The organism is Pseudomonas sp. URIL14HWK12:I5, assembly GCF_900176445.1.
GTDB lineage: Bacteria > Pseudomonadota > Gammaproteobacteria > Pseudomonadales > Pseudomonadaceae > Aquipseudomonas > Aquipseudomonas monteilii.
Map to the genome: position 1 here is coordinate 899,582 of NZ_FWXQ01000001.1, position 89,769 is coordinate 989,350.

77 protein-coding genes, 2 tRNA genes and 1 other RNA gene (1 of these 80 running past the window's edge) are annotated in these 89,769 nt (G+C 60.2%); 46 read left to right on the top strand and 34 right to left on the bottom strand.

What is annotated here, in order from left to right; genetic code table 11:
* Nucleotides 1-331: the final stretch of an AAA family ATPase gene (locus B9A31_RS04175; protein ID WP_159453275.1), read on the top strand. Its footprint begins 1,805 nt before the window's first position; only the last 331 of its 2,136 coding nucleotides appear in the window; its start codon lies beyond the left edge, outside the window; its stop codon occupies nt 329-331.
* On the top strand, nt 331-783 hold the full coding sequence (locus B9A31_RS04180) for a hypothetical protein (RefSeq protein WP_039601359.1): 453 nt from the start codon (nt 331-333) through the stop codon (nt 781-783). Before B9A31_RS04175 ends, B9A31_RS04180 begins: the two co-directional genes overlap by 1 nt.
* Before the next feature lie 4 nt (nt 784-787).
* Here the strand turns inward: B9A31_RS04180 and B9A31_RS04185 are convergent, their stop codons facing one another.
* The 3 genes from B9A31_RS04185 to B9A31_RS04195 all read right to left on the bottom strand — a co-directional run bounded on the left by B9A31_RS04185 (nt 788) and on the right by B9A31_RS04195 (nt 5,957).
* Entirely contained in the window at nt 788-1,627 is an 840-nt protein-coding gene (locus tag B9A31_RS04185; protein ID WP_256576175.1) for a phosphoadenosine phosphosulfate reductase family protein, read from the bottom strand.
* A complete protein-coding gene (locus B9A31_RS04190; RefSeq protein WP_218189632.1) occupies nt 1,624-4,863 on the bottom strand; it encodes a hypothetical protein in 3,240 nt (1,079 codons plus the stop codon). The genes B9A31_RS04185 and B9A31_RS04190 overlap by 4 nt, the downstream gene beginning before the upstream one ends.
* A 131-nt stretch (nt 4,864-4,994) precedes the next feature.
* Nucleotides 4,995-5,957 carry a DUF4007 family protein gene (locus B9A31_RS04195; RefSeq protein ID WP_084296678.1) on the bottom strand — a complete coding sequence of 321 codons (963 nt, stop codon included), beginning with the start codon at nt 5,955-5,957 and terminating at the stop codon, nt 4,995-4,997.
* A 51-nt stretch (nt 5,958-6,008) separates the two neighbouring features.
* Between B9A31_RS04195 and B9A31_RS04200 the strand changes: the two genes are divergently transcribed.
* A complete protein-coding gene (locus tag B9A31_RS04200; protein WP_084296679.1) occupies nt 6,009-7,217 on the top strand; it encodes a cysteine desulfurase family protein in 1,209 nt (402 codons plus the stop codon).
* 7 nt (nt 7,218-7,224) lie between these two features.
* Here B9A31_RS04200 and B9A31_RS27385 read toward each other — a convergent pair whose 3' ends face one another.
* From B9A31_RS27385 to B9A31_RS04250, 10 genes are all read right to left on the bottom strand, one after another.
* Nucleotides 7,225-7,503, bottom strand: a complete 279-nt coding sequence (locus B9A31_RS27385; RefSeq protein WP_052326118.1) for a hypothetical protein — start codon at nt 7,501-7,503, stop codon at nt 7,225-7,227.
* Nucleotides 7,500-8,480, bottom strand: coding sequence for an integrase domain-containing protein (locus tag B9A31_RS04210; protein WP_084296680.1), 981 nt, complete (start codon nt 8,478-8,480; stop codon nt 7,500-7,502). Before B9A31_RS04210 ends, B9A31_RS27385 begins: the two co-directional genes overlap by 4 nt.
* Nucleotides 8,458-8,817 carry a hypothetical protein gene (locus tag B9A31_RS04215; protein ID WP_084296681.1) on the bottom strand — a complete coding sequence of 120 codons (360 nt, stop codon included), beginning with the start codon at nt 8,815-8,817 and terminating at the stop codon, nt 8,458-8,460. The genes B9A31_RS04210 and B9A31_RS04215 overlap by 23 nt, the downstream gene beginning before the upstream one ends.
* On the bottom strand, nt 8,801-10,198 hold the full coding sequence (locus tag B9A31_RS04220) for a YfjI family protein (RefSeq protein ID WP_084296682.1): 1,398 nt from the start codon (nt 10,196-10,198) through the stop codon (nt 8,801-8,803). Before B9A31_RS04220 ends, B9A31_RS04215 begins: the two co-directional genes overlap by 17 nt.
* Nucleotides 10,199-11,162: 964 nt before the next feature.
* Nucleotides 11,163-12,419: an integrase domain-containing protein gene (locus tag B9A31_RS04225; protein ID WP_084296683.1), complete on the bottom strand. Its 1,257-nt coding sequence runs from the start codon at nt 12,417-12,419 to the stop codon at nt 11,163-11,165.
* Between the two features lie 188 nt (nt 12,420-12,607).
* Nucleotides 12,608-13,006, bottom strand: a transfer-messenger RNA (tmRNA) gene (gene ssrA, locus B9A31_RS04230).
* A 99-nt stretch (nt 13,007-13,105) separates the two neighbouring features.
* On the bottom strand, nt 13,106-13,396 hold the full coding sequence (locus B9A31_RS04235; protein WP_012274266.1) for a hypothetical protein: 291 nt from the start codon (nt 13,394-13,396) through the stop codon (nt 13,106-13,108).
* 380 nt (nt 13,397-13,776) lie between these two features.
* Nucleotides 13,777-16,587 (bottom strand): FAD-binding and (Fe-S)-binding domain-containing protein, encoded by a 2,811-nt coding sequence (locus tag B9A31_RS04240; RefSeq protein WP_025754270.1) that lies wholly within the window; start codon nt 16,585-16,587, stop codon nt 13,777-13,779.
* Between the two features lie 75 nt (nt 16,588-16,662).
* Nucleotides 16,663-17,808: an FMN-dependent L-lactate dehydrogenase LldD gene (gene lldD, locus B9A31_RS04245; RefSeq protein ID WP_025754269.1), complete on the bottom strand. Its 1,146-nt coding sequence runs from the start codon at nt 17,806-17,808 to the stop codon at nt 16,663-16,665.
* Nucleotides 17,809-17,871: 63 nt separating this feature from the next.
* Nucleotides 17,872-19,542 carry a lactate permease LctP family transporter gene (locus B9A31_RS04250; protein WP_019098165.1) on the bottom strand — a complete coding sequence of 557 codons (1,671 nt, stop codon included), beginning with the start codon at nt 19,540-19,542 and terminating at the stop codon, nt 17,872-17,874.
* 255 nt (nt 19,543-19,797) lie between these two features.
* Here B9A31_RS04250 and B9A31_RS04255 point away from each other — a divergent pair, with 255 nt between their 5' ends.
* Complete coding sequence (locus tag B9A31_RS04255) at nt 19,798-20,565, top strand: FCD domain-containing protein (protein WP_019098164.1); 768 nt, start codon at nt 19,798-19,800, stop codon at nt 20,563-20,565.
* Between the two features lie 70 nt (nt 20,566-20,635).
* Here the strand turns inward: B9A31_RS04255 and smpB are convergent, their stop codons facing one another.
* Nucleotides 20,636-21,118 (bottom strand): SsrA-binding protein SmpB, encoded by a 483-nt coding sequence (gene smpB / locus B9A31_RS04260; RefSeq protein WP_012274261.1) that lies wholly within the window; start codon nt 21,116-21,118, stop codon nt 20,636-20,638.
* 163 nt (nt 21,119-21,281) lie between these two features.
* On the opposite strand from smpB, the gene B9A31_RS04265 reads away from it, so the two are divergent.
* Nucleotides 21,282-21,716 carry a type II toxin-antitoxin system RatA family toxin gene (locus B9A31_RS04265; protein WP_084296684.1) on the top strand — a complete coding sequence of 145 codons (435 nt, stop codon included), beginning with the start codon at nt 21,282-21,284 and terminating at the stop codon, nt 21,714-21,716.
* A gap of 63 nt (nt 21,717-21,779) precedes the next feature.
* Here B9A31_RS04265 and B9A31_RS04270 read toward each other — a convergent pair whose 3' ends face one another.
* Entirely contained in the window at nt 21,780-22,316 is a 537-nt protein-coding gene (locus B9A31_RS04270) for an outer membrane protein assembly factor BamE (protein ID WP_025754268.1), read from the bottom strand.
* Nucleotides 22,317-22,413: 97 nt separating this feature from the next.
* Between B9A31_RS04270 and fur the strand changes: the two genes are divergently transcribed.
* The gene (gene fur / locus B9A31_RS04275; protein WP_012274258.1) at nt 22,414-22,818 is read left to right on the top strand and encodes a ferric iron uptake transcriptional regulator; all 405 of its coding nucleotides are present in this window, start codon (nt 22,414-22,416) and stop codon (nt 22,816-22,818) included.
* Between the two features lie 111 nt (nt 22,819-22,929).
* On the opposite strand, the gene recN is transcribed toward fur, so the two are convergent.
* Complete coding sequence (recN, locus tag B9A31_RS04280) at nt 22,930-24,603, bottom strand: DNA repair protein RecN (protein ID WP_084296685.1); 1,674 nt, start codon at nt 24,601-24,603, stop codon at nt 22,930-22,932.
* A gap of 192 nt (nt 24,604-24,795) precedes the next feature.
* Here recN and grpE point away from each other — a divergent pair, with 192 nt between their 5' ends.
* From grpE to B9A31_RS04320, 8 genes are all read left to right on the top strand, one after another.
* Nucleotides 24,796-25,353 carry a nucleotide exchange factor GrpE gene (grpE, locus tag B9A31_RS04285; RefSeq protein WP_019098161.1) on the top strand — a complete coding sequence of 186 codons (558 nt, stop codon included), beginning with the start codon at nt 24,796-24,798 and terminating at the stop codon, nt 25,351-25,353.
* A 101-nt stretch (nt 25,354-25,454) separates the two neighbouring features.
* Nucleotides 25,455-27,380, top strand: a complete 1,926-nt coding sequence (dnaK, locus tag B9A31_RS04290) for a molecular chaperone DnaK (protein WP_025754266.1) — start codon at nt 25,455-25,457, stop codon at nt 27,378-27,380.
* Between the two features lie 194 nt (nt 27,381-27,574).
* Nucleotides 27,575-28,702 carry a molecular chaperone DnaJ gene (dnaJ, locus tag B9A31_RS04295; RefSeq protein WP_019098160.1) on the top strand — a complete coding sequence of 376 codons (1,128 nt, stop codon included), beginning with the start codon at nt 27,575-27,577 and terminating at the stop codon, nt 28,700-28,702.
* Between the two features lie 13 nt (nt 28,703-28,715).
* Nucleotides 28,716-29,519, top strand: coding sequence for a 4-hydroxy-tetrahydrodipicolinate reductase (dapB, locus tag B9A31_RS04300; RefSeq protein ID WP_016712092.1), 804 nt, complete (start codon nt 28,716-28,718; stop codon nt 29,517-29,519).
* A gap of 245 nt (nt 29,520-29,764) precedes the next feature.
* Nucleotides 29,765-30,901, top strand: a complete 1,137-nt coding sequence (carA, locus tag B9A31_RS04305; RefSeq protein WP_003249935.1) for a glutamine-hydrolyzing carbamoyl-phosphate synthase small subunit — start codon at nt 29,765-29,767, stop codon at nt 30,899-30,901.
* A gap of 105 nt (nt 30,902-31,006) precedes the next feature.
* A complete protein-coding gene (carB, locus tag B9A31_RS04310; protein ID WP_084296686.1) occupies nt 31,007-34,228 on the top strand; it encodes a carbamoyl-phosphate synthase large subunit in 3,222 nt (1,073 codons plus the stop codon).
* On the top strand, nt 34,225-34,707 hold the full coding sequence (greA, locus tag B9A31_RS04315; RefSeq protein ID WP_016712090.1) for a transcription elongation factor GreA: 483 nt from the start codon (nt 34,225-34,227) through the stop codon (nt 34,705-34,707). The genes carB and greA overlap by 4 nt, the downstream gene beginning before the upstream one ends.
* Nucleotides 34,685-35,134: a hypothetical protein gene (locus tag B9A31_RS04320; protein WP_012053750.1), complete on the top strand. Its 450-nt coding sequence runs from the start codon at nt 34,685-34,687 to the stop codon at nt 35,132-35,134. The genes greA and B9A31_RS04320 overlap by 23 nt, the downstream gene beginning before the upstream one ends.
* A gap of 12 nt (nt 35,135-35,146) precedes the next feature.
* Here B9A31_RS04320 and yhbY read toward each other — a convergent pair whose 3' ends face one another.
* Nucleotides 35,147-35,455 carry a ribosome assembly RNA-binding protein YhbY gene (gene yhbY / locus B9A31_RS04325; protein ID WP_003249945.1) on the bottom strand — a complete coding sequence of 103 codons (309 nt, stop codon included), beginning with the start codon at nt 35,453-35,455 and terminating at the stop codon, nt 35,147-35,149.
* A gap of 102 nt (nt 35,456-35,557) precedes the next feature.
* On the opposite strand from yhbY, the gene rlmE reads away from it, so the two are divergent.
* The 16 genes from rlmE to B9A31_RS04410 all read left to right on the top strand — a co-directional run bounded on the left by rlmE (nt 35,558) and on the right by B9A31_RS04410 (nt 51,539).
* Entirely contained in the window at nt 35,558-36,184 is a 627-nt protein-coding gene (gene rlmE / locus B9A31_RS04330) for a 23S rRNA (uridine(2552)-2'-O)-methyltransferase RlmE (protein WP_012274251.1), read from the top strand.
* Between the two features lie 203 nt (nt 36,185-36,387).
* Nucleotides 36,388-38,292, top strand: a complete 1,905-nt coding sequence (ftsH, locus tag B9A31_RS04335) for an ATP-dependent zinc metalloprotease FtsH (protein WP_016712088.1) — start codon at nt 36,388-36,390, stop codon at nt 38,290-38,292.
* A gap of 8 nt (nt 38,293-38,300) precedes the next feature.
* On the top strand, nt 38,301-39,152 hold the full coding sequence (gene folP / locus B9A31_RS04340) for a dihydropteroate synthase (RefSeq protein ID WP_019098157.1): 852 nt from the start codon (nt 38,301-38,303) through the stop codon (nt 39,150-39,152).
* A gap of 16 nt (nt 39,153-39,168) precedes the next feature.
* Nucleotides 39,169-40,509: a phosphoglucosamine mutase gene (gene glmM / locus B9A31_RS04345; protein WP_019098156.1), complete on the top strand. Its 1,341-nt coding sequence runs from the start codon at nt 39,169-39,171 to the stop codon at nt 40,507-40,509.
* A 65-nt stretch (nt 40,510-40,574) separates the two neighbouring features.
* Nucleotides 40,575-41,330: a triose-phosphate isomerase gene (gene tpiA / locus B9A31_RS04350; protein ID WP_016712085.1), complete on the top strand. Its 756-nt coding sequence runs from the start codon at nt 40,575-40,577 to the stop codon at nt 41,328-41,330.
* Between the two features lie 4 nt (nt 41,331-41,334).
* Nucleotides 41,335-41,733, top strand: a complete 399-nt coding sequence (gene secG, locus B9A31_RS04355; RefSeq protein WP_016712084.1) for a preprotein translocase subunit SecG — start codon at nt 41,335-41,337, stop codon at nt 41,731-41,733.
* Between the two features lie 21 nt (nt 41,734-41,754).
* Nucleotides 41,755-41,840, top strand: a tRNA-Leu gene (locus B9A31_RS04360).
* A 100-nt stretch (nt 41,841-41,940) separates the two neighbouring features.
* Nucleotides 41,941-42,017: transfer RNA gene (locus B9A31_RS04365), tRNA-Met, on the top strand.
* A gap of 130 nt (nt 42,018-42,147) precedes the next feature.
* Nucleotides 42,148-42,606 carry a ribosome maturation factor RimP gene (rimP, locus tag B9A31_RS04370; RefSeq protein ID WP_009685348.1) on the top strand — a complete coding sequence of 153 codons (459 nt, stop codon included), beginning with the start codon at nt 42,148-42,150 and terminating at the stop codon, nt 42,604-42,606.
* A gap of 59 nt (nt 42,607-42,665) precedes the next feature.
* Nucleotides 42,666-44,147 carry a transcription termination factor NusA gene (nusA, locus tag B9A31_RS04375; protein ID WP_009685349.1) on the top strand — a complete coding sequence of 494 codons (1,482 nt, stop codon included), beginning with the start codon at nt 42,666-42,668 and terminating at the stop codon, nt 44,145-44,147.
* 27 nt (nt 44,148-44,174) lie between these two features.
* Nucleotides 44,175-46,715, top strand: coding sequence for a translation initiation factor IF-2 (infB, locus tag B9A31_RS04380; RefSeq protein WP_019098155.1), 2,541 nt, complete (start codon nt 44,175-44,177; stop codon nt 46,713-46,715).
* 118 nt (nt 46,716-46,833) lie between these two features.
* Nucleotides 46,834-47,232 (top strand): 30S ribosome-binding factor RbfA, encoded by a 399-nt coding sequence (gene rbfA, locus B9A31_RS04385; protein WP_009685351.1) that lies wholly within the window; start codon nt 46,834-46,836, stop codon nt 47,230-47,232.
* Nucleotides 47,233-47,235: 3 nt separating this feature from the next.
* Nucleotides 47,236-48,153: a tRNA pseudouridine(55) synthase TruB gene (gene truB / locus B9A31_RS04390; RefSeq protein WP_019098154.1), complete on the top strand. Its 918-nt coding sequence runs from the start codon at nt 47,236-47,238 to the stop codon at nt 48,151-48,153.
* Nucleotides 48,154-48,300: 147 nt separating this feature from the next.
* Nucleotides 48,301-48,570 carry a 30S ribosomal protein S15 gene (rpsO, locus tag B9A31_RS04395; RefSeq protein ID WP_003249971.1) on the top strand — a complete coding sequence of 90 codons (270 nt, stop codon included), beginning with the start codon at nt 48,301-48,303 and terminating at the stop codon, nt 48,568-48,570.
* 250 nt (nt 48,571-48,820) lie between these two features.
* Complete coding sequence (pnp, locus tag B9A31_RS04405) at nt 48,821-50,926, top strand: polyribonucleotide nucleotidyltransferase (protein WP_003249974.1); 2,106 nt, start codon at nt 48,821-48,823, stop codon at nt 50,924-50,926.
* Between the two features lie 262 nt (nt 50,927-51,188).
* The gene (locus tag B9A31_RS04410) at nt 51,189-51,539 is read left to right on the top strand and encodes a BON domain-containing protein (protein WP_016712080.1); all 351 of its coding nucleotides are present in this window, start codon (nt 51,189-51,191) and stop codon (nt 51,537-51,539) included.
* A gap of 76 nt (nt 51,540-51,615) precedes the next feature.
* On the opposite strand, the gene B9A31_RS04415 is transcribed toward B9A31_RS04410, so the two are convergent.
* The gene (locus B9A31_RS04415) at nt 51,616-51,918 is read right to left on the bottom strand and encodes a putative quinol monooxygenase (RefSeq protein ID WP_027614923.1); all 303 of its coding nucleotides are present in this window, start codon (nt 51,916-51,918) and stop codon (nt 51,616-51,618) included.
* 60 nt (nt 51,919-51,978) lie between these two features.
* Here B9A31_RS04415 and B9A31_RS04420 point away from each other — a divergent pair, with 60 nt between their 5' ends.
* The gene (locus B9A31_RS04420) at nt 51,979-52,392 is read left to right on the top strand and encodes a VOC family protein (RefSeq protein WP_010955354.1); all 414 of its coding nucleotides are present in this window, start codon (nt 51,979-51,981) and stop codon (nt 52,390-52,392) included.
* Nucleotides 52,393-52,451: 59 nt separating this feature from the next.
* On the opposite strand, the gene B9A31_RS04425 is transcribed toward B9A31_RS04420, so the two are convergent.
* The 13 genes from B9A31_RS04425 to dksA form a co-directional block, all read right to left on the bottom strand.
* On the bottom strand, nt 52,452-55,388 hold the full coding sequence (locus B9A31_RS04425) for a DUF748 domain-containing protein (protein WP_019098151.1): 2,937 nt from the start codon (nt 55,386-55,388) through the stop codon (nt 52,452-52,454).
* Between the two features lie 78 nt (nt 55,389-55,466).
* Nucleotides 55,467-56,336 carry an oxygenase MpaB family protein gene (locus B9A31_RS04430; protein ID WP_084296687.1) on the bottom strand — a complete coding sequence of 290 codons (870 nt, stop codon included), beginning with the start codon at nt 56,334-56,336 and terminating at the stop codon, nt 55,467-55,469.
* A 42-nt stretch (nt 56,337-56,378) separates the two neighbouring features.
* The gene (acs, locus tag B9A31_RS04435; protein ID WP_025754260.1) at nt 56,379-58,313 is read right to left on the bottom strand and encodes an acetate--CoA ligase; all 1,935 of its coding nucleotides are present in this window, start codon (nt 58,311-58,313) and stop codon (nt 56,379-56,381) included.
* A gap of 198 nt (nt 58,314-58,511) precedes the next feature.
* Nucleotides 58,512-60,176 carry a glucose-6-phosphate isomerase gene (gene pgi, locus B9A31_RS04440; protein WP_084296688.1) on the bottom strand — a complete coding sequence of 555 codons (1,665 nt, stop codon included), beginning with the start codon at nt 60,174-60,176 and terminating at the stop codon, nt 58,512-58,514.
* A gap of 144 nt (nt 60,177-60,320) precedes the next feature.
* On the bottom strand, nt 60,321-61,184 hold the full coding sequence (gene panC / locus B9A31_RS04445; protein ID WP_016712074.1) for a pantoate--beta-alanine ligase: 864 nt from the start codon (nt 61,182-61,184) through the stop codon (nt 60,321-60,323).
* A complete protein-coding gene (gene panB, locus B9A31_RS04450) occupies nt 61,181-61,981 on the bottom strand; it encodes a 3-methyl-2-oxobutanoate hydroxymethyltransferase (RefSeq protein ID WP_084296689.1) in 801 nt (266 codons plus the stop codon). The genes panC and panB overlap by 4 nt, the downstream gene beginning before the upstream one ends.
* Nucleotides 61,982-62,243: 262 nt before the next feature.
* Nucleotides 62,244-62,723, bottom strand: a complete 480-nt coding sequence (gene folK, locus B9A31_RS04455) for a 2-amino-4-hydroxy-6-hydroxymethyldihydropteridine diphosphokinase (protein WP_016712072.1) — start codon at nt 62,721-62,723, stop codon at nt 62,244-62,246.
* Nucleotides 62,720-64,108, bottom strand: a complete 1,389-nt coding sequence (locus tag B9A31_RS04460; protein WP_019098147.1) for a polynucleotide adenylyltransferase PcnB — start codon at nt 64,106-64,108, stop codon at nt 62,720-62,722. Before B9A31_RS04460 ends, folK begins: the two co-directional genes overlap by 4 nt.
* Before the next feature lie 838 nt (nt 64,109-64,946).
* Nucleotides 64,947-66,392, bottom strand: coding sequence for a sigma-54-dependent transcriptional regulator (locus B9A31_RS04465; protein ID WP_019098146.1), 1,446 nt, complete (start codon nt 66,390-66,392; stop codon nt 64,947-64,949).
* Nucleotides 66,393-66,396: 4 nt separating this feature from the next.
* Nucleotides 66,397-69,372 (bottom strand): sensor histidine kinase, encoded by a 2,976-nt coding sequence (locus B9A31_RS04470; protein WP_019098145.1) that lies wholly within the window; start codon nt 69,370-69,372, stop codon nt 66,397-66,399.
* The gene (locus B9A31_RS26910) at nt 69,356-69,532 is read right to left on the bottom strand and encodes a hypothetical protein (RefSeq protein ID WP_003250005.1); all 177 of its coding nucleotides are present in this window, start codon (nt 69,530-69,532) and stop codon (nt 69,356-69,358) included. The genes B9A31_RS04470 and B9A31_RS26910 overlap by 17 nt, the downstream gene beginning before the upstream one ends.
* A 189-nt stretch (nt 69,533-69,721) precedes the next feature.
* Nucleotides 69,722-70,609, bottom strand: a complete 888-nt coding sequence (gluQRS, locus tag B9A31_RS04475; RefSeq protein ID WP_027610105.1) for a tRNA glutamyl-Q(34) synthetase GluQRS — start codon at nt 70,607-70,609, stop codon at nt 69,722-69,724.
* 63 nt (nt 70,610-70,672) lie between these two features.
* On the bottom strand, nt 70,673-71,116 hold the full coding sequence (gene dksA / locus B9A31_RS04480) for an RNA polymerase-binding protein DksA (RefSeq protein ID WP_012274224.1): 444 nt from the start codon (nt 71,114-71,116) through the stop codon (nt 70,673-70,675).
* 210 nt (nt 71,117-71,326) lie between these two features.
* Here dksA and B9A31_RS04485 point away from each other — a divergent pair, with 210 nt between their 5' ends.
* Complete coding sequence (locus B9A31_RS04485; RefSeq protein ID WP_025754258.1) at nt 71,327-72,499, top strand: pyridoxal phosphate-dependent aminotransferase; 1,173 nt, start codon at nt 71,327-71,329, stop codon at nt 72,497-72,499.
* The gene (gene sfsA / locus B9A31_RS04490) at nt 72,499-73,212 is read left to right on the top strand and encodes a DNA/RNA nuclease SfsA (protein ID WP_025754257.1); all 714 of its coding nucleotides are present in this window, start codon (nt 72,499-72,501) and stop codon (nt 73,210-73,212) included. Before B9A31_RS04485 ends, sfsA begins: the two co-directional genes overlap by 1 nt.
* Here sfsA and B9A31_RS04495 read toward each other — a convergent pair.
* Nucleotides 73,202-73,519 carry a Rieske (2Fe-2S) protein gene (locus B9A31_RS04495; protein ID WP_016712065.1) on the bottom strand — a complete coding sequence of 106 codons (318 nt, stop codon included), beginning with the start codon at nt 73,517-73,519 and terminating at the stop codon, nt 73,202-73,204. The two genes, sfsA and B9A31_RS04495, sit on opposite strands and share 11 nt — an antisense overlap.
* A 148-nt stretch (nt 73,520-73,667) precedes the next feature.
* Here B9A31_RS04495 and B9A31_RS04500 point away from each other — a divergent pair, with 148 nt between their 5' ends.
* The 4 genes from B9A31_RS04500 to B9A31_RS04515 are packed head-to-tail and all read left to right on the top strand — an operon-like array spanning nt 73,668 to nt 77,250.
* The gene (locus B9A31_RS04500) at nt 73,668-74,552 is read left to right on the top strand and encodes a heme/hemin ABC transporter substrate-binding protein (RefSeq protein ID WP_027610107.1); all 885 of its coding nucleotides are present in this window, start codon (nt 73,668-73,670) and stop codon (nt 74,550-74,552) included.
* A 50-nt stretch (nt 74,553-74,602) separates the two neighbouring features.
* Nucleotides 74,603-75,586, top strand: a complete 984-nt coding sequence (locus B9A31_RS04505; RefSeq protein ID WP_161751379.1) for a FecCD family ABC transporter permease — start codon at nt 74,603-74,605, stop codon at nt 75,584-75,586.
* Nucleotides 75,586-76,353, top strand: a complete 768-nt coding sequence (locus B9A31_RS04510) for a heme ABC transporter ATP-binding protein (RefSeq protein ID WP_027610108.1) — start codon at nt 75,586-75,588, stop codon at nt 76,351-76,353. Before B9A31_RS04505 ends, B9A31_RS04510 begins: the two co-directional genes overlap by 1 nt.
* Before the next feature lie 12 nt (nt 76,354-76,365).
* Nucleotides 76,366-77,250, top strand: a complete 885-nt coding sequence (locus B9A31_RS04515) for a ChaN family lipoprotein (RefSeq protein WP_084296690.1) — start codon at nt 76,366-76,368, stop codon at nt 77,248-77,250.
* 208 nt (nt 77,251-77,458) lie between these two features.
* Here B9A31_RS04515 and B9A31_RS04520 read toward each other — a convergent pair whose 3' ends face one another.
* Together B9A31_RS04520 and B9A31_RS04525 are read right to left on the bottom strand one after the other, a co-directional pair.
* Nucleotides 77,459-77,737: a TfoX/Sxy family protein gene (locus tag B9A31_RS04520; protein WP_016712060.1), complete on the bottom strand. Its 279-nt coding sequence runs from the start codon at nt 77,735-77,737 to the stop codon at nt 77,459-77,461.
* A gap of 184 nt (nt 77,738-77,921) precedes the next feature.
* Entirely contained in the window at nt 77,922-79,484 is a 1,563-nt protein-coding gene (locus tag B9A31_RS04525; protein WP_084296691.1) for a bifunctional aminoglycoside phosphotransferase/ATP-binding protein, read from the bottom strand.
* Nucleotides 79,485-79,599: 115 nt separating this feature from the next.
* Here B9A31_RS04525 and mrcB point away from each other — a divergent pair, with 115 nt between their 5' ends.
* The 9 genes from mrcB to msrQ all read left to right on the top strand — a co-directional run bounded on the left by mrcB (nt 79,600) and on the right by msrQ (nt 89,473).
* Entirely contained in the window at nt 79,600-81,921 is a 2,322-nt protein-coding gene (gene mrcB / locus B9A31_RS04530; protein WP_016712058.1) for a penicillin-binding protein 1B, read from the top strand.
* Between the two features lie 15 nt (nt 81,922-81,936).
* Nucleotides 81,937-82,737 carry a tetratricopeptide repeat protein gene (locus B9A31_RS04535; RefSeq protein ID WP_033694522.1) on the top strand — a complete coding sequence of 267 codons (801 nt, stop codon included), beginning with the start codon at nt 81,937-81,939 and terminating at the stop codon, nt 82,735-82,737.
* Nucleotides 82,737-83,069, top strand: a complete 333-nt coding sequence (locus B9A31_RS04540; RefSeq protein WP_019099850.1) for a YqcC family protein — start codon at nt 82,737-82,739, stop codon at nt 83,067-83,069. Before B9A31_RS04535 ends, B9A31_RS04540 begins: the two co-directional genes overlap by 1 nt.
* 408 nt (nt 83,070-83,477) lie before the next feature.
* Nucleotides 83,478-85,202, top strand: coding sequence for an acetolactate synthase 3 large subunit (locus B9A31_RS04545; RefSeq protein WP_026020528.1), 1,725 nt, complete (start codon nt 83,478-83,480; stop codon nt 85,200-85,202).
* A 1-nt stretch (nt 85,203) separates the two neighbouring features.
* On the top strand, nt 85,204-85,695 hold the full coding sequence (ilvN, locus tag B9A31_RS04550; RefSeq protein WP_003250040.1) for an acetolactate synthase small subunit: 492 nt from the start codon (nt 85,204-85,206) through the stop codon (nt 85,693-85,695).
* 55 nt (nt 85,696-85,750) lie between these two features.
* Nucleotides 85,751-86,767, top strand: a complete 1,017-nt coding sequence (gene ilvC, locus B9A31_RS04555) for a ketol-acid reductoisomerase (protein WP_003250043.1) — start codon at nt 85,751-85,753, stop codon at nt 86,765-86,767.
* A 150-nt stretch (nt 86,768-86,917) separates the two neighbouring features.
* Nucleotides 86,918-87,769 (top strand): CDP-diacylglycerol--serine O-phosphatidyltransferase, encoded by an 852-nt coding sequence (pssA, locus tag B9A31_RS04560; RefSeq protein WP_003250045.1) that lies wholly within the window; start codon nt 86,918-86,920, stop codon nt 87,767-87,769.
* A 79-nt stretch (nt 87,770-87,848) separates the two neighbouring features.
* Nucleotides 87,849-88,862: a protein-methionine-sulfoxide reductase catalytic subunit MsrP gene (msrP, locus tag B9A31_RS04565; protein WP_019099849.1), complete on the top strand. Its 1,014-nt coding sequence runs from the start codon at nt 87,849-87,851 to the stop codon at nt 88,860-88,862.
* Entirely contained in the window at nt 88,862-89,473 is a 612-nt protein-coding gene (gene msrQ, locus B9A31_RS04570) for a protein-methionine-sulfoxide reductase heme-binding subunit MsrQ (protein ID WP_084296692.1), read from the top strand. Before msrP ends, msrQ begins: the two co-directional genes overlap by 1 nt.
* Nucleotides 89,474-89,769 lie beyond the last annotated feature (296 nt).

Consider the following 89,769-nt stretch of genomic DNA (forward strand, 5'->3'; position numbering starts at 1 on the left):
GGCACTCACAAAAATAAGTGAGGTTGAGGCTCCGAACATCATTGATACGCCTCTTGGTATGATGTCAGGTTATGTAAAACAATCTGTTTTAATAAATACCATCAAAGAAGGCTCTCAGGTGGTGTTGTTCCTTACGCATGATGAAATTAAAGGCGTTGAGGAAATATTGGATAGGCACGCAGGAAGAGTATTTACTCTTACTAACCCTGCTCACTATCCAAAAATGTTGTTGAACAAGCCAGAGGTTTCTGACTCACGAGTGGTTCGGTGTGAGTGTGATCACCGTGGTAGTTGTGATGTTTGTGAAAGAAAGTCTATGGAGTTGGTGTGATGACCGAGAATCCATTCTCTAGTTTCAATATAGAAATGCCAAAAAAATATGATGATCAAATTAAGAGTTACTGCATGACTGGAGGGGGGAGTAAGTCTAGAGAGCAGTCACCTTTTGATCGACAAGTAGACTTTTGGTATAGCGCTTTTCTCTTGTCTGTCAAGTATAAGCTTGCACCTGCAACAGAAAAAGATACCTATAACGTTACCCCAGCGACGATTCTAAGTACTGATAGCTATAGAATTACGCATATTCAAGCTGCGTACCTTGCTATAACAGAGGATTTCGAGGGGCTGGCAGAGAACAAAAAAGTTTTCGACTTTGCAATAGGTATGGCAAACGCCGGTATTCCAAAACTTCTTCAAATTCTCAGTGATACTGACCAGAAACCACTCTGGAACATACTTGATGAGGTAGAGGGCGGCCTTAGCGATCACGGTAAGGCCGTTTGAAGCTCTATTTATGACATGTAACGCACATTTTAGCCTGACCATAGACTTCATCGACATCGATGAGGCCTATGTCAGGACGTAGGGGGTTGCTCATCTTCCGTGCTTGGACCCTCTCTAGCCGGAGTTCGTAGTCAGCTTTTATTTGGCTTACTCTGGCTGGGGCTATTAAATCTGTAAGCGATTCACCTTGAGTCCATGTAAATGGTGACCCATTCGAGACGGCTGTCTTTTCATACTGTACAGCCTCTTCGAAAGCATCTGGATGCCTCTCGCTAAGTCTGACCCATTCGATTTTCTGCTGATAAAAGCAAAAGGTGCACCCACTTCGAGATCGCCAGTCGTAATATGCTGGTAGGCCAATTCCTGCACTATCAAGAAGCTCAACGACTCCAGGTTTATCAATGCCGAACTCCCTGAAAGGCAAATGAACTTCTAGATTTTGCTGTTTCGCGTTGTATCCTTCTCGATAAGGTTCGTCTGACCTGATTGCCACGTAACTATGAACTTTTGTGCCCCCGTCAAGGTAAGGTTTCAACCAGTCCTCAAAGGGCTTCAGTTTAAGTTGTCTTGTGCACCACCGAGTTTGAGGGGAGGGGAGAAAATTGTTGTACTGTTTTAGCCAGTAATCAAAGTCCCGGTTTGGATTTAATCGTAGGATTGTTTGACCGAGAAACCCCTCAAGCTTTCCGAGAAATTCATATACCTCTGGTAGTTCCTTGCCAGTATCAGTATAGAAGTACTCAATCTCAAGGTCAGGAAAGTTTTGGCGCATGAAAATTGCTAATGCCGCGCTATCACGTCCTCCAGAAAGGCCCAGTACATGCTTCTCGACCACGTCTGTCATGCTGTTTCCTCCTTTGTGAATTTTTCAGTAGGAGAAAGTTGGATACGCTCGCAGCTTAATTCCGCAAGTGCAGCAAGAACGACGTTAGAACTAGAGTTTTCCTTAGCCAGTATTTTTTCTAACTGCGAAATAAGTGCTGACACCTGAAGCTGTTCTTCTGGGGTTATATGAATTTCAGCGTGGAGCGGCAAGTTTGTACCAGCACGCGATGTGACTATCGAAATAGATCCGTTTCCAGTGGGCTTATTTTTGACGTGAGCAAAGGTTTCTGTGCGTAGAAAGGCGCGACAAAAGGAAGCTATCTCTAAGAGTGCTTTGTCTAAATCTGTGTCGATCCAGTCCGCAGGAGGTTTGTTGGCTGCTAAACTTCCAATGCCTTCAATCTGGGCCAATTCTCCAGTGTATAGGGCTAGTCTATTTATAAATGCGTCCACACGAAAGTCCCCAGAAGATTGCTTCAGGACTAGTGCAGATTGCCGCAATGATTTGATAGTTTCTTCAGTGTGAGGCTTGGCGCGAAGCTCATCCATCATCGTTTTTTGAAGCTTGCGGACCATCTGGCTGAAGGCTTGGTTTAATTCGTTAAGTGTCGACTCTACAAAGTCGACTACTCTGATAACGTGTTCCTTAGTGTCGGGAATACTTGAAATCCCGCATGCTGCTGGTATATCCGTGTATAGAAGTTGATTAGGGTCATACGCATTTTTCAACAAGCTTCTCAGCTTCTTGGCGGCAGGTGAGATGCGTTGAGTCCGTTTAGTCCAGCCAGGTAGAGTGTCATGTATGCCAACAAGTGCTCTTGCTACGCTTATTGAGCTCTGACTATCTACCAGTACATGAGGGTTAACCTTTGAAGCAATCGAGCTCAATCCCTTCAAAAGTTCAAGTGGCAAATTGCCAAGGTTAGTCCATCTGATTTGAATGGAGCTTGGATCCCTTGCTAGATAATCGGCCTCTAAGTCTGTGAAGGAGGATTGGAATAACCCATCACGATAAATGGCAATATCATTGCTTGTGGCTAAGATAAGCGCCGTTGAGAGTGTGGGCATTAGCCCTCGTTTGACCCCATAAGGCCGGCCTTCCCAGATGTCAAATATCTCAGTTAAAGGAATCGAGCGGGTTTGGTTTTCCTTTACATGACGAATGGCGGCATCCCATGCGGGGCAGAGATTAGAGGAGTCGTGAGCCCAGTGAGGTGGCTGGAATTTATGGTCTTGGCTTGAATACAATTTCGTATGGAGAAGTAGCGAGTCGAAAAGCCCACCTTCTGCGGGATAGCCTTCGATCCCCAGTCGTGGCTTACCCTCATGCATTACCATTGCTTTAAGCAAAAGATTCTGAGCCGCAATCGCATTGCTTGAAGGTTTAGCTCGGTTCAGCAGCTCATTCTGAATGCGAGGCGAGTCTGGATAAAGCTCTTCTGCAACTTCAGATGCCAAAGAATTAAGGCCGCTTTGATTGAGGGGCTTAATTTTTTTTCCTGCTCGGAACCAAGTTGCAGTTGAAAAAGCAGTCTGTAGCTCCGACTCCAACTGGTTTTGAAGTACGATCAACCGGTTTGAAATTTCCTTGCGAGCTACCGGATCGCCCTGGAGCTCCGGCCGATCTTCTTGGACCTTCTCTAACGCTTTCAATTCGCGAGCTAGGTTAATGATGCTCCAAGCATGTTTGGGGTATCCGACAATAACTTGTTTTCCGGCTTGGCTTGCGCAACGAGAAGCATCCTTGCAGGCACGCTCTGCCTGCTGAAGATCTTCTCCATATGTTGGAAGTGTAAGCAGTATTTGTCCCACTAGGCTTGGTTCTGGCACAAAGCTAGATGCAGTAGATGACGCCGCGGAAACGGATCCTAGCTTAACATCAAGCCAACGCAAGCAACCTCTATAGAAATAATGATGCTTTGCTAGAATAGGTTGTATTCCAGCCATAGCTTGAAGTGTTCCGAAATGCACATCATGGATTTCTTGTAGGGTGCTTTCTACTGCTGACTCGATATTAAAATCACTGCCTGCAAAAATACTGAACGCGTCAAGATGCTTGCGATAAATTATCAAAGACCATTTCTGCAGATCTTGAAGTGCTTTTTCCTTATCATCGAGACTGCCGTTAACAGCTTCGAAAACTATTATGGAACTTGCACTTAGTCCGGATCGCTCTCTGAACATATCGAGCAGTGCAATTGTTTTAAATAGGTTCGAGTGGATTTCTGTTCCACCATTTGCTTCACATCTATCAAGTGCCTCTGCAGCCATCGCCCATCTATGGCCGTCTGGTGACGAGAGGATAGACGGCTCCAGGTTGAACCTTAAATAATCCCAAAGGCGATCAGGATTGTACGTATTCTGACCAGTCTCAGTTCTTAAATAGTCCTGAAAGCCAAATGGCTCTGCGGAGTTTAAAAATCCAAAAAGACTACGTTGGTTCTGACCAAATCTTCTTCGAGAAATAGGGCCAAGCAAACATGACACAATCGGATGCAAGGGCCAAGTGTTTTCTAGAAGTTGTGAAAAGTTTTCAGAAATAGAAGGTCTGAGCCGCTTTACTTCTTTTTCTATTACTAGGGACTCTTTGCTTGGTTCGCAGTGACGATTTGTTTGGATGGCTCTGGCTAAGAGGTCTAGTTGTTCTTCGCCTGCAGTGTTTACGGCTAGGTCGATGTATCTACCCTGTATTTTCGACCACTCATCACGCGCTTCACGTGATAGTCGATTAGCATACTCTTCAAAAGCTTGGTGTAAAACGCCTACGACGACTAGCCTTCCATTTGATCGGGAAGCAACCTCTGCAAGCAGCTGGAAAAAGTACAAATCCCCGCCACTTTTGCCCGCAGCTTCTAAAAACTTACCCATCTCATCGATGAAAATAATCAGGCCGGAACGTTTGTCTCGGTCTTGAGATAGATCTTCGATTATATTTAGTATCTGCTTCTCTGTGACTTTATTTGCTAGCAAATCAAGCCCAAGTCCTTGGGCTTGCATTGCTTCCGCAATTACCGTGCTTACAGCGTCACGGCGACCGATCACAGGGAGAGTGGTCCAGCCAGTGCCATTGGAAGGAAATGCCGCATCCACTGCCGCTGATGCTTTCGCCCCAACTGAAGCTGCCGCTTCTGCCTTGCGACCTTTGTCTTGGCTTGTTAGCGCGCTTAGGGCGATGACCAAACTCGACTTGCCGCTACCGTATGGACCTGTCCATGTGAAGGCGGCTTGTCCGGTCTCTTTGAGATGAGTAGCCATCGACGTCAAAACTGCGGCAGATGACTCTGGGCACACGAATCCAATCAGGGCATCAGGTGATGTAAGGTCGGTGTCAATTCTGATTGAACGTTGAAATCTGCGCGCAACGGTAACTTCATCTAGTAGGGGCATCAGCGGTTCTCCTCATGCCCATTTTTAATATAGTCGATGTCAATAAAGGCAAGGGCTTCATCTGCTAGAATTCTGCGGCTACGTACGAGTTGTTTCAAACCAGCGGTCTCTGACCAAGTAATCGTTGATTTAGTTATTGCTTCGAGTCTGCTTAGCCTGTCTGCTAGGTCTTCCTCTGTAAGTAAGAATACCTTTCCAGGAGATCCAGGGTGATGGGCTAGCGCCTCAAATGAAATAGTAGAGCTTGATTTGGAGTATGAGTCCCAAAAAGAAGAAACAGCATAAGCAAAAACGCCGTCTCCTAAACTGTTTTTTGGTCCTCTAATTAGCCTGAAACCATCTTTTTTGCCTGTTGCTTTGAGCAAGCTTAATTCGGTTAGAGGACTCTCCATAGAGTCTTCAGGTGACTGTTTTATTAAAAAGTGTTTGGCTGCGTACGTTCTTACGAAGCACTCCACGTCTCGCTTCAGGGTGGCATTAGCCATCCTGCTCCAGCTTCTATCCGCACCTAACTTCTCTAGGGCGCTAACAATGTTTTCACGGTCAAAGGAAGATGAGGGGAAGTGGCTAAAAACCCAAAACCAAGTAGTAAGTTTTGAGTTGGACGCTAGCTGCCAATGTACTAACCATGAAGTCGATGGATGCTCCATGTACGGGTCCAAACCATCGTCGGCGAAAATTTTGTTCCCGAGTGCTGTCGGTGCAGACAAGCTGCCCTTGCCGCCCTGACTGATAACACCGCATTGCGTCGCCCAATGTCGGATAGCTGCAACCATGTTTTTACCCACACCAAAGTCGGCAATGGCGCTAGGTTCATTGAACACGGACTGCAACGCACCCCGGCGGTGCGCTACGGCAACAGCATCGTAGGCCTTTTTCAGCCATCCGTACCTCATAGGGAACGTCTCGTGACCTGAAAATTGCGGGGTGTACCCGATAGCATGCAGCGGACTGTTGAACATTCTTGTGCCTGGAAGCTTGATCCAGGCTAGACAATAGCGCGGAACCTCACTATGGTCAATGCGACTGGATCTATCCCCCAGTGCCATTTTGAAGGGGCTTTTATGCTGGTGCGCGGCAAAATTTACATGGACTACCAAGCGACAACACCCCTTGCGGAACCGGCCTTCACAGCAATGGAGCCCTTCTACAAAGAGCTTTTCGGCAACCCTCACTCTTCCGACCACTCGATGGGGTGGGAGGCTCATGCAGCTGTAGAGGGGGCGAGAGCCTCTGTGTCATCTTTGATAGGTGCTTCTGCAGAAGAAATATTTTTTACCTCTGGCGCTACTGAGTCAAATAATCAGGTATTTAATTCAATTTGCCAGCAAAGTGGTTCCAGATCAAAAATATTGGTCAGCAGTATTGAACATAAATCCGTTTTAGATACAGCTCATGCTGTAGCTGAGCTGTATGGTATTGAAGTAATTCTTTTGCCTGTCGACAGGTTTGGCTTGATCGATGTTAGTGTCTATGAATTGCTGTTGGATTCAAGTGTTTTGCTTGTGTCAGTTATGGCGGTTAATAATGAAATAGGAGTTATTCAGGATATTTCTAAGCTCTGTAGAATGGCTCATGGTGTAGGCGCTATCTTTCATACAGACGCGTCACAGGCTCCTGTTGCCGTCAATGTAAGTGTTACTGAATGGGGTGTAGATTTTCTTAGTCTCTCCTCCCACAAAATTTACGGTCCGAAAGGTATTGGAGCTTTATTTGCTAATTCGGCCGTAAAAGATATGCTTCTACCTTTTCATCATGGTGGAGGACAGGAGGAGGGTAAAAGGTCGGGGACATTGTCTCCCGCGTTGTGCGTTGGATTTGGTTCGGCCTCTAAATTATTAGGTGAAATAGGTGGCGAAGAAAAAGTAAGAGTAAAATCCTTGAGAGAATTATTTATTCACTTGCTGGTAAGGCGGGGTGTAAATTTCTCAGTAAACGGGGCAGTTGATAGTACCCATCCCGGCAATATTAGCATAATTTTCTTCGGTGTAGATGCTAGCCACTTGTTGGCTAGAATTAGCTCATTTATTTGCGCGTCCCTCGGATCTGCTTGTAGTAGTGGTTATCATTCTACCTCGCATGTTTTAAATGCGATTGGTTTGGATCGGGATGCCGCGGAAAGCACTATTAGATTTAGTATTGGTAGGTTTACCGATGCTCTTCAGATTGAGACGGCAGCTGATGTTATTTGTACGGCTGTCTCGGATATTCTTTCAGAATAAATCTCCATTAAAAGTCTTTCTCGTTTGTTTGGCCCTTCACGCGACGCCAGATTAATAAAGCGGTAAGTCGATAGTAATACTTAGTGCTTGGGGATTTGTTCCTCAAGTAATAAACTATAAACCAGCGTATATGCTTCCGCTGCCAGGACCAAGGATTATCACTTTGCCAACGCTGTTGGAGCACCGCTTGCATAATTTTCGCCTGTCGCAGATGTCGTAGCTTTGTACTCTTCGACCCAGTCAACACGCCACTTAGGAACAGCGTCATATCAAACAGTTTACTCATGTTCGACCACCAATGTAGGCAGAAACCACATCAATCCGGTTGTGACCCAGCTCAGTGCTTATTTCTTGGCGCGCTTGCTGGTCAGAGTCGCGATCTATTTTATAGGCCTTGCCATTGTTGACAGGGGCGATATGGCCTGTAAGTCGCGCGTAACGTTCACAAGCATAGGCTGCGCGCAAATCATGGAAGCCCTTGAGCCCATGGCTATGTAGTATTTCACGGGAGGGGAGCACCGCCCGTTTCAGGAATGAAGAGTAGCTTTCGGTTTGACGCAGTAGGTTGCGGCTGCCGGCTGGCGATACTTCACGTGCCATCTGGAGCGCTGCGTTAATTTCTTCATTGGCGAGAATCCAACGCGGTGCTGACGCCCCTGAGCGGCCGCCTTTGGTGCCTTCTTGGATGTTGATACGCCCCAAGTGTTTAGCTTCGTGGTGCAAGCGAGGCAGGTCCGCCAGGATCGCCTCTCGCAAACGCATACCAGTTGCACGGGCCAACATAACAATGGCAGCCACTCGATCATGTTGTTGTGAGCGGAGCGCTTCAAGTAAGCGCTGCACCTGTTGGTGATCTTGGCCACCCGGCGCAATGGTACGTACGTTGGAGCGATACTGTCCCAATGCCTGGCTCGGACTGATGATTTTCACATCCTGATCACCGCGCAACGCTGCGAGGGTGCGGTTGACGCTGCTTAGGCGGTTTTGCGCGGTAGCGATGCACAGATTGCCTTGCTGGATCTGCTGACGCAGGTATGCGGCGTAGTCTTGGAGCGTCTGTCGATCAATCTGGCGCGCATCGTTATAACCGGGGCCGTTCTCTGAGCGGCACCAGCGTACGAAGGCTTGCCAGCGATCGCTGTGCGCTTTGACTGTGGCAAAGTGACCTCCGGCAAACAGATCTTTCAGGGCCTGCCGCCCGGCATAGCTCAGTTGGCGACCATAGCCAAAGTTGCGACCGTCACGCCGACCGACCAGGGCCATTGTCTTCACCTTTATCGTTGCCTTGTAGGTGCAGCAACAGGGCTTTCCAGTTGGCGCTGAGGCTGTCCAACTGTCCCCAGTGTGCCGGGCGGATGAGGAGGGCGTTTTCACTGTGTTGCAGCAGAGCCCCTTCTTCTTGCAACTGCTCGATGAGCTGAGCGAGGTCGATGGGCTTAGATGTTGTACTGGCGACAGCGGCGACACTGGCGACAACCCCCGCCGTATCTCGCTTGGAAGGTGGCGACAAAATGGTGGCAGTGGCGGCGACACACCGTAACTCGGTCGGCGAGCAATGTTGCGCTCGATAGCGGCGCACGGCGTCATTGAGTCGGAACATGGCGCACCTCGAATATGTCCCCGTCATTGTCCAACCAGTTATGGGCAACGAGTTGCAGCAATAACTCGAAGGTGTGCCGCGTGCTTTTACGGGCAAAGCGGGGGCCGTTGCGCGTAAGGTCGCGCAGGCGAAACGGTGGCCAGTTCTTCTTTATCAACCAGCGCAGCAGGCAATCAGCCTCTGCGCGAAGCTTATTCAGTGGTTCCTGTTCAGTCAGGCGTTGGCTCTCGGCCATGTAGTAATCCATCAGCGTGGAGGCGCGCTGAATGTGCATGTCTTCCAATACAGTCGACTCCTCAACCACCGCCATCACACCAGCCATGCGTAGTACGTTCGCGGCGGCTTTGCTCGCTGCAGCTTGGACGTTGACCAGCTCGCCGAACTCCCCTGACTCGCATTCAATGGTGTCGTGAATGGCAATCCATGCATCACGGGCGCGTGGGCTCAACTCTATGACCGCAGGTGTGAGGCCACCATCTGTATGCCGTGACCAAGGCTTCTGCATGAGCGCGGCAATGCGCTGCTGGTAAAGGTGCACCTTTGGGTCTCGGGTCAGGTCGATGGCTTTGTACAGCCGTTGTCCAACCAGACGCTCGGGCCAACTGATCAGGCAGCGCCCCAGGATGCCCTGGTCTTTGATATCTGCGTCCTGAAGCAAGCGGTCGGCCAGGCGGGGTTGCAGCATCAAGTGCATGCTGAGACGGCGATCATAGGCACGCAGACTTTCCCCAGCCATCGCGCGCGACCGATCAATCGGGCTACCGTCCCACAGCGTCGACAAGTGAGTGATGGCCTTGATCATGTTGTCCTTGTTCATGGTGCTGCCGCCCAAAAACTGCCCGCCTTCATCGCTGAACAGCCCCATGCTCGGCAAACCATGGCAGAGGCTTTTGACCAGGCCTTCAATGGTCGGCTCAGCACTGAGGAGTCTTGGTTGGACGGGTTCAGGTTGGGCGTCCAGTGCTGGCTGTGCTGACTTTTTCGAGGCCGGTGACTTCGCGGTGAGGCTCATTGCAGTTCGGTGCGCCTTGAGCTGTTCGCCATAGACGATCCACTGCTGCCTCTCCCAGCTGCGCACGGCCTGCAACGCAACATGGTCCACCGCGCTTTTGCGATCACCCGAGCAAGCCACTGTCAGAAAGTACAGCGACAACGGATAAATTCGGCCGTCGAGGTGTACATTGCCGTGCGCCTGGCTCGCCAAAGCTGCCGTGGCCAGAACAGATTGCGCGGCCATGGCGCAGGGCACGCCGATCACTTCGGCGATGCGTTCCACGGCCGGCCCCAAAATATCGCCCAGCGCCGCGACCGGGTAGGGTAGAGGCGTAATCTGCTGTTCCAACAAGGGGCGTGGTGGCCCTTGGACTTCGCGCAGTTGCATAGCCTTCCTCCATAAATTACCGATCTCTCCCTCGCGTCATCCCGCCAAGAATGTTGAGTGTTATCAGGGATCAAGGCCCCTGCGACCTGTGAGGGTGTCCACTGACGCGGGACTGGCGGCTCCTTACGACCAGGAGCAAGGGCATCTCATGATCTGGCCTCCTGAACACCGTTACCGGTGGGCGGGTGGAGGCTGCATTGGCTGACGAGACCAGTGCCGCGAGATCCTGAGCCAGTTGCAAGCAGCACTGCGATGACCGGGGCATGCCTGAATGTCAGTCAGGTGCAGTCCATTCCCTGGTCTGCGGCACCATCATCTACAGCGCTGTTGCTGGTGACATCGGTGTTTGTCACGCCGATTGTCACGAGGGGAATTGCCGCAAAGCCATGTGCGATGAGGGCTGCAGCAGTGGTAGGAGCGCCCGTCTCTTTTCTGGAAAAAGAGACGGGCGAACGGTTGGCGCAAAACGTCGGCCGAGCAGGTTCGTTGCTGCAGGGCTAAAGGGTTAGCGGGCAGCCGCACTAGGCGGATTGTTTAGAGGGCGTCCATCATTCTTGCGAATGACCGTGCGAGCCTCCGGGCGCGAATCGCACTTTGGGATGAACCACCGGGTTAGCGGCATGACCTTGAAGGCTCTGGTCATCTGGGGTGCTGCCTAAGGCAGCGCTTTGAATCTTCGTTCTATCGGTCACCGCGGCACGGGTCAATTGGTGATGGGCACATGGAAATGCGCCAGATTCCTCCTTTGGCGTGCTTTGGAAGTCGGTGGGTGTCAGTGGCAAAGTGGCCGTTTGTCGCTTTTCTAGTGTTAGCCCGTGAGCATGGGGATGCGAAGCCTCCCCATGCTCACGGGCTTAGCCGGAGAAGCCAAAATCGAGGCGAGTTGGCGACTGTCGCCATCCGCTCAGACGGCAAGGATGTAGATTGCACGCGGTCTGTCGCCAGTGTCGCCGTTGTCGCCGCCCTATCGGATGGGTACTACGTTCCGATCCCTAGCCACATTCATCGCGCTGGCCGAGAGATTGCCCGTCGACGCCTTCAGAATGTACTCGCTCCACCAAGCCATCATCGGCCGCCGTCGCTCGATGTAGTCGGCTCGGTTGTAGGCACTGCGTACCTCATCCTTGTCGACGTGCGCCAACGCCACTTCGATGAGCTCCGGGTCCCACCCATGTTCATTCAATATGGTGCTGGCCATTGAGCGCATGCCGTGGCTGACCAGGCGGTCCTGGAAGCCCATGCGTTTCAACGCCATGTTGGCGGTCTGGCTATTGGCATGAGTACGAGGGTTTCGGTCTGCCGGGAAGACGTATTCTCGATGACCACTGTGGGACTTCAGTATCTCCAGCAATGACATGGCTTGATCGCTCAACGGGATGCTGTGCGGGCGGCGCTTCTTCATCCGCTCCGGCGGGATAGTCCAGACTCGCCTTTCAAAGTCGATGTCTACCCAGCGAGTAGTTGCCGCCTCCGCGGGGCGGGTCATCGTGTGCAACTGCCACTCGATCAGGCAGCGTGTCGTGCGCTTGATACTGGCGTTCGCTATTTCCAGCATGAGCTCAGGAAGCTCCTCGGGCGGTAGCGCCGCCATATTTTCTTTCTTCGGTTTCTTGAACACCGCCCGAATCCCGCTGAGCGGGTTCGCGAAGATCATTCCTGAATTGACCCCGTAGGTCATGATCTCGTTGAGGCGCTGGCTAAGCCGCTTCACCGTTTCCAAGCTGCCTTTGGATTCGATAGGGCGAAGGATCTTGATCACCATCGGTGCACTGACTTCCGAGATTGGAGTCGATTTCATGCTCGGAAAAACGTGCAGCGTGAGTGAGCGCCAGATGTCCTCAGCATAGGCCGGCGTGACCGAGTCCTTTTTCAACTCGAACCAGGCGCTAGCTACTTTCTCGAACGTATGTTCTGTCTCGGCTAGTTTGGCCTGCGCGAGATCATTGCGCTGAGCTTTGGGGTCGATCCCCTGGGCAAGTACTTCCCTAGCTTCAACCGCTTTTCGCCGAGCTTGCGCCAGAGAGACCTCGGGATAGGAGCCGAGCGCCATGTTGATTCGATTCTTGGTGACCGGATGCCTGTAGTTGAAATTCCACTGCATCGAGCGGTTTACCCGGACTCGGAGCTGGAGGCCGTCGCCATCCGTGAGGACATAGTCCTTGTCTTTGGGCTTGACCGCCTTGAGTTGGCGGTCGGAGAGACGAGCTGTTTGAGCGCACATGGGAGAGGCTCCATGACACCTTTTGGTATTCCCAAGATTAGCCCCAGGTAGGCTGGAATACCACCGGGAATACCGGGACGGCTGGAACTCAAAAAACCGTTGTGGCCCTCAAAAGAGCAGTAAACCCTTGATTTCACTGGCTTCCAGGCACAAAAAAAGACGTCCGTGGACGTCTTTGATTGATCATTTGGTGGAGCCGGGGGGATTTGAACCCCCGTCCGCCAGTACTCCGCTGTCGGTACTACATGCTTAGCCGTGTCTACTGATTTAATCCGCAGCCGCCCGACGGGCAGGGTGCTTTGGATGAGTTGTGTAAGTTTTAGTCACTTCGCCCACAACGTGCTACGCGACGATCCTGTTCTGTATGACAATCAGTTCGGGTTTACAGGCATCCCCTAGTGATTGCTGGAGCCGAAGCTACCAGAAGCAACGGGTCAAGAGGGCCGCTTACGCAGCCAGCTTGTACTCCGCGCCGTAGTTTTCGTCATTGGCAACTATAAAAGTTGCAACAGTGGATTTACGAGTTCTGTTACCAACTCGGCATGCACCTAGAGTTTCGCTACCGGCGTCGAATCCTAATCGGCCCCACACTAGCTCTTGGCTAACGCACCTTACGGCACGTGAGGTGGAGTATACGCCATTGCGCGGGCGACGTCGACAGCCGGTCCTGTCGCCCGCGTTCGGGGTCACGCACCACCGCTGCCGGTGCCGCTGCCTTTCTCGGTTTTTTCCAGGCGCTCCAGCACTTTGCTGGTGATGGCGATGCATTCCTTGGTGTCGCCGGAGGCCTGGGCGGCCTTGGCTTTGTCGACGTGCTCGGTGATGGCCTTGTCCAGGCCTTCGGAGGTGGCGCCGGCGGTGGCCATGCTGTCGTCGATCTTTTGCAGGTTGGTGGTGCAGAGGTCTTCGGCGGCAAACACAGGCGAAGCCAGTAGGGTGGCGGCCGCGAACAGGGCCGAAAGCGCGGTACCTTTCATGGGTGTCTCCTCTGGGGCCTCTGGAAGGTGGGCCTGTAAGGTGGACTGTGGGGGATTGGCGGGGGTTCAATCGGGATCGGGGCTGCTGGTGCTCGCCTTTGTTGCTATAGCGCCTGGTAGACCGAGCGCCGCCCGCGCGGCGCATCGCGAGCTGTGCTCGCTCCTACGTTTGTTTCGGGCCAGTTATGCCTGCGACAGGCTCGCGCGACCGCCTTGTTTGTACGGCGCGATATCCAGCCATGCGCCAAGGCGTTCGTGTGCAAATGCCACAGGCAGGATTGGCCCTAAACAAAGGTAGGAGCGAGCGCAGCTCGCGATGCGCCGCGCGGGCGGCGCTCGGTCTCACCGGCGCCGCAAACCTAACGGCGACCCCCTCCAGCCTAAATGCTGCGCGGCCGGGTAACGCGGTCTACCAGGTAGACCAGGCCGTGATAGTCGATGCCGCTGTGGCTCGACAGGCCAATCTCGCAGGTGCGGCTGGTGGAGATGCCTTCGCTGCAATACTGCACCGCATCCTTCAGGCTGCGCAGCGAGTGGGCATTGAGCTCGGGGGTGGTGAAGCCTTTGTCGCCGGCAAAGCCGCAGCAATGAATGCCTTCCGGGATCACCACCTGTTTGCTGCAACGTCGCGCAAGGTCGATCAAGGCCTGGCTCTCACCCAGGTGCTGGGTGCTGCACGTCACGTGTACAGCCACCGGCTCGTCCTGGGGGGTGAACTCCAGGCGGTCGAGCAGGTGGGTGCGGATGAAGCGCACGGGGTCGTACAGGTCCAGCCGTGTTTCGCCCAGGTCTTGCACCAGGCGCAGGGTGCAGGGGCTGGTGTCGCAGTAGATCGGGTCAAGGCCGCCGCGGCTGGCGTGCAGCAGGGCGGTGATCAGTTCCTGGCGTTTGTGTTCGGCCTGTTCGGGGTAGCCCTTGGAGGCGAAGGGCTGGCCGCAGCACAGGCTGTCGGCGTTGTCGGGGAACACCACCTGGTAGCCGGCCTTTTCCAGCAGGGCGCGGGTTTTGTCCAGCAGCGAACTTTGCTCGCGGTCGGCATAGGCCGGGCCCATCACCCGTGAAACACAGGCGGCCAGGTACACCACGCGGGGGCGGGCGTCGTTGCTGGCCGGGCCGAAGTCCAGCGGGCGCAGCGGCTGTGGCATCGCGGGCGTCCACTGGGGCAGGCGGCCTTTGCTGGCTTTGCTCAACGAGGCGGTCAGGCGGCTCAGGCGGGGGGCGCCGAGCAGCTTGCGTGCGGTGTTGGCGGCGGTCAGGGTCAGGCGGGCGCCGCCCAGTGCGGTGTGGAAGTGATCGGCCAGCCAGTCGGCGGTCTTGCCGTGGTCGGCAGCTTGGCTGCGCAGTTTTTTCACCAGTTCGCCGGTATTGATGCCCACCGGGCAGCGCTGGGCGCACAGGCCGGTGGCGGCGCAGGTGTCGATGCCTTGGTACTGGTAGGTTTGCATCAGTTCGCGGGTGTCGATGCCGGCGCGCTGCTTGGCCTGAATGTCACGCCACATGACGATGCGCTGGCGCGGGCTGAGGGTCAGGCCTTTGGACGGGCACACCGGTTCGCAGAAGCCGCACTCGATGCACTTGTCGACGATTTCGTCGGCGGCAGGCAGCGGCTTGAGGTTTTTCAGGTGGATGTCCGGGTCTTCACTCAGCACCACGTCGGGGTTGAGGATGCCATTGGGATCGAGCAGGCGCTTTAGCGTCCACATCAGCTGGTAGGCGTCATGGCCCCATTCCAGCTCTACGAACGGCGCCATGTTGCGCCCGGTACCGTGTTCGGCCTTCAGCGAGCCGCCGAACTCCACGGCCACCAGTTGCGCCACGTCGTCCATGAAGGCCTGGTAACGGGCGACTTCCTCGGCGCTGTTGAAGCCCTGGGTGAAGACGAAGTGCAGGTTGCCTTCCAGCGCGTGGCCGAAAATGATCGCTTCGTCATAGCGGTGCTTGTCGAACAGCTGGATCAGGCGGTTGACGCCTTCGGCCAGCTGCTCAATGGGGAAGGTCACGTCTTCGATGATGACCGTGGTGCCGGTCTGGCGCACGGCGCCGACAGCGGGGAAGGTGTCCTTGCGGATTTTCCACAGCTGGTTGTACACGGCCGGGTCTTCGCTGAAGTCCACCTGTTGTTCCAGCGGGAAATCGGCGATGGAGGCCATCACCTGTTGCAGTTGCTCATGCAGCAGGCTCTGGCTGGCGGCGCGGGACTCGATCAGCAGGGCGCAGGCGTTGTCCGACAGGCCTTTTACCCACAGCGGCATGCCGGGCATGTTCTGCACCGAGCGCAGGCTGCGGCGGTCGAGCAGTTCCACAGCGGAAACCGGCTGGCGCTTGAGCACGGTGACCGCGCGGCAGCAGCTTTCGACACTGGGGAACACCAGCAGGGCACTGGCCTTGTGCGGGTGGTCGGGCACGGTGTCGTAGGTGACGGCGCTGATAAAGCCCAGAGTGCCTTCGGAACCCACCAGCAGGTGTTGCAGGATGTCCAGCGGCTGGTCGAAGTCCACCAGTGCGTTCAGCGACAGGCCGGTGGTGTTCTTCAGCCGGTATTTGTGCCGAATGCGCTCAGCCAGTGCCGTGTTGGCGCGGGTTTCGCGGCCCAGGCGGGCCAGCGCCTCCAGCAGGTCGGCATGGCTGCGTTCAAAGGCGGCCACGCTGGCCGGGTCTTCGCTGTCCAGGCGGGTCCCGTCGGCCAGCACCAGGCGCAGGCCGGCCAGGGTGTGGTAGGTGTTTTGCGCGGTGCCGCAGCACATGCCGCTGGCGTTGTTGGCGACGATGCCGCCGATCTTGCAGGCGTTGATCGAGGCAGGGTCCGGGCCGATCTTGCGCCCGAAGGGGGCCAGCCAGGCGTTGGCCTGGGCGCCGATGACGCCGGGCTGCAGGCGGATCTGCTCGCCCTGGCCGCGAATTTCTTTACCCCCCCAGCTATCGCCAAGCACGATCAGCACCGAGTCGGTGATGGCCTGGCCAGACAGGCTGGTGCCAGCGGCGCGGAAGGTGACCGGCACCCGCTCGCGCTGGGCCAGTTTGATCAGGCCGACCACTTCGTCTTCGGACTCGACACGCACCACCAGCTTGGGGATCAGCCGGTAGAAGCTGGCGTCGGTGCCAAAGGCCAGGGTGGAAGTGGGGTCGTCGAAGCGGCGTTCGGCGGGTATCAGGCGCTCGGCATCACGCAGGAACGCAGCGGGCAAGCTCATGCAGTCTCCTCGCGGGGCCGTGGCGTCTGTGCGCCACATGCCCCGGGTCAATCAGGCGGTCGTTCTTGCAGGCGGTCAGGCGCCCAGTTCGCGTACCAGCGAGTCGCGGGTGATCTCGCTGATCGACTTGGCGCCGGTCAGCACCATGGCCACGCGCATTTCCTTCTCGAACAGCTCCAGCAGGTTTTTCACCCCGGCCTGGCCATGCACGGCCAAGGCGTAGAGGAAGGCGCGGCCGATCAGTACAGTGTCGGCGCCCAGGGCGATCATGCGCACCACGTCGAGGCCGCTGCGGATGCCGGAGTCGGCGAGAATCTTCAGGTCGCCTTTGACCGCGTCGGCAATCGCCGGCAGGGCGCGGGCACTGGACAGCACGCCATCGAGCTGGCGGCCGCCGTGGTTGGACACCACTATACCGTCGGCGCCGAACTTGACCGCATCGCGGGCGTCATCGGCGTCGAGGATGCCTTTGATGATCATCGGGCCGTCCCAGTACTCGCGGATCCACTCCAGGTCTTTCCAGGAGATGGACGGGTCGAAGTTGTTGCCCAGCCAGCCGATGTAGTCGGCAAGGCCGGTGGGGTTGCCACGGTACTTGGAGATGTTGCCCAGGTCATGCGGGCGGCCCATCACGCCGACGTCCCACGCCCATTCAGGGTGGGTCATGGCCTGCAGCACGCGGCGCAGTGGGCCGTTCTTGCCGCTCATGCCGGAATGCGCGTCGCGGTAGCGGGCGCCGGGTACGGGCATGTCGACGGTGAACACCAAGGTCTTGACCCCGGCCGCCTTGGCCCGCTCCAGCGCGTTGCGCATGAAGCCGCGGTCTTTCAGCACGTACAGCTGGAACCACATCGGCCGGTCGATGGCCGGGGCCACTTCTTCGATCGGGCACACCGACACCGTAGACAGGGTGAACGGGATGCCGTGGGCCGCAGCCGCGCGGGCTGCCTGCACCTCGCCACGCCGGGCGTACATGCCAGTGAGGCCGACCGGGGCCAGCGCCACGGGCATGCTCAGGGTTTCGTCGAACAGTTTGGTCTCAAGGCTGAGCTCGGACATGTTGTTCAGCACGCGCTGGCGCAGGGCAATGCCGGCCAGGTCCGACACGTTGTGGCGCAGGGTGTGCTCGGCGTAGGCGCCGCCGTCGGCATAGTGGAACAGGAAAGGAGGCAGCTTGCGTTGGGCCGCGGCGCGATAGTCGGTAGAGGCAGAAATGATCATGGATTCTCGCAGCGTTGCTTGTGGGGAGTGCCGGGCGCGCCATGGCGCCCGGCCCCTTTCACTTTAGTGATGAACCAGCATGCCGGTCAGCCAGTAAGCCTGGATCAGGGTGATCAGGCCGACGATGGTGGCGAAGAACAGGCTGTGCTTGACGGTGAAGCGGAACAGGTCGGACTCCTTGCCCACCAGGCCGGTGGCGGCGCAGGCCACGGCGATCGATTGCGGCGAGATCATCTTCCCGGTCACGCCGCCGCTGGTGTTGGCGGCTACCAGCAGGGTGTCGTTCACCCCGATCTGGTGCGCGGTAGTGGCCTGCAGCGAGCTGAACAGGGCGTTGGACGACGTGTCGGAACCGGTCAGGAACACGCCCAGCCAGCCGAGGAACGGCGAGAAGAACGGGAACGCGGCGCCGGTGCCGGCCAGTACCAGGGCCATGGTCGAAGACATGCCCGAGTAGTTGGTGACGAACGCGAAGGCCAGCACCATGCCAATCGACAGGATAGGCCAGCGCAGCTCCCAGAAGGTCTCTTTGAAAGTGGTCAGACCAGTTTTGAAGTTGATCTTCAGCACCGCCATGGAAATCAGCGCCGAGAGGAAGATCGCGGTGCCGGTGGCGGAGATCGGGTCGAGCTTGAATACCGCTGGCATGGCGGTTGGCGCGGCAACGATCGGTGCGGTCTTGATCACCAGCTGGTCGAGGTGCGGGATGGCGAAGTTGAACACGAAGTTGTACATCGCGCCGCCCGGGGCGAACGCTGCCTTGAACGGCTTCAGGGTCCAGATGGTGACCAGCACGGTGAGGATCAGGAACGGCGACCAGGCCTTGAAGATCTCGCCAAAGCTGTACGGGCTAGGCTGGCTGCCGCTTGGCTGCACAACCGCTGCGCCGACGCTGCCTTTGGCTTCGCTGAACGAACGCTTGGGCTGCCACACTTTCAGGAACAGGGTCAGGGCTATCAGGCTGGCCAGGGCCGAGGTGATGTCGGGCAGTTCCGGGCCAATGAAGTTCGAAGTGAAGTACTGGGTGACGGCGAAGCTCAGGCCGGCGACCAGGGCGGCAGGCCAGGTTTCTTTCACACCACGCAGGCCGTCCATCATGAACACCAGCCAGAACGGTACGAACAGCGACAGCAGCGGCAGCTGGCGGCCGGTCATGGCGCCGATGTGGAAGGCGTCGATGCCCGTCACCTGGCCGGCCACGATGATCGGGATGCCCAGGGCGCCAAAGGCTACCGGTGCGGTGTTGGCGATCAGGCACAGGCCGGCGGCGTACAGCGGATTGAAGCCCAGGCCCACCAGCAGCGCGGCAGTGATTGCCACCGGTGCACCAAAGCCTGCCGCACCTTCCAGGAAGGCACCGAAGCAGAAGCCGATCAGCAGCACTTGCAGGCGCTGGTCGTCGGTAATCGACAGCACCGAGCTGCGGATCACTTCGAACTGGCCGCTCTTGACCGTGAGTTTGTACAGGAACACCGCCGCAACGATGATCCAGGCAATTGGCCAGAGGCCATAGAGGAAGCCATAACCCGCGGCGGCGAAAGCCATGTCGACAGGCATCTGGAAGGCGAAGATGGCCACCAGGATCGACAACGCGAGGGTGATGCTGCCGGCTACGTGGCCTTTAAGGCGGAACACGGCGAGGGCAAGGAAGAAGAACACGATGGGAATGACCGCCGCCAATGCGGACAGGCCAAGACTACCAAGCGGGCTATAGAGTTGTTGCCAGGTTTGCATATGGGGTGGCCCCTAATTGTTGTTGGTCAGCACTGGCATTGGATAATTGGTAAGACCAATTTACAATGACTGGGCGCTAGGTTAAAAGCGCTGTCATGGGTGTGTCAATTTGTCCCGTGCAAAACTTTGGTCGCGTGCCGATGAGCGGGCACCTGATGTGCTGGGAAAATCGCGACTTGGTGGGTGTTTGCGCGGCCTGGATCGGCGAGAATAGGCGCCCCCTGAAATTTGCCGGGGGTTTGTGGAGAGCATGTGATGGTTTTTGATCAGGTCCGCCAACGGCGCCTGTCCGACGACATTGTCGATCGTCTGGAAGGGATGATTCTGGAAGGTACGCTGACCTCGGGGCAGCGGCTGCCGGCCGAGCGCGTCCTTGCCGAACAGTTCGGCGTGTCCCGCCCGTCACTGCGTGAGGCGATCCAGAAACTGGTGGCCAAGGGGCTGCTGGTCAGCCGGCAGGGCGGGGGCAATTTTGTTGCCGAGTCGTTGGGGTCCACTTTCAGCGACCCGTTGCTGCAGTTGCTAGAGCACAGTGCCGAGGCCCAGCGTGATTTGCTTGAGTTCCGCCACACGTTGGAGGCGTCCTGCGCCTATTACGCTGCCCAGCGTGCCACCGAGCCGGATCGGGCGCGGTTGAAGGCGGCCTTCGATGCACTGCAGGACTGCTATGCCCGGGTCGATGAAGTGACCCGTGCGGAAGAGGGCGCAGCCGATGCAAGCTTCCACCTGGCGATTGCCGAGGCCAGCCACAACGCGGTGTTGCTGCATACCATCCGAGGGCTGTTCGACCTGCTCAAGCGCAACGTGGTGACCAACATTGGTGGCATGTACCAGCAACGCACCGAGACCCGGGACATGCTGATCAGCCAGCACCGGGAGCTGTACCTGGCGATTGTCGAGGGCAGGGCGGAGGATGCGCGGGAGGTGTCCAGCCGGCACATTTTGTATGTGCAGGAGGTGCTGGAAGAGGCGCACGAAGAAGCGCAGCGCGTGGCGCGGGCGGAGCGGCGCAGCGGGCGTTGAGATTTGTATGGGCAGTGCTGGCCTCTTCGCGGGTAAACCCGCGAAGAGGCCGGAACAGGCTGAAGAAGAGCTAGTCTTCCTTGCCCTTGTTTCGTACAGCCCGCTGCAGCTCGCGGTTGGAATCGCGTTCGCGCATGGTGTCGCGCTTGTCGAATTCCTTCTTACCCTTGCCCAGTGCGATTTCGCACTTGATCAGGTGCTTGCTCCAGTACAGCGCCAAGGCTACGCAGGTGTAGCCTTTTTGCGCCACGGCGGCCTCCAGGCGCTCCAGCTCGCGCTTGTTCAGCAGCAGCTTGCGGGTGCGGATGGGGTCGGCGATGACGTGGGTGCTGGCGGTGGTCAGCGGGGTGATGTGGCTGCCGAACAGCCAGGCTTCACCGTCCTTGAGCAGCACATAGCTGTCTGTCAGGTGTGCCTTGCCGGCGCGCAGGCTTTTTACTTCCCAGCCGGACAGGACCAGCCCGGCCTCGAACTTGTGTTCGATGAAGTAATCGTGTCGCGCTTTCTTGTTTTGCGCGATGGTCCCGGTCGGATGTTTTTTTTGCTTAGCCATAGGGGCGGCATTATAGGCAAGTCCGCGCGTCGTCCGCTATGGGATTTCGGTGTGCTTGAGCCACTGGAATGAATACCGGACAATACAAACCCTGTCATACGCACAGAACCTGTTTTCGGCACGCTGCGAAGCGTCGCCACCCAGCCTTGGAAGTGACGCCTGGATGACTACCCATATTCAACGCTCTGCCCTGCTGCCATACCCCGCCCAGGCGCTCTACGATCTGGTCAACGATGTGGCCAGCTACCCTGAGTTTCTGCCGTGGTGCTCGGCCTCGACGGTAATGGAAGCCAGCGAAACGCATATGCGCGCCAAGCTCGAAGTGGCCAAGGGGGGCATGAGCCAGCACTTCGTCACGCGTAACGTGCTGGTACCGGGGCAGTCGATCGAGATGAACCTCGAAGAAGGGCCGTTCACCCAGCTGCATGGTGTGTGGGTGTTCAAGCCGCTCGGTGAAAAGGCCTGCAAGATCAGCCTCGACCTGTCCTTCGACTATGCCGGGCCGATTGTGCGCGCCACGTTGGGCCCACTGTTCAACCAGGCGGCCAACACGTTGGTTGATGCTTTCTGCCAGCGCGCCAAGCAACTGAATACCTGATTGAAACGGGCGAAAACAAAAAGCCCGGAACACGTCCGGGCTTTTTTGTGCCTGCTGGCCCTATTAGCGGGTTTCCAGCGGTGCAGGGGTCGGTACCGGGGTGGTCTCGATGGTGTCGATTTCGCGCTGGATGGATTCTTCGGTCGAGCCAGGCTTGGCTGGTTTTTCCACAGGTTGCGCGGCTGGCTGTTCGGCCTGGCCTGGCTCGGTGGCCGGGCTGACCGTGGTGTCGCTGCTTCCGCCGAGGATTTCCTGGTCGCGGCTGACGCCTGGCATGAAGTCGCCAGACAGGCTGACCAGCTGGTCGCTTTCGTTGAAGAACACACTCATGCGTTCTTGCTGACGCTTACCGCCACCTGGCTGCAGGCTGTACAGGTAGTCCCAACGGTTGGTGTTGAAGGTGTCCTGAATCAGCGGGTTGCCCATGATAAACCTTACTTGCCGTCGGGTCATTCCGGGGCGTAATTGGTCTATCATGTCTTGCGTGACGACATTGCCCTGCTGGATGTCGATTTTGTAAACCCCGGGAAACGAGCAACCGGCGAGTGCGAGCAGTCCCGCGAGGGCGAGGCTGTTTAGCAAGAGCTTGGTGTTTTGCATCGGTGGGCGACTTCCACTATCTTGGCTGGACAACGTAAACCCCGATCATACCCGTATTAAGAGAAGCTGCGAAGCAGCATCGGCGAGAAAGCTGACCATGGTTGAAAATAGCGAATTGCGCAAAGCCGGTCTCAAGGTGACCCTGCCTCGAGTCAAGATCCTTCAGATGCTCGATTCCACCGAGCAGCGTCACATGAGCGCCGAAGATGTCTACAAGGCGCTGATGGAGGCAGGCGAGGACGTAGGCCTGGCCACCGTCTATCGCGTACTGACCCAGTTCGAAGCGGCTGGCCTGGTGGTTCGCCACAACTTCGACGGCGGCCACGCCGTGTTCGAGTTGGCCGATGGCGGTCACCACGACCACATGGTGAACGTGGATACCAGTGAAGTCATCGAGTTCATGGACGCCGAAATCGAGAAGCGCCAGCGCGAAATCGTGGCCGAGCATGGCTACGAGCTGGTGGACCACAATCTGGTCCTGTATGTGCGTAAGAAGAAGTAACGATTTTTTATCGTTATAAATGGCAAAGGCGACCCTAGGGTCGCCTTTGTGCTTTCTGGCTTGGGCAGAACCATGTTTTGCCTGCCGGCGATAGGGCCAGCGCGGGTAGCATTAAGCCTTGCAGGAAACGACCATCTTGCGCGCATGCGCCAGGGATTCCTTGGTCAGGTCGATGCCGCCTAGCATTCGCGCCACTTCCTCGACCCGCTCACGCTTGCCTAGGCTGGCCACGGCCGTGTGGGTGGTATCGCTGTTGCGCACCTTGTGCACGAACAGGTGGTGATGCCCTTGCGCGGCCACCTGAGGCAGGTGGGTCACGGTCAGTACTTGCCCGCGCTCGCCCAGGCGGCGCAGCAGTTGCCCGACGATTTCTGCAGTGGGGCCGCCGATGCCCACGTCGACTTCGTCGAACACCAAGGTGGGGATCCGCGAGGTCTGCGCGGTAATCACCTGGATCGCCAGGCTGATACGCGACAGTTCGCCGCCTGAGGCTACCTTTGCCAGCCCTTTGAGCGGTTGACCGGGGTTGGCGCTGACCAGCAGCTCGATCTGCTCCAAACCGTGGGGCGACAAATCTGCGCCTTCGTTGGGCGTCAGTTCGATGCAGAAGCGCCCACCAGGCATGCCCAGGCGTTGGATTTCCTGCTCCACTGCGCCTGCCAGCTGCTGCGCCGCTTGCTGGCGCAGGCTGCTGAGTTCACGAGCCTTCTCTTTATAGTGCTGGGCGAAGGCGGCAAGCTCTTCGCCCAATCGCTCGATTGACTCGTCGCTGGCGTTCAGGCCTTCGATCTCTTCCATCAACTGCTGCTGCAGGTGAGGCAGCTCGGTGGGGTGCACGCGATGTTTGCGCGCCAGCGTATAGATGGTGTCGAGGCGCTCTTCCAAGGCTTGCAGGCGCATAGGGTCGGCGTCGAAGTTGTCGAGGAAGCGGTTGAGCTCGCCCACGGCTTCTTCTACCTGGATCTGCGCGCTGGCAATCAGGTTGGCCGCTTCAACCAGGGCTTTGGGTGAGTGGGTGGCTGCACCCAGCCGGTTGAGGCTGGAGGTGAGGGCGCTCAGCACGTTGCCCGAATCGCTTTCGCTGCACTGATCGATAACCTGGCGGCAGATGCCGAACAGCGCTTCGGCGCTGGTCAGGTTCTTGTGCTCCTGCTCCAGATGTTCCAGTTCGTGTTCACCCAGGCCAAGGTTGTCCAGCTCTTCCAGTTGATAGCTCAGCAACTGGTGGCGGGCGCGCTGCTCATCGCCGGAGTTGGACAGCCGTTCCAGCTCCAGGCGCGTCTGGTTCCAGCGCTTGGCCGCCAGTTGCACCTGGCGGGCCAGGTCGACGGCACCAGCGTACTCGTCGAGCAGGCGGCGGTGAGTATCGGTCTTGAGCAGCGACTGGTGTTCGTGCTGGCTGTGGATATCGATCAGCAGTTCGCCCAGCGCCTTGAGGTCGCCGAGCGGGCAGGGTGTGCCGTTGATGTAACCGCGGCTGCGGCCTTCGGCGGTGATGACCCGACGCAGGATGCACAGGCCGTCGTTGTCCAGGTCGCGTTCGGCCAGCCAGGCATGGGCCTCGGGAATGTCCACCAGGTCGAAGGTGGCGAGGATATCTGCCTTGTCGGTGCCGGGGCGCACCACGCCGCTGTCGGCCCGGTCGCCCAAGGCAAGGCCGAGGGCGTCGAGCATGATCGATTTGCCCGCACCGGTCTCGCCGGTGATGACGGACATGCCGCGGGCAATTTCGAGGTCGAGGTGCTCGACGATGGCGTAGTTGTGAATGGACAGGTGCACCAGCATGGGGGCGGCTCCCGAAAGTCAGATCTGGTTATTTATACAGTACTTTTTTCAGGCCTGCCAATGCTCCTTGGCAGATTCTGTTGCTGCCCGGAAAACCACCTTGCCCCTTGAAGCTGGTTTTTCCGACCCCATATAGCCGACATCCAAGGCGAGCCTGGCTCGCAGTCCACAAAATTGCGCAGGAGAGACCCCATGGCTGACGAACAGCTGAACGAAAAAGACCTTAACGTTGAAGAAACCGGTGCAGAAACCACTGCGGACGCCCGTGTTCTGGAACTCGAGGAGCAGCTGGCCGCCGCCAAGGATCAGTCGCTGCGCGCTGTAGCCGACTTGCAGAACGTGCGCCGTCGCGCCGAGCAGGATGTGGAAAAAGCCCACAAGTTTGCCCTGGAGAAGTTCTCCAACGACCTGCTGCCGGTAATTGACAGCCTGGAGCTGGCCCTGGCGCACTCCAATGACGAAGACGAGCAAGTCAAAGCCATTCGCGAAGGCGTCAAGCTGACCCTCAAGATGTTCCAGGACACCCTCAAGCGCTACAACCTCGAAGTTGTGGATCCGCACGGTGAGCCGTTCAACCCGGAGCACCACCAGGCCATGGCTATGCAGGAAAGCGCTGAGGTCGAGCCGAACAGTGTGCTGAACGTGTTCCAGAAGGGTTACCTGCTGAACGGCCGCCTGCTGCGCCCCGCCATGGTGGTGGTCAGCAAGGCGCCGAGCGCGGCGCAACCTTCGATCAATGAAAAGGCTTGAAATCCATCGGGGCATCCCCATTTAGGTGTCAAGCCTTCAAGTATTACCGCAGTTGGCAAAAGTAGTCGCTGCTACCAAATTCAAGTTTCGGGAGAGTTAACATGGGCAAAATCATCGGTATCGACCTGGGGACCACCAACTCGTGCGTCTCCGTTCTGGAAAACGGTAACGTCAAGGTCATCGAAAACGCCGAGGGTGCGCGTACCACCCCTTCGATCGTGGCCTACGCCAACGACGGCGAAATCCTGGTTGGCCAGTCGGCCAAGCGCCAGGCCGTCACCAACCCGCACAACACCCTGTTCGCAGTGAAGCGCCTGATCGGCCGCCGCTTCGAAGAAGACGTCGTGCAGAAAGACATCAAGCTGGTGCCGTACAAGATCGTCAAGGCCAACAACGGCGACGCTTGGGTGCAGGCCAGCGGCAAGGACATGGCACCGCCGCAGATCAGCGCCGAAGTCCTGAAAAAAATGAAGAAAACCGCCGAAGACTACCTCGGCGAGCCAGTCACCGAAGCGGTCATCACCGTTCCGGCCTACTTCAACGACAGCCAGCGTCAGGCCACCAAAGACGCCGGCCGTATCGCTGGTCTGGACGTAAAACGTATCATCAACGAGCCGACCGCCGCTGCGCTGGCCTACGGCATGGACAAGGCCAAGGGCGACCACACCGTCATCGTTTATGACCTGGGTGGCGGTACCTTCGACGTGTCGGTCATCGAGATCGCCGAAGTCGACGGTGAGCACCAGTTCGAAGTACTGGCCACCAACGGTGACACCTTCCTGGGTGGTGAAGACTTCGACATGCGCCTGATCGACTACCTCGTCGACGAGTTCAAGAAAGAGTCCGGCATGGACCTGAAGAACGATCCGCTGGCCCTGCAGCGCCTGAAAGAAGCTGCTGAAAAGGCCAAGATCGAGTTGTCGTCCGCCCAGTCGACCGACGTCAACCTGCCGTACATCACTGCAGACGCCACCGGTCCGAAGCACCTGAACGTGAAGATCTCCCGCGCCAAGCTGGAGTCGCTGGTCGAAGACCTGGTCAACCGTACCATCGAGCCTTGCCGCATCGCCCTGAAAGACGCTGGCATCGATGCCAGCAAGATCGACGACGTGATCCTGGTCGGTGGCCAGACCCGTATGCCGCTGGTGCAGAAAGCCGTTGCTGACTTCTTCGGTAAAGAAGCGCGCAAGGACGTCAACCCGGACGAAGCCGTTGCCATGGGTGCTGCCATCCAGGGCGCCGTTCTGGCCGGTGACGTGAAAGACGTACTGCTGCTGGACGTCAGCCCGCTGACCCTGGGCATCGAGACCATGGGTGGCGTGATGACTTCGCTGATCGAGAAGAACACCACCATCCCGACCAAGAAGTCGCAGGTGTTCTCGACTGCCGACGACAACCAGGGCGCCGTGACCATTCACGTGCTGCAAGGCGAGCGTAAGCAGGCTGCGCAGAACAAGTCGCTGGGCAAGTTCGACCTGGCTGACATTCCGCCAGCTCCGCGTGGCGTGCCGCAAATCGAAGTTACCTTCGACATCGACGCCAACGGCATCCTGCATGTCAGCGCCAAAGACAAGGCCACCGGCAAGTCGCAGTCGATCGTGATCAAGGCCAACTCCGGCCTGTCGGACGAAGAAATCGAGCGCATGGTGCGTGACGCCGAGGCTAACGCCGAGGAAGACCGCAAGTTCGAAGAGCTGGCCGCTGCCCGTAACCAGGGTGATGCGCTGGTTCACTCGACCCGCAAGATGGTCGCTGACGCAGGTGACAAGGTTACCGCTGAAGAGAAAACCGCCATCGAGGCTGCCGTTGTTGCCCTGGAAGCCGCTGTCAAAGGCGACGACAAGGCCGCAATCGATGCCAAGGTTGAAGAGCTGTCCAAGGTCTCTGCCCCGGTTGCCCAGAAGATGTACGCCGAGCAGTCGGCTGAACAGCCTCAGGGTGGCGCGCAGCAGGCCGAGCCGGAAGTCAAGCACGATGACGTGGTTGACGCCGAGTTCGAGGAAGTGAAAGACAACAACAAGCAGTAATCCCTGCATGTTGTCGGCCAGTTCACCGCCGTTTGGCGGTGAGCTGGTAGGATGTCGCCGCGCGGGGGCTTGCTCCCGCGTTGGCGTATCTGGAATTCGAGAATTTTTACAGTATCTGTCAGCGCTCCTGGTGGGGCGGCAGGTGCTGATGGCGCGGCGCAGATGCCAGACGCCCAACAAGGTGCAAATGACCTATGTCCAAGCGTGATTACTATGAGGTTCTGGGTGTCGAGCGCGGCGCCAGTGAAGCTGACCTCAAAAAGGCTTACCGCCGACTGGCGATGAAGTACCACCCGGACCGCAACCCGGGCGATAAAGAGTCGGAAGACAAGTTCAAAGAGGCCAACGAGGCCTACGAAGTACTGTCTGATGCCAGCAAGCGTGCGGCATTCGACCAGTACGGCCATGCAGGCGTGGACCCAAGCATGGGTGGCGGCGGTGCTGGCTTCGGTGGCGCCAACTTCTCCGACATCTTCGGCGATGTATTCAGCGACTTCTTCGGTGGCGGCCGTGGTGGTGGTGGTCGTGGCGGTGCCCAGCGTGGCAGCGACCTGCGTTACACCCTGGAGCTGAACTTGGAAGAAGCGGTGCGTGGCACCACGGTCAGCATCCGCGTACCTACCCTGGTCAACTGTCAGCCTTGCGATGGCTCTGGCGCCAAAAAGGGCTCGACTCCATCGACTTGCCCGACTTGCGGTGGCATCGGTCAGGTGCGCATGCAGCAAGGTTTCTTCTCGGTACAGCAGACCTGCCCGCGCTGTCATGGCCAGGGCAAGATCATCACCGACCCATGCACCTCGTGCCACGGCGAAGGCCGGGTTGAGGAATACAAGACGCTGTCGGTCAAGGTGCCGGCGGGCGTCGATACTGGCGACCGCATCCGCCTGTCTGGCGAGGGCGAGGCGGGTACCCATGGTGGCCCGACCGGCGACCTGTATGTGGTGATCAGCGTGCGTGAGCACGAGATCTTCCAGCGTGATGGCAAGCACCTGTATTGCGAAGTACCGATCAGCTACACCGATGCTGCCTTGGGTGGTGAGCTGGAAGTGCCGACCCTGGATGGCCGCGTGAAGCTGAAAATTCCGGAAGGTACCCAGACCGGCAAGCAGTTCCGCCTGCGTGGCAAGGGTGTGGCGCCGGTGCGTGGCGGTGGTGCGGGCGACCTGCTGTGCCGTGTGGCGGTGGAAACCCCGGTCAACCTCAGCCGTCGCCAGCGCGAGCTGCTGGAAGAACTGCGTGACTCGCTGGAAGGCGACAGCTCCCACTCGCCCAAGGCCAGTGGCTGGTTCGATGGCGTGAAGCGCTTCTTCGGCGATCTCTGACAAGGAAAAGGCTATGCGACGTATTGCAGTGATGGGCGCGGCGGGGCGGATGGGCAAGACCCTTATCGAGGCCGTGCAACAAACGCCGGGTGCAGGGCTGACGGCGGCGATCGATCGCCCTGACAGCTCGCTCGTCGGGGCTGACGCCGGCGAGTTGGCGGCTCTTGGCCGGATTGGTGTGTTGTTGTCTGACGATCTGGCCAAGGTCGCCGACGAATTCGACGTGCTGATCGACTTCACCCACCCATCGGTGACCCTGAAAAACCTCGCATTCTGTCGCAAGCACGGTAAGGCGATGATCATCGGCACCACCGGTTTTACGGTTGAAGAAAAGCAGCTGCTGGCTGAAGCTGGCAAGGACATTCCAATTGTGTTCGCTGCCAACTTCAGCGTGGGTGTGAACCTTAGTCTGAAGCTGCTTGATCTGGCTGCCCGGGTGTTGGGCGATGATGTCGATATCGAGATCATCGAGGCGCATCACCGGCACAAGGTCGATGCACCGTCGGGTACTGCGCTGCGCATGGGTGAAGTGGTTGCCAATGCGCTGGGCCGCGATCTGCAGGAAGTGGCCGTGTATGGCCGTGAAGGGCAGACTGGCGCGCGTGATCGCAAGACGATCGGCTTCGCCACCGTACGCGCCGGCGATGTGGTGGGTGATCACACCGTTCTGTTCGCAGCTGAAGGCGAGCGCCTGGAAATTACCCACAAGGCCTCCAGCCGCATGACGTTTGCCAAGGGGGCCGTGCGTGCGGCGCTGTGGCTGGATGGGCGTGAGCCTGGCCTGTACGATATGCAGGATGTGCTCGAACTGCACTGAGCCTTGCAAGGGGCTGGCCCGCGATTGGGGTGCGATGCACCCCTTTGTCGCAATCTTGTGTTTTAGAGGCACATCCGCGGTAGACCAAAAACGCACTTTTCTGTAAGCTACAGCTTTAGTGTGTCCACTAAAAGCGCGCAGCGAATTGAATTCAGCACATGAAAGCGGGGTGACGTGTCCATACGTCACTCCGCTTTTTTGCAACCTGCGATCGCCCTTTCATGCTTGATTTACGGGAGGTCTTCTTGACAAAGCCAGCCATACTCGCCCTTGCCGACGGCAGTATTTTCCGCGGTGAAGCTATCGGTGCCGACGGTCAGACCGTTGGTGAGGTGGTATTCAACACCGCTATGACCGGCTACCAGGAAATCCTTACAGACCCTTCCTACGCGCAGCAAATCGTTACCCTGACCTACCCGCACATCGGCAACACCGGCACCACGCCGGAAGATGCCGAGTCGAACCGCGTCTGGTCCGCAGGCCTGGTCATCCGTGATCTGCCGCTGCTGGCCAGCAACTGGCGTAACACCCAGTCGCTGCCTGAGTACCTCAAGGCCAACAACGTCGTTGCCATCGCTGGCATCGACACCCGTCGCCTGACCCGAATCCTGCGTGAAAAGGGTGCCCAGAACGGTTGCATCCTCGCCGGTGACAACATCAGCGAAGAAGCCGCCATCGCCGCCGCCCGCGGCTTCCCGGGCCTGAAGGGCATGGACCTGGCCAAGGTCGTTTCCACCAAGGAACGCTACGAGTGGCGCTCCAGCGTGTGGGAGCTGAAGACCGACAGCCACCCGACCATCGACGCGGCCGACCTGCCGTACCACGTGGTTGCCTTCGACTACGGCGTCAAGCTGAACATCCTGCGCATGCTGGTGGCCCGTGGCTGCCGCGTGACCGTGGTGCCGGCCCAGACTCCGGCCAGCGAAGTGCTGGCACTCAACCCGGACGGCGTGTTCCTGTCCAACGGCCCTGGTGACCCTGAGCCTTGCGACTACGCGATCCAGGCGATCAAGGAAATCCTCGAAACCGAGATCCCGGTATTCGGCATCTGCCTCGGCCACCAGTTGCTGGCCCTGGCTTCCGGCGCCAAGACCGTGAAAATGGGCCACGGCCACCACGGTGCCAACCACCCGGTCCAGGACCTGGACACCGGCGTGGTCATGATCACAAGCCAGAACCACGGTTTTGCCGTTGACGAGGCCACCCTGCCGGGCAACGTCCGCGCCATTCACAAGTCGCTGTTCGACGGCACCCTGCAGGGTATCGAGCGCACCGACAAGAGCGCGTTCAGCTTCCAGGGCCACCCTGAAGCGAGCCCAGGCCCGACCGATGTCGCGCCACTGTTCGATCGTTTCACCGATGCCATGGCCAAGCGCCGCTGAGCATCCTGCTTCAAGGCCCCGGGCCGGCTCGCGCCGCGCCCGGAAGCGCCTGACCCAGATTGTTCAAAGCGGCTTGCCGACTGACCCCGGATTTGAGTGACAACCATGCCAAAACGTACAGACATCAAAAGCATCCTGATTCTCGGCGCTGGCCCGATCGTGATCGGCCAGGCCTGCGAATTCGACTACTCCGGCGCCCAGGCTTGTAAAGCCCTGCGTGAAGAAGGTTTCCGCGTCATCCTGGTGAACTCCAACCCAGCCACCATCATGACCGACCCGGCCATGGCCGACGCCACCTACATCGAGCCGATCAAATGGCAGTCGGTGGCCAAGATCATCGAGAAAGAGCGCCCGGACGCCGTCCTGCCGACCATGGGTGGCCAGACCGCACTGAACTGCGCCCTGGACCTGGAGCGCCACGGCGTTCTGGAGAAGTTCGGCGTAGAGATGATTGGTGCCAACGCCGACACCATCGACAAGGCCGAAGACCGTTCGCGCTTCGACAAGGCCATGAAGGACATCGGCCTGGAGTGCCCGCGCTCCGGTATCGCCCACAGCATGGAAGAGGCCAATGCGGTCCTCGAGAAGCTGGGCTTCCCATGCATCATCCGCCCATCGTTCACCATGGGCGGTACGGGTGGTGGTATCGCCTACAACCGTGAAGAGTTCGAAGAAATCTGCACCCGTGGTCTGGACCTGTCGCCGACCAAAGAGCTGCTGATCGACGAATCGCTGATCGGCTGGAAAGAGTACGAGATGGAAGTGGTCCGTGACAAAAAGGACAACTGCATCATCGTCTGCTCGATCGAGAACTTCGACCCGATGGGCGTGCACACCGGTGACTCGATCACCGTTGCTCCGGCACAGACCCTGACCGACAAGGAATACCAGATCATGCGCAACGCCTCGCTGGCGGTGCTGCGTGAAATCGGTGTTGAGACCGGCGGTTCCAACGTGCAGTTCGGTATCTGCCCGAACACCGGCCGCATGGTCGTGATCGAGATGAACCCGCGTGTGTCGCGTTCCTCGGCACTGGCCTCCAAGGCTACCGGCTTCCCGATCGCCAAGATCGCTGCCAAGCTGGCCATTGGTTACACCCTCGACGAACTGCAGAACGACATCACCGGCGGCCGCACCCCGGCGTCCTTCGAGCCGTCGATCGACTACGTCGTCACCAAGCTGCCACGCTTCGCCTTCGAGAAATTCCCGAAAGCCGACGCCCGCCTGACCACCCAGATGAAGTCTGTGGGTGAAGTCATGGCCATCGGCCGTACCTTCCAGGAATCCCTGCAGAAAGCCCTGCGCGGCCTGGAAGTCGGTGCCTGCGGCCTCGACCCGAAAGTCGACCTGGCCAGCCCGGAAGCTGCCAGCATCCTCAAGCGCGAGCTGACTGTGCCGGGTGCCGAGCGTATCTGGTACGTGGCTGACGCCATGCGTTCCGGCATGACCATCGAGGAAATCTTCGAGCTGACCGGCATCGACCTGTGGTTCCTGGTGCAGATGGAAGACCTCATCAAGGAAGAAGAGAAGGTCAAGACCCTGGCGCTGTCGGCGATCGACAAGGACTACATGCTGCGCCTCAAGCGCAAGGGCTTCTCGGACCAGCGTCTGGCCAAGCTGCTGGGCATCACCGACAAGAACCTGCGCCGTCACCGCCACAAGCTGGAAGTGTTCCCGGTGTACAAGCGCGTCGACACCTGCGCCGCCGAGTTCGCCACCGACACCGCCTACCTGTACTCCACCTACGAGGAAGAGTGCGAGGCCAACCCGTCGACCCGCGACAAGATCATGATCCTGGGTGGTGGCCCGAACCGTATCGGTCAAGGTATCGAGTTCGACTACTGCTGCGTACACGCTGCACTGGCGCTGCGTGAAGACGGTTACGAGACCATCATGGTCAACTGCAACCCGGAAACCGTCTCCACCGACTACGATACCTCCGACCGCCTGTACTTCGAGCCGCTGACCCTGGAAGACGTGCTGGAAGTTTGCCGCGTCGAGAAGCCGAAAGGCGTGATCGTGCACTACGGCGGCCAGACGCCGCTGAAACTGGCCCGTGCCCTGGAAGAAGCCGGCGTACCGATCATCGGTACCAGCCCGGACGCCATCGACCGCGCCGAAGACCGTGAGCGCTTCCAGCAGATGGTTCAGCGCCTGAACCTGCTGCAGCCGCCAAACGCCACCGTGCGCAGCGAAGAAGAAGCCATCAGCGCTGCTGGCAGCATCGGTTACCCGCTGGTGGTGCGCCCGTCGTACGTACTGGGTGGCCGCGCCATGGAAATCGTCTACGAACTGGACGAGCTCAAGCGCTACCTGCGTGAAGCCGTACAGGTGTCCAACGACAGCCCGGTACTGCTCGACCACTTCCTCAACTGCGCCATCGAGATGGACGTGGACGCCGTGTGCGACGGTACCGATGTGGTGATCGGCGCAATCATGCAGCACATCGAGCAGGCCGGCGTTCACTCCGGTGACTCGGCGTGCTCGCTGCCACCTTACTCGCTGAGCAAGGAAGTGCAGGACGAAGTTCGCGTACAGGTCAGGAAAATGGCCCTGGAGCTGGGCGTCGTCGGCCTGATGAACGTGCAGCTGGCCCTGCAAGGCGACAAGATCTACGTGATCGAAGTCAACCCGCGCGCCTCGCGTACCGTGCCGTTCGTGTCCAAGTGCATCGGCACTTCCCTAGCCATGATCGCCGCCCGCGTGATGGCTGGCAAAACCCTGAAAGAGCTGGGCTTCACCCAGGAAATCATCCCGAACTTCTACAGCGTCAAGGAAGCCGTCTTCCCGTTCGCCAAGTTCCCGGGGGTTGACCCGATCCTCGGCCCTGAGATGAAATCGACCGGTGAAGTCATGGGCGTGGGTGACAGCTTCGGTGAAGCCTTCGCCAAGGCCCAGATGGGTGCCAGCGAAGTGCTGCCGACCGGCGGTACCGCGTTCATCAGCGTGCGTGACGACGACAAGCCACAAGTGGCTGGCGTTGCCCGCGACCTGATCGCCCTGGGCTTCGAAGTGGTTGCAACTGCTGGCACCGCCAAGGTTATCGAAGCGGCTGGCCTGAAAGTGCGCCGTGTGAACAAGGTGACCGAAGGTCGCCCGCACGTGGTCGACATGATCAAGAACGACGAAGTGTCGCTGATCATCAACACCACCGAAGGCCGCCAGTCGATCGCCGATTCCTACTCGATTCGTCGCAATGCGCTGCAGCACAAGATTTACTGCACCACTACCATTGCGGCCGGTGAAGCCATCTGCGAAGCGCTGAAGTTTGGTCCGGAAAAGACCGTTCGTCGCTTGCAAGATCTGCATGCAGGACTGAAAGCATGAGCATTACCAAGTACCCGATGACCGTCCAGGGCGCTCGCGCCCTGGAAGAGGAGCACCTGTTCCTGAGCAAGACCGAGCGCCCGCGCCTGAGCCAGGCAATCGGCGAAGCGCGCGAACTGGGTGACCTCAAGGAAAACGCCGAATACCATGCAGCCCGCGAAGAGCAGGGCATGGTCGAAGCGCGTATCCGCGATATCGAAGGCCGCCTGCAGAACTCGGTGGTGATCGACGTGACCACCATCCCCCACACCGGCAAGGTCATCTTCGGCACCACCGTAGATCTGGAAAACACCGAGACCGGTGACCAGGTGACCTACCAGATCGTTGGCGAGGACGAAGCCGACATCAAGAAGGGCAAGCTCTCGGCCGGCGCGCCGATTGCCCGTGCCATCATCGGCAAGGAAGAAGGTGATATTGTCGTCGTCAAGACGCCTAGTGGCACGGTCGAGTACGAGATTGTCGAAGTCAAGCACATCTGACCGGCGCCTGCGGGCGCCATCCCTCGAGGGGATCCTCTGGCAGCTGGCCCAGGTTTTCTGGGTCGGCGGCCTTTGGGTGTTTCACGTGGGGCTGGTGCCTGCGCTGAAGGTCAGTGGCCTGGCGCCGCTGCTGGTGCAGGATATCGCCGGGCAGATCGACCGCTGGTTGATCGGTGTGGCGTTGCTTGGCTTGTTGACCCAGCTGGCAGTGCTGGCAAGGGTGGACGGCCTGGCGGCCTGGTGGCGGCAGTTCCGTGGCCAGATGCTGTTGCTCGGCTTCGGCGCCTGCGTGGGGTACTACACCTTGCGCTACGGTATTTCCGTGGGCGAGCGCTGGCAGATGTTCTGCTTCCTGGTACTGGGCTTTTCCGGCATCGTGCTGGTGGCCCAGCCGGTGCCGGTCAGGGCGCGTTCGCCGCGCCACTGACCGGAGCCACCGCTACTTGTAGCGGTGGATGTTGGACAGCTGCTTGTTCGGCTGTGGATTCTTGCGGTAGATCAGGGCCTTCTTGCCAATGGTCTGCACCAGCTCGGCACGGCCAGCCTTGCACAGCTCGGCAATGGTTTCGGCGCGTTCTTCGCGGTCTTCCGAGCGAATCTCGACCTTGATCAGTTCATGGTCGACCAGCGCGCGTTCCAGTTCGGCGATGACGCCTTCATTCAAACCGTTGCCAGCAACGATCAGGACCGGCTTCAGGTCATGACCAATGGACTTGTATTGCTTCTTCTGCTCGTTATTGAGCGGCATAATCTGACCCTTTCCGTCTGATTCTGTAAAATTGACGGGCATTTTACCCGAGGGCCACCGGCTCCGCCCAGTCAATCACGACGCATATCATCGAGGTGCCCCGTGGTACAACGTTCCAAAAGCAGCGCAAACTGGCTGCGAGAGCATTTCAACGATCCTTTTGTGAAGCAGGCGCAGAAGGATGGCTACCGCTCGCGTGCGAGCTACAAACTGCTTGAGATCCAGGAAAAGGACCGCCTGATCCGCCCAGGCATGAGCGTAATCGACCTCGGTGCGGCCCCGGGGGGCTGGTCGCAGGTGACCAGTCGTCTGATTGGTGGTCAGGGCCGGCTGATCGCGTCCGACATCCTGGAAATGGACTCGATCGCCGACGTGACCTTCATCCAGGGCGATTTCACCCACGACGAAGTCCTGCAGCGCATTCTCGAAGCGGTCGGTGATTCGCACGTAGACCTTGTGATTTCCGACATGGCCCCCAATATGAGTGGTACGCCTGCGGTGGACATACCGCGCGCCATGTTCCTCTGCGAGCTGGCCCTCGATCTGGCGACCCGCGTGCTCAAGCCCGGCGGCGACTTCCTGATCAAGATTTTCCAGGGCGAAGGTTTTGACGTGTACCTGAAGGACGTGCGCAGCAAGTTCGACAAGGTGCAGATGCGCAAGCCGTCGTCGTCGCGGGACCGTTCCCGTGAGCAGTACCTGTTGGGCAGGGGCTTCAAAGGGGCGTGAAAGGTGTGAAGCGGGGTGGCCGATAGTTAATTCCAATCGGCCACTGCGTCAGGATTGTCCGAACTTCGTGTAGTCTAGCTTTCACAAAGGGTTACAGACGGTGCCTGCGGCTGCGTGGGTAATGTAGTAAGTTAGGGCGATGAATATCATGCGAGGCACGGCTGCGTCGTGCGCCGGCCTCAGAGGGTAGCGAATTGAACGACATGGCAAAGAATCTGATCCTGTGGTTGATCATCGCAGCTGTCCTGGTGACAGTGATGAACAACTTCTCCAGCCCTAACGAGCCGCAGACCCTCAACTACTCCGACTTCATCCAGCAGGTCAAGGATGGCAAGGTCGAGCGTGTGACCGTCGACGGCTACATCATTACCGGCAAGCGCGCCGACGGCGACAACTTCAAGACCGTGCGCCCGGCCATTACCGACAATGGTCTGATCGGTGACCTGGTCGATAACCACGTCATCATCGAAGGCAAGCAGCCTGAGCAGCAGAGCATCTGGACGCAATTGCTGGTGGCGAGCTTCCCGATCCTGGTCATCATTGCCGTGTTCATGTTCTTCATGCGCCAGATGCAAGGCGGTGCGGGCGGCAAGGGTGGGCCGATGAGCTTTGGCAAGAGCAAGGCGCGCCTGCTGTCCGAAGACCAGGTCAAGACTACGCTGGCCGATGTTGCCGGCTGCGACGAGGCCAAGGAAGAGGTTGGCGAGCTGGTCGAGTTCCTGCGTGATCCGGGCAAATTCCAGCGTCTGGGTGGCCGCATCCCGCGCGGTGTGCTGATGGTTGGTCCGCCAGGTACCGGTAAGACCCTGCTGGCCAAGGCAATTGCCGGCGAAGCGAAAGTACCGTTCTTCACCATTTCCGGTTCGGACTTCGTGGAAATGTTCGTAGGTGTCGGTGCCAGCCGTGTGCGCGACATGTTCGAGCAAGCCAAGAAGCATGCTCCGTGCATTATCTTCATCGACGAGATCGACGCTGTGGGTCGCCACCGTGGCGCCGGCATGGGCGGTGGTCACGACGAGCGTGAACAAACCCTCAACCAGCTGCTGGTAGAGATGGACGGCTTCGAGATGAACGATGGCATCATCGTCATCGCTGCTACCAACCGACCGGACGTACTCGACCCGGCGCTGCTTCGTCCTGGCCGTTTCGACCGCCAGGTGGTGGTAGGTCTGCCAGACATCCGCGGTCGCGAACAGATCCTCAAGGTGCACATGCGCAAGGTGCCGGTCGGCGAAAACGTCAACCCGGCGGTCATTGCCCGTGGTACCCCCGGTTTCTCCGGTGCCGACCTGGCCAACCTGGTCAACGAAGCCTCGCTGTTTGCCGCACGCTCCAACAAGCGCCTGGTCGAAATGAAAGAGTTCGAGCTGGCCAAGGACAAGATCATGATGGGCGCCGAGCGCAAGACCATGGTCATGTCCGAGAAAGAAAAGCGCAACACGGCCTACCATGAGGCTGGCCACGCCATTGTTGGTCGCCTGGTGCCTGAGCACGACCCGGTCTACAAGGTTTCCATTATTCCGCGCGGTCGCGCCCTGGGTGTGACCATGTTCCTGCCGGAAGAGGACCGCTACAGCCTGTCCAAGCGTGCGCTGATCAGCCAGATCTGCTCGCTGTACGGTGGCCGTATCGCCGAAGAGATGACCCTGGGCTTCGATGGCGTCACGACCGGCGCGTCCAACGACATCATGCGTGCCAGCCAGATCGCGCGTAACATGGTCACCAAATGGGGCCTGTCCGAGAAGCTCGGGCCGCTGATGTACGCAGAAGAAGAGGGTGAGGTGTTCCTCGGTCGTAGCGCCGGCAGCCAGCACGCCAGCGTTTCTGGCGAGACTGCCAAGCTGATCGACTCCGAGGTGCGCAGCATCATCGATCAGTGCTATGCCACAGCCAAGCAGCTGCTGGTCGACAACCGCGACAAGCTCGAAGCGATGACCGAAGCGCTGATGAAGTATGAGACCATCGATGCCGATCAGATCGACGACATCATGGCTGGGCGTACGCCGCGCGAACCGCGTGACTGGGACGATGACAAGGATTCGGGTACGCCTGCGGCCCAGAATGACCGTCCGGAATCGCCAATCGGCGGCCCAGCAGCTCAACACTAAGGGCATCTATGAGCTCAGTGCAGTACCCGACCCGGTTGCCTTGCGGCAACCGGGTTCTTGATTTGTCGCGTACCCATGTCATGGGTATTCTCAATATCACCCCCGATTCCTTTTCCGATGGCGGACGCTTCAGTCAGCGTGACGAGGCTCTGCGCCATGCGGAGGCAATGGTCGCCGCCGGCGCCACGCTGATCGACATCGGTGGCGAGTCCACGCGCCCTGGTGCGCGGGCGGTATCGGTCACTGAGGAGTTGGAGCGTGTCGCGCCGATGGTCGAGGCAATCAACAGCCGCCTCGATGTGGTCATCTCGGTCGACACTTCTACGCCTGCCGTCATCCGTGAATCGGCCCGTCTCGGTGCCGGGCTCATCAATGACGTGCGCGCCCTGGAGCGCGATGGGGCTCTGGACGCTGCGGCGGATACCGGCCTGCCGGTGTGCCTCATGCACATGCGTGGCGAGCCGGGTAACATGCAGGACGACCCGCATTACGATGATGTGACCGCTGACGTTACGCGCTATCTTGAGCAGCGGATGGCCGCCTGTGCGGCGGTGGGCATCGACGCAAACAGAATCATCCTTGACCCGGGCTTTGGTTTCGCCAAGACACTGGCGCACAACCTGAGCCTGTTCAAGCACATGGAAGCGCTCTATCGCCTTGGGCGCCCGCTGCTGGTGGGCGTTTCACGAAAGAGCATGATCGGCCTGACGCTGGAACGTCCGGTCGGCGAGCGGTTGTACGGCAGCCTTGCGCTGGCGGCGTTGGCCATGACCAAGGGGGCGAGCATCCTTCGTGTCCATGACGTGGCTGAAACTGTCGATGTGGTGCGCATGATTGCTGCGGTACAAAACGCCGAATAAGAACATTGGAGTCCCTATGAGCAGAAAATACTTTGGTACCGACGGCATTCGTGGCCGCGTCGGCGAATACCCGATCACGCCTGACTTCATGCTGAAGCTGGGTTGGGCGGCCGGCATGGCCTTCCGCAAGCAAGGCCATTGCCGGGTGCTGGTGGGCAAGGACACGCGTATCTCCGGCTACATGTTCGAGTCTGCACTCGAAGCCGGTCTGGCCGCGGCAGGTGCCGACGTCATGCTGCTGGGGCCAATGCCTACGCCGGCCATCGCCTATCTGACGCGCACGTTCCATGCCCAGGCTGGCATTGTCATCAGTGCCTCGCACAACCCGCACGAAGACAACGGCATCAAGTTCTTCTCGGGCCAGGGCACCAAGCTGCCAGACGAAGTCGAGCTGATGATCGAAGAGCTGCTCGACCAGCCGATGACCGTGGTCGACTCGGGCAAGTTGGGCAAGGTTTCGCGCATCAACGACGCTGCCGGCCGTTATATCGAGTTCTGCAAGAGCAGCGTACCCACGGGTACTGGCTTTGAAGGCCTCAAGCTGGTGGTCGATTGCGCCCACGGTGCCACCTACAAGGTTGCGCCGAGCGTGTTCCGTGAGTTGGGTGCCGACGTGACCGTGCTGCATGCGCAGCCGGATGGCCTTAACATCAACGAAGGTTGCGGCTCGACGCACATCGAATCGCTGCAGGCCGCCGTGCTGGTGGGGCATGCCGACCTCGGTATCGCCTTCGACGGAGACGGCGATCGCGTGTTGATGGTCGACCACACCGGCGCCATCGTCGATGGTGACGAGTTGCTGTTCATCATCGCCCGGGATCTGCGCGACCGCGGCAAGCTGCAGGGCGGGGTAGTGGGCACGCTGATGAGCAACCTGGGCCTGGAGCTGGCGCTGAAGGACCTGGATATCCCGTTCGTGCGGGCCAAGGTCGGTGACCGTTACGTCATGTCCGAGCTGCTTGAGCGTGAGTGGCTGGTCGGTGGTGAAAACTCCGGCCACGTCGTGTGCTGCAACCACACCACTACCGGTGATGCGATCATCGCCGCGCTGCAGGTGCTGATGGCGCTCAAGCGCCGTGGCGAAACCCTTGCCCAGGCCCGCCAGGCCCTGCGCAAGTGCCCGCAGGTGCTGATCAACGTGCGCTTCGGCGCCAGCAAGGTCGACCCGCTGGAACACCCGGCTGTCAAGGAAGCCAGTGCCAAGGTGACCGAGGCGTTGGCTGGCCGTGGTCGTGTGCTGTTGCGCAAATCCGGTACCGAGCCGCTGGTTCGGGTCATGGTCGAGGGCGAGGACGAAAACCAGGTGCGGATGCACGCTGAAGCGCTGGCCAAACTGGTCGGCGAAGTTTGTGTCTGAAGGCGCTTGCCAGCGCAGATCTGGTTGGGTAAGATCTGCGCCCACTTTGACCGACGAGGTAAAGCATGCGTCGCCCTATGGTAGCTGGTAACTGGAAGATGCACGGTACCCGCGCTAGCGTCGCTGAGCTGACCAAAGGCTTGAGTAATCTCGCCTTGCCGAGCGGAGTGGAAGTCGCGGTATTTCCGCCGGCCTTGTTCATCAATCAAGTGATTGATGGCCTGGCAGGTAAAGAAATTACTGTTGGCGCACAGAATTCTGCTGTACAACCCGAACAGGGTGCGCTGACCGGGGAAGTTGCTCCCGAGCAGCTGGTTGAAGCGGGTTGCAAGTTGGTGTTGATTGGTCATTCGGAGCGTCGCCAGATCATTGGTGAAACCGACGAAGTGCTCAATCGCAAGTTTGCAGCAGCGCAGGCCAAAGGTTTGAAGCCAGTGCTTTGCATCGGGGAAACCCTTGAAGAGCGCGAGGCTGGCAAGACGCTTGAAGTTGTCGGGCGTCAACTAAGCAGTATCATCGAAGCATTCGGTGTTAAGGCTTTTGCCAATGCAGTAATTGCCTATGAGCCTGTATGGGCCATCGGCACTGGCCTGACGGCCACGCCTCAGCAGGCCCAGGATGTGCATGCCGCCATCCGCGGCCAGCTGGCGGCAGAAGATGCTGAAGTGGCTGCGAAGGTGCAGTTGCTCTACGGCGGCAGCGTGAAGGCGGCCAATGCGGCCGAACTGTTCGGCATGCCGGATATCGATGGGGGTCTCATTGGTGGGGCTTCCCTGAACGCAGACGAATTCGGTGCAATTTGTCGCGCCGCAGGAAACTGAACAAATGCTGGAAACAGTCATCGTTGTTTTTCATCTGTTGGCAGCGCTGTCGCTAGTAGTGCTGGTTCTGTTGCAACAGGGTAAGGGTGCTGAAGCAGGTGCATCTTTCGGCGCGGGTGCCTCAAACACCGTGTTCGGAAGCCAGGGCTCTGCAACGTTCCTAAGTAAATTAACTGCTATACTCGCTGCCACTTTCTTTTTGACAGCACTTGGGTTAGGATACTTCGCGAAGCAACAAGCTCACCAGCTTAGCCAAGCAGGTCTTCCAGATCCAGCAGTGCTAGAAGTGAAAGAGCCGCAAAAACCGGCAGTTAATGATGATGTACCGGTGCTCCAGCAGCAGAAGAGTGAAACCACCAGCAACTCGGGTGATGTACCTCCTCCGGCACAAGAGCAGAAGTAACGGGTTTCAAGTAGTAGTATTGCCGAGGTGGTGGAATTGGTAGACACGCAACCTTGAGGTGGTTGTGCCCATAGGGTGTAGGGGTTCGAGTCCCCTTCTCGGTACCAATTAAAGCTTGAGAGCCCGCTTTAGCGGGCTTTCTTGCAGGTGAAGGTTCTGATTTGACCCTCAACAGGGTTCGGTCTTATACTTTTGCCCCAGCTTTGTCGCGGGGTGGAGCAGCTTGGTAGCTCGTCGGGCTCATAACCCGAAGGTCGTTGGTTCAAATCCAGCCCCCGCAACCAGCTTCAGCGGAGCCCCTTTTCAGGGGCTTTTTGCTAACCGAACAGTTTTCGGCGTCGTTGTCCAACGGCGCTTTCAGGGATGGGCGCTTTGCCCATTTTTTATTTGCACAGCATGCACGAGGGGGTTCAGGTGTCGAGCAAGCTAGAACAGTTGCAGGCCTTGTTGGCCCCGGTTGTCGAGGGTCTGGGCTATCAGTGCTGGGGGATCGAGTTCGTTTCCCAGGGTAAGCATTCGGTACTGCGCATCTACATCGACAAGGAAGGTGGCATCCTGGTGGACGACTGCGAAGCGGTCAGCCGTCAGGCCAGCGCAATCCTCGATGTGGAAGATCCAATCAGCAGTGAGTACACCCTCGAGGTGTCTTCTCCAGGCATGGATCGCCCACTGTTCACTCTGGAACAGTTTGCCTCGCATGCCGGCGAACAAGTGAAGATCAAGCTGCGCTCACCCTTCGAGGGTCGTCGTAACTTCCAGGGCCTTCTCCGCGGTGTGGAGGAGCAGGATGTGGTGGTCCAGGTGGACAACCAGGAGTTCCTGTTGCCGATCGACTCGATCGACAAGGCCAATATTATTCCCAGTTTTGACTGAGACGTGCCGGGCCCGGTGAACTGTCCGGGCCCAATGGCTTGCGCAAGGCGAGGCGTACGATGAGCAAAGAAGTACTGCTGGTTGTTGAATCGGTATCCAACGAAAAAGGTGTACCGCCCGGCGTCATTTTCGAAGCGCTGGAAGTGGCCCTGGCCACTGCAACCAAAAAACGTTTTGAAGACGAAGTCGACCTGCGTGTGGAAATCAACCGCCACACCGGTAGCTACGAGACTTTCCGTCGCTGGACCGTGGTCGACGAAGCTGATCTTGATGATCCGGCAATCGAGACCTGGCTGGACAAGATCAAGGACACCCACCCTGAAGCCAAGGTCGGTGACGTGATCGAGGAGAAGATCGAGTCCATCGAGTTCGGTCGTATCGCCGCCCAGACCGCCAAGCAGGTCATCGTGCAGAAGGTACGTGAGGCCGAGCGTGCGCAGGTGGTCGATGCTTACCGTGAGCGCGTGGGCGAGATCATCTCCGGCACCGTCAAAAAGGTTACCCGCGACAACGTGATCGTTGACCTGGGCAACAACGCCGAGGCCCTGCTGGCCCGCGAAGACATCATTCCGCGCGAAACCTTCCGTGTTGGTGTGCGCCTGCGTGCGCTGCTCAAGGAAATTCGCACCGAAAACCGTGGCCCACAGCTGATCCTGTCGCGCACCGCGCCGCAGATGCTGATCGAGCTTTTCCGCATTGAAGTGCCGGAAATTGCCGAGGGCCTGATCGAAGTCATGGCTGCTTCCCGTGATCCGGGTTCGCGAGCCAAGATCGCCGTCCGCTCCAAGGACAAGCGCATCGACCCGCAAGGCGCCTGCATCGGCATGCGTGGTTCGCGCGTCCAGGCCGTATCCGGGGAGCTGGGTGGTGAGCGTGTGGATATCGTCCTGTGGGACGATAACCCGGCGCAGTTCGTCATCAACGCCATGTCGCCGGCTGAAGTCGCGGCGATCATCGTTGATGAAGATGCCCATGCCATGGACATCGCCGTCGCCGAGGACAACCTGGCTCAGGCCATTGGCCGTGGTGGTCAGAACGTTCGCCTGGCCAGTCAGCTGACCGGCTGGACCCTGAACGTGATGACCGAGAAGGACATCCAGGCCAAGCAGCAGGCCGAAACCGGTGACATCCTGCGCAATTTCATCGATGAGCTGGAAGTCGACGAGGAGCTGGCCCAAGTGCTGGTCGACGAAGGCTTCACCAGCCTCGAAGAAATTGCCTACGTACCGTTGGAAGAAATGCTCAACATCGATGGCTTTGACGAAGATATCGTCAATGAGCTCCGCGCTCGAGCCAAGGACCGTTTGTTGACCAAGGCCATCGCTACCGAAGAAAAACTGGCAGACGCCCACCCGGCCGAAGACCTGCTCTCCCTTGAGGGCATGGACAAGGACCTGGCGGCTGAACTGGCGGTGCGCGGCGTGGTTAACCGCGAAGACCTGGCCGAGCAGTCGATCGACGATCTGCTCGACATCGACGGCATCGACGAAGAGCGTGCCGGCAAGTTGATCATGGCCGCCCGAGCCCATTGGTTCGAGTAATTAGGCGCGGCCTGAGGAGAGAAGTGCATGACGCAAGTCACGGTGAAAGAACTGGCCCAAGAGGTCGAGGCACCGGTAGAGCGCCTGCTGCAGCAGATGCGTGAGGCAGGTCTGCCGCACACCGACGCCGGTCAGGTAGTGACCGACAATGAGAAGCAGACCCTGCTGACTCATTTGAAGAGCAGCCACAAAAGCAAGGCGGAAGAACCGCGCAAGATTACCTTGCAGCGCAAAACCACCAGTACGCTGCGTGTCGCCGGTAGCAAGAGCATCAGCGTAGAAGTACGCAAGAAGAAAGTATTCGTGCAGCGCAGCCCTGAAGAAATTCAGGCTGAGCAGAAGCGTGAGCTGGATGAGCGCCGCGCGGCTGAAAATGCCGCTCGCGACAAGGTCGAGGCCGAAGTTCGCCAGCGCAACGAAGAGCAGGCTCGCCGTCAGGCCGCCGAAGCTGCTGTATCCGCACCTGCGCCAGCCGCCAAGCCTGAGCCGGCGCCTGCCGCTGCTCCGGCCCCGGTAGTCGCCGACGCCCCGGCGTCCGAAGACGCCGCAGCCCGTGCTGCCGAGCGCAAGAAGGACGAAGCCCGTCGCAACGAAGGCCGTACCCGTGACGAAGACCGTCGTGGCGGCGAGCGTCGTGGCGAAGCCCCGCGCGTGTCGATCAAGGTCAAGGTCAAGGAGAAGGAAAAGGCTCCGACTCCACGTGCCGCACCGCGCACCACCGATGAAGAAAGCGATGGCGTACGCCGTGGCCGCGGTGGCAAGAGCAAACTGAAGAAGCGCAATCAGCATGGCTTCCAGAACCCGACTGGCCCCATCATCCGTGATGTGACCATCGGCGAGACCATCACGGTCTCTGAACTGGCCAACCAGATGTCCGTCAAGGGCGCTGAAGTCGTCAAGTTCATGTTCAAGCTGGGCACCCCGGTTACCATCAACCAGGTGCTCGACCAGGAAACTGCTCAGCTGATCGCGGAAGAGCTGGGCCACAAGGTCACCCTGGTCAGCGATACCGCACTGGAAGACTCCCTGGCCGAATCGCTCAAGTTCGAAGGCCAGACCGAGTCGCGTGCACCGGTCGTTACTGTGATGGGTCACGTTGACCACGGTAAGACCTCGCTGCTCGACTACATCCGTCGTGCCAAGGTGGCTGCTGGCGAAGCCGGTGGTATTACCCAGCACATCGGTGCGTACCACGTGGAAACCGACCGTGGCATGGTCACCTTCCTCGACACCCCTGGCCACGCCGCGTTTACCGCCATGCGTGCCCGTGGTGCCAAGGCCACCGACATCGTCATCCTGGTGGTGGCGGCGGACGACGGCGTGATGCCGCAAACCCGCGAAGCGGTTCAGCATGCCAAGGCAGCTGGCGTTCCGCTGGTGGTTGCAGTGAACAAGATCGACAAGCCGGGTGCCGACCTCGATCGCATCCGCAACGAGCTGGCCGTCGAAGGCGTTACCTCCGAGGACTGGGGTGGTGACACGCCGTTCGTCAAGGTCTCGGCGAAGATGGGTACCGGTGTCGACGAACTGCTCGAAGCCGTCCTGCTGCAGGCCGAGATTCTCGAACTGACCGCTACCCCGACCGCTCCAGGTCGTGGCGTGGTCGTTGAATCGCGCCTGGACAAGGGGCGCGGCCCGGTGGCGACCATCCTGGTTCAGGACGGTACCCTGCGTCAGGGCGACATGGTCCTGTGTGGTTCCAACTATGGCCGCGTGCGCGCCATGCTCGACGAGAACGGCAAGCCTGTGAAGGAAGCCGGCCCGTCGATCCCGGTCGAAATCCTCGGCCTGGACGGTACTCCGGAAGCCGGTGACGAGCTGTCCGTGGTTGCCGACGAGAAGAAAGCCCGCGAAGTTGCCCTGTTCCGTCAAGGCAAGTACCGCGAGGTCAAGCTGGCCCGTGCTCACGCCGGCAAGTTGGAAAACATCTTCGAGACCATGGGTCAGGAAGAGAAGAAGACCCTCAACATCGTCCTCAAGACCGACGTGCGTGGTTCCCTGGAAGCACTGCAGGGCTCGCTCGGCAGCCTGGGCAACGACGAAGTTCAGGTGCGCGTGATTGGTGGCGGCGTCGGTGGTATCACCGAAAGCGATGCCAACCTGGCGCTGGCTTCGAATGCAGTACTGTTCGGCTTCAACGTGCGTGCCGATGCCGGCGCGCGCAAGATCGTCGAGCAGGAAGGTCTGGATATGCGTTACTACAACGTGATCTACGACATCATCGAAGACGTCAAGAAGGCCCTGACCGGTATGCTGGGCAGCGATGTTCGCGAGAACATCCTGGGCGTTGCCGAAGTACGTGACGTGTTCCGTTCGCCGAAGTTCGGCGCCATCGCTGGCTGTATGGTCATCGAGGGTACCGTGTACCGCAACCGTCCGATCCGCGTACTGCGCGAAGACGTTGTGATCTTCGAAGGCGAGCTGGAATCGCTGCGTCGCTTCAAGGACGATGCCGCCGAAGTGCGTAACGGCATGGAGTGCGGTATTGGCGTCAAGAGCTACAACGACGTCAAGGTCGGCGACAAGATCGAAGTCTTCGAGAAAGTCCAGGTTGCTCGTACCCTCTAAGGGTGAGCTGGCTGCAAACCGCTTCTCTACGCGGCGGTTTTCAGCACCTCTACAGGTAGCGCCCGGTCAGGCATTGGTCTGACCGGGCGTTTGCCGCTTTAAGTTACAGGTAACAAGAATGGCCAAAGAATATAGCCGTACCCAACGTATTGGCGATCAGATGCAGCGTGAGCTGGCCGAGCTGATCCGTCGCGAAGTCAAAGACCCGCGTGTTGGCCTGGTGACCATCACCGCCGTGGACGTCAGCCGTGACCTGGGCCATGCCAAGGTGTTCATCACCGTCATGGGCGAGGAAACGCCAGATGCCGTGCAGCAGTCGCTGAAGGCGTTGAACAGTGCTGCCAGCTTCCTGCGTTTGCACCTGGGCCGCTCGATGCAGCTGCGCAGCGTGCCGCAACTGCACTTCCACTTCGATGAAAGCGTCAGCCGCGGTGTCCACCTGTCGGCGCTGATCGAACGTGCAGTGGCCGAAGACCGCATGCACAAGGAAGCCGACGAGCCGGACACCAAGGAGTAAGCGGTGGCCCAGGTCAAACGTATCCGCCGCAACGTCAGCGGCATCATTCTGCTCGACAAGCCGCTGGGTTTCACCTCCAATGCCGCCCTGCAAAAGGTGCGCTGGCTGCTCAATGCGGAAAAGGCCGGCCACACCGGTAGCCTCGACCCGCTGGCAACCGGCGTGCTGCCGCTGTGCTTCGGTGAAGCGACCAAGTTTTCGCAGTACCTGCTCGATTCCGACAAGGGCTACGAAACCGTCATGCAGATGGGGCAGACTACCAACACCGGCGATGCCGAAGGTGAGGTACTGCAGACCCGCGACGTGACCGTTGGTCGCGCCGACATCGAGGCGCTGTTGCCGCGTTTTCGTGGCCAGATCAGCCAGATACCGCCGATGTACTCGGCGCTCAAGCGTGACGGCCAGCCACTGTATAAGCTGGCTCGTGCAGGAGAGGTAGTGGAGCGCGAGGCGCGTTCTGTTACTATTAACCGCTTGGAGTTGCTCGAGTGCGAAGGCACCCGTGCACGGTTGAGCGTAGGATGCAGCAAAGGCACCTATATCCGCACCCTGGTGGAGGATATTGGCGAGGCCCTTGGCTGTGGCGCCTATGTTGCCGAGCTGCGCAGGACCCAGGCCGGGCCTTTCGCGCTGGCACAGACGGTCACCCTCGAGGCGCTCGAACAGGCCCACGCCGAAGGTGGCAACGAAGCGCTCGATCGCTTCCTGATGCCATCGGACAGCGGCCTGCAGGACTGGCCTTTGGTGTGCCTGTCCGAACACAGTGCGTTCTACTGGCTGCATGGGCAGGCGGTACGAGCACCGGACGCGCCACAATTTGGCATGGTCCGGGTACAGGATCACAATGCGCGCTTCATCGGTATCGGTGAAGTGAGCGAAGACGGGCGCATTGCGCCGCGTCGGCTGATTCGGTCGGAATGACCGAAACCGGGGGGCCAGGCAGTAGCCGAACCCCACGGCATCAAGGGTGGCTGTCAGTAGGCACGGTCACACCTTTTTTATTAATACAGGGATTTGTCCCTGGCCTATTGGACCCCGCTTGCGGGATCCGTTATCAGGAGAAGCCAAATGGCCCTCAGCGTTGAAGAAAAAGCTCAGATCGTTGCCGAATACCAGCAAGCCGCCGGCGATACCGGTAGCCCGGAAGTGCAGGTTGCTCTGCTGACCGCCAACATCAACAAGCTGCAAGGCCACTTCAAGGCCAACGATAAAGACCACCACTCCCGTCGTGGTCTGATCCGTATGGTTAACCAGCGTCGTAAGCTGCTGGACTACCTGAAGGGCAAAGACACCACTCGTTACAGCGCCCTGATCGGTCGCCTGGGCCTGCGTCGCTAATAGCGGCCTGGTCAGTGGTGTGCATGGCGTGTCGCAGGCTTCGGCAGGGCTGTTTTGCAGCGCTGACGTTGGACACGCCACGCGTATCTCCGAGGTTGGCAGCCTGGCAATGCTGAGCGGTTTTTCCGCTTGGTGCCAGGCTCCCAGCCTCGTGTTGTATCTGGACGGTCAATGGGGCCGATTCCCCGTTCTGCCCAAGAATTCGCAAGAAACCAGTTCCCCCAAGAGCCACTGAAAAAGGTAGGAAACCGTGAACCCGGTAATCAAGACTTTCCAGTTCGGTCAATCGACCGTTACTCTCGAAACGGGCCGTATTGCCCGTCAGGCAACCGGCGCCGTGCTGGTTACCGTCGACAACGACGTCACCGTGCTGGTGACTGTGGTAGGCGCCAAACAGGCTGATCCAGGCAAGGGCTTCTTCCCGCTGTCGGTTCACTACCAGGAAAAGACCTACGCCGCCGGCAAGATCCCGGGTGGCTTCTTCAAGCGTGAAGGCCGTCCTTCCGAGAAAGAGACCCTGACCTCGCGCCTGATCGACCGTCCGATCCGTCCGCTGTTCCCGGAAGGCTTCATGAACGAAGTGCAGGTCGTCTGCACCGTGGTTTCCACCAGCAAGAAGACCGACCCGGACATCGCCGCGATGATCGGTACCTCGGCTGCCCTGGCCATCTCCGGCATTCCGTTCGAAGGCCCGATCGGCGCCGCTCGCGTTGCCTTCCACGAAAGCACCGGCTACCTGCTGAACCCGACTTACGAGCAACTGGCTGCTTCGAGCCTGGACATGGTCGTAGCCGGTACTTCCGACGCCGTACTGATGGTTGAATCGGAAGCTCAAGAGCTGACCGAAGACCAGATGCTGGGTGCCGTACTGTTCGCCCACGACGAATTCCAGGCCGTTATCCAGGCTGTCAAGGAACTGGCTGCCGAAGCTGGCAAGCCGACCTGGGACTGGAAACCAGCCGTTGCCAACACCGAGCTGTTCAACGCCATCCGCGCCGAGTTCGGCGAAGCGGTTTCGCAGGGCTACACCATCACCGTCAAGGCTGACCGCTACGCGCGCCTGGGCGAGCTGCGTGACCAGGCCGTTGCCAAGTTCTCGGGTGAAGAAGGCCAGCCTTCGGCCTCCGAAGTAAAAGAAATCTTCGGCGAAATCGAATACCGCACCGTTCGCGAAAACATCGTAAACGGCAAGCCACGTATCGACGGCCGCGACACCAAGACTGTTCGCCCGCTGAACATCGAAGTAGGCGTGCTGCCGAAAACTCACGGTTCGGCCCTGTTCACCCGTGGCGAAACTCAGGCTCTGGTCGTTGCGACCCTGGGTACTGCCCGCGACGCCCAGCTGCTGGACACCCTCGAAGGCGAGAAGAAAGACCCCTTCATGCTGCACTACAACTTCCCACCGTTCTCGGTAGGTGAGTGTGGGCGCATGGGCGGTGCTGGCCGTCGCGAAATCGGCCACGGCCGTCTGGCCCGTCGTTCGGTCCAGGCCATGCTGCCGGCCGCCGACGTGTTCCCGTACACCATCCGCGTGGTGTCGGAAATCACCGAATCCAACGGTTCCAGCTCCATGGCTTCGGTCTGCGGTGCTTCCCTGGCCCTGATGGACGCTGGTGTGCCGATGAAGGCGCCAGTTGCCGGTATCGCCATGGGCCTGGTCAAGGAAGGCGACAAGTTCGCGGTCCTGACCGACATCCTCGGTGACGAAGACCACCTGGGCGACATGGACTTCAAGGTAGCCGGTACCGCCAAAGGCGTTACTGCGCTGCAGATGGACATCAAGATCAACGGCATCACCGAAGAGATCATGGAAATCGCCCTGGGCCAGGCCCTGGAAGCGCGCCTGAACATCCTCGGCCAGATGAACCAGATCATTGGCCAGTCGCGTACCGAGCTGTCGGCCAACGCCCCGACCATGATCGCGATGAAGATCGACACCGACAAGATCCGTGACGTCATCGGTAAAGGCGGCGCCACCATTCGCGCCATCTGCGAAGAGACCAAGGCTTCGATCGATATCGAAGACGATGGCTCGATCAAGATCTTCGGCGAAACCAAGGAAGCTGCAGATGCTGCCAAGCAGCGCATCCTGGGCATCACCGCCGAGGCCGAAATCGGCAAGATCTACGTCGGCAAGGTTGAGCGCATCGTCGACTTCGGCGCCTTCGTCAACATCCTGCCTGGCAAGGACGGCCTGGTGCACATCTCCATGCTGAGCGATGCTCGCGTCGAGAAAGTCACCGACATCCTGAAAGAAGGCCAGGAAGTTGAAGTACTGGTACTGGACGTGGACAACCGCGGCCGTATCAAGCTGTCGATCAAGGACGTAGCCGCGGCTAAGGCCTCGGGCGTCTAAGCGACAGCCATGCAACAGGAAAAGGGCCCTTCGGGGCCCTTTTTTCATGGGCTGCGGGAACCTTTTGCGGACTTGCATCTTGCATGCAGGTTTACCGTGCAGGTTGCAAAATGCACGACACTGGAAGTGATGTCTTTTTGCTAACCTATTGATTTAAAAGGGTTAAGTGGTGGCGATAAAGCTGGCACAGCACATGCACCTACCTTCATACCTGCCGCCAGGACATACGGCGCAGACCTTTCGATAAACAGGAGTGACCCACATGAAGAAGTTCGCCATTGCTGCCGCTACTGCTACCGCTCTGACCCTGACCATGGCTAACGCGGCATTCGCCCAACAGTCCACCCAGGCCCCCATGACGCTGGCGGCCGGTGAGGTGACCAAAGCCAAGGAAGCTACCTCCGATACCTGGATCACCACCAAGGTCAAAGCTGACCTGATGACCGAGAAAGGCGTGCCAGGCAGTGACATCAAAGTCGAGACCAATAAAGGTGTCGTGTCGCTGTCGTCCGACGTGGCCATTACCGATGCACAGAAAGAGATGGCAGTCGCCATCGCCAAGAAGATCAAAGGCGTCCAGGCCGTTTCGGCTGATGGCCTGAAGTCCGAATAAGGGATGTCCCGTCGGCCAAACGGATTTGGCCACCTCTACCGAAGCCCTGGCCTGTGCCGGGGCTTTGCTTTTGCGCTCAGTAGCCCGGGTTGAGGGCGATTACATCGCTTTCGAAGCATTCCTGCTCGACGATCAGCGGCTCCACCAGTGGCCGGCTGTCGCGAAAGTGCGCGGTCTGGGTATGCGCTTCATAGGCTGCATCATCGCGGTAGATTTCGTACAGGTAGATTACCTCCGGATCGAGTCGGTCCTGCGACACATCGAATACCAGGCAGCCTGGCTCGTTGGCGACAGAAGCCGCGGCATTGATCTTGATCGCTGTCAGGAAATCCTCGGCGCAACCGGGCTTCACACGGGTCTTGATAAACAGGCTATACACAAGTCGCTCCTTTTGTTTTAAATTCATAAATGAATTGTATACAAAAGTGGAGTCTCGCCGATGTCCGAATTGCCTGCACGCCCCGGCCGCCTGAATGGCTTGCGCCATATCGCCTTGCTGGTACCCAACCTGGAAGAGTGCGAACGCTTTTATGTCGATGTGCTGGGTATGGAGGTGTTGAACCGTGCCAACGAAGACCTGGTGTACCTCACCTGTGGCAACGACAACCTTTCGCTGGGGCGTGGGGCAGGGGCGGCCAACGGGCTGCAGACGCTGGACCATTACGGGTTCATTGTGGACAGCGTGGAGGAGCTGGAGGCGTGGTACCAGTACTTCAAGGCCCACGGTGTGACGCTGCTGGACCGGCCATTCAACCACGGTGACGGGGCGCGTAGCTTCCATCTGCTGGACCCGGCGGGGAACAAGGTGCAGCCGCTGTATCACCCGGCGGTGTCGGGGCAGCGATTGGTCTGATGCCTGTGCCGGCCCATTCGCGGGCACGCCCGCGAAGAGGCCAGACCTGCTGTCAGAGGTTATTCAGCATCCAGATGCATTGGCGTCACCACCCGCCCATCGCTCTCAGGCTGCCCAAGGCTGGTATCGATGAAATACACCCGGTCATCTTCCAGCTTGCCCTTGTCCACCAGGTAATCCTTGATACTGCTGGCCCGCTCCTGGCCCAGCGTGCGCAGCAAGGCGGTACTCTCGGCCCACGACTTGATCACTGCCTCGCGCAGCTTGGTGGTGCGTTCGTCGCGGCCCAGTTGCTCCCATTCGGCAGGTGGCTGCTGCTTCAGGCGAGTGCGGTAAATGCCTTCGAGCATTGCCGGTTTATCGCTGTCGTCCACCACCAGCATCGAGGCATTGGCCGGCACCTTGTCGCCCCGGCGCTGCAGGATCTTGTACCAGGTGGCCTGGTACTCACGCTCCAGGCGCTGCTGGGCGATCAGCGGGCCATCGCTGGCCTGGGCGCTGGTGCCTTCGATTTCCAGGCGCAGTTCCGGGCGTTCTTTCAGCGCGGATGCCAGCTTGTCCAGGGACGACTGGGCATCGCCACTGAGCTCGCTGGACCCTGGGGCGAAAGCCACGTTGCCCAGGTCTTCCGAGCCACCGCCGGTAATCAGCCCGCCAATGAACTTGAACGGCGCCTGTGCCGCACGCAGTACCAGGTTGCGCAGGGTTTGCCAGACGATCGGCATCACACTGAATTGCGGGTTGTTGAGGTCGCCAGACACGGGCAGCTCGATCGAAATCTTGCCCTCGGTATCTTTCAGCAACGCCACCGCAAGGCGGATCGGCAGGTCGACTGCGTCTGGGCTGTCGACTTTTTCACCCAGTTGCAGTTGCTCCACCACCACCTTGTTCTCGGCCTTGAGCTGGCCGTTGGTAATCAGGTAGTGCAGGTCGAGGTTGAGCCGGCCTTTGCGAATGCGGAAGCCCGCGAACTTGCCGGAGTAGGGCGTGAGGGTGGTCAGTTCGACGCGCTTGAAGCTGGTGGCGATATCCAGGCTGGCCAGCGGGTTGAACGGGTTGAGTGCGCCCTTGATGGTGACCGGTGCGTAGCGGTCGACCTTGCCCTTCACGTCGACCTTGGCCGGCACCGGCTTGCGGTTGTCGATGGTGCCGATCTGGCCATTGAGCTGCTGAATGGCCGTGGCGAAGTTGGGGGTGAGGGAGAGGTCGGCGAAGTTGGCCGAGCCGTCGTTGATGTCGATCTGGCCGATGTGGATACCCAGCGGCTTGTCGCTGCTGGCTGCGGCCGGCTTGGCCTGGCTTTTCGCCGGGGTTCCAGCCGGTTGCGGGATCAGCAGGTCGTTGACGTTGGTGGTGCGGTCTTCGTTGATGATGAAGCGTGCATAGGGTTGCAGCAGGGTTACCTTGTCGATCGACAACGCATCGCCGTGTACATAAGACAAGCCATCGACGTTCACCTGCTGCCATTTGACGAAGTCGCGGCTCTTGATGGTGTCGAGGGTGTGCAGTTGGTTCACCTGGGCCTTGCCTGTGATATTGAAGGCCAGCGGTGCGGTGTTCTTCAGGTCGACCTTGAGGTCGCTGGAGAGCATGCCACTGCGCAGTTCCAGCAGGATGAACGGGTTGATATAGGCCTGTGCTACGCGCAGGTCGATATCGCGGGTGCTTACGTCCAGCTTGGCCCATACCGGCGCCAGGTTGACCTGGCCGGCCGCCTGCAGCTTGCCTTGCTTGCCTACGCCCGTATCGAGCTTGAGCGTGAAGGGCGACTGGTTGAGGCTGTCGAAGCCTTGCAGGTCGGCGTTGAGCGGGCCGATGTCCAAGGCTACCGGTTCTTTCTGGCTGCGGTCTGCCAGGTGCACCAGGTAGTTGCGCAATTGCACGTCCTTGAGCAGCACTTGCCAAGGCTTGCTCGGCTCTTTGGCGGCTTGCTGCTCAGGTGTCGGCTCGGCGGCTGCCGGCTCTGCCTTTTCCTTCGGCGTGGCTTTGGCAGGCTGGCTGGCAAACAGCTTTTGCCAATCGAGCTGGCCGTCTTTTTCCAGCGCAGCCCAGGTTTCGAGTTTCTCGCTGCGGATTTTGCCTACGGTGACCTGTTGCTTGACCAGGTCAACGGAGGTTTCGCTCACCTCCAGGCTGGCCAGGCGTGCCAAGGGGCGGCCATCCGGCGCCTTGATGGCGAACGGTGCAATGCGCACGGAGGCGTTTTCCAGCAACAGCTCCGTCTGTTTGGCGAGGTTGAGCTTGTAGTGCGTGTCGAGGCTGACCACGCCGTCTTCCAGCACCAGTGGCACCGCATCACGCACGTACGGCCAGAATGCCTTCATCTTGCCTTCAGTGATCTTCAGCGTGCCTTCAGAGGCGATCGGTGACAGGCTCAGTGTCCCGTTCCAATCAATGCGCCCGCCATTGGGGCCGTTGGCCACCAAGGTCATGTCGGCACTGTCGTCGGGCAAGGTGCTGAGGTTTTTCAGCTCCAGGTTCATGTTGTCGTAGAGGAACTCGATCGGCTCGCTGGGGCGCAAATCCTCGAAATGCAGGTAGCCGTCGATGAGCTTTATACTACCGATGCGTAGCGGAAACGGATCGCTGGGGGGCTCGTCTGGTTTGGCTTCGTTGGCGGGCAGCTTGAACAGGCCGGTCAGGTTAAGGCTACCGTCCTTGGCAAACAGCACCTCGTTACGCGGTTTGTCGAGCTCGACGGCTTCCAGGTGCAGCGCTTTGGTCCACAGGCTGTCGAGCGAAAGGTTGGCGTACAGCCGCTCGAACCCGACCTGTTCCTTGCCGGGCTCGCCGATCTGCAGGCCCCACAATGTCAGCTCCAGGCTGAAGGGGTTGAGTTCGATCCGTTCGAGGTGGGCCGGCACCGTCGCATACTGGGCCAACTGCTGGTTGGCGATGCGCAGTGCCACACCGGGAAGAATGAGAAAGCCGAGCAGGCTGTAGAGGGCCACCAGGGCCAAGATTGCGCCAGCGGCGCGAGTCAATCCTTTGTACATGTGTCGCTTCGTCTGTCTAAGCAGGAGTGCTTGGAGTATGGCACGTTAAATCAGTTCCGCAGGGGCGACCATTTGACCTTATTCGATGCCCATGCGCCGTTTGGCCCGGTGCGCCGAACCGTCTCGCATGGCCCAGCGCAATACCGGTGCGGTGCCTCGCAGGCCCAGGCGTATCATGCGCTGCTGCAAGGGCCCGTGCTCCAGGCCGAGCAGGGTCTGGGCCCAATCCGGCAACAGGTCGATACCGGCGTGCAGCATCAGTTTGCCCACCGGCTGTGCCAGGCGGCTGGGGGCCGGGGCATCGAGCAGAATCCCGACTACCTCGTGGCTGCGGCTGTCGCAGCGCAACTGCGCACGCATGCGCAGCAGGTAGTCTTCGATCTGCTGGCACGAACGTGGCACGTCACGGGCGCCAAGGCGCTCGGCAATCAGGGCGATTTCGGCGTAGTAGGCATCTTGCTCGGCGCGCGACAGCTGCGGGTTGCGGTAGCGCAAGTGGGCAGCGAGGAAGCTGCTGACCTCTGCCACATGAACCCAGGTCAGCAGGTCGGGGTCGCTGGCCGCATAAGGGCGGCCATCCGGCGCAGTGCCGGTGACCTGTAGGTGAATGGTGCGCACTTTGTCGATCAGCCATTCGGCATCGCGCGTGGAACCGAAGGTGGTGCCGGAAATAAACTGGCTGGTACGGCGCAAGCGGCCGATCAGGTCCTCACGGAAATTGGAGTGGTCCCACACACCGGCCAGGGCCAGCGGGTGCAGTAACTGCAGCATGAGTGCACTGATGCCGCCGACAAGCATGCTCGGGAAGTCGCCATGCACTTGCCAACTGATGCTGTGAGGGCCGAACAGGCCGGGGTCGCCCTTGGGCGTTTCCAGGTCGAGCTGGCCGAGGGCCAGCCCGGTGAGGCTCATGACCTGGGTTTCGATACGGCGACGAAGGGCTTCCATGGCGACCTGCGGTGCAGGGCGGCCATGAGCAGCGGCCGCCGGTTACTGGTTGAGGCGTTTGTCGATCAGGCCTTGGACTACGCTGGGGTCGGCCAGGGTAGAGGTGTCACCCAGGTTGTCCAGCTCGTTGCAGGCGATTTTGCGCAGTATACGCCGCATGATCTTGCCTGAGCGTGTCTTGGGCAGAGCCGGGGCCCACTGGATCAGCTCGGGCTTGGCAAAACTGCCGATTTCCTTGCTGACGAGGGCCAGCAGTTCGACCTTCAGCGTGTCGTCTGGCGTCACGCCATTCATAGGCGTGACGAAGGCGTAGACGCCTTGGCCTTTGAGGTCGTGGGGGTATCCGACCACTGCCGCTTCGGCGACGCTGTCATGCAGCACCAGTGCGCTTTCCACTTCGGCGGTGCCGATGCGGTGGCCCGAGACATTGATCACATCGTCGATGCGGCCGGTAATCCAGTAGTCGCCGTCGGCATCGCGGCGGGCACCGTCGCCGGTGAAGTAATAGCCGGGCATGGGCTTGAAGTAGGTATCCACCATGCGCTGGTGGTCGCCATACACGCTGCGAATCTGCCCAGGCCAGCTGGCCTTGATCACCAGCAGGCCGGCGCCGGGGCCTTCGATCAGCTTGCCCTTTTCGTCCAGCAGTACCGGTTGCACGCCGAACATGGGCTGGGTCGCGCAGCCGGGCTTGAGTGACTGGGAGCCGGGAAGCGGGGTAAGCATGATGCCGCCGGTTTCGGTCTGCCACCAGGTGTCGACGATGGGGCAGCGCTTTTGCCCGACTTCCTCGAAATACCATTCCCAGGCTTCGGGGTTGATCGGCTCGCCGACGCTGCCCAGCAGGCGCAAGCTTTTGCGCGAAGTGCTCTGCAGTGGCGCCGAGCCCTCGCGCATCAGTGCGCGCAGGGCGGTCGGGGCGGTGTAGAAGATGTTCACCTGATGCTTGTCCACCACCTGCCAGAAGCGTGAGGTGTCCGGGTAGTTGGGCACGCCTTCGAACATCAGCGAAATCGCGCCATTGGCCAGTGGGCCGTAGACGATGTAGCTGTGGCCGGTGACCCAGCCGACGTCGGCGGTGCACCAGAACACCTCGCCGTCACGGTAGTCGAACACCACCTTGAAGGTCATCGTCGCCTGTAGCAGGTAACCAGCGGTGGTGTGCAGCACGCCCTTGGGTTTGCCGGTGCTGCCAGAGGTGTAGAGGATGAACAGCGGGTCTTCGGCATCCATCGGCTCGGGAGCGCAGTCGTTGCCGGCATTTTCTGTTGCCTCGTGGTACCAAAGGTCACGGCCCTCGACCCAGGCAATATCGCCACCGGTGCGGCGCACCACGAATACGCTGCTGACGGCAGGGCAACTGGCGAGGGCCTTGTCGACGTTCTGTTTCAGCGGGATGCGCTTGCCGCCACGCACACCTTCATCGGCGGTGATCACGGTGCGGCAGTCGGCATCGAGAATACGGTCACGCAGGGCATCGGGGGAGAAACCGCCGAACACCACCGAGTGGATGGCGCCTATGCGGGTGCAGGCCAGCATGGCGAAGGCGGCCTCGGGAATCATCGGCATGTAGATGCATACCCGGTCGCCTTTCTTTACCCCGTGTGCCTTCAGGGCATTGGCCAGGCGGCAGACCTGGCGGTGCAGTTCGCGGTAGGTGATCGCCTTGGCGTCTTTCGGGTCGTCACCTTCCCACAGCAGTGCGGTCTGCTCGCCACGCTGGGACAGGTGGCGATCAATACAGTTGTAGCTGACATTGAGTTGGGCACCGTCGAACCAACGGGCCTTGCCGGTTTGCAGGTCGCATTGCTGCACGCTGGACCAAGGTTTGATCCAGTCCAGGCGCTTGGCCTGTTCGGCCCAGAAGGTATCGGGGTCATCGACCGACTGGCGGTAGAGGCGGCGGTATTCGTCGGGAGTGAGGGCGGCAGACTGGCTGACGGCCAGGGCCTGGGGATACTGCTTGATATCGAACATGGCGGGTGGTCCTGCTCTTGTAAGGGGCGATGGACAGCAACGGCTATTCGATAGGACAGTGTAGCTGGGAGAGGTGTTCAACCTGTGCCGGCCTCTTCGCGGGCTTGCCCGCTCCCACAGGTACTGCACAGTCGTTGAAGGCTGTGTTGTCCCTGTGGGAGCGGGCGAGCCCGCGAAGAGGCCAGCGAAGGTATCAGATCAACCGCGGTGACGGCCGCGGAAGTAGTTGATCAGGCCTTGGGTAGAGCCATCTTCGGCGCTGTCTTCCAGGCTGCCGACCAGGCGCTGGTAAACGCCTTTGCCCAGCTCTTTGCCCAGCTCTACGCCCCACTGGTCGAACGCGTTGATACCCCAAATCACGCTCTGCACGAACACCTTGTGCTCGTACATCGCCACCAGCGCACCCAGGCGGCGAGGGCTGATGCGCTCCACGACCAAGGTGTTGCTCGGGCGGTTGCCCGGGATCACCTTGTGCGGGGCCAGCTTTTCGATGTCCGCTTCGTTCAGGCCTTTGCTGCGCAACTCGGCTTCGGCTTCTTCGCGAGTTTTGCCCAGCATCAGCGCCTGGCTCTGCGACAGGCAGTTGGCGTACAGCCACTGGTGATGGTCGGCCACCGGGTTGAAGCTCACCACCGGCACGATGAAGTCTGCCGGAATCAGCTGGGTGCCCTGGTGCAGCAACTGGTGGTAGGCGTGCTGGCCGTTACAGCCGACGCCGCCCCAGATCACCGGGCCGGTATCAACTTTTACCGGGGTGCCGTCCTGCAGCACGCTCTTGCCGTTGGACTCCATGTCCAGCTGCTGCAGGTGTTTGGTGATGTTACGCAGGTAGTGGTCGTACGGCAGGATCGCATGGCTGTTGGCGCCCCAGAAGTTGCCGTACCACACGCCTAGCAGGGCCAGCAGCACTGGCATGTTCTTGTCGAACGGCGCGGTCTGGAAGTGCTGGTCCATGGTGTAGGCACCCGACAGCAACTCCTTGAAGTTGGCCATGCCGATAGCCAGAGCGATTGGCAGGCCGATGGCCGACCACAGCGAGTAACGCCCGCCTACCCAGTCCCACATCGGGAAGATGTTCTCTTCGCGGATACCAAAGGCCACGGCGGCAGCCTTGTTGCTGGAAACGGCGATGAAGTGGCGGTACAGCTCGGCTTCCGAGCCGCCCTGGGCCAGGTACCAGGTACGCGCGGCCATGGCGTTTTTCAGGGTTTCGAGGGTATTGAACGACTTCGACGAGACAATGAACAGGGTGGTTTCGGCACGCAGGTTGGCCGACAGCTCGTGGAACTCACTGCCGTCGATGTTCGCCAGGTAGTGGCAGCGCACGCCGCGTTGGGCGTACGGCAGCAGTGCTTCGGACACCAGTTCGGGGCCGAGGAACGAGCCGCCGATGCCGATGTTGACCACGTCGGTGATCGGCTTTTCGCTGTAGCCGCGCCACAGGCCGTCGTGGATGCGCCCCACCAGCTCGGTGATCTGGTTGAGCACCTTGTGTACTTCCGGCATGACGTTCACGCCGTTGACGCTGAGCTTGTCGCCCACTGGCCGGCGCAGCGCAGTGTGCAGCACGGGGCGGCCTTCGGAGGCGTTGACGATTTCGCCGCCGAACATCGACTTGATGGCGTCTTGCAGGCCCACTTCGTTGGCCAGGTTGACCAGCAGGTCGCGGCTTTGTTTGGTGATCAGGTTTTTCGAGTAGTCCAGGAACAGGCCGCAGCAGCTCAGGGAGAACTGGTCGAAGCGTTTGGCATCGGCGGCAAAGGCTTCGCGCATGCTGAAACCTTGCATGGCGTCGCGGTGTTGCTGAAGCGCCTGCCAGGCGGGCAGGGCCGTCACATCGTGGGGTGTACGGTAATACGCCATTGCGCGGGGTTCCCTTGGTGCGTGGTGATGCCTTGGACACGGCAGTCATTGCCGGGTTCAGGCTGGCATCATTATAGGCAAAGGCCACGCGCTGGGAATGGGTATGGTAGGGTGATTTTGGGGCTGCAAAGCAGCCCCAGGCTATTACGCGGTCTTGTCTTCGACGTGCAGGTAAAGGTTGTCGATCAAGCGGGTGTTACCGAGGTAAGCCGCCGCGATCACAACCAGGTCGCGATCATCGATCATTGCCGGGCGCAGGCTCACGGCATGACGCACTTCCAGGTAGTCCGGGCGGAAACCGGCAGTGCTCAGTTGCGCCTGGCCTTCAGCGACCAGCGCGGCAAAATCCCGTTGGCCACGGCTGATGCCCGCTGCAATGTGCTGCAGTGTGCGGTACAGCGCGGGCGCTGCAATACGCTGCTCGGGCGTGAGGTAACCATTGCGCGACGACAGCGCCAGGCCATCTTCAGCACGCACGGTGGGCTCGCCGATGATCTGGACCGGCATGTTCAGGTCGCGCACCATGGCACGGATCACTGCCAGTTGCTGAAAGTCCTTTTCACCGAATACGGCAAGGTCCGGCTGGACCATGTTGAACAGCTTGTTGACCACGGTGGCCACGCCTTCGAAATGCCCAGGCCGGCTGGCGCCGCAGAGGCCTTCGGAAAGCTGCGGTACGCTGACTCGGGTTTGCACGCTCATGCCGTCGGGGTACATCTCTTCCACGGTGGGCGCGAACAGCAGGTTGCAGCCGGCTTGCAGCAGGCGTTCCTGGTCGGCGGCCAGGGTGCGCGGGTATTTGTCCAGGTCTTCGTTGGCGCCGAACTGCAGCGGGTTGACGAAGATGCTGGCCACCACAAAGTCGGCGCGCTGTGCAGCTTTGGTCACCAAGGCTGCGTGGCCGCTGTGCAGGTTGCCCATGGTCGGCACGAAGCCGATGCGTTTGCCTTCACCGCGGGCGCGGGCAACGGCTGCACGCAGTTCACGGACGGTTTTGACTGTATTCATGCACTGAACCCGTGTTCGCTACCTGGGAATCTGACTTGCTTGACGGCCTCGACATAGGCGACAAGGGCACCTTGAATGTCTGGCTGGCCTTCCATGAAGTTCTTCACGAACTTCGGTACCCGGCCGCTCAGTGACAGGCCGAGCATGTCGTGCAGCACCAGCACCTGGCCATCGGTGGCGCTGCCGGCGCCGATGCCGATTACCGGGATGCCCACGGCATTGGTGATTTCTGCCGCCAGTTCGCTGGGTACACATTCAAGCAGCAGCATGGCGGCACCGGCCTGCTCCAGGGCGATGGCGTCGGCACGCATCTGCCGGGCCTGGGCCTCCTGGCGGCCCTGGACCTTGTAGCCGCCCAGCACATTGACGGTCTGCGGGGTCAGGCCCATGTGTGCGCACACCGGCACGCCACGCTCGGCCAGCAGGCGGATGGTTTCTGCCAGCCAGGCAGCGCCTTCGATCTTGATCATGTGGGCGCCGGCTTGCATCAGCGTGGCGCTGTTGGCGAAGGCCAGCTCAGGGGTGGCATGTGCCATGAACGGCAGGTCAGCAAGGATCAGGGCGCCGTCATTACCGCGTTTGACACAGGCGGTGTGGTAGGCCATGTCTGCTGTGGTGACCGGCAAGGTGCTGTCGTGGCCCTGCAGGACCATCCCCAGCGAGTCGCCCACCAGCAACACTTCGACACCGGCCTGGCTGGCGGCCTTGGCGAAGGTCGCGTCGTAGCAGGTCAGCATGGTGATTTTTTCACCCTTGGCCTTGAGGCCATTGAGGGTGGTGAGGGTTACTTCAGGCATGTAGGAAATTCCTCGTTCAGGCGCTGTAAAAAACGACTGCATTCAACGCGTGTAGTCATCTTCCGGAGCGGCACATCATCGCGCGTGATGTTCGGGCACAGGTCCGTCCGGGCCTAAATACGGGTATGCGGCACTTTGGTGTCACACGGGACGCCTATAGTCGTGAGCGAGGTGGGGGAAGTCAATCACCCTGTTACCGCATTGTTACGATCAGGGTGTTACTGGCGTTACCGCGGTGGCGTGCCAGGCTGGAACGCCCGGTTTACAAGCGTTCCAGGCCGACGAACGGACAGTCGTCGAGTAACTGTGCGAGGGCGCGGCCATCGGCCAGGCGGAAATCGCCCGGTACCAGTTCGGCCAGCGGGTACAGCACGAAGGGGCGGGCGTGCATGTGGTAGTGCGGCACTTTCAGGCGTGGTTCGTCGAGTACCTGATCACCGAACAGCAGGATGTCCAGGTCCAGCGTGCGCGGGCCCCAGCGTTCCTTGCGTACGCGGCCCTGGTCGTTCTCGATGGCCTGCAGCGCATCGAGCAGGGCCAGGGGCGGCAGAGCGGTGTCCAGGGCAGCAACTGCGTTGGTGTAGCGCGGTTGGCCGGGCAGCAACGAGTCGCTGGTGTACAGGGCCGAGGCCGCTACCAGGCGCGTTCCGTCCACCTGGTCAAGCGCCTGCAAGGCGCTGCGCAGTTGCTCGGCAGGTGCGTCCAGGTTGCTGCCCAGACCGACGTAGGCGCGGGTCTTCACTCGAACGCCTCGTCGCCACCGCGTTTGCGCTTGCTGCCGCTGCGCTTGCGTTTGCGCGGGCCGGCACCGGTGCCTTCGTCACGGCTGCCCAGCTCGCGGATCATCTCGCGGCGCTCGCTGTCGTTGGCATCCTGGTAATCGGTCCACCACTGGCCGAGGTCGTCGGTTTCTTCGCCTGCGCTTTCACGCAGCAGCAGGAAGTCGTAACCGGCGCGGAAGCGCGGGTTGTCCAGCAGCATGTCGGCACGCTTGCCACTGCGACGTGGCAGGCGCTCCTGCATGTCCCAGATCTCGCGGATCGGCAGGGTGAAGCGCTTGGGGATGGCGATGCGTGCGCATTGCTCGGCGATCAGGTCGTGAGCGGCACCGTTCATGGCCGGGATCGGCGGTACACCCTGGTTCTGCAGGTGCAGCACGCGGGACGGCAAGGCTGGCCACAGCAGTGCAGCGAACAGGAACGCCGGCGTGACCGGCTTGCCTTGCTTCACGCGCAGGTCGGTGTTGTTCAGTGCCTGGCTGATCAGCGTGTGGGTGTAGGTCGGGCGCTCGTCCAGGGCGTGGGCACTGGCCGGGAACAGCGGCTCAAACAGCTGCAGGTCGACCAGCATTTCGAAAGCGATAGCGCCTTGGCCGGAAAGGAACAGCTTGAGGCTTTCCTCGAACAGGCGCGCTGGCGGGATCTCGCGCAGCAACGGGGCCAGTTCGCGAATCGGCTGGACCGTGTGCTTTTCGATGCCAAAGTCGAGCTTGGCGGCAAAACGCACCGCGCGCAGCATGCGCACAGGGTCTTCCTGGTAGCGGTGGGTCGGGTCACCGATCAGCCGCAGCAGGCGGTTGCGCACGTCGTGCACACCGTTGGCGTAATCGAGAATGCGCTCGCTGACCGGGTCGTAGTACAGGGCGTTGATGGTGAAGTCGCGGCGTTGCGCGTCTTCTTCCAGGGAGCCGTACACGTTGTCACGCAGGATGCGGCCACTGGCATTGTGCGACGAACGGTGGCTGTCGCCCTGATCGTCTTCCGAGTGAGGGGCGCGGAAGGTGGCGACTTCGATGATCTCACGGCCGAAATGCACGTGGACCAGCTTGAAGCGGCGACCAATGATGCGCGCGTTGCGGAACTCGGCACGGACCTGTTCGGGAGTGGCACTGGTGGCGACGTCGAAGTCTTTCGGCGTGATGCCCAGCATCAGGTCGCGGACACAACCACCGACCAGGTAAGCCTGGTAGCCGGCGCTTTGCAGGCGTTCCACGATGTTCACCGCATGGCGGCTGAACTGGTGGCGCTGCAGCGAGTGCTGGCTTTTGTTGATCACCTCAGGCGTGGTGCGCCTGTGGTGCTGGCCCGGTACGGGCGGGCGGAACGACTGGAACAGCTTCTTCAGCATGGGATGCACTGTTTGAAGGAATGTTCGGCCAAGAATAGGAGAATGGCCGCATGATGGGCGGGGATTCTAGCATTTACTCAGGGAATGGTGTAGGCGGGTAGCAGGATGCCTGCCAGAAGGGTAGAAACGACAAGGGGAGCCTAAGCTCCCCAAGAAGTCGTTGCGTGCTCTTATTGTTTTTTTTGCTGGGCTTCTTGTTTTTGTTGAGTGCCCTGTCCACAAATCTCGAAGCTTGTGGACGACCCCCAATCCAGGGGTTAAGAGCAAACGGATTGCTTTGGCCGCTGATGTCACGTTGATCTGTCGATCCAACCAGTTCAGGCGCTGCTTTTTAGTGCAGTTTTTGTTGTTCTCTGCCTGGTTGTGGGGCAAGCCCCAAACACGCATCCTCTCCAAAAGAATCAGTTAGCTGCGCCTCCGCCGTCTTGTTTTTATTGTGCGTGAGCCGTTTCGTCTTGTTCTTATTCTGAGTTGCAGTGCTTGTTATTGTTTTTGTACTAAGCATATAGCAGGTGCCGTGCCAACTTTTGCAAACCCAGTAAAATCAAGGGGTTGAGGCGTTCTGGTGATTTTCGAGGGGCTGAAAATGTCGGGATTTCGTTACCGTACGCCTCGGGAACTGTTACGACGGAAAGGTTGGGTAACAGATTTTTGCGGGGACTGATGTGTTACCTGGGGTGTGGTGGCTAGCTATGCTGGCCCTTTCGCGGGCTTGCCCGCTCCCACAGGATCACCACGGGCTGCCAGGTTGTGCGGTCCCTGTGGGAGCGGGCGAGCCCGCGAATAGGCCGGTGAGGCTGGTAGAGAAGGGGCAGGAGGAACCTCCCGCCCAGGCAGGTCAGTTATCGCTGGTAACGTTGCTCTTGCGCCGTGGGATGCCCAGGCGTTGGCGGCGTTCCCAGAGGCACTTGCGGCTGACGCCAAGCTTGCGTGCCAGCTCGGTCTCGGTCATGTGGTCCTGGTGTTCGAGCACGAAGTGCTGGAAGTAGTCTTCCAGCGACAGGTCTTCGGTCGGCTCGTGGCTGGCATTGGCAGCACTGGCTGCAACCAAAGCGTTGTTGAGGATTTCGTCCTCCTCCAGGTCGCCCAGTTCAATGTCGATGCCCAGCAGGTCGGCCGAAATTTCTGCGCTCTCGCTAAGAATCACCGCACGCTCCACGGCGTTTTCCAGCTCACGCACGTTACCCGGCCAGCTGTAATGACGAATGGCTTGCTCGGCTTCAGCCGAGAAGTGCAGGTCGTCGCGACCGATACGCGCGCGTTGGCGGGCGAGGAAGGCGCTGGCGATCTCGTTCACGTCACTGCCGCGCTCGCGCAGGGCAGGCAGTTTCAGGGCGATGACGTGCAGGCGATAGTAAAGGTCTTCGCGGAACTGGCCGGCCTTGGCCAGGTTCTTCAGGTCGCGGTGGGTCGCGGCTATCAGGCGCACATCGACCTTTTGCGACTGCACCGAACCCACCCGGCGAATCTCGCCTTCCTGCAGTACACGCAGCAGACGGGCCTGGGCTTCCAGTGGCAGTTCACCGATTTCGTCAAGGAACAGCGTGCCACCGTCGGCGGCCTCTACCAGGCCCGCACGCCCGGCGCTGGCACCGGTGAATGCGCCTTTCTCGTGGCCGAACAGTTCGGACTCGATCAAGGTCTCGGGGATCGCTGCGCAGTTCACCGAGATCATCGGTGCCTTGGCCCGGCGTGACAGGTTGTGCAGGGCGCGGGCCACCAGCTCTTTACCGGTACCCGACTCACCCTGGATCAGCACATTGGAGTCGGTGGGTGCAACCTTGCGGATCTTGCTGTACATGTCCTGCATGGGCGGGCATGAACCGATGATGCCGATTTCGCCATTGGCCGCAGCCGTGCTGCCTTTGTCGGCCGGGGCGGCCTTGCCGTTGGTGGCGCGTGGCTCGGCAGCCGGTGCGGCGGCCGGAGCGTTCTGCCGGTCGCGCAGGATGCGTGCCACGGCCTGCAGCATCTCGTCGTGGTCGAAGGGCTTGGCGATGTAGTCCACCGCGCCCATTTTCATCGAGTCCACCGCCGAGCGCAGGCTGGCGTAGCTGGTCATGATCAGCACCGGGGTACCTTGGCCGAGCTTGATCAGCTCGGTGCCGGGCGCACCTGGCAGGCGCAGGTCGCTGACGATGAGGTCGAAGGTGGCAATGCTGAAGCGTTCCTGGGCTTCCTGCACCGAGCCGGCTTCGCTGACCTGGTACTGGTTCCGCTCGAGCAGGCGACGCAAGGCCGAGCGGATGATGGTTTCGTCTTCGACGATCAGAATGTGCGGCATTGATTCAATTCTCTCGACGGTCTCGAATTTCAGGGGACGTCGCTACGACATGCCGGGGCAGGGTCACGCGGATCCGGGTGCCACGTTGCCGTTCGATATCGGCCGGGCTGTCGATGGTGATTTGCCCATAATGCTCTTCCACGATGGAATAGACCAGAGCGAGCCCCAGTCCGGTTCCTTCGCCCGGGTCCTTGGTGGTGAAGAAGGGTTCGAACAGGCGGTCCATGATGCTCTTCGGTATCCCGCTGCCCTCATCCTCGACGATCAGGTCGACGGTGTGCTCGCTCACTTCGCTGCGCACGCGCACGGCGCTGCCGGGCTTTGATGCGTCGCGGGCGTTGGAGAGCAGGTTGATCAGCACCTGAGCCAGGCGCTGCGGGTCCCCTTCGGCCCAGTGGTCCGGGTCGCAGAGGTTGAAGAACTGTACTTCGAAATTGCGCCGGTTCAACGCCAGCAGACCGATGGCGTCCTGCGCCACTTCGGCCAGGCACACCGGCTCTTCGCTGTTCTGGTGGCTGCCGCCGGCATGGGCGAAGCTCATCAGCGACTGGACGATGCGTGAGACGCGCTTGGTCTGGTCGAGGATCTGGCTGGACAGCTCGATGATTTCGCCATCACCTTCACGTTCCTCACGAAGGTTTTGCGCCAGGCAGGCGATGCCGGTAATCGGGTTGCCGATTTCGTGGGCTACGCCAGCCGCCAGGCGGCCGATGCTGGCCAGGCGCTCGGAATGCACCAGCTTGTCTTCCAGTGCCTGGGTTTCGGTCAAGTCTTCCACCAGCAGCACCAGGCCGCTGTTTCCGGGTGCCAGCGGCTCGTCGATGGCGGCCTTGTGCAGGTTCAGCCAGCGCGGCTGGCCGTCCAGCGCCAGGCGCTGCTTGTGCAGGTGCTCGTCGGGCACGTTGATGAAGCCTTGCAGCAGGCCGCGCCAAGGCTCGTCGATGGTGACCAGACGCGAGCCGACCACATGCTTGGCCGCGATGCCGGTGAGCTCCTCCATGGCCTTGTTCCACATCAGGATTTCCTGGTCCTTGGCCAGCGAGCAGACGCCCATGGGCAGCTCCTGCAGGGTCTGGCGGTGGTAACGGCGCAGGGCATCGAGCTCTGCGGCAAGGCCGGTCAGGCGCGAGTGGTAGTCTTCCAGGCGGCTTTCGATGAAATGGATGTCTTCGGTCACGTAGTTTTCGTTACCGGACTTGTACGGCAGGAAGGTCTCGACCATGTCCTGGGCCACGCTCGGTCCCATCAACCCGGACAGGTTGGCTTCGATGCGGTCTCGCAGGCGACGCAGGGCATAGGGGCGGCGCTCGTCGAACGGCAGGTAGAGGTCGCGCAGGGCCTGCTCCACTTCCTTTTGTGCGGCCTTGGCGCCCAGCGGTTTGGCCAGCTGGGTGGCGAACTCCTGGGGCGAGGCAGCGTGCAGCTCGCGGCGCTGCGGACGGCGCACGTTGTCCACCGCGCAGGCTTCGGCCGCGCTGACTTCTTCGTTGCTGGCGTTGGTGAACAGCGAGATCAGGGTAAACAGCAGCACGTTGGCCGCCAGCGAGGCAATGGCCGCCATGTGCCAGCTGGTGTCGTCCAGCACATAGATCATGTCCAGCAGCGGGATGTAGAAGCCCTGCAGGTTGCCCAGCAGCGGCAGCAGCATGGTCACCATCCACACCAGGGTGCCGGCCAGGAGCCCGGCGATGAAGCCGCGGCGGTTGGCGGTGGGCCAGTACAGCACCGACAGCACCCCGGGCAGGAACTGCAGGGTGGCGACGAAGGCGACGATGCCCAGATTGGCCAGGCTCTGGTGGTTGTTCTGGGTCAGGTAGAACATGAAGCCGGCCGTGATGATGGCAACGATCAGCGCGCGGCGGGTCCACTTCAGCCAGCGGTAGATGTTGCCCTCGGCCGGGGGTTGATACAGCGGCAACACCAGGTGGTTGAGGGCCATGCCCGACAGCGCCAGGGTGGTAACGATGATCAGGCCGCTGGCGGCCGACAAGCCGCCGACGTAGGCCAACAGTGCCAGTGCCTCGTTGTTGGCGGCAATACCCAGGCCCAGGGTGAAGTACTCTGGGTTGGTACTGGCGCCCAGGCGCAGGCCGGCCCACAGCACCAGCGGCACGGCCAGGCTCATCAGCAGCAGGAACAGCGGCAGGCCCCAGCTGGCGCTGACCAGCGAGCGGGGGTTGAGGTTTTCGGTGAAGGCCATGTGGTACATGTGCGGCATGACGATGGCCGAGGCGAAGAACACCAGCAGCAGGGTGCGCCATGGCCCTTCCTGCAGCGGGGTGTGCAGGGCGGCCAGGGCGGTCTGGTTCTGCAGCAGCCAGACTTCCAGTTCGTGCGGGCCGCCAAATACGCCATAAAGGGCGTAGAGGCCGATGCCGCCCAGGGCCAGCAGCTTGATCACCGATTCGAAGGCGATGGCGAACACCAGCCCTTCGTGTTTCTCGCGCGTGGCGATGTGCCGCGAACCGAAGAAGATGGTGAACAGGATGATCAGCGTACAGAAGGCGAATGCCACCCTTGCCTTGACCGGCTCACCGGTGAGGATACTGATCGAGTCGGCCACCGCCTGGATTTGCAGCGCCAGCAAAGGCAACACGCCAATCAGCATGATGATGGTGGTCAGCGCCCCCGCCCAGGTACTGCGGAAGCGGAATGCCAGCAGGTCGGCCAGTGATGACAGCTGGTAGGTGCGGGTGATCTTGAGGATCGGGTAAAGCAGCACCGGTGCCAGCAGGAACGCGCCGGACACGCCCAGGTAACAGGCGAGGAAGCCGTAGCCGTACTGGTAGGCCAGGCCGACTGAGCCATAGAAGGCCCAGGCACTGGCGTATACGCCCAGCGACAGGGTGTAGGTAAGCGGGTGGCGAATGATCGAGCGCGGGATGACCCCCCGCTCGCTGATCCAGGCCACGCCAAACAGCACCATGAGGTACCCGGCGCTGATCAGGATCATCTGGGTCAGGCTAAAGCTCATCGGCATCTCGTTGGCTCTGCAGGATGAAGGTGACGACGATCAGGATCAGCCAGAGCAGGTAAGGGCGGTACCAGGCACCGGTCGGTTCGATCCACCAGTCCATGATGGCCGGGGAGAACAGGTAGATCCCCACGACCAGAAGCAGGACCAAACGATAGATGTACATGCTGGCCTCGATGGTTGGGCGCTGCGGGCTTGGACTTATTATTGGCGCAAATGGCGGGGGGGATGCTAGCGGGAATCCACGGTGTTCGCCAAGGGTTTGAATTTGTTGGGCTTTTGATGCTCGGTGTGATGCCCCTTTTTCAGCTTTTTGCGATCCCTGTAGGAGCGCATTGCCAGTCAGGTATGGGGCTCAGCGCAAATCAGCCTCTGGCACCGTTGTCCGCTGCGCAATCGCCTCTGGCCGCCACTGCTTGCGCGCCACCGCCAGCACTTCAGCCGGTGTTGCCAGCAGTAACTCGGGGTCTGCTTCTTGCCCCAGCGCCCGCAAGGCCCGGAGCAACAACGGCGTAGCATGCTCCGCCTGCAACGGCGGCGAGCGGTACGACTTGCCCAGCTTGTGCCCGTCCGGCTGTACGATCAGTGGAATATGCAGGTAGCGCGGCTGCGAAAAGCCCAGCAGCTCTTGCAGGTACAGCTGGCGCGGGGTGTTGTCGAGCAGGTCGGCGCCACGCACGATATCGGTAACACCCTGCCAGGCATCGTCCAGCACCACTGCCAGCTGGTAAGCATACAGCCCGTCACGGCGCTGGATGACAAAGTCGCCCACCTCACGCCCCAGGTGTTGCTGGTACTCACCCTGCACCCGGTCGGTAAAGCGGTAGATCAGCTCGGGCACGCGCAAGCGGATTGCTGCGCCTTCACGGGCATGCCCGGCGTTGCGGCACAGGCCCGGGTAAATCCCGTTGTAACCCTCCAGTTGCTTGCGCGAACACGTGCAGGCATAAGCCAGGCCCATGTTGAACAGGCGGTCGACCACCGCCGCGTAGGCGTCGTGGCGCTGGCTCTGGAACACAACCTCATCATCCCATTCCAGGCCGTAACGTTCGAGGGTTTGCAGGATGGCATCGCGGGCGCCGGGCATTTCGCGGGGTGGGTCGGTGTCTTCCATGCGCAGCAGCCAGCGGCCGTTGACGGCGCGGGCATCGAGCCAGGAGGCGAGGGCGGCGACCAGCGAGCCGAAGTGCAGGAAGCCGCTGGGGGTAGGGGCAAAGCGCCCGATGTAGCTGGAGTCGGTCATGGTCTGGCTGGGCATATAAATGAAACGGGGCGCATCGAGCGCCCCGTTCAGGTGGAAGAAAGATCAGCCTTTGCCGACCGTTTTTTCCTTTTTCTCGGCGATTTCCTTGCAGTCGAAGCACAGGTCCGCGGTCGGACGGGCTTCCAGGCGGCGCAGGCCGATTTCGATACCGCACGACTCACACCAGCCGTATTCGTCGGCCTTGATCTTGTCGAGGGTCTTGTCGATTTTCTTGATCAGCTTGCGCTCGCGGTCGCGGTTGCGCAGCTCCAGGGCGAATTCTTCTTCCTGGCTGGCGCGGTCGGCCGGGTCGGGGAAGTTGGCTGCTTCGTCCTTCATGTGGTCCACAGTACGGTCCACACTGGTCATCAGCTCTTGCTTCCAGGCGCCGAGAAGCTTGGTGAAGTGCTTTTTCATGGGCTCGCCCATGTACTCTTCACCCTTGGTTTCTACGTATGGCTCGACACCGTACATGGTCTGGGCTTTTTGCTTTTCTACGGTGGACATGAATAGACCGCCTCTCACTCATCTGATCCAATGCGCAGGCTGCTCCATCTCCGGCACCCGCCGGCCCTGCGACTGCGAGCCGCCGAACTTACCAGATAGATCGGGGGTGCGCTACCCCGCCTGTTACTGGCAATTGACAGCGGCCTGAGCCGTACGTTCGGTAGCGTGCAGAGGTAGAATCTCCAGTTTAGACCCAATTGAGAGAAGGTCATGGCCCACCCCTACAGTGCGCGCAGTCGCGCCATCGAACCCTTCCATGTCATGGCACTGCTGGCCCGGGCCAACGAGCTGCAGGCGGCCGGGCACGACGTGATCCACCTGGAAATCGGCGAACCGGACTTCACCACTGCCACACCGATCGTCGCCGCCGGGCAGGCAGCGTTGGCCGCCGGGCACACCCGCTACACCGCTGCACGTGGGCTGCCACAACTGCGCGAAGCCATTGCCGGCTTTTATGGCCAGCGGTATGGGCTGAGTATCGACCCGGAGCGCATCCTCATCACCCCGGGGGGCTCTGGTGCATTGCTGTTGGCCACCAGCCTGTTGGTTGACCCAGGCAAGCACTGGCTGCTGGCGGACCCGGGCTACCCGTGCAACCGCCACTTCCTGCGCCTGGTCGAGGGTGGCGCGCAGTTGGTGCCGGTAGGGCCGGACGTGAATTACCAACTGACGGCCGACCTGGTCGAGCGTTACTGGGACAAGGACACGGTGGGCGCTCTGGTCGCTTCGCCGGCCAACCCGACCGGCACCGTGCTGGGGCGTGACGAGCTGGCCAGCCTTGCCAGGGCCACCCATGAGCGTCACGGCCACCTGGTGGTGGACGAGATCTACCATGGCCTCACCTATGGCATGGACGCGCCAAGCGTGCTGGAAGTCGACAACTCGGCGTTCGTCCTGAATAGTTTTTCCAAGTATTTCGGCATGACCGGTTGGCGCCTCGGCTGGCTGGTGGCGCCGCCCGGCGCAGTGGCCGACCTGGAAAAACTGGCGCAGAACCTGTACATCAGCGCACCTAGCATGGCGCAGCATGCCGCTCTGGCATGCTTCCAGCCGGAAACCCTGGCCATTTTCGAAGAACGCCGCGCCGAATTCGCCCGCCGTCGCGACTACCTGTTGCCAGCCCTGCGCGAACTGGGCTTCCGCATTGCCGTCGAGCCACAGGGCGCGTTCTACCTGTATGCCGACATCAGTGCCTTTGGCGGTGATGCGTTCGCCTTCTGTCGGCACTTCCTCGAAACCGAGCACCTGGCCTTCACGCCGGGCCTGGACTTCGGCCGCCACCTGGCCGGCCACCATGTGCGCTTTGCCTACACCCAGAGCCTGCCACGCCTGGAGGAGGCGGTGCAGCGCATTGCCCGTGGCCTGCGGAGCTGGCAAGGCTGATGCGTTTCTCTCCTTCACTTGAGCAGGGCCGCCTGCTGCGCCGCTACAAGCGCTTTCTGGCCGATATCGAACTGGCCAACGGTGAACAGCTGACCATTCACTGCCCGAACACCGGCTCCATGCTCAACTGCATGCGTGAAGGCGGGCAGGTGTGGTTCAGCCGCTCCAACGACCCCAAGCGCAAGCTGCCGGGCACCTGGGAAATCAGCGAAACGCCGCAGGGTCGGCTGGCCTGTGTGAATACCGGGCGGGCCAATGCGCTGGTCGAGGAGGCACTGCGGGCAGACGTGATTACCGAGCTGGCCGGCTTCACGGCGCTCAAGCGCGAAGTGGCTTACGGCGAGGAAGGCAGCCGGATCGACTTTCGCCTGGAGTTTGACGGTGCCCCCGTGTATGTCGAGGTCAAGAGCGTGACCTTGGGCTACCCCGACAGCACGGTCGCAGCGTTCCCGGATGCGGTGACGCAGCGCGGTGCCAAGCACCTGCGCGAGTTGGCCACGCTGGCCCGGCAGGGCGTGCGGGCGGTACAACTGTATTGTGTGAACCTGACCGGTATCGATGCCGTGCGCCCGGCCGAGGAAATCGACGGTGCCTACGCTCAGGCGCTGCGTGCCGCAGTGGCCGACGGAGTGGAGGTACTGGCTTACGGGACCCGCCTGGACGCTGAAGGCATCGTCATCGACCGCCGCTTGCCAGTGCTGCTCAACCCTTGAACCAGATGCCCTGGCTGTCTTCGTGGCAGCCCATGGGCTGAAGTTGCTCTCCTTCACAGGGGCCGGCCACACATTCGCCGCTTTCTATCAGGAACAGCGCGCCATGGTGGGCACAGTGGATGAGGCTGGCGCTGTCATCCAGAAACGCGTCTTCTGCCCAGTTCAGCGGGATCCCCCGATGCGGGCAGCGGTTGCGGTACAGGTACACCTGGCCCTGGCGGCGCACGCCGAACAGTTCGACGCCGTCTACGCTGAAGGCGCGGCTTTGGCCTTCTGCCAGGCCGTGGGAGGTGCAAAGGAAGTGCATGGCAAGGACGACTCGTGAAACAGATGATGGCTTGACGCACCAATGCGAATAATTATCAAATTGCCCGCATTCGCTGCGCCTGGCTACCTATGGTGCGCAGTTCTGCCGCTCGCCACAAGGCGCGCGGCCCGCCTTCAGAAGGAACCCGATGATGCGCCGTCCCGTCGCCTTGCTCGCGCTGTGCGCAAACCTTGTGCTCTCTACCCAGGCCTTGGCGGCCGAGCTGCCGCAACGCTGGGTCAGCGCGGGTGGTGCACTGAGTGAGTGGATAACTGCGCTGGGCGGTGAAGCGCGGCTGGTGGGGGTTGATACCACCAGCCAGCACCCGGCATCGTTGAAATCACTGCCTAGCGTGGGTTACCAGCGGCAACTGTCGGCAGAAGGCATCCTCAGTCTGCGACCGGATGTGTTGGTGGGCACCGAAGAAATGGGCCCGCCACCGGTGCTCGCGCAAATCCGCAAGGCGGGTGTGCAGGTGGAGTTGTTTTCCAGCAAGGCCGAGCTGTCGGCGGTGGATGAAAACCTCGAGCACCTGGGCCAGTTGCTTGGCGCCGAGCAGCAAGCGTCGGCGTTGGCGGCCAGTTACCACCAGCAAGTTGAGGGTTTGCAGGTCAAGGTCAAGCAGGCCCAGGCAGGGCACAAGGCGCCGGGCGTGCTGCTACTCGTCGGGCATGCCGGTGCCAAGCCGCTGATTGCCGGGCAGGGCACTGCGGGTGACTGGCTGTTGGGCCAGGCGGGTGGGCGTAACCTGGCAGCGCATCAGGGTTACAAGAATTTCTCCAACGAAGCACTGGCTGCACTGGACCCGGATGTGATCGTGTTCTCCGACCGGGCGCTGGCCGATGAGCAGGCCTTGCAGGCGCTGCTGAAAGAGAACCCTGCGCTGGCGGCGTCCCGTGCGGTGCGTGAGAAGCGCCTTGTATCGCTTGACCCAACATTGCTGGTCGGCGGTCTTGGGCCACGACTGCCGGCTACCTTGCAGTCGCTGGCTGCCAACTTCTACCCGGCGGCCAAGGCCAGCTTTGCACAATGAAGCAGCGGGTGCAGCCACGTACGTTGTTCATTTGCCTGAGCCTGTTGTGCCTGTTGGCGGTCTGGCTGTCGTTGGCCTTGGGGCCGGTCAGCCTGCCGCTGTTCGACACCCTGCGTGCCGGCCTGCGCCTGCTGGGGCTGCCGATTGCGGCTGACGGCCTTCAACAGGCCGAGATGATCCTGGGCCAGATCCGCCTGCCGCGTACCCTGTTGGGGTTGGCGGTGGGCGCGGTGCTGGCGCTGTCCGGTGTGGCCATGCAGGGGCTGTTCCGTAACCCGCTGGCCGACCCAGGGCTGGTGGGGGTGGCCGCCGGGGCTGCGATGGGGGCTGCGGTCGCGATTGTCGGTGGTGCCTGGTTTGGTGGCATGCCGGAGGCCTTCGCGCCCTATTTGCTGTCCTTTTGCGCGTTTGTCGGGGGGCTTGGGGTAACCGCGCTGGTTTACCGCCTGGGGCGGCGCGATGGGCAGACAAACGTAGCCACGATGCTGCTGGCCGGTGTGGCCATGACCGCGCTGGGCGGTGCGGCCGTGGGGCTGTTCTCCTACCTGGCCGACGACGCTACCCTGCGCACCCTGACGTTCTGGAACCTCGGTAGCCTGAATGGCGCCAGCTACGAGCGGCTGTGGCCGTTGCTGCTGGTGGCCGCGGGTGTGGCGGTGTGGTTGCCACGCCGCGCCAAGGCGCTGAATGCGCTGTTGCTGGGTGAGTCGGAGGCACGCCACCTGGGCGTTGATGTGGAGCGGCTCAAGCGTGAGCTGGTGTTCTGCACGGCGCTGGGGGTGGGGGCAGCAGTGGCTGCCGCCGGGCTGATCGGTTTCATCGGCCTGGTGGTGCCACACCTGGTGCGCTTGCTGGCCGGGCCTGATCACCGGGTGGTGCTGCCGGCTTCGTTGCTGGCGGGCGGCGTGCTGATGCTGTTCGCCGACCTGGCCGCGCGGCTGCTGCTGGCGCCTGCCGAGTTGCCGATCGGTATCGTCACGGCCTTTATCGGTGCGCCGTTCTTCCTGTTCCTGCTGATACGAGGGCGCAGCTGATGTTGCAAGTGGAAGGGCTGCACCTGCGGCGGGGCAGCAATGAGGTGCTGCACGACATTCACCTGCAACTGAGCCCGGGGCAGGTTGTGGGTGTGCTAGGCCCCAACGGTGCCGGCAAAAGCAGCCTGTTGGGGGTGTTGTGTGGCGAACTGGCACCGGACCGTGGGCAGGTAACGCTACAGGGACGGCCATTGGCTGACTGGGGTGGGCAGGAGCGTGCCAGGCGCCTGGCCGTGCTGCCGCAGGTGTCCAGCCTGGGCTTCTCGTTCCGGGTGGAAGAGGTTGTGAGCATGGGGCGCATGCCGCATGGCACCGGGCAGCGGCGCGATGCAGAAATTGTTGCAGCGGCCTTGCAGGCGGCAGATGCCTGGCATCTGGTGGACCGCAGTTACCTGGCCTTATCGGGAGGAGAGCGGCAGCGAGTGCACCTGGCCCGCGTGCTGGCGCAGTTGTGGCCGGGCGAAGAGGGCACCACGCTGCTGCTCGACGAGCCCACCTCGATGCTCGACCCGCTGCACCAGCACACGACGCTGGAGTCTGTACGCCGTTTCGCCGACCGTGGCGCCGCAGTGCTGGTGATCCTGCACGACTTGAACCTGGCGGCGCGTTACTGTGACCGTATCCTGTTGCTGGAACAGGGGCGCTGCCATGCCTTTGCCACGCCCGAGGCGGTGTTGACACCTGCTGCGTTGAAAGCGGTATACGGAATTGACGTGCTGGTGCAGGCGCACCCGGAGCGTGGGCATCCACTGATCATCACCCGCTAGGAGGCATTGCCGATGCGTCATCTGCTGCTGTCTGGTCTCATGCTATGCCTGATGCTGTCACTGGGTGGCTGCCAGGCCAGCTTGCCGCCATTACCCGCCTGGCAGAGCAGTGAAGGGCGCACGTATGCCGAGTTGGGGCACATCATCGACCTTGCCAGTGGTCAGGTGATCAGCCCTGAGCAGCTGGTGCAGCGCTTGGCAGACGCTCCCCAAGTCATTGTGGGCGAGAAGCACGACAACCCCGATCATCATGCGCTGCAGCTTTGGCTGCTACGCGCTTTGCACGCTCGGCGCGCGCAAGGCAGCCTCTTGCTGGAAATGCTGCAGCCCGAGCAGCAACCGCTGGTCGACAAGGTGCAGGCGCATGCTTTGCCGGCAGACTTGCCCAAGGCCCTGGCGTGGCAAGAGGGTTGGGACTGGAAGTTGTACGGGCCGATCGTGCGTGAGGCCTTGCAGCTGCGTGTGCCGCTGCTGGCGGCCAACCTGTCGCCTGGCGAGATGCGCCAGGCTTATCGGCAGCCCGCTTCGTTAAAGGGTGATAAGTCCAATGCTCCAACGGTAAAGGCTGCGTTGCTGGAGCAAGTGCGCGCTGGGCACTGCGGGATGCTGCCTGAAAGCCAGTTGCCAGCGATGCTTGCCGTGCAGCAACAGCGCGACCGGCGCATGGCCGAGCGCTTGCTGGCGGCACCGCAGCCGGCGTTGCTGTTCGCAGGGGCCTTCCACGCGCGCAAGGACCTGGGCGTGCCACTGCATCTGGCTGATCTGGGCGCATCGGGGCAGAGCAAGGTACTGCTGCTTACCGAGGTGGGCGAGCAGGTCGAGCCGGGCGAGGCGGACTACGTGTGGTACACGGCGGCGATGCCGGAGCAGGACTATTGCGCGCAGTTTCGTCAGTAATGTGAGCGGTGACAGGGTCAGGCCAGGCGACACAAAACCTGCAGGCAAAAAAAGACCCGGCAAATTGCCGGGTCAATAACCGTGATTAGCCTGATGAGGAGATAATCTGAGAGTCCGAACCAGGGGCTCTTAGCTTATCCAACCAGTCTCGCGACCAGTTGTGATAATCATAACAATTCTCATTTAGCAGTCAATCCCCTTTTCACGATTATTTTGGATTTTTTTGCGGAGGGTTCTTCGCGTCGAGTTGTTGGTTGAGTGCTTCTTTGCGTTCGAGCGGCAAATCGTTCCAGTGCATGTCCAGCAGGGCGCCTTCAATGGCATACAACAGCACCTTTGATGCGCGAAACCCTCGTGTCTTCACGGCCTGGTACGCACCCACCGCGCCCAGGCGGCGCAAATCCGATGCACTGTGAATGCCGGCTGCGTGCAGCCACTGCGCAGAGGTCTTGCCAAGGTTCTTCAGATGCTGCAATTCATCGTTCATCGAGCCTCCTTGCGATGGCTGAACGGGTCTGGGGGATAAATCGCGAGCAGGTCAGAGAGGAGTGTAGCGGGGGTTGGGAAATGCGCGGCCTTTTGCCATCGGGGGTGACGAGATGCCTTGAGGAGCATGTGCCGGCCTCTTCGCGGGTAAACCCGCGAGAGGCCGGCACATGAAAGCGGCGAACTTACAGCCCAGGCAAGCGCTGGCGAATCTGCTCGATCACCTGGTCCATGCTGCCGGCGGTCTGGGTATCGACCTGGGTGCTTTGCACAAGCTCCTGTCCATCCAGCGGCTCACGGCTGGCCTGTTGCGCCCTGACCACTTCCAGCGTGGCATCCGACGGGTCGCTGTTCTGCGCCTGGCGCTGCTCCAGCCAGCTGGCGATGACCGCATCCGGGGCGTGGCAGTCGAGGATCAGGAATGGCACACCGGTCTGGCTGGCAACGTCGGCCGCAGCCTGGCGCTGCTCACGCTTGAGGTACGTGGCATCCAGTACCACCGGGAAACCGGCACGCAGCACGGTTGCCGCCACTTCGTGCAGGCGCTGGTAGGTCGCTACATTGGCGTCCTGGCCATAGATACCGGTGCTCAGCGGGCCAGCGTCGGCCTGCTGTTGTTCACCGAACAGGCGCTTGCGCTCGACATCAGAGCGCACGCGAATGGCGCCCAAGGCCTCCACCAGGCGCATTGCTACATGGCTCTTGCCCACTGCCGAAACGCCATGGGTGATGGCCAGGAGACGCGAAGGAATGGCGCTGTAGCTTTCTGCCAGGTTGGCGTAGTTGCGGTAGGTGCGCAGGGTGGTGGCCCGTTGTACGCCATCGGCATTGGCCGGCATGCTGAACAGCGCGACCTTGGCTCGTACCAGGGCGCGATAGGCTTTGTAGAAGTTGAGCACTTCCAGGCCTTCATAATCCCCCGTCAGCTCCAGGTACTGGCTGATGAAGCGTCGTGCCAGGCACTTGAGGCCGCGGTCTTCCAGGTCCATGGCGAGGAAGGCGGTGTCGGCCCAGACATCGGTCTTGCGGAACGGTTCGTTGAACTCGATGCAGTCGAAGATCACCACCTGGCCGTTGATCAGGGTGGCGTTGCCCAGATGGATGTCGCCATGGCACTCGCGGGTGAAACCATTGGCCTTGCGTGAGGCAAACAGGCCTTGCAGCCGCTCGAAACTGCTCCGCGCCCAGGCTTGCAGGTTGTCCAGTTGCAGCAGGTCCGCCTTGTCGGTGAGGAATGGGCGGATCTGCTCGAAGTTCTGCTCGACCGGAGCCATGACGCTTTCAGGCGAACCGTAGGGCTGGTCGGCAGATACCTTGGGGGTCTGCAGGTGGAACTCGGCGATTTGCCGGGCCATCTGGTCGATGTGCGCGGCATTCAGTTCGCCGTTGGCCTGCAGGGTGCTGAGCATCTGCCCCTGGGGGAACTGGCGCATCTTCAGCGCGTATTCGATGGCCTCGCCTTCGCCACCGATCTGCGGCGCATCGACGCTACCGGTGATCGGCAACACTTCCAGGTAAAGGCCGTCGGTCATGCGCTGGTTCAAGCGCAACTCTTCGTTACAGAAATGCTGGCGCTGGTCCAGGCTGGTGAAGTCGAGGAATCCGAAGTTCATCGGTTTCTTGATCTTGTAGGCATACTCGCCGGTGAGCAGCACCCAGGAGATATGCGTCTCGATGAGCTGGAACCCATCCACAGGGTGAGGGTACAGGGCTGGGTTCTGCAACGCAGTGATAAGAGCTTGGCTCACGGCAAATCCTTCCGGGGCAAGGGAATTCGAATGCGCCATTATGGTCAATGGTGCCGTCCCTGCCTACCGCCGGGCCGTCTGCCCAGCCTTTATAAAGTGCGTATAATCCGCCGCCATGACCCGAACCCGAAATCCCCGTACCCCTCCGAAACGCCCGACCGGCCGCTCCCGCGCCTGGCTGGGCTGGGCTTTGAAGCTCAGCCTGGTAGGCCTGGTGATCGTTGCCGGCTTCGCGGTTTACCTCGATGCCGTTGTGCAGGAGAAGTTCTCCGGCAAGCGCTGGACCATCCCGGCCAAGGTGTATGCCCGGCCACTGGAGTTGTTCACCGGCCAGAAACTGAGCAAGAACGACTTCCTCACCGAGCTCGATGCGCTCGGTTACCGCCGTGAGAGTGCGGCCAACGGCCCGGGTGCTGCGGCGATCAACGGTAATACCGTCGACCTCAATACCCGAGGCTTCCAGTTCTACGAGGGCATGGAGCCGGCGCAGTTCGTGCGCGTGCGTTTCTCGGGCGATTACGTGGCGGGCCTTTCCGGCGCCAACGGCAAGGCACTGGATGTGGTGCGCCTGGAGCCGCTGATGATTGGCGGTATCTACCCGAAAAACCTCGAAGACCGCATCCTGATCAAGATCGACCAGGTGCCCAAGTACCTGCTCGAAACCCTGGTGGCCACCGAAGACCGCGACTTCTACAGCCACTTTGGTGTGTCGCCCAAGTCCATCGCCCGGGCCATGTGGGTCAACACCTCGTCCGGCTCGATGCGCCAGGGTGGCAGTACCCTGACCCAGCAGTTGGTGAAAAACTTCTACCTCAGCAGCGAGCGCAGCCTCAGCCGCAAGCTGACCGAGGCGATGATGGCGGTGCTGCTGGAGCTGCACTACGACAAGCGCGAAATCCTGGAGGCCTACCTCAACGAGGTGTTCGTCGGTCAGGACGGCCAGCGTGCCGTTCACGGCTTCGGTTTGGCCAGCCAGTTCTTCTTCAGCCAGCCGCTGTCGGAGCTGAAACTGCACCAGATCGCCTTGCTGGTAGGCATGGTCAAAGGCCCGTCCTACTACAACCCACGGCGTTACCCTGACCGCGCCCTGGCCCGCCGTAACCTGGTGCTGGACCTGGTGGCCGAGCAAGGCGTGGCCAGTCAGGCAGAAGTCGATGCAGCGAAGAAGATGCCGCTGGGCGTGACCAAGCGTGGCAGCCTGGCCGACAGCTCGTTCCCGGCCTTCCTCGACCTGGTCAAGCGCCAGTTGCGCCAGGACTACCGCGACGAAGACTTGACCGAAGAAGGGCTGCGTATCTTCACCAGTTTCGACCCGATCCTGCAGATGAAGGCCGAGACCTCGATGAACGAGACCTTCAAGCGCCTGGCGGGGCGCAAGGGCGCTGACGAGGTGGAGTCGGCAATGGTCGTGACCAACCCGGAAACCGGTGAAGTACAAGCCCTGATCGGCAGCCGCCAGGCAGGCTTCGCCGGCTTCAACCGGGCCATCGACGCTGTGCGCCCGATCGGCTCGCTGGTCAAACCGTCGGTGTACCTGACGGCGCTGGAGCAGCCGAGCAAGTATACCCTGACCAGCTGGGTGCAGGACGAGCCATTCTCGGTCAAAGGTGCCGACGGCCAGGTCTGGCGCCCGCAAAACTATGACCGCCGCCCGCACGGGACCATCTACCTGTATCAGGGGTTGGCCAACTCGTACAACTTGTCGACCGCCAAGCTCGGTCTGGAAGTGGGCGTGCCCAACGTGATCAAGACCATCGGCCGTCTGGGGGTGAATGTCGACTGGCCAGCCTTCCCGGCCATGCTGCTGGGTGCCGGTGGCATGTCGCCGATGCAGGTTGCGACCATGTACCAGACCATCGCCAACGGCGGCTTCAATACACCGATGCGCGGTATCCGCAGCGTGCTCACTGCCGAAGGCGAACCGCTCAAGCGCTACCCGTTCCAGATCCAGCAAACCTTCGACCCGGGCGCCATCTATCTGGTGCAGAACGCCATGCAGCGGGTGATGCGTGAAGGTACCGGGCGCTCCGTGTACAACACCCTGCCACGCTCGCTGACCCTGGCGGGCAAGACCGGTACCAGTAACGACTCGCGCGACAGCTGGTTCTCCGGCTTCAGCCAGGACCTGCTGGCCGTGGTGTGGATGGGCCGTGACGATAATGGCAAAACGCCATTTACCGGTGCCACCGGTGCCCTGCAGGTCTGGACCAGCTTCATGAAGAAGGCCGACCCGCTGCCGCTGGACATGCCGCAGCCGGACAACGTGGTGCAGGCCTGGATCGACCCGTACACGGGTCATGGGTCTGATGCCAGCTGTCCGGGAGCGGTGCAGATGCCGTATATTCGCGGCAGTGAGCCCCCCGCCGGCGCGACCTGTGGCGGCGAGCAGGACCCAGTCGAATCGGTCATGGACTGGGTCAAGGGCTGGATGAACTAAGCACAGGCTGCATTGATGAGGTGTGACGTGAACAAGTGGCTGTTTCCTGCCGTGACGGCGCTGGCAGTGCTCCAGGGGTGCTCCAGCGTCCCGCGCGGCAATATTCCGGTGGTCGATTCGAGCACCCGCGTGTCCAACAGCGAACGCGTAACAGCCAACCGCACGGCGGGTGGCTATAACACGGGCACCGCCCAGGCGCAGACGCTACCCGAGGATTCTGGCGTCACCGTGATGATCCCGCAGGGCGCTGGCGCCTCGGGCATCCAGACGTTCCCGGCGGCCAATGGTGCGGCGCCAATCAGCACCTCGCCGATCACGCCTGGCCCGATTACCCCAGGCCCGGTAAGTTCGGCGCCAATGACCACCAATCCAAACCCGATCGCCGACGAACCGTTCGACATCGCCGCGATGAACAGCACCCCGCAGAGCACCAGCGCGCCAACCGGCATTCCGCGCAGCAGTGCTGGCGGCGGGCTGTCTGCCGACGAGCAACTCGACGGCCCGGTACTGGCATTGCTGACCACCGCCAAGACCCAGCAGGGCAGTGGCGACTTCAACGGCGCCGCGTCTAGCCTGGAGCGTGCCCAACGCATTGCCCCGCGCGAGCCGCAGGTGTTGTACCGCCTCGCCCAGGTGCGCCTGTCGCAGGGTGATGCGGCGCAGGCCGAGCAGCTGGCGCGCCGCGCGCTCACTTACGCCAACGGCCGCCCAAGCCTGCAGGCCGAGCTGTGGAACACCATCGCCCAGGCCCGTGAAAAGCAGGGTGACAGCGCGGGTGCCGCACTGGCTCGGCAAAAAGCGCGGGTCAATTCGTAATGATCGAGCAACGCATTCTGGACATTGCCGACCACCTGTTGCTGATCGAGCGAGAGCTGCAGGTGCAAGGCTGGTGGGATGACGAACCGCCAAGCGACGAGGCATTGGCCAGTACCGTGCCGTTCGCCGTCGATACCCTCAGTTTCGAGCAATGGCTGCAATGGATCTTCCTGCCCCGCATGAAGATCATCATCGAGCTGGGCCACCCGCTGCCCAACGCGTCGAGCATTCTCGTCATGGCCGAAACCGTGTTTACCGACCGCCCGGAGCAAAGTCGTGAGCTTCGCCGCCTGTTGGCAGCTTTTGACCAATTGATCGCTCCTTCCGCCTGATTTCTTCAGTTTTTCCTTCAAGGGCCGCAGATTGTGGCCCTTTTTTTGGGAAATCTTATTAATTCTGCTGCTGAAGCGATTTTTAGTGGTGGCAGGAATTCATCTTGGGGAAAAATTGGCAATAATTTTTCTTGACTTGTTGGCGCCGAATCACAAGAATCCAACTTCCGCTGTAGAGGGACTGCCAGAAGCAGACCCGCTAAGCAGATCATGAGGTGCACACCCGCACCGACCTGTTACACCCCGCAACGCGTTACCTCGCGCTGGGTGGGAAAGCCCCGCAACACTCTGGGGTGCTCCCAATACTTGCTCAGTCAGTGCTGACGTTCGCTCATGCTCTGCTTGGCAGTAAACCTATTAAGACCCGTCCAGTGAGGGCGGTATTCTGGCGTTTTAGAGGTGAACAACGTGGAGCTTTTATCTGGCGCTGAGATGGTCGTCCGCTTCTTGCGTGACGAAGGCGTTAAGCACATCTACGGGTACCCTGGTGGTGCTCTCCTGCATGTTTACGACGCATTGTTCAAAGAACCGGAAGTGGAACACATCCTGGTTCGTCACGAGCAGGCGGCAACCCATATGGCGGACGGCTACGCCCGCGCCACCGGCAAGGCCGGTGTGGTGCTGGTAACCTCCGGCCCGGGCGCGACCAATGCCATTACCGGCATTGCCACCGCCTACATGGACTCCATTCCGATGGTCATCCTGTCCGGCCAGGTGCCTAGCACCATGGTGGGTACCGATGCCTTCCAGGAAACCGACATGATCGGTATCTCGCGGCCGATCGTGAAGCACAGCTTCATGATCAAGAACCCGACCGAGATCCCGGAAGTTCTGAAAAAAGCGTTCTACCTGGCGCAATCCGGTCGCCCAGGTCCAGTCGTGGTCGACATTCCAAAAGACATGACCAACCCGGCTGAGAAGTTCGAATACGTCTACCCGAAAAAGGTCAAGCTGCGTTCCTACAGCCCGGCGGTCCGTGGCCACTCCGGCCAGATCCGCAAGGCTGCCGAAATGCTGCTGGCGGCCAAGCGCCCGATCGTCTACTCCGGCGGTGGCGTGATCCTCGGCGGTGGCTCCGAAGCCCTGACCGAAATTGCCAAGTCGCTGAACCTGCCGGTCACCAATACCCTGATGGGCCTCGGTGGCTTCCCGGGGACCGACCGCCAGTTCCTCGGCATGCTCGGCATGCACGGCAGCTTCACCGCCAACATGGCCATGCACAACGCCGACGTGATCCTTGCCGTGGGCGCGCGTTTTGACGACCGCGTGGTAAACGGCCCGGCCAAGTTCTGCCCGAACGCCAAGATCATCCACATCGACATCGACCCGGCGTCGATCTCCAAGATGATCAAGGCCGACGTGCCAATCGTAGGGCCGGTCGACAGCGTGCTCAGCGAAATGCTCGGCATCCTCAAGGAAATCGGCGAGCAGCCTGACAAGGTTGCGTTGGATGCCTGGTGGAAGCAGATCGACGAATGGCGTGGCAATGGCGAGCTGTTCCCTTACGACAAGGGCGACGGCAACGTCATCAAGCCGCAGAAAGTCATCGAGACCCTGTGCGAAGTGACCCATGGCGATGCCTTCGTCACCTCCGACGTGGGCCAGCACCAGATGTTCGCGGCGCAGTACTACCGCTTCAACAAGCCGAACCGCTGGATCAACTCCGGTGGCCTGGGCACCATGGGCTTCGGCTTCCCGGCGGCGATGGGCGTCAAGCTCAACTTCCCGGACCAGGACGTCGCCTGTGTGACTGGCGAAGGCAGCATCCAGATGAACATCCAGGAGCTGTCCACCTGCATGCAGTACGGCCTGCCGGTGAAGATCGTCAACCTGAACAACGGTGTGTTGGGCATGGTTCGCCAGTGGCAGGACATGGCCTACAACGGTCGTCACTCGCACTCGTACGTCGAATCGCTGCCTGACTTCATCAAGCTGGCCGAGGCCTATGGCCATGTGGGTATCCGCATCACCAGCCTGAAGGACCTCAAGCCGAAGCTGGAAGAAGCGTTTGCGATGAAGGACCGCCTGGTGTTCATCGACATCGCGGTTGACCGCAGTGAGCACGTCTATCCGATGCAGATCAAGGATGGCTCGATGCGTGACATGTGGCTGAGCAAGACGGAGCGTACCTGATATGCGGCACATCATTTCCCTGCTGCTGGAAAACGAACCCGGTGCTCTGTCCCGCGTGGTCGGCTTGTTCTCCCAGCGCAACTACAACATTGAAAGCCTGACCGTGGCGCCGACCGAAGACCCGACCCTGTCGCGTCTGACGCTGACCACCGTTGGCCATGACGAAGTGATCGAGCAGATCACCAAGAACCTGAACAAGCTGGTCGAAGTGGTCAAGCTTGTCGACCTGTCGGAAAGCGCTCACATCGAGCGTGAACTGATGCTGGTCAAGGTCAAGGCCACCGGTGCCCAGCGCGCCGAGATCAAGCGCACCACGGATATCTTCCGTGGCCAGATCGTCGATGTAACCGCCAGCGTGTACACCGTACAGCTGAGCGGTACCAGCGACAAACTGGACAGCTTCATCCAGGCGATCGGCACTGCATCGATTCTCGAAACCGTGCGCAGCGGCGTTACCGGCATTGCCCGTGGCGACAAAGTGCTCAGCATCTAAATTCAAAAATTAGCGATGGCTCCGCAGGGGCCGAGATATAACCAGGGGTATTTTCATGAAAGTTTTCTACGATAAAGACTGCGACCTTTCCATCATCCAGGGCAAGAAAGTCGCCATCATCGGTTACGGCTCCCAGGGCCACGCTCAGGCGTGCAACCTGAAGGACTCCGGTGTAGACGTTACTGTCGGTCTGCGTAAAGGTTCGGCTACCGTTGCCAAGGCTGAAGCCCACGGCCTGAAAGTTGCTGACGTTGCTACCGCTGTCGCTGCGGCTGACCTGGTCATGATCCTGACCCCGGACGAGTTCCAGGGCGCGCTGTACAAGAACGAGATCGAGCCGAACATCAAGAAGGGCGCTACCCTGGCCTTCTCGCACGGCTTCTCGATCCACTACAACCAGGTTGTGCCACGTGCCGACCTCGACGTGATCATGATCGCGCCGAAGGCCCCGGGCCACACCGTTCGCTCCGAGTTCGTCAAAGGCGGCGGCATCCCTGACCTGATCGCTATCTACCAGGACGCTTCGGGCAACGCCAAGAACGTCGCCCTGTCCTACGCTTCGGGCGTTGGCGGTGGCCGTACCGGCATCATCGAAACCACCTTCAAGGACGAGACCGAAACCGACCTGTTCGGTGAGCAAGCCGTTCTGTGCGGCGGTACCGTCGAGCTGGTCAAAGCCGGTTTCGAAACCCTGGTCGAAGCTGGCTACGCGCCAGAAATGGCCTACTTCGAGTGCTTGCACGAGCTGAAGCTGATCGTTGACCTCATGTACGAAGGCGGCATCGCCAACATGAACTACTCGATCTCCAACAACGCCGAATACGGTGAGTACGTCACTGGCCCGGAAGTCATCAACGAAGAATCCCGCAAGGCCATGCGCAACGCCCTGAAGCGCATCCAGGACGGCGAATACGCGAAGATGTTCATCTCCGAAGGTGCTACCAACTACCCATCGATGACCGCCAAGCGCCGCAACAACGCCGCTCACGGCATCGAAATCATCGGCGAGCAACTGCGTTCGATGATGCCGTGGATCTCGGCTAACAAAATCGTCGACAAGACCAAGAACTAAGTCTTATCGAAAGATTAAAAACGCGGCTTCGGCCGCGTTTTTTCGTTCTGGCAGTCCGCTTCTGGTATAAAGCAGACCAGTGGCCTGCCGTCAGAACCTGTTTCGCAGGCCCGTGTCGAACATTTTCCATCCTGTTGCAAGGTACCCTCCATGAGCGAACGTCCCGAAGAGCCGAACAAGCCCTCCGACGCCGAAAGCCTGCTACCTGTCGATGAGCACGTTGAAGAAGGGCATGACGCCGAAGGGCGCAAGGTGCGTCACCGCGGCATCTATTTGCTGCCCAACCTGTTTACCACCGCCAACCTGTTTGCCGGTTTCTATTCCATCATCAGCTCGATGAGCGCGCAGAGCGCCCTGAGTGCCGGTGACCCGCGTGAGGCGAGCAAGTACTTCGCCTTTGCCGCCATCGCCATCTTCGTGGCCATGGTGCTCGACGGCCTGGATGGCCGCGTTGCGCGCATGACCAATACCCAGAGTGCCTTCGGCGCCGAGTACGACTCGCTGTCGGACATGGTTGCCTTCGGCGTGGCCCCAGCCTTGCTGGCCTTCGGCTGGGCGCTGGGTGACATGGGCAAGGTCGGCTGGATGGTCGCCTTCATCTATGTGGCCGGTGCAGCGCTGCGCCTGGCACGCTTCAATACCCAGGTCGGCACCGCCGACAAGCGCTACTTCATTGGCCTGGCCAGCCCGGCTGCCGCAGGTGTGGTGGCGGGTACCGTGTGGGCGTTCAGCGACTACGGCATCCAGGGCTCCAAGCTGTCGTTCCTGGTGGCGCTGTTGGTAGCGGCTGCCGGCATGCTGATGGTCAGTAACATCAAGTACAACAGCTTCAAGGAGCTGGACCTCAAAGGGCGCGTACCGTTCGTGGCCATCCTGGCGGTGGTGCTGGTGTTTGCCGTGGTATTCAGCGATCCACCGCGTATCCTGCTGCTGATCTTCCTCGCCTATGCGGCATCGGGGCCGATCCAGTTCCTGTTGAAGGCGCGCCGGCGCAAAGCGTAAAAATCGCTTAATGCTGGAATAACCCTCCGGCTCCATAGTCTTACTGGTACATCCGTTATCCAGTGCTGTGGAGCCGCCCATGCTCATCAAGCTTCCCAGGTCTTCCGAGTGCAAGGCGTCGGAGATCACCCCCGAAGGCATCTACCTTTCCCGTCGCACCCTGCTGGGTGGCTCGTTGGCCGGCCTGGCGCTGGGTGCGTTACCGCGCATGGGGCTGGCGGCAGAGCCCAGTCGATATGCCGATGTCGAGGCAGGCAAGGCGCCAGGCTGGTTCAGTGACAAGCTTTCTTCTGCTCACTGGCAGGCTGTGACGGTGCAGGGGGAGGCGATCACGCCTTTCAAGGATGCCACCCACTACAACAACTTCTATGAATTCGGCCCCGACAAGGGCGACCCGGCGGCTAATGGCAGCAGCCTGCAGACCGAGCCATGGTCGGTTGTAGTGGATGGTGAGGTAGGTAAGCCAGGCCGATATGCGCTGGAAGACTTCGTTAAACCCTATCAGCTTGAAGAGCGCATCTACCGGTTGCGTTGCGTCGAAGCCTGGTCGATGGTCATTCCCTGGTTGGGCATTCCCTTGGCGCAGGTGCTCAAGCAGGTCGAGCCGACTTCGAAGGCGCGCTACGTGCGCTTCGAGACATTGAAAGACCCGCAGCATCTGCCGGGGCAGCGCTCCGGGTTCGCCCTGATCGACTGGCCTTATAGAGAGGGGTTGCGGCTGGATGAGGCAATGCACCCGCTGGCGATCCTGGCGGTGGGCATGTATGGGCGGGTGTTACCCAACCAGAATGGTGCGCCGTTGCGGTTGGTGGTGCCCTGGAAGTATGGCTTCAAGAGCATCAAGTCGATCGTGCGCATCAGCCTGGTGGCTGAACAGCCCGCGACCACTTGGCAAGGGTTGGCGCCGGATGAGTACGGCTTCTATGCCAACGTGAACCCGACGGTCGACCACCCGCGCTGGACCCAGGCGCGTGAGCGGCGCTTGCCCAGCGGGTTGTTCAGCCCCAATGTGCGTGAAACACAGATGTTCAATGGCTACGCTGATGAAGTGGCTTCACTGTACAGCGGGCTGGATCTGCGGAAGAACTATTGATGCGCTATCCCTGGTTTCGCCTGGCCATCTTCGTTGTGGGGTGCCTGTTCCCGGCGTGGTGGTTGTATGAGGCAGCGATGAATCTGCTGGGGCCGGACCCCGGCAAGGTCATGATGGATCGTCTTGGGCTCGGGGCGCTCACTTTCCTGCTGGTAACCTTGAGCATGACGCCGCTACAGAAGCTGACAGGCTGGTCGGGCTGGGTCGTGGTGCGTCGGCAGCTGGGGCTGTGGGTGTTTGCTTACATCGTGCTGCACATCCTGGCCTACCTTTTCTTTATTCTGGGGCTGGATTGGGGACAGCTGGCGGTGGAGCTGCGTAAGCGGCCTTACATTATTGTGGGGGCGCTGGGGTTTCTCGGCTTGCTGGCCTTGGCGGTGACCTCGAATCGCTACAGCCAGAGGCGGTTGGGGGCCAGGTGGAAAAAGTTGCACAGGTTGGTGTACGTGATTCTTGGCTTGGGGTTGCTGCACTTTTTGTGGATCGTGCGCTCGGACCTCTGGGAGTGGGCGATCTACGCAGGGGTTGGGACTTTACTGATGCTGCTGCGTATTCCGGCTATTACGCGTGCTCTGCCCAAGTTCGCCCGTGGGCGGGGTAGGGCAGTTTGAAACATTTCTGAAGATAAGGGTTGACGCGCTTTTGAATCCCCTTATAATGCGCCCCACTTCCAGCGACATCGGAACGAAAAACTCCTTGATATTCAATGAGTTAAATAGTTAAGGTGGCGTTGAAAGGGCTACGATCGAATGATCGCAAGCGGTTGAAATGGTGGTTGACAGCGGTTTTAAACGCTGTATGATTCGCCTCCCGCTACGAGAGATCGCAGCGAGCCAAGTGTTTGAAGCTAAACGAGTTTCTCGGAAAAAACTTCAAAATAACCGCTTGACAGGCTCTGAGGAAAGCG

Bases quoted from the DNA above. Each gene is read 5' to 3' on its own strand.
- ilvN (WP_003250040.1), top strand. From the start codon at position 85,204: ATGCGGCACATCATTTCCCTGCTGCTGGAAAACGAACCCGGTGCTCTG.
- folP (WP_019098157.1), top strand. From the start codon at position 38,301: ATGAGCTCAGTGCAGTACCCGACCCGGTTGCCTTGCGGCAACCGGGTT.
- B9A31_RS04215 (WP_084296681.1), bottom strand. From the start codon at position 8,817: ATGTTCCGACTCAATGACGCCGTGCGCCGCTATCGAGCGCAACATTGC.
- B9A31_RS04420 (WP_010955354.1), top strand. From the start codon at position 51,979: ATGTCCGAATTGCCTGCACGCCCCGGCCGCCTGAATGGCTTGCGCCAT.
- B9A31_RS04485 (WP_025754258.1), top strand. From the start codon at position 71,327: ATGGCCCACCCCTACAGTGCGCGCAGTCGCGCCATCGAACCCTTCCAT.
- B9A31_RS04520 (WP_016712060.1), bottom strand. From the start codon at position 77,737: ATGAACGATGAATTGCAGCATCTGAAGAACCTTGGCAAGACCTCTGCG.
- panB (WP_084296689.1), bottom strand. From the start codon at position 61,981: ATGCCTGAAGTAACCCTCACCACCCTCAATGGCCTCAAGGCCAAGGGT.
- B9A31_RS04250 (WP_019098165.1), bottom strand. From the start codon at position 19,542: ATGCAAACCTGGCAACAACTCTATAGCCCGCTTGGTAGTCTTGGCCTG.
- grpE (WP_019098161.1), top strand. From the start codon at position 24,796: ATGGCTGACGAACAGCTGAACGAAAAAGACCTTAACGTTGAAGAAACC.
- infB (WP_019098155.1), top strand. From the start codon at position 44,175: ATGACGCAAGTCACGGTGAAAGAACTGGCCCAAGAGGTCGAGGCACCG.
- B9A31_RS04240 (WP_025754270.1), bottom strand. From the start codon at position 16,587: ATGAGCTTGCCCGCTGCGTTCCTGCGTGATGCCGAGCGCCTGATACCC.
- B9A31_RS04200 (WP_084296679.1), top strand. From the start codon at position 6,009: ATGGTCAATGCGACTGGATCTATCCCCCAGTGCCATTTTGAAGGGGCT.
- B9A31_RS04535 (WP_033694522.1), top strand. From the start codon at position 81,937: ATGAGGTGTGACGTGAACAAGTGGCTGTTTCCTGCCGTGACGGCGCTG.
- B9A31_RS27385 (WP_052326118.1), bottom strand. From the start codon at position 7,503: ATGAGTAAACTGTTTGATATGACGCTGTTCCTAAGTGGCGTGTTGACT.
- B9A31_RS04410 (WP_016712080.1), top strand. From the start codon at position 51,189: ATGAAGAAGTTCGCCATTGCTGCCGCTACTGCTACCGCTCTGACCCTG.
- recN (WP_084296685.1), bottom strand. From the start codon at position 24,603: ATGCTGGTGCACCTGTCCATTCACAACTACGCCATCGTCGAGCACCTC.
- B9A31_RS04265 (WP_084296684.1), top strand. From the start codon at position 21,282: ATGACTACCCATATTCAACGCTCTGCCCTGCTGCCATACCCCGCCCAG.
- smpB (WP_012274261.1), bottom strand. From the start codon at position 21,118: ATGGCTAAGCAAAAAAAACATCCGACCGGGACCATCGCGCAAAACAAG.
- ftsH (WP_016712088.1), top strand. From the start codon at position 36,388: ATGGCAAAGAATCTGATCCTGTGGTTGATCATCGCAGCTGTCCTGGTG.
- gluQRS (WP_027610105.1), bottom strand. From the start codon at position 70,609: ATGACCGACTCCAGCTACATCGGGCGCTTTGCCCCTACCCCCAGCGGC.
- B9A31_RS04195 (WP_084296678.1), bottom strand. From the start codon at position 5,957: ATGTTCAACAGTCCGCTGCATGCTATCGGGTACACCCCGCAATTTTCA.
- B9A31_RS04180 (WP_039601359.1), top strand. From the start codon at position 331: ATGACCGAGAATCCATTCTCTAGTTTCAATATAGAAATGCCAAAAAAA.
- fur (WP_012274258.1), top strand. From the start codon at position 22,414: ATGGTTGAAAATAGCGAATTGCGCAAAGCCGGTCTCAAGGTGACCCTG.
- B9A31_RS04540 (WP_019099850.1), top strand. From the start codon at position 82,737: ATGATCGAGCAACGCATTCTGGACATTGCCGACCACCTGTTGCTGATC.
- rpsO (WP_003249971.1), top strand. From the start codon at position 48,301: ATGGCCCTCAGCGTTGAAGAAAAAGCTCAGATCGTTGCCGAATACCAG.
- B9A31_RS04500 (WP_027610107.1), top strand. From the start codon at position 73,668: ATGATGCGCCGTCCCGTCGCCTTGCTCGCGCTGTGCGCAAACCTTGTG.
- pgi (WP_084296688.1), bottom strand. From the start codon at position 60,176: ATGGCGTATTACCGTACACCCCACGATGTGACGGCCCTGCCCGCCTGG.
- B9A31_RS26910 (WP_003250005.1), bottom strand. From the start codon at position 69,532: ATGTACATCTATCGTTTGGTCCTGCTTCTGGTCGTGGGGATCTACCTG.
- greA (WP_016712090.1), top strand. From the start codon at position 34,225: ATGAGCATTACCAAGTACCCGATGACCGTCCAGGGCGCTCGCGCCCTG.
- B9A31_RS04430 (WP_084296687.1), bottom strand. From the start codon at position 56,336: ATGGAAGCCCTTCGTCGCCGTATCGAAACCCAGGTCATGAGCCTCACC.
- B9A31_RS04495 (WP_016712065.1), bottom strand. From the start codon at position 73,519: ATGCACTTCCTTTGCACCTCCCACGGCCTGGCAGAAGGCCAAAGCCGC.
- msrQ (WP_084296692.1), top strand. From the start codon at position 88,862: ATGCGCTATCCCTGGTTTCGCCTGGCCATCTTCGTTGTGGGGTGCCTG.
- dapB (WP_016712092.1), top strand. From the start codon at position 28,716: ATGCGACGTATTGCAGTGATGGGCGCGGCGGGGCGGATGGGCAAGACC.
- B9A31_RS04425 (WP_019098151.1), bottom strand. From the start codon at position 55,388: ATGTACAAAGGATTGACTCGCGCCGCTGGCGCAATCTTGGCCCTGGTG.
- dnaK (WP_025754266.1), top strand. From the start codon at position 25,455: ATGGGCAAAATCATCGGTATCGACCTGGGGACCACCAACTCGTGCGTC.
- B9A31_RS04470 (WP_019098145.1), bottom strand. From the start codon at position 69,372: ATGCCGATGAGCTTTAGCCTGACCCAGATGATCCTGATCAGCGCCGGG.
- glmM (WP_019098156.1), top strand. From the start codon at position 39,169: ATGAGCAGAAAATACTTTGGTACCGACGGCATTCGTGGCCGCGTCGGC.
- secG (WP_016712084.1), top strand. From the start codon at position 41,335: ATGCTGGAAACAGTCATCGTTGTTTTTCATCTGTTGGCAGCGCTGTCG.
- yhbY (WP_003249945.1), bottom strand. From the start codon at position 35,455: ATGCCGCTCAATAACGAGCAGAAGAAGCAATACAAGTCCATTGGTCAT.
- sfsA (WP_025754257.1), top strand. From the start codon at position 72,499: ATGCGTTTCTCTCCTTCACTTGAGCAGGGCCGCCTGCTGCGCCGCTAC.
- mrcB (WP_016712058.1), top strand. From the start codon at position 79,600: ATGACCCGAACCCGAAATCCCCGTACCCCTCCGAAACGCCCGACCGGC.
- rbfA (WP_009685351.1), top strand. From the start codon at position 46,834: ATGGCCAAAGAATATAGCCGTACCCAACGTATTGGCGATCAGATGCAG.
- B9A31_RS04220 (WP_084296682.1), bottom strand. From the start codon at position 10,198: ATGCAACTGCGCGAAGTCCAAGGGCCACCACGCCCCTTGTTGGAACAG.
- B9A31_RS04460 (WP_019098147.1), bottom strand. From the start codon at position 64,108: ATGCTGAAGAAGCTGTTCCAGTCGTTCCGCCCGCCCGTACCGGGCCAG.
- B9A31_RS04185 (WP_256576175.1), bottom strand. From the start codon at position 1,627: ATGACAGACGTGGTCGAGAAGCATGTACTGGGCCTTTCTGGAGGACGT.
- carB (WP_084296686.1), top strand. From the start codon at position 31,007: ATGCCAAAACGTACAGACATCAAAAGCATCCTGATTCTCGGCGCTGGC.
- B9A31_RS04225 (WP_084296683.1), bottom strand. From the start codon at position 12,419: ATGTGCGCTCAAACAGCTCGTCTCTCCGACCGCCAACTCAAGGCGGTC.
- msrP (WP_019099849.1), top strand. From the start codon at position 87,849: ATGCTCATCAAGCTTCCCAGGTCTTCCGAGTGCAAGGCGTCGGAGATC.
- dnaJ (WP_019098160.1), top strand. From the start codon at position 27,575: ATGTCCAAGCGTGATTACTATGAGGTTCTGGGTGTCGAGCGCGGCGCC.
- B9A31_RS04190 (WP_218189632.1), bottom strand. From the start codon at position 4,863: ATGGCTACTCATCTCAAAGAGACCGGACAAGCCGCCTTCACATGGACA.
- B9A31_RS04235 (WP_012274266.1), bottom strand. From the start codon at position 13,396: ATGAAAGGTACCGCGCTTTCGGCCCTGTTCGCGGCCGCCACCCTACTG.
- acs (WP_025754260.1), bottom strand. From the start codon at position 58,313: ATGTTCGATATCAAGCAGTATCCCCAGGCCCTGGCCGTCAGCCAGTCT.
- B9A31_RS04270 (WP_025754268.1), bottom strand. From the start codon at position 22,316: ATGCAAAACACCAAGCTCTTGCTAAACAGCCTCGCCCTCGCGGGACTG.
- tpiA (WP_016712085.1), top strand. From the start codon at position 40,575: ATGCGTCGCCCTATGGTAGCTGGTAACTGGAAGATGCACGGTACCCGC.
- B9A31_RS04255 (WP_019098164.1), top strand. From the start codon at position 19,798: ATGGTTTTTGATCAGGTCCGCCAACGGCGCCTGTCCGACGACATTGTC.
- ilvC (WP_003250043.1), top strand. From the start codon at position 85,751: ATGAAAGTTTTCTACGATAAAGACTGCGACCTTTCCATCATCCAGGGC.
- lldD (WP_025754269.1), bottom strand. From the start codon at position 17,808: ATGATCATTTCTGCCTCTACCGACTATCGCGCCGCGGCCCAACGCAAG.
- dksA (WP_012274224.1), bottom strand. From the start codon at position 71,116: ATGTCCACCGTAGAAAAGCAAAAAGCCCAGACCATGTACGGTGTCGAG.
- nusA (WP_009685349.1), top strand. From the start codon at position 42,666: ATGAGCAAAGAAGTACTGCTGGTTGTTGAATCGGTATCCAACGAAAAA.
- pssA (WP_003250045.1), top strand. From the start codon at position 86,918: ATGAGCGAACGTCCCGAAGAGCCGAACAAGCCCTCCGACGCCGAAAGC.
- panC (WP_016712074.1), bottom strand. From the start codon at position 61,184: ATGAATACAGTCAAAACCGTCCGTGAACTGCGTGCAGCCGTTGCCCGC.
- B9A31_RS04465 (WP_019098146.1), bottom strand. From the start codon at position 66,392: ATGCCGCACATTCTGATCGTCGAAGACGAAACCATCATCCGCTCGGCC.
- B9A31_RS04515 (WP_084296690.1), top strand. From the start codon at position 76,366: ATGCGTCATCTGCTGCTGTCTGGTCTCATGCTATGCCTGATGCTGTCA.
- B9A31_RS04210 (WP_084296680.1), bottom strand. From the start codon at position 8,480: ATGGCCCTGGTCGGTCGGCGTGACGGTCGCAACTTTGGCTATGGTCGC.
- B9A31_RS04510 (WP_027610108.1), top strand. From the start codon at position 75,586: ATGTTGCAAGTGGAAGGGCTGCACCTGCGGCGGGGCAGCAATGAGGTG.